We start from the raw sequence: 111,909 nt of genomic DNA, 5'->3' as shown, positions 1-111,909 counted from the left end.
GGTGCGTACGCCCGAAGAGCTGGCGGCGCAGACAGCACGCATCGTCGAGCTGGTCGGCAAGGCGCGGCGCAACCAGGGGACCATGGACCTCGTCGTGTTCCCCGAATATTCGCTGCACGGCCTGTCGATGGACACATCGCCGGACATCATGTGCACGCTCGATGGGCCGGAGGTCGCGGCCTTTCGCAAGGCCTGCATCGACAACACGATCTGGGGCTGCTTCTCGATCATGGAAGCCAACCCCGGTGGCAACCCGTACAACAGCGGGCTGATCATCGACGACATGGGCGCCATCCGCCTCTACTACCGCAAGATGCATCCGTGGGTGCCAGTCGAGCCCTGGGAGCCGGGCAACCTGGGCATCCCGGTGTGCGACGGCCCCAACGGCAGCAAGCTCGCGCTCATCATCTGCCACGACGGCATGCTGCCCGAGATGGCGCGCGAGGCCGCGTACAAGGGTGCCGAGATCATCATCCGCACGGCGGGATACACCGCACCCATCCGCCACGCCTGGAAGATCACCAACCAGGCCAACGCCTTCTGCAACCTGGCCTACACCGCCAGCGTGTGCATGTGCGGCAGCGACGGCACTTTCGACTCGATGGGCGAAGGCATGTTCTGCAGCTTCGACGGCACGGTGATGGTCGAGGGCGGCGGCCGCGTCGACGAGATCATCACCTGCGAGCTGCGGCCCGACCTGGTGCGCGAAGCCCGCACCGGCTGGGGCGTGGAGAACAACATCTACCAGCTGTATCACCGCGGCTACGTGGCGGTGAAGGGCGGTGCGCAGGACTTTCCGTACACCTACATGCAGGACATGGCGTCGGGCCAGTACAGGCTGCCGTGGAGCGACGACGTGAAGGTGATCGACGGGACATCCTGCGGCTTCACGGCGCCGCTGCGCGCGTACAAAGGCCCCGAGTCGCACCCGCTGGCGCCCCAGGTGCCCAGGACCGTGCCCGACATCCCCGAACAACCCGATTCCTCGCACCGCAAGGCGACCGGTTCATGACGACTGTCCAAGCCCAACCCTACGCCTGGCCCTACAACGGCGACCTGCGCCCGGAGAACACCGCGCTCGTCGTCATCGACATGCAGACCGACTTCTGTGGTCAGGGCGGCTATGTCGACGTGATGGGTTACGACCTGTCGCTGGTGCAGGCGCCGATCGAGCCGATCCGGAAGACGATGGCGCGGATGCGCGCGTTGGGCTTTCACATCCTCCACACGCGCGAAGGCCATCGGCCCGACCTCGCCGACCTGCCGGCCAACAAGCGCTGGCGCTCGCGGCAGATCGGCGCCAACGGGGTGGGCATCGGCGACGACGGGCCGTGCGGGCGCATCCTGGTGCGCGGCGAGCCGGGCTGGGAGATCATTCCCGCGCTGGCACCGCTGCCCGGCGAGGTGGTGATCGACAAGCCGGGCAAGGGATCGTTCTACGCGACCGACCTCGAGCTGATCCTGCGCACGCGCGGCATCGAGAACCTGATCCTCGCCGGCATCACGACCGACGTGTGCGTGCACACGACCATGCGCGACGCCAACGACCGCGGCTTCGAATGCATGCTGTTGAGCGACTGCACGGCCGCGACCGACCACGGAAACCACCTCGCGGCGCTGAAGATGATCACGATGCAGGGCGGTGTGTTCGGCGCGCATGCCGACTCCGAAGCACTGCTGGCCGCATTGGCCTGAGCCTCCTGCAAGGACCGACCTCATGAACGCAGTCGCCACCCCCATCGGTGCCTTGCCCGTCGCCACCGGCGCGCTCGCGCTCGACACCTACCAGCTCACCAAGCGCTTCGGTGCCTTCACCGCGATGGACAGCGTGACCATGCGCGTCGAGCCCGGCACGGTGCATGCGCTGCTCGGCGAGAACGGCGCCGGCAAGAGCACGCTGGTGAAGTGCGTGGCCGGTTTCCAGCGGGCGGAGGAGGGCAGCATCCTGATCGACGGGCGCGAGCAGGACATCGCCAACCCGATCGTCGCGCGCGCGCTGGGCATCGGCATGGTCTACCAGCACTTCACGCTGGCGCCCGGCATGACGGTGGCCGAGAACCTGCTGCTGGCCGGCGGCAAGACACCCGCGCTGATCGACTGGAAGAAGAAGCGCGCCGAGCTGGAGGCCTTTCTTGCGACCACGCCCTTCAGCCTCGACCTCGACGTGACGCCATCCTCGCTCGCGGCTGGCGAGAAGCAGAAGCTGGAACTGCTCAAGCAGCTGTACCTGAAGCCGCGCCTCTTGATCCTCGACGAACCCACGTCGGTGCTGACGCCGCAGGAAGCCGACGAGGTGCTCGGCCACGTGCGCGACTTCGCCAGGAGCGGCATGTGCACCGTGCTCATCATCACGCACAAGTTTCGCGAGGTGATGGCGTACGCCGACAGCGTGACGGTGTTGCGGCGCGGCAAGGCGGTGCACCACTGCCAGGTGGCTGACACGACGCCGGCGTTGCTGGCCGCGGCCATGATGGGCGAGGGCGCGCCGGCGCCTGCCGAAGACGGCGCACCCGTGGCGGCGGTACCGACCGGCCGCGCGCTGCACACGATGAAGGCCGTGGCCGCCGATGCGCCGATCGCGTTGAACGTCGATCGACTGCAGGCCATGGGCGACCGCGGCACGCTTGCCGTGCACGACCTGAGCCTGTCGGTGAAGGCGGGCGAGATCCTCGGCGTGGCCGGTGTTTCGGGCAACGGCCAGCGCGAGCTGGTCGAGGCGCTGGTCGGCCAGCGCGCGCGGCTGTCGGGCCAGGTCACGGTGATGGGACGGCCCTATGCCGCCACCCGCAGCGAGAACCGCGAGCTGAAGGTGCGCAGTCTTCCCGAAGAACCTTTGCGCAATGCCTGCGTGGGTGACTTGAGCGTGGCCGAGAACATGGCCCTGCGCGACTTCGACCAGCCACCGCTCGCGCGCGGCGGCCTGCTGAACTTTCCGACGTGGCGCAGCCGTGCCCGCGAATGGATCGCCGAGTACGGCGTGAAGACGCAGGGCGAGGGCGCGCCGATCCGCAGCCTGTCGGGCGGCAACGTGCAGCGCGCCGTGCTGGCGCGTGAACTGGCGGGCGATATCAACGTGCTGATCGCGGCCAACCCGGTGTTCGGTCTCGACTTCGCAGCGGTTGCTGAGATCCACTCGCGCATCGTGCAGGTGCGGGAGAAGGGTGGAGCGGTGCTGCTGATCAGCGAAGACCTCGATGAACTGCTGGAGCTGTCGGACCGCATCGTCGTGATGAGCGAGGGGCGCGTGGTGTTCGAGACTCCGGCGGCGACGGCGGAGCGGCGTGAGTTGGGGGCGCATATGGGGGGGGGGCATCATTGATGTGTTCTTGCTCGTTCGCGTTGCTTGCGGAGAGCGCCCGGCAGGCGGTGCGGGCGGGGCGACCCCGGTGCGCCGGCCGCTTCGCGGCTTCCCTGCGGTGCTCGCGCCATCGGCTGCGTCGCAGAACTCGCTGCGTTCACTTCGTTCTCTGCGCTCAGACAGCTGCGACGAGTCAGTTCACGAAGCGCGCTGCGCGCGCAGCCGATGGCCCTGCGCGCCTTGGCGGCGCACAAGGGTCGCCCGGCCCGCACCGCCTGCCGGGCTTGGTGGCGCGGGACGATTGCGCTCGCCGGAAAGGGATGCACAACGATCGCGTCCGCGTCGGTGGGTGGTATGTCTTTGGGCGGCTGTTGCGGCTCCGGCGAGCACCGCAGGGGCAGGTGGATCAGGGCCGCGCGTGTTTGAGCGAAGCGAGTTTGCGCGGACCCCGCCTGACACGAGGAGCAGCAGCGAAGCCCGAAGGGCCGGAGACGTCTGCCGCCCAAAGGCATACCGCCCGCCGACGCCCCCCGGCACGTCAAGCAACCGAACGCTGAAAGCAAGACATGCGCATAGCCCAAGCCCAACCCTTCCCCTACGACTTCGACCTGCAGAAGACCGCACTGGTCCTCATCGACATGCAGCGCGACTTCATCGAACCCGGTGGCTTCGGCGAGACCTTGGGCAACGACGTGTCGCTCCTCGAAGCCATCGTGCCGGCAACGAAGAAGGTGCTTCAGTCGTGGCGCGCTGCCGGCGGTCTGGTCGTCCACACACGCGAAGCGCATCAACCCGATCTCTCCGACTGCCCACCCGCCAAGCGCAACCGCGGCAACCCGACATTGCGCATCGGCGACGAAGGCCCGATGGGGCGCATCCTGGTGCGGGGCGAACCCGGCAACCAGATCATCGACGCGCTCGCGCCCATCGCGGGCGAATGGGTCATCGACAAGCCCGGCAAGGGCATGTTCTACGCCACCGGCCTGCACGAGAAACTGCAGGCGCGCGGCATCACGCATCTGCTGTTCGGCGGCGTGACGACCGAGGTGTGCGTGCAGACCAGCATGCGCGAGGCCAACGATCGCGGCTACGACGGCTTGCTGCTCGAGGACTGCACCGAGAGCTACTTCCCCGCCTTCAAGGTCGCGGCCATCGAGATGATCCACGCCCAGGGCGCCATCGTCGGTTGGACGGCGCCAAGCGCGCATCTACTGGCGGCGCTCAAGGACTAACATCGACCCCGTGTCCGCTCTCGCTCCCACCTTTACCCCCGAACCCGACGTTGCCGTGTTTCGCACGCGTGCCGACGAGGTCTATGCGCAGCTCAAGCGCGACATCTCCGAATTCAAGCTCGTCCCCGGCGACCGCTTCACCGAGAACGAGATCAGCGAGCGCCTCGGCGTCTCGCGCACGCCGGTGCGCCAAGCGCTGTTCCGGCTGCAGCAGGAAGGCTTCGTCGAAGTGCTGTTTCGCAGCGGCTGGCGTGTGTTGCCCTTCGACTTCGACCAGTTCGAGCAGTTCTATGACCTGCGCATGATCCTGGAGACGACGGCCGTGCACCGCCTCTGCGAAACCGACCGCCACGTCGACCGCGGCATGCTCGACGCACTTGCTGGCATCTGGCTCGTGCCGGCCGCGCAGCGCAGCAGCGACACGGTGCAGGTCGGCCTGTGGGACGAGGACTTTCACTGCGCCTTGGTGGCCGCGGCCGGCAATGCCGAGATGGCCCGCGTGCACCGCGACGTGACCGACCGCATCCGCATCATCCGCCGGCTCGACTTCACCAAGCAGCCGCGCATCGACGCGACCTACGACGAGCACGCCAAGATATTGAAAGCCGTGCGCGCCAATCGTGGCGACCAAGCCGCGATGCTGCTGCGCGCGCACATCGAGACCAGTCAGGCCGAGGTGCGCAAGATCACGCTGCACCAAGTGCACCTCGCGCGTCGTAGCGGACAAGTCAGCAGCCGGTAACCGCAGCCGGCAATCACCCACGGGAAAGTGCGGGCTTCCTGGGGGTGTCACAGAGTGTTTTTCTAATGGGCGACGGCGCCCCGCATGACGCGGAGCCCGCCGGCCAGCGATGGGCCATGTGCCCTCGTCGCGTCGGCGATCCCTCATCCTCGAAGAGATCCTCTCCATGAAAAAGACCCTCATCGCCGTTGCGGCACTGACCGCCGCCGCGGGCGCATTCGCCCAGTCCACCGTCACCCTCTTCGGTGTGCTCGATACGTCCGTGGCCCACATCTCCAGCGGCAGCAGCAAGGTGACCGGCCTCTCCAACGGCGGTCTGTCCAGCAGCCGCCTGGGCTTCCGCGGCACGGAAGACCTCGGCGGCGGTCTCGCGGCCGGTTTCTGGCTCGAGGGCGGCCTCGCCGTCGATAACGGCAACAGCAGCGGCTATGCCTTCGAGCGCCGCTCCACCGTGAGCCTGTCGAGCAACACCTTCGGCGAACTGCGCCTGGGCCGCGACAAGGTGCCCGCGTACCTGAACATCGAGACCTTCGACCCCTTCGGCGATACCGGCGTCGGCGGCGTGAACGGCTCCAACCTCGTCGGCAGCGCCAGCGGGGCCGTCGGCACGGCCGAAGGCAGCGGCCCCAAGCGCGCGAGCAACGGCATCAACTACCTGCTGCCGGCCAAGCTCGGCGGCTTCTACGGCCAGGTGCAGTACGCCTTCGGCGAGCAGGTCGACACCCCAGCCATCACCAACGAGTCGCTGCGCGACAGCGCGGGCTTCCGCATCGGTTACGCCGCCGGCGCGCTGAACGTGGCGCTGGGCTATGGCCAGGTGCGCGGCGGCACCACGACGGCCGATGTCGACTACCGCGCCACCAACATCGGCGCGTCGTACAACTTCGGCTTCGTCAAGCCGATGGTGCTGATCGCCACCGAGCGCGGCAACGGCCGCAAGGTCGAGCTGTACGAGGTCGGTGCGACCGTGCCCGTGGGCGTCGGCGAAATCCGTGCGGCCTACAGCATGTACAAGCGCAAGGACATCTCGGATGCGGACTCCAACCGCTTCGCGCTGGGCTACGGCTACAACCTGTCCAAGCGCACGCAGCTCTACGCGACGGTCGCACGGGTCGACAACGACGACCGCGCCAACCGCGGCCTCACCGTGTCGTCGTCCTCGCTGGCCAGCCCGACCATCGCGGCGGGCCGCAACGTGACGGGCTACGAGTTCGGCGTTCGCCACAGCTTCTGATCGCGGCAGCGCGGCGGGTCATGCGGGCGGCGGGGCATCCGCCCGCCCGGGCGACTCGCCCACCTGCGCGAGCAGCCAGGCCCGGAAGATCTGCAGCGCCTTCATCTGCGCGGCCCCTTCCGGGTACACGAGGTAGTAGCCCTTGCTGTAGCGCCAGCTGCGCGTCGACAGGCGTTGCAGCCGCCCCGCCTCCACCATGTCGTCGCCCATGTAGGGCGGCAGCAGCGCCACGCCCATGCCGGCGACCGAGGCGTTGAGCGCCATCGACATGATCTCGTAGCGCGGCCCCTCGCGGCCCGCTTCGCCGGCGATGCCTTCGCGCCGGAACCATTCCTCCCACGCACCCGGCAGTGTCTGGTGATGGATGAGCGACGCGCGCGGCGTTTCTGCCGTCACCGCATCGCCATGCACCGCCGTCCACGACGGTGCCGCGTAGGGTGACAGCACCAGTGGCACCACGAAATCGCTGCGCAGGCCCGGCCGCTGGCCGTCGCTGAATTCGAGCGACGCGTCGACCGGTGTCGTGCCGAAGTCCACCGGCCCCACGCGCGTGCCGAGGTTCAAGGTGATCTCGCCATGCGCCCGCGTGAAGGCGGGCAGGCGCGGGATGAGCCAGTAGGTGCCCACCGAGGCGCCGACCGACAGCGACAGCGCACCGCCGTGGCCCTTCAGCGCCATGACGTTGACGGTCGCGCGCTCGAGCCGCTGCAACAGCGGTGCGATCTCGCCCAGGTAGTAGCGCCCGGCATCGGTCAGCGCCAGCGCTTCGCGCCGCCGCGTGAAGAGCTTGACGCCCAGCCGGTCTTCCAGCGACTGCAGCTGCCGGCTCACGGCGCCCTGCGTCAGGTGCAGTTCGTGCGCCGCCGCCGTGAAGGAGCGCAGCCGGGCGCTGGCCTCGAGGCACAGCAGGGACATGGTGGAGGGTGCACGGAACATGGTCGGTTCATGAGGAAAGCACACGTTCGGTGCGCGGAAAGCGAGATTTCATGCGGATGCGCCGCAATGAGGCATGAGCACAGTGCATGCCAGACGCAGAAAACGTGGTTTGTCGGCGTGCGCGGCCCCACGGATCATTCGCGCCGTTTCCCGGGATTTCCCTCCGTGTTTGCACCGATGAAAGCGTGAACAGATGACCTCGTACCGCCCCTCGCGCCGCACCCTGCTCCAACTGGGGTCGGCGGCCGTCCTGACCGCACCCCTGCTGGCCCGCGCCACCTGGCCCGACCGGCCGATCCGCCTCGTGGTGCCGTCCGCCGCGGGCGGTTCGCCCGATGCCATCTGCCGCGTGCTGACGCCGGAGCTGGGCCGCGCGCTGAACCAGTCCTTCGTGATCGACAACAAGCCCGGCGCCAGCGGCAACATCGGCATGAACGATGTCGTGCGCGCCGCGGCCGACGGCTACACCCTGGGCTATGCCAACGTCGTCACGCTCGCCATCAACAAGGCGCTGTTCAGCAAGCTGCCCTACGACCCCGACAAGCAGTTGGCGCCCGTCGCGCTACTCGGCTACGTGCAGAACGCCCTGGTGGTGCGCAAGGACCTGCCGGTCAATTCCATGAAGGAGCTGATCGCGCTCGCGAAGTCGAAGCCCGGCGCGCTCAGCATGGGCTCGGCCGGCAGCGGCACCACCGGCCACCTGAGCGGCGAGCTGTTCAAGAGCCTGACCGGCACGGCCATCGTGCACATCCCGTACCGCGGCAGCCCGCAGGCGATCCAGGACCTGATGGGCGGGCAGGTCGACCTGATGTTCGACAACCTGAGCTCGATCGCACCGCACATCCGGGCCGGCCGCTTGCGGGTGCTGGCGGTGACGGGCGCGACGCGCAGCCCGCTGTTCCCGGCCATCCCCACGGTCGCCGAATCCGGCCTGCCCGGCTACGACGTGGTGGCCTGGGGCGGCATCGTGGCGCCGGTGGGCACGCCGTCGGCCATCGTCCAGCAGATCAATACGGCCATCAACGCCGTGCTGGCGATGCCGGCCATGCAGGAAAAGTACGCCGCGCTCGGCTTCGAGACGACCATCGGCCCGCCGGAGCGCCTGTCGGAACGCGCGCGCCGCGAAACGCCGATGTGGGCCGACGTGGTGAAGCGCTCCGGCGCGCAGGTCGATTGAGCGCCGCATGTTCGACCTGATCATCGAAGGCGGCACGGTCATCGACGGCACCGGCGCGCCACGCGTGCGCGCCGACCTCGGGATTCTCGCGGGCCGCATCGCGCGCATCGGCGACCTGGCCGACGTGCCCGCCCACGCGCGCTTCGACGCGCGCGCGCGCATCGTCGCGCCGGGCTTCATCGACGTGCATACGCACGACGACCGCCTGCTGCTCGACGCGCCCGTCGGCGCGCATCCCAAGCTGTCGCAGGGCGTGACCACGGTGGTCACCGGCAATTGCGGCATCAGCCTCGCGCCGCTGCGCAGGGCAACGCCGCCACCCGCGCCGCTCGACCTGCTGGGCGACGACGTCTGGCGCTACGACCGCTTCGGCGATTACCTCGATGCGCTGGAGCAATCGGGCCCCGCCGTGAACGCGGCCTGCCTGGTCGGCCATTCGACGCTGCGCGTGCGCCGCATGGCGCGCCTGGACCGCGCGGCGACGCCCGACGAGGCGCAGGCCATGGCGGCCGATCTGGCCGAGGCGATGGCGGCGGGGGCGCTCGGCCTGTCCACCGGCCTCTACTACCCGACGGCGACCGCGGCGACGGCGGAGGAAGTCATCGCTGTCGGCGCACCGCTGACCGCGGCCGGCGGCCTCGTCACCATGCACATCCGCGACGAGGGCGACGCCATCGACACGGCCTTGCGCGAGGCGCTGCACATCGGTCGCACGCTCGGCATCGACACCGTGCTGTCGCACCACAAGCTGATCGGTCGCAACAACCATGGGCGTTCGGCCGAGACGCTGGCGCTGATCGAGCATGCGTCGCAAGGGCAGGGCGTGTGCTTCGACTGCTACCCCTACAACGCGTCGTCGACCATCCTGCTGGCCTCGCGCGTGCGGCAGTCCGACGACGTGCGCGTCACCTGGTCGAAGGCCGACCCGTCGGCGGCGGGCCAGTCGCTCTTCGCACTGGCCAAGGCACGCGGCGTGGCGCCGGAGGCACTGGCCGACATGCTGCAGCCGGCCGGCGCGGTGTACTTCGCGATGAGCGAAGACGACGTCAGCCGCATCCTTGCGCACCCGATGGCCATGGTCGGCTCCGACGGACTCGCGCACGACGTGAGCCCGCATCCGCGCCTGTGGGGCACCTTCCCGCGCGTGCTCGGGCATTACGCGCGCGATCGCCGCCTGTTCTCGCTGGAGATGGCCGTGCACAAGATGACCGGCCTGAGCGCGCGTCGCTTCGGCCTCGCCGGTCGAGGCGTGCTGGCGGTCGGCCACCACGCCGACGTGGTGGTGTTCGACGCGCAGCGCGTGGCCGACCGCGCCACCTACGCGCTGCCCACCGAGGTCAGCACCGGCATCGATGCGGTGTACGTGAACGGCCGCCTGGCCTGCCGCGACGGCGCGACGCAGGACGTGCACGCGGGGCGCGTGCTGCGCCGCGGCGGGACGGCATGAAGCACGGCGCGCTCGCTCAGTCGAGCGCCGCGAGCCGTTCGCGCAGGAACTCCGCGAAGGCATAGGCGATCACCGGCAGCTGCCGGCCGCGCAGGCTGGCCAGCACGAGTTCGCCGCGCGGAAAGCCGCGGTCGTCGATCTCGCGCGCGACGATGTCGGGCTCGTTGAGCACGGTGCCGATCGCCATCTGGAAGGAAATCGACGCGCGGTCGTCCAGGCAGCCGCGCAGGAACTCGAAGCTGTTGCTCTCGACCATCGGCTGGAAGCGGATCGAGCTGCGCGCGAGAAAGCGCTCCAGCAATTGCCGCCCGCCCGTGTCGCGGTTCGGCAGCACCACCGGGTAGTCCACGCACTGGCGCAGCCGCAGGCCCGGTGTGCGCGCCAGCGGGTGCTTCGCATGCATGACGGCCATGAGCTTCTGCTCGACCACATCGATGCGTTCGATGTCGGATTCGGGCGCCAGGTTGAAGACCAGCGCGAGTTCGGTCTCCAGGTTGCGCAGCGCGTCGGCCGCCTGCACGTGGTCGCCGATGCGTGCCTCGAACGCCACCAGCGGATGGGTCTTGCGGAACGCCGCGATGGCCGCGGGCAGGAAGCGCGGCGCCAGCGCCTGGCTGGCCACCAGCCGGACGCGACCGCGGCGCAGGCTCTGCAGCTCCTCGATCTCGGAGCGCACCCGGTCGAGCTCGGCGCCGCGGTCGCGGATGTAGCGCACGAACAGCTCACCCGCCGCGGTCAGGCGCATGCCGCGCGGCAGGCGCTCGAAGATCGGCGTGCCGAGTTCTTCCTCGATGTCCTGGATGCGGCGGTTGACCGCCGAGGGCGCCACATGCAGCCGTTCGGCCGCCTGGCGGATCGAGCCGATGCGGGCCACTTCGTCGACGTAGCGCAGCAGGCGCAGATGGTTCATGCGGACGGATATTGCAACGATCGTGCCGCGCGTAATGTTGCCCTTTCGGCAACGGTCATGACGCGATAAAGCGTCAAAGCGGCGCGCTATCTGGCACGTCGGGTGCATGGCATCCGGCATGAAAGCCCCCTCGCGCTCCCCACGCCCCAAGTTGGCGCCGACGACGCCCGACAGCGCGGCATCCTTCGGCCCGGCGGTGCACAACACATGGCAATTGAAGGGCGAGCAGGGCGACCCGCGCGTCAGCCTCGTGCGCAAGGCGCGCCAGCCGCGACCGTTGACCCTTGCCGACGCAGCGCCGCAGCCCGTGGAGATCGACCTCGCACGCACGGCGCTGATCGTGGTCGACATGCAGAACGACTTCTGCCACCCCGAGGGCTGGTTCGCGCAGAAGGGCCTCGGCACCAAGGCGGCGCGCAAGCCGATCCCGGTGCTGCAGACGCTGCTGCCGGCCTGGCGCCAGGCCGGCGGCGCGCTGGTGTGGCTCAACTGGGGCATCCGCGCGGATCGGGCGAACCTCTCGCCCACCATCCAGTTCAAGGGCAAGCGCACGGCCGATGGCGTGGGCTATGCCGAAGCGTCACCCATCGACCACGGCCCGTCGCTGGTGCAGGGCAGCTGGGGCGCGCAGGTGATCGACGAGCTCACCGTCGCGCCCGGCGACCTCACGGTCCACAAGCACCGGCTCTCGGGCTTCTGGGACAACGAACTCGACAGCGTGCTGCGCAACCAGGGCATCACCACGCTGCTCTTCGCCGGCATCAACACCGACCGCTGCGTGTTCTCGACGCTGCAGGACGGCGCCTTTCTCGGCTACGACTGTGTGCTGCTGCAGGACGCCTGCAGCACACCGTCGCCTGCCTACGTCAGCAAGGGCGTGCTCTACATCGTGCAGCTGCTGCACGGCTTCGTGGCGAGCGCGGCGTCGCTGATGCGCGCGCTGCCTTCGTCGCCATCCCGTTCCCGTTCGTCTTCATCCCCACCCCAGGAGTCCTGAACCATGACATTCCTTTCCTCCCGCCTGCTGTCGGCCTGCGGTCTCGCGCTGGCGCTGGCCGCCACCACGGCATCGGCCCAGGTGCCGATCAAGCTGGTGCTCAACTGGAAGTACGAAGGCGCGCAGGCCTGGTTCTTCCTGGCGCAGGACAAGGGCTACTTCAAGGCCGAAGGCCTGGACGTCACCATCGACCAGGGCGAAGGCTCGGCGGCCTCCATCCCGAAGGTCGCGGCCGGTGCCTACCAGGCCGGCTTCGGCGACATGAATGCGCTGATCGACCTGGCGTCGAAGCGCCCGGCCGATGCGCCGGTGGGCGTGTACATGCTCTACAACACGCCGCCCTTCGCGCTGGTGGTCAAGAGCGACAGCCCCATCAAGACGCCGAAGGACCTCGAAGGCAAGACCGTCGGCGGCCCGGCCAACGACGGCGCGCTGAAGCTGTTCCCGGCCTTCGCCAAGATCGCGAAGATCGACGCGAGCAAGGTGACCATCACCAACATGGCGCCCAACCTGCGCGAGCAGATGCTGGTGCGCGGCCAGATCGACGCCGGCTTCGGCTACGTGACGACCGTGAGCCTCGCCGCCAAGGGCATGGGCCTGGACCCGGCGAAGGACCTGCGCTTCATCCGCTACGGCGACCACGGCATGGACCTGTACTCCAACACCGTGTTCTTCGCGCGCAGCTTCGTCAAGGAGAACCCGAAGGCAGTCCAGGGCTTCGTGAAGGCGCTCAACCGTGCCGTCAAGGAAGTCATCGCGAATCCCGAGGCCGGCATGGACGCCGTCATGAAGCGCGAACCGTTGCTGAAGCGCGAGGTCGAGAAGGAGAAGCTGCTCGCCACGCTCAAGAACGACATGAGCCACCCCGAGATCGCCCGCATCGGCCTGGGCGATGTCGATGACGCCCGCCTGACGAAGAACATCGCCATCGTCGTCGAGGCCAACCAGTTGCCGCGCGCGCCCGAGACCAAGGAAGTGTTCGACCGCAGCTTCCTGCCGGCGCGTGCCGACCGGCCTTCCACCACCAGCGCGCCCTGATCCCCCACACCCGCTACACGAGAGACTTTCCATGGACCTGCAACTCAAAGACAAGGTGACGCTGATCACCGGCCCGGCCAAGGGCATGGGCGCCGCGATCACGCTGGCCTTCGCGCGCGAAGGCGCCAGGCTGGTGCTCGCCGGGCGCGACACCGCCGCGATCGAACCGGTCGCCACCGAAGCGCGCGTGCTCGGCGTCGAGGTGATCGTCGTGCCCTGCGACCTCACGCAGCCGCTTCAGACCGAGGCGCTCGCCGTGCGCGCCCTCGAGGCCTTCGGCCGCATCGACGTGCTGGTGAACGTGGCCGGCGGCTCCGGTCCGATCGGCAAGACCGGCTGGGAAACCACCGCCGAGGAATTCAACGAGATCGTGCAGCTCAACATGACCGGCTGCTTCAACACCATCCACGCCGTGCTGCCGTCGATGATCGAACGCAGGAGCGGCAAGATCGTGAACGTCGGCGGCACCTTCGGCCTGCGCGGTCGGGCCGGGCGCACGGCCTACTCGGCCTCCAAGTGGGGCCTGCGCGGCATCACCAAGAGCTTCGCGCTCGAGGCCGGCCCCTACAACATCAACGTGAACAACGTGGCGCCCGGCATGGTCGACGGCCCGCGCTTCCGCGAGAAGGTGTGCGCCAACATGGCGCAGAAGCTGGGCATCACGCTCGAAGAGGCGATGACGCGCCACGCCGCGGACTACGCGCTCAAGCGCGTGTCGACCGACACCGACGTGGCCAACGCCTGCCTGTTCATGGCGAGCGAGGTCTCCAGGCAGATCACCGGCGTCGACCTGCCCGTCGACGGCGGCTGGGCAGCACTGTAAGGAGCGCGACATGAAAGAAGTCGACCTCGTCATCCGCGGCGCGCGCATCGTCTCGCCGGACCAGATCATCGAAGCCTCGGTCGCCATCGCGGGCGAGCGGATCGTGGCCGTCGGCCACGACGACACCATGCCGCCCGCGCGCGAAGAGATGCGTGCCGACGGCCTGTACCTGCTGCCCGGCGCCATCGACAGCCACGTGCACTTCCGCGACCCGGGCTACCCCAACAAGGAAACCTGGAAGACCGGCTCGGCCGCCGCCGCGATGGGCGGCGTGACCACCGTCTTCGAGATGCCCAACACCCACCCGGCCACCGGCACCATCGAGGCGCTGCGCATGAAGCAGAAGGCGGCCGAGGCGTCGTACTGCGACTTCGGCATCCATGGCCTGCTGGGCGACGACACCGTTGACCGCCTCGAGGAACTGCTCGACGCCGGCGTGACCAGCTTCAAGGCCTTCGTCGGCAACACCTTCGGCAACCTGCCGGCACCGACCGACGGCGCGCTGCTCGAAGGCTTCGAGAAGCTCGCGCCGCTGGGCATCCGCACGGTGGTGCATGCGGAGAATTCGTCGATTCTGTTCCGCCGCCAGAAGAAGATGCAGGAGGCCGGCCGCATCGATGCGATGGCGCACCTGGCCGCGCGCCCGGCAGTGGCCGAGATCGAGGCCATCGGCCGCGTGCTCACGCTGGCCGAGTGGACCGGCGCGCGCGTGCACATCGCGCACCACAGCGCGGCCGATTCGCTGTTCCTGCTGCGCGAGGCCAAGCGCCGCGGCGTCGACGTGACGGCAGAAACCTGCCCGCAGTACCTGCTGCTCAACACCGACCACATGTTGAAGCTCGGTGGCGTGATGCGGCTCAACCCGCCGATCCGCGAGGCGCGTCACAACCAGCCGCTGTGGGACGCGCTGATGGACGGCACGCTCGACATGATCGCCACCGACCACGCGCCGCACACGCCCGAAGAAAAGACGCGCGAGAGCATCTGGGACTGCGACTGCGGCTTCCCTGGTGTCGAGACGCAGATGCCGCTGATGCTCACCGAAGTGAACCGCGGCCGCGCCTCGCTGATGGACTACGTGCGCTGGAGTTCCGTCGCGCCGGCCAAGGCCTGGGGCCTGTATGGCACCAAGGGCGTGATCGCGCCGGGCGCGCATGCCGACATCGCCTTCGTCGACATGGAGCGCGCCGGCATCCTCTCGCAGAACAAGCTGCAGAGCATCAGCAAGATATCGCCCTGGAACGGCCGCCCTGTGAAGGGCTACCCGCTGCACACGCTGCTGCGCGGCCGCTTCGTGATGCGCGACGGCAAGCTGGTGACCGATGCCGTGGGCTGGGGCCGCTCGGTGAAGACGGTGCAGCAGATGCCTAGCCCCAAGCCGCGCAACACCGAGCACTACAGCAGCGCCATCCTCGAGACGCCGCCCGGCGTGCCGCGCACCGCGGTGCCGGTGGGCGAGGTGGACTGGAGCGCATCGTGAGCCAGAACGTCGGTGTGCACGTGGTCGCGTGCCGCGGCCCCGGCGACCTGAGCGGCGTGCAGGCGCTGATCGACGCGGGTGACATCGATCCGTGCCACATCGTCGCGGTGATGGGCAAGACCGAAGGCAACGGCTGTGTCAACGACCACACACGCGACTTCGCGGCCACGGCCTGGTGCCACTTCCTCGCGCCGTATCTCGACTGCACGGCCGACGCGGTGCATGCGCGCGTCGCGTTGGTGATGTCCGGAGGCACCGAGGGCGTGCTGTCGCCGCACTTCACGGTGTTCACGCGCGAGACGGTCGATTCCGCACCGACGCATGGCGAGAAGCGCCTGGTCGTCGGCATCGCCCACACCCGCGACTTCGCGCCCGAAGAGATGGGCCGCATGGCGCAGGTGGAGGCCACCGCCGACGCGGTGCGCGACGCCATGCGCGACGCCGGCATCGCCGACGCGGCCGACGTGCACTTCGCGCAGGTGAAATGCCCGCTGCTCACCTCGGCCAAGGTCGACGATGCGCTGCGGCGCGGCGCCGAGCCGGTCACGCGCGACACCTACGAATCGATGGGGTATTCGCGCGGCGCCTCGGCGCTGGGCGTGGGCCTGGCGCTGGGCGAGATCGCGCCCGAGCGCTTGAGCGATGCGGCGGTGCTGCACGACGCCACGCTGCATTCGGCGCGGGCGTCGGTGTCGGCCGGCATCGAGCTCGAAGGCAACGTCGTCATCGTGCTCGGCGAGGCAAACGGCAGTGCATCGGCCTTCCGCATCGGCCACACGCTGATGCGCGACGCGGTCGATGCGGTGGGCGTTCGCACGTTGCTGCGGACGTACTTCGGGCTCGACCCGGAGCGCGATGCCGGCGCCATCGCGTCGCGCCTGGTCAACCTGCTCGCCAAGGCCGAGGCCAGCCCCGACGGCCGCGTGCGTGGCGCGCGCCACACCATGCTCAACGACTCCGACATCAACTCGACACGCCATGCGCGCGCGGCCGTGGGCGGCGTGCTGGCGTCCGTCGTGGGGCGCACCGCGCTCTACGTGTCGGGCGGTGCCGAACACCAGGGTCCGCCGGGCGGCGGACCGGTGGCGGCCATCGTGCGCATGCCTTCTTCCTGAACGACCTCTCTTTCCGAAAGACACCATGAGCCAGAGCTTCATCCAACTGTCCGACGTGATGCTGCGCTACGGCGGCGGCACCATCGCGCTCGACCACACCACGCTGGGCATCGCCGAAGGCGACTTCGTCGCGCTGGTGGGGCCGAGCGGCTGCGGCAAATCGACCATCCTCAAGCTGGTGGCGGGGCTGCTCAAGCCGACCTCCGGCGCGGTGATCGCCGGCGGCCGCGAGGTCGGCACCGTGGGCACGAAGCCCGCCGCAGCGCATGCGTCGCAGGCACCGCGCCTGCGCATCGGCCTGGCGTTCCAGAACCCGACGATGCTGCCGTGGCTCACGATCCGCGAGAACGTCATGATCCCGCTGAAGATCGTCCAGCCCTTCCGCCAGGACTTCGCGAAGAAGAAAAAGGGCGAGTACCGGGACCGCGTCGACGCGCTGCTCGCGCAGGTCGGCCTCAAGGGCTTCGGCGACAAGCGGCCGTGGCAGCTCTCGGGCGGCATGCTGCAGCGCGCGTCGCTGTGCCGCGCGCTGGTGCACGAGCCCGAACTGCTGCTGCTGGACGAGCCCTTCGGTGCGCTCGACCAGTTCACCCGCGAAGAGCTGTGGGACATCATGCAGAGCCTCTGGATGGCCCGCCGCCCCACGGTGCTGCTGGTGACGCACGACCTGCGCGAATCGGCCTACCTCGCCAACCGCATCTGCGTGATGAGCTCGCGGCCCGGCCGCATCCTGGAGACACGCGATGTCGGCTTCGCCCGGCCGCGCACGCTGGAGAGCAGCTACGCGCCCGAGTTCGCGACGCTTGTGCAGCAGCTGCGCATGCGCATCGCCGAAGCCCGGCGCGATGGCGACGCCACGCCTGCGCCTGCTGTGGCGGCTCCCGTGATCGAAGAGGTGGCGGCATGAACGCGCTGTCTCCGGTCCTGCGCCAGCGCGTGCTGTCCGCCGCCGCACTCATCGGCTTCTTCGTGCTGTGGGAAGTGATCTGCCTCGCCTTCGGCGTGTCGGACCTCATCCTGCCGCGTCCGAGCCAGATCGCCGCGGTGCTGGTCGAGAAGATGCCGCTCCTGTGGCCGCATGCGCTGCAGACGCTCTACACCACCTTCGTCGGCTTCGCTTTCGGCGTGCTGGCGGGCATCGTGATCGGGGTCGGCATCGGCTCGTCGAAGCTGGCCTACGACGTGACCTACCCGCTGCTGGTCGGCTTCTCCAGCATCCCGAAGGTGGCGGTGGTGCCGCTCTTCGTCGTGTGGTTCGGCGCGGGCACGGTGCCGGCCATTCTCACGTCGATGGTGATCAGCATCTTCCCCGTGGTGGTGAACGTCGCCACCGGCCTCGCGAGCACCGAGCCCGAACTGGAAGACGTGCTGCGCGTGCTCGGCGCGCGCAAGCGCGACATCCTGTGGAACGTCGGCCTGCCGCGCGCCATGCCCTACCTCTTTGCGTCGCTCAAGATCGCGATCACGCTGTCCTTCGTCGGCACGGTGCTGGCCGAGACGGTGGCGTCGAACAAGGGCATCGGCACGGTGATGATGATCGCCAGCGGCAACTTCGACGTGCCGATGGTGTTCGCCGGGCTGTTCCTGCTCGCGGCCATGGGCGTGGTGCTGTATGCGCTGTCGTCGTTGGTCGAGCAGCGCGTGACCGGCTGGTCGCAGCGCAAGACCGATCTCGCGACGGGCGGCGCATGAACGTCGACATCCCGCTGCCCGACGGCACCACGATGCGCGGCTGGCTGGCCCGGCCCGCCACCTTGCCGGCACCGGCCATCGTGATGGTCCACGAGTGGTTCGGCCTCAACCCGCAGATCGTTGAAACCTGCCAGCAGCTGGCCGACGCCGGCTACCTGGTGCTCGGGGCCGACCTCTATCGCGGCGAGGTGGCGAAGGACGTGGACGGCGCACGCACGCTGATCCAGACGATTCGCGACGACGCGGCGATCGCCACGCTCGGCGCCTGCGCCGCGTACTTGCGCGCATCGCCGGATGGCAACGGCAAGGTCGCGTCGATGGGCTACTGCCTGGGCGGCGGTTGGGCGCTCGACATGGCGATCGCCGGGCAGGTGGATTCGGCGGTCGTGTTCTACGGCAACGTCGAGCGCAGCGACGCGCAGGTGGCGCGGATCCGCTGTCCGCTGCTCGGCCATTTCGGCGAGCGCGACGAAGTCTTCACGCCGCCCACCGTGAAGGTGCTAGCGGCCCAGCTCGAAGCGGCCGGTGTGGCCGATCACCGGTTGCATTGGTACCCCGCGGGCCACGCCTTCGCCAACCCCTACCGCCCGCTGTACGACGCGCCGAGCGCATCGCTCGCGTGGCAACGCACGCTCGATTTCCTGCAGCGCACCGGCGCGGCCTGAGTCGCCGCGCGCCTTCCCTTTCCATCGCTATCTTCAGGAGCTTCCATGCACCATCGATTTTCCCGCCGCCTGGCCGTCCTGGCGTTCGCGTCCCTGGCTTCGGCGTGCGCGCTGCAGCCGGCCATGGCCCAGGCCGTCACGCCCATCAAGTTCGTGCTCGACTGGAAGCTGCAGGGCATCCATGCCTGGTACTACCTGGCCGAGGACAAGGGCTACTTCGCGCAGGAGAAGCTGGCCGTGACCATCGACCAGGGCGACGGCTCGGCCGCCACCGTGACCAAGGTCATGGCGGGTGCCTACCAGGCCGGCTTCGGCGACGTCAACGCCATCGTGCAGAACGCCGCGGCCAAACCGGGCCAGGCACCCGTGATGGTCTACATGCTCTACAACCGCGCGCCCTACGCATTGATCGTGAAGGCGTCGAGCCCGGTCAGGACGCCCAAGGACCTCGAAGGCCGCACGCTCGGCACGGCGGCCGGCGGTGCGGCAGCGCGCATGTTCCCGGTGATCGCGGCCAAGGCGGGGATCGACGCGACCAAGGTGAAGTGGACCAACGTGGCGCCCAACCTGCAGGAGCAACTGCTGCTGAAGGACCATGTCGACGGTGCGGCTGTGTTCTCGGTGACCAGCTACATGAACCTGGTGGCGCAGGGCGTCCACCCAGACAAGGACATCCGCTGGTTCCACTACGGCGACTACGGCGTCGAGCTCTACGGCAACGGCGTGATGGTGTCGCAGCAGCTCCTCAAGGACAAACCCGAGGCCGTCGCCGGCCTGGTGCGCGCGGTGCACAAGGCCGTGCGCGACACCATCGCCGACCCCGATGCCGCCATCGCCGCGATGATGAAGCGCGAGCCGCTGCTCAACAAGGACCTGGAGAAGCGCCGCCTGATGTACACGCTCAAGACCATCATGCTGACGCCCGAGGTCGCGACGCAGGGCCTGGGCGACGTGAGCGATGCGCGCTTCGCACGCTCGTTCCTGCAGCTCAAGGAAGCCTTCGACCTGCAGCGCGTGCCGACGGCCGCCGAGGTGTTTGACCGCCGCTTCCTGCCGCCGCTGGCCGAGCGCAGGGCCGCTGTGAAATGACGACGGCTGACCCCGCCACGCTCGACTGCGCCTGGCTGCTGGCCGACCCCGGCGCCGCACCCGCCCAGCGCGACATGCGCATCACGCTCGCCGACGGCCGCGTCGATGCGCTCACGCCGCTGCCTGATGCGGTGCCCGGCCGACGGCGGCTCGCCCTGCCGGCGCTGGCCAACGCACACGACCATGCGCGCACCCACCGCAGCGCCACGCTGGGCGCCTTCAACCAGCCTCTGGAAAGCTGGCTGCCCTTTCTGGGCCTGACGCCGGGCATGGACCCGTACCTGTGTGCGGCGACCTCGTTCTCGCGCTCGCTGCGCCATGGCGTGGTCGACCTGATGGTGCACTACACCCGCGTGCAGGGTGGAATGCCTTACGTCGACGAGGCGGCCGCGGTGGCGCGTGCCGCGCGCGACGTGGGTGTGCGCATCGGCTTCGCGGTCTCGATGCGCGACCGGCATGGCATCGGCTACAGCGACGACGCGACGGTGCTCGCGGCGTTGCGGCCGGGCATCCGCGAGGCGGTGGCGCAGCGCCTCGCCGTGAAGCCGGTCGAGCCGGCGCAGCAGCTCGCGCAGGTCGACGAGGTCGCGGCCATGGTCGCGTCGGACGGTCACGCCGCGCATGTCGATGTGCAGTACGGGCCGACGGCCGTGCAGTGGTGCAGCGCGCCGTTGCTCGAAGCCATCGCACGCGCATCGGCCGACAACGGCCGCCGCGTGCACATGCACCTGCTCGAAACGAAGTACCAGCGCGCCTGGGCCGACGAGGCCCATCCCGGGGGCATCGTCCGCTTCCTCGACGACATCGGCCTGCTGAGCCCACGGCTCACGCTGGCGCATGCCACCTGGGCGCGGCCGGAAGAACTGGCGCTGATCGCCGAACGCGGCGCGAGCATCGCGGTCAACACCAGCTCGAACCTCGGCCTCAAGTCGGGCATCGCGCCACTGGCCGAGATGCTCACGCAAGGCTGCAAGGTCGCGATGGGCCTCGACGGCATGGCCTTCGACGAAGACGACGACGCGCTGCGCGAGGCGCGCCTGGCCTATGCGCTGCATCGGGGCTGGGGCTACGACACGACCATGACGCCGGCGCAGCTGTGGCGCTTTGCCTCGCGCGGTCGCATCGCGCCCGGCGCACCGGCCGACATCGTGCTGCTCGACTGGGATGCGCTCGACGACGACCCGCTGTTCGACGACATCGACCCGCTCGACCTGCTGCTGGCGCGCGGCAACGGCCGCCACATCCACACGGTGATCGCGGGCGGCCGCACGGTGGTCGATGCCGGCCGGGTGTGCGGCGTCGACGAGCTCGCGTTGCAGGCAGAATTGCGCGGCCGCCTGCGCGCCGCGCTCGCGTCGGACGCCGGCCATCACGGCTGGCGCCGAACCGTGCAGGCCCTGGCCCAAGACCTCGCCCCCTTCTACCGCGACGGCCACCTCGGCGGCTGCTGCGGCTGACTACGAACTCCACCCATCCCATGACCCGACTCAAGATCACCGCCGGCGGCTACGAATTCATCGCTGAAACCCATCCCGATGCCCCCCTCACCGTGGCGGCCTTCTCGAAGCTGCTGCCGTACCGGCAAAAGCTGATTCACGTGCGCTGGAGCGGCGAGGGCTGCTGGGTGCCGCTGGGCGAATTCAAGCTGGAGAACGACGGCACGCCCGTGGGCTTCGAGAACCACACCAGCCACCCGTCGGTCGGCGACATCCTGTTCTACCCGGGCGGCTACAGCGAGACCGAGATCATCCTGGCCTACGGCGCCTGCAGCTTCGCCAGCAAGATGGGGCAACTGGCCGGCAACCACTTCCTCACCATCGTCGAAGGCAAGGAAAACCTGCGCGCGCTGGGCGTGAAGGTGCTGTGGGAAGGCGCGCAGGACGTGCTGTTCGAGCTTGCCTGAGAGCCCCCGGCGCGCGGCCGGCCGGCCGCGGCTAAAGATGGGCGAACCGGTCCTTGCTCATCAGTACATCGACCCGATGGACCCGGGCCGCGACATCGAGGATGGCGTTCATCCGCTCGATGTCGCGGAAGATGTCTCCGCCGCCGCCTTCCACATGGGCCTGGCGCCCCGCCAGATCGGGAAAGGCCTCGAAGATGCCGAAGCGCGTCGTCGAGAACCGGACCGCGAACCAGGGGCCGGTGGCGGGCTCGTCTTCGACACAGGCCCGGATGTCGCGCAGCATCTGCACCACCGCGTCCTCCTGCCCGGGTCGCGCCTCGATCTCGATGAAGAAGGCCTTGCGGCCTTCTTCTCCCTGGTCCCCCAGCACCTGCACGCCGGGGTGACGGTGGGGGCGGGGTGTCGCTCGGTCGGTCATGGGCATCTCCTTGTCAGATGCGTCAATGTAGGCCGCAGGTCCACGCGCGCCTTGCCGGAACGTCGCGACTCCTTGCCCGATCGTCCAGGCTCGCTTTACGGGGGGCCGCCTCGCGACAAGAATGCGGCATGTTCGACGACCTGCGGCAGGCAACCCTGCGCTACACCAGCACCCACGGCGAGGCGGACGGTGTCGCGAGGACGCCGGTAGCCGGCCTCTACCTGGTCCAGCGCACGTCGCGCAGCGAGATCGAACACACGGTCGTCCGTCCGCTGGTGTGCATGGTGCTGCAGGGCCGCAAGCAGGTCGCCGTCGGACGGCACGGGATGTCCTATGGCGCCGGCGACACCATGATCGTCACGGGCAACGTGCCGACCGCGAGCCGGATCGTCGAGGCGAGCGTGGTCCGTCCGTACCTGTCGATGGCGCTGGACCTGGACCCCGCGTTGATCACCGATCTCGTCACGGGGTCGCCCGAAGACGGCGCAGTGCCGGGTCAACCGCAGGCGGACCAGGACCTCGGCGACGCGCTCAGACGGCTGGTGTCGCTGCTGGATCGCCCGCAGTCCCTCGCCGTGCTCAAGGACGCACTGCTGCGCGAGATCCACCATTGGCTGCTGATGGGCCGGCAGGGCCATGCCATCCGGAACCTGGGCCTGCCCGACAGCCATGCCCGGCGCATCGCGCGTGCCGTGGCCCTTCTGCGCGCGGACTATGCCCGGCCACTGCCCGTCGACCGTCTTGCCGTTGCAGCCGGCATGAGCCGCTCGGCCTTCCATCAGCATTTCCGTGCCATCACGTCGATGTCGCCGCTGCAGTTCCAGAAGCACCTCCGCCTGATCGAGGCCCGGCGCCTGGTGCTGTCCGAGGGCCGCTCGTTGAGCCGGGTGGCTTCCGACGTGGGCTACGAAAGCAGTTCGCAGTTCAGCCGCGAATACGCCCGCATGTACGGGCAGCCGCCGATCCGGGACAAGGAGGCGTATCGACGTTCGATCGGCGCGAGGCGCGCGACGGCGGCCGGTCCGGTCAGAGGTTGAACTCGTAATCCACCGTGATCGGCGCGTGGTCGCTGAACTTCATGGTCTTGTAGATCGACTCCTCACGCGCCAGCGCCGCCAGCGTCGGCGTCGCCAGGTGGTAGTCCAGCCGCCAGCCCACGTTCTTCGCATAGGCCTGGCCGCGGTTGCTCCACCAGGTGTAGGCCTCGCCGGTGGTGTCGGGCTTGAGCTGGCGGTAGACGTCGACCAGGCCGGCGCCGTCGGCGCCCGCGTCGAGCAGGCGGGTCAACCAGGCGCGCTCCTCGGGCAGGAAGCCGCTGTTCTTCATGTTGCCCTTCCAGTTCTTCAGGTCGATCTCCTGGTGGGCGATGTTGATGTCGCCGCAGAGGATGAACTCGCGTTCGCGCTTGAGCGCATTCAGGTGCGGGAAGAAGCCCTTGAGGAAGCGGAACTTGGCGGCCTGGCGTTCTTCGCCGGACGAGCCGCTCGGGAAGTAGCAGCTGATGATCGACAGCTTGCGCGTCGGCGTGTCGAAGCGCAGTTCGAGGTAGCGGCCCTCGGCGTCGAACTCGGCGTCGCCCCAGCCGACGATGACCTCGCTGGGCGCATGCTTCGTGTAGACCGCGGTGCCGGCGTAGCCCTTCTTCTCGGCGAAATGGAAGTGGCCCTTCAGGCCGGCCATCTCTTCGAAGCGGCCTTCGATGTCGCTGGCCTGGACCCGGATCTCCTGCATGCAAATACAATCCGGCGCCAGTTCGGCCACCCAGTCGGCCACGCCCTTGGTGGCGGCCGAGCGCAGGCCATTGAGGTTGAGGCTGGTCAGTTTGAACAAAAGGAATTCCCGATGGCTGAGGTGAAGGGGGCGGGCGGCAGGCTCGCACTGGATTTCGTGCAGTTCGCGCTCGACGCCGGCGTGCTGCGCTTCGGCGAGTTCAAGACCAAGGCCGGACGGCTCAGTCCCTACTTCTTCAATGCCGGCCTGTTCGACGACGGCGCCAAGATGCTGCGGCTGGCGGAATTCTATGCAGAGCGGCTGATCGACAGCGGCCTGGAGTTCGACATGCTCTTCGGCCCGGCCTACAAGGGCATTCCCCTGGGCGCGGTGCTGGCCGCCGAGCTCGCCCGGCGCGGGCGCAACGTGCCCTTCGCCTACAACCGCAAGGAAGCCAAGGACCACGGCGAAGGCGGCACGCTCGTCGGCGCCAAGCTGCAGGGCCGCGTGCTCATCGTCGACGACGTGATGTCGGCCGGCACGGCGGTGCGCGAATCGATCGCGACGATCCGCCAGGCCGGCGCCACGCCGCATGCGGTCGTCATCGCCCTCGACCGGCAGGAGATGGCGACGGAGGGCGGCGTGGACGTGGCCCACAGCGCCGTGCAGTACGTGCGCAACCAGCTGGGGATGCAGGTGCTGTCGATCGCCACGCTCGACGACTTGCTAAAGTACCTGACAGAACGCGGCGGCGGCGAACTCGGCGCCCACCGCGACAAGGTGCTGGCGTACCGCCAGCGATACGGCGCCGCCTGACGCCTGGCCGGTCACGGGAGAACGGATGCAGCTGCGGAACCGAACCTTCTTGGCGACCTGGTCGCTCTGTGTGCTGGCCGCCGCTGCCTCGGCGCAGGGGCCGACGGCCTCGCCCGGCATCTACAGCTGCACCGACAGCCGCGGGCGGACCCTCACCGCCGACCGGCCGATCGCCGATTGCGCCGACCGCGAACAGCGCGAACTCGGGCCCAGCGGCACCGTGCGCCGCACCCTCGAACCCACCTACACCGCCCGCGAGCAGGCCGAGCGCGAAGAGCGCGCGCGGCAGGCGGCGATGCAGGCGTCGCGGCTGAACGAGGAGCGCCGGCGCGAGCGCGCGCTGCTGATGCGCTACCCCAGCCCGGCGGCGCACGAGCGTGAACGGTCGGAGGCGATGCTGCAGATCAATGCCGTCATCGAGGCGGCCCGAAAGCGCCTGGGCGAGCTGGCGACCGAGCGCCAGGGCATCGACGACGAGATGGAGTTCTACAAGAAGGACCCGAGCAAGGCACCGCCGTCGTTGCGCCGCAAGCTCGACGACAGCGAGCAGAGCGTGGCGATCCAGAACCGCTTCGTCGCGGCCCAGGAAGACGAGAAGAAGCGCGTGAACGCGCGCTTCGACGAGGAGCGCGCGCGGCTCAAGCCGTTGTGGCCGGCCAACGCGGCCGGCGGTGGCGCGGGCCGCTGAGCCCGCCCCACCCGCTCAACCCAGCTTCGTTTTCAGCAGCGCATTGACCTGCGCCGGGTTGGCCTTGCCCTGGCTGGCCTTCATGACCTGACCGACCAGCGCGTTGAAGGCCTTGTCCTTGCCGGCGCGGTATTCGGCGATGTTCTTCTCGTTGGTGGCGAGCACGCCGTCGATGATGGCTTCGAGGGCGCCGGAGTCGCTCATCTGCTTGAGGCCCTTGGCCTCGATCACGGCATCGATCCGAGACAAGTCATCGGCAGCGCGGGCAACATATTCGGCCGGCAGCGGCGCGCCGCTGAACTCTCCCGCAGCCCATAACACATCGAATACTTGCTTCGCTGCATTGTTGGAAATGGTGCTGTCCGAGATGCGGCGGATCAGCGCTGCGATCATCGTCGCGCTGACAGGTGCGGAACCGATTCCGATGTCTTGCGCGTTCAAACGCTTTGCAATCTCGCCAGTGATCCAGTTGCTCGCCAGCTTGGGCGCCGCACCCGCTGCCACCGCCGCATCGAAATACTGTGCCAGCGCCACGCTCTGCGTGAGCTGCGCGGCGTCGTAGGCCGACAGGCCGTGCGTGGTCACATAGCGCTCCGCCATCGCACGCGGCAACTCCGGCATCTCGGCCTTCACCCGGTCGATCCATTCCTGCGCGATCGCCAGCGGCGGCAGGTCCGGGTCGGGGAAGTAGCGGTAGTCGGCCGCGTCTTCCTTGGTGCGCATCGCGCGGGTTTCGCCGGTGTCGGGGTCGAACAGCACGGTCGCCTGCTGGATGGCGCGGCCGTCCTCGATCTCCTCGATCTGCCAGCGGATCTCGTAGTCGATCGCCTGCTGCATGAACTTGAAGCTGTTCAGGTTCTTGATCTCGCGGCGCGTGCCCAGCTTGGCGCCAGGCTTGCGCACCGACACGTTGGCGTCGCAGCGGAAGCTGCCTTCCTGCATGTTGCCGTCGCAGATGCCGATCCAGGTGACGATCTTGTGCAGCTCCTTCGCATAGGCCACGGCCTCGGCGGTGGAGCGCATGTCGGGCTCGGTCACGATCTCCAGCAGCGGCGTGCCGGCGCGGTTCAGGTCGATGCCCGACTGGCCGATGAAGTCCTCGTGCAGCGACTTGCCGGCGTCTTCTTCCAGGTGCGCGCGCACCAGGCGCACGGTCTTGGATTCGTCGCCGACGAAGAAGCTCACGGCGCCGCCCTGCACCACCGGGATCTCGAACTGCGAGATCTGGTAGCCCTTGGGCAGGTCGGGGTAGAAGTAGTTCTTGCGCGCGAAGACGCTGCGTGGCGCGATGGTCGAGCCCAGCGCCAGGCCCAGCTTGATGGCGCGTTCGACCGCGCCCTTGTTCATCACCGGCAGCGTGCCCGGCAGCGCCAGGTCGACCGCGCAGGCCTGCGTGTTCGGCTCGGCGCCGAAGGCGGTGGAGGCGCGGCTGAAGATCTTGCTGGCGGTCGAGAGTTGCGCATGCGTCTCGAAGCCGATGATGACTTCATAGCCCTGCACCAGCGGGCCGGTCGGGCGGCCTTCCTGCTGCGCTTCGAAAGTGTTCACGGGGTCGCTCATCTCAAATTCCCTTGGGCGCGCGTGCATGCCAGTCGGTGGCCTGCTGGAAGCGGTGTGCGGCGTTCAGCAGCTTCGCCTCGGCGAAGTAGTTGCCGATCAGCTGCAGGCCGACGGGCATGCCGTTTTCGCCGAAGCCCACCGGCAGGCTCATGCCGGGCAGGCCGGCCAGCGAGCCGGGCAGCGTGAAGATGTCGGCCAGGTAGTCGGCGACCGGGTCGTCGCCATGCTCACCGAGCTTCCAGGCCACGGTCGGTGCGGCCGGGCCGGCGATCACGTCGCAGTCCTGGAAGGCCTGCTGGAAGTCGTCGGCGATCATGCGGCGCACCTTCTGCGCCTGCAGGTAGTAGGCGTCGTAGTAGCCATGGCTCAGCACGTAGGTGCCGATCATGATGCGGCGCTTGACCTCGTCGCCGAAGCCTTCTTCGCGCGTCTTGCCGTACATGTCGGCGAGGTCGCGGTAGTCCTTGGCGCGGTGGCCGAACTTGACGCCGTCGAAGCGGCTCAGGTTGCTCGACGCCTCGGCGGCCGCCAGGATGTAGTACACGGGGATCGACAACTCGGTGCGCGGCAGCGTGACGGCCACGCGCCTGGCGCCCAGCTTCTCGTACTCGGCCAGGGCCGCATCGACCGCGGCGCGCACGCCGGGCGCCACGCCCTCGCCGAAGAACTCCTTCGGCACGCCGATGCGGAGGCCCTCGAGCGAGCCGTTCAGCGCGCGCGAATAGTCTTCGGCCGGCCGGTCGATCGAGGTCGAGTCGCGGTCCAGGTCGGGGCCGCACATGGCCGACAGCAGTAGCGCGCAGTCCTCGGCCGAACGGGCCATCGCGCCGGCCTGGTCGAGGCTCGACGCGAAGGCGACCATGCCGTAGCGCGAGGCGCGGCCGTAGGTCGGCTTGATGCCGGTGATGCCGCAGAAGGACGCGGGCTGGCGGATCGAGCCGCCGGTGTCGGTGCCGGTGGCGGCGGGCGCCAGGCGCGCGGCCACGGCCGCCGCGCTGCCGCCGGAGGAGCCGCCGGGCACGCGGCCGGTGTCCCACGGGTTTCGCACGGGCACGACGGCGTCGGCGCCGACGGCGGGCACGGCCACGTTCTCGTTGGCCGACCCCATGGCGAACTCGTCGCAGCTGAGCTTGCCCAGCGTCACGGCGCCGGCCTCAGCCAGGCGCCGCACCACCGTCGCGTCGAAGGGCGAGCGGTAGCCCGCCAGCATGCGCGAGCCGGCGGTGGTCGGGAAGTCGGTGGTGACGAAGATGTCCTTGTGCGCGATGGGCACGCCAGCGAGCGCCGGTGCGTTGCCCTGCGCGATCAGCGCGTCGGCCGCCCGGGCCTGCGCCAGCGTCACGTCGGCATCGGCCGCCACGAAGGCGCCCAGCGCCTGGTGCGCATCGATGCGCTTCAGGAAATGCCGGGCCGCTTCGACCGCCGAGACCTCGCGCGATGCCAGGGCCTTGGCGAGGCCGGCCACGCCCAGTTGATGCAGGTCCGCGCTCATTCGATCACCTTGGGCACGAGGAACAGGCCGCGCTCGACGGCGGGGGCGCTCTTCTGGTTGGCCTCGCGGTTGTTCGGCTCGCTCACCACGTCGTCGCGCAGGCGCAGCGTGATGTCTTCGATGGCGGCCACGGGGTGGGCCAGCGGCTCGAGGCCGGAGGTGTCGACGGCGCGCATCTTCTCGACCAGGTCGAAGAAGCCGTTGATCTGGCCCTGCAGGCGCGTGCTCTCGTCGGGCGCCAGCTGGAGGCGTGCCAGCGTGGCGATGCGGGCAATATCGGTGGAGGTGAGTGACATTCGGAAATGAGGACGAAACGGTGTCGAAACCGGCCCCGCAGGGGGGCGAAAACGAGGGAAGTCCAGGGGATTCGGGTATTATCCCGCCTTTGCCGCAACCCCCGCGAACGCGCCGGCTTTTGCTGCAAAAACCATCAATCCATCCCTTCAGACGACCCAAAATATAGAGCGACGACCTGCCGATGCGCATGCCGTGCTCCAGAGGAATTCCACATGTTTGGAGCTTTCCGTCGGTACTTTTCGACCGACCTCGCGATCGATCTCGGCACCGCCAACACCCTCATCTTCGCCCGCAACAAGGGCATCGTGCTGGATGAACCGTCGGTCGTGGCCATCCGCCACGAAGGCGGCCCGCACGGCAAGAAGGTGATCCAGGCGGTCGGCCGCGAAGCCAAGGCCATGCTGGGCAAGGTGCCCGGCAACATCGAGGCGATCCGCCCGATGAAGGACGGCGTGATCGCCGACTTCGTGATCACCGAGCAGATGATCAAGCAGTTCATCAAGATGGTGCACCCGCGCTCGCTGCTCGCGCCGAGCCCGCGCATCATCATCTGCGTGCCCTGCGGTTCGACCCAGGTCGAGCGCCGCGCCATCAAGGACGCGGCCGAAGCGGCCGGCGCCACCTCGGTCTACCTCATCGAAGAACCCATGGCCGCGGCCATCGGCGCCGGCCTGCCGGTGTCGGAAGCGTCGGGCTCCATGGTCGTCGACATCGGCGGCGGCACCACCGAAGTGGGCGTGATCTCGCTGGGCGGCATGGTCTACAAGGGCAGCGTGCGCGTCGGCGGCGACCGCTTCGACGAGGCCATCATCAACTACATCCGCCGCAACTACGGCATGCTGATCGGCGAGCCGACGGCCGAGGTCATCAAGAAGACCATCGGCTCGGCCTTCCCGGGCTCCGAGGTCAAGGAGATGGAGGTCAAGGGCCGCAACCTCAGCGAAGGCGTGCCGCGCAGCTTCACCATCAGCAGCAACGAAGTGCTAGAAGCCCTGACCGATCCGCTCAACAACATCGTCTCGGCCGTGAAGAACGCGCTGGAACAGACGCCGCCCGAACTGGGCGCCGACATCGCCGAGCGCGGGATGATGCTCACGGGCGGCGGCGCGCTGCTGCGCGACCTCGACCGCCTGCTGGCCGAGGAAACCGGCCTGCCGGTGCTGGTCGCCGAAGACCCGCTGACCTGCGTGGTGCGCGGCTGCGGCATCGCCCTCGAGCGCATGGACCGTCTGGGCAGCATCTTCACCTCGGAATAACCCCGGCGGTCGCGTATGCCGCTCGGCACGCTGGATCGCTCCGCGCCACCGCTCTTTCACCAGGGGCCATCGGCGCTCAGCAAGCTGATCTTCTTCAGCGCGCTCGCCGTGTTCCTGATGGTGGCCGATGCGCGCTTCCACCTGACGCAGCCCGTGCGTGCCGCGGTCGGGGCGGTGCTCTATCCCTTCCAGTGGCTGGCGCTCAAGCCGGTGCAGCTGTTCGCCCAGGGCGGCACCTACCTCGAGGACCTGCAGGTGGCCCAGCGCAACGAGGCCGATGCGCGGCGCGCGCTCGCGCTGCAGGCCGAGCGGGCGAGCCAGGCCGACAGCCTGTCCAAGGAAAACGAACGGTTGCGCGCGCTGCTCGAACTGCGGCAGACGACGCAGACGCCGGGCCGTGCGGCCGAGGTGCTCTATGACGCGGCCGATCCGTACACCCGCAAGGTCGTCATCGACCAGGGCCTGTCCAGCGGCATCGCCCCCGGCTCGCCGGTGATCGACGAGCGCGGCGTGATCGGCCAGGTGACGCAGGTGCTGCCCTTCAGCAGCGAGGTCACGCTGGTGATCGACCGCGACCTCGCCATTCCCGTGCAGAACACGCGCACCGGCGCGCGCAGCGTGGCCTTCGGCGACGCCAGTGCGCACGGTGGCGGGCTGGAGCTGCGCTTCATGGCCGCCAACGCCGACCTGCAGGAGGGCGACCTGCTCGCCACCAGCGGCGTCGACGGTGTCTACCCGCCCGGGCTTCCGGTCGCGAAGATCGAACGCATCGAGCGCCGTGCCGATGCCGGCTTCGCCCGCATCTACTGCCTGCCGCTCGCGCAGGTGACGGCGGCGCGCTACGTGCTGGTGCTGACGCCGATCGGCAGCGCGGCGACGATGCGCTCGGCGGCGGCCGCCTCGGCGTCGGCGTCGGCCGCCAGCGCCAAGAAGAGCGGGGAGGCCAAGCCGAAGGCGCCGGCGGCTTCCGAGGCGAAACCCGCCGCGCGCCGAGAAGGGCGCACGCCATGATCAAGCGCCCCGGCCAGCAGCAGCTCCTGCTGCCCGTCAATCCGGTCTTCATCTGGGCCAGCCTGATCGTGGCGCTGCTGCTCGACATGGTGCCGCTGGGCCGCGCGGCCTGGGCGCCCGACCTGCTGGCGCTGGTGATCGTCTTCTGGAGCGTGCACCAGCCCGCACGGATCGGCATCGGCGCGGCCTTCGTCTTCGGCCTGTGCATGGACGTGCACCAATCGGCCATGCTCGGCCAGCATGCGCTGTCGTACACCACGCTGGGCTTCTTCGCGATCATGTGGCACCGCCGCCTGCTCTGGTACCCGGTGCTGTCGCAGGCGCCGCAGGTGCTGCCGCTGTTCGCCGTGTCGCACCTGATCGAGCTGGCCATCCGCATGATCGGCGGCGGCGTGTTCCCGGGCTGGTCCTTGCTGATCGCGCCCGTGATCGAGGCGGCGCTGTGGCCGCTCGTCAGCCTCATCCTGCTGGCGCCGCAGCGGCGCACGCCCGAACCCGATGCCAACCGCCCCCTGTGAACTTGCTCCGCGCGCGCTGCGCGCGTAGTCTGCGTCCCGCATGACCGAGATCCGCAACGTCGCTGCCGACCTCGCCCGCTTCAAGCGGCGCGTGCTCGTCATCGGCCTGGTGGTGCTCACCGCCTTCGGACTGCTCTGCGCACGGCTGGTCTACCTGCAGGTGGTGCGGCACACCGACCTGGCCGAGCAGGCCGAGAGCAACCGCACGGCGGTGGTGCCGGTGGTGCCCAACCGCGGGTTGATCCTCGACCGCAACGGCGTGGTGCTGGCATCGAACTACTCGGCCTATACGCTGGAGATCACGCCCTCGAAGGCCGGCCAGGTGGACGAGACCATCGACGCGCTGGCCGAGGTGGTCGACATCACGCCGCGCGACCGCCGGCGCTTCAAGCGGCTGCGCGAAGATTCGCGCAGCTTCGACTCGGTGCCCATCCGCACGCGCCTGTCGGACGAGGAGGTCGCCCGTTTCGCGGCGCAGCGCTACCGTTTCCCGGGCGTCGAGATCAAGGCGCGGCTGTTTCGCAATTACCCCTACGGCGAGACGGCGAGCCACGTGCTCGGCTACATCGGCCGCATCAACCAGCGCGAGAAGGAAGCGATGGAAGAGTGGCCGGAGGAAGAGGTCGCCAACTACAAGGGCACCGACTACATCGGCAAGCTCGGCGTGGAGCAGAGCTACGAACAGACCCTGCACGGCCTGACCGGTGTGGAGCAGATGGAAACCTCGGCGGGCGGGCGGGCCGTGCGGCGGCTGGCCAGCCATCCGTCGACGCCGGGCGACACGGTGATGCTGTCGCTCGACATCAAGCTGCAGAAGCTGGTCGAGGACATGTACGGCGATCGACGCGGCGCGCTGGTGGCCTTCAACCCCCAGACCGGCGAGGTGCTGGCCTTCGTCAGCAAGCCGACCTTCGATCCCAACCTGTTCGTCGAGGGCATCGACACCGAGAGCTGGAAGGAACTGAGCGAATCGCTCGACAAGCCGCTGCTGAACCGGGCCCTGCGCGGCACCTACCCGCCGGGCTCGACCTACAAGCCCTTCATGGCGCTGGCCGCACTCCAGACCGGCTCGCGCGGGCCGAGCGTCGTGGTCAACGACCCCGGCTACTTCAACTTCGGCGGACGCCGCTTCGGCAGCCCCGAGGGCAACATCGGCGGCGTCGACATGCGCCGATCGATCCAGCTGTCGAGCAACATCTACTACTACTCGCTGGCCAACGAGATGGGCGTCGACAAGATCCACGACTTCATGAAGCCGCTGGGCTTTGGCCAGATCACCGGCATCGACCTGGGCGGCGAGTTGCGCGGCGTGTTGCCCAGCACCGAGTGGAAGCGCAACGCCTACAAGCGGCCGGAGCAGAAGAAGTGGTACGCCGGCGAGACCATCTCGCTGGGCATCGGCCAGGGTTACAACAGCTTCACGATGCTGCAACTCGCCCAGGCCACGTCGATCGTGGCCAACGGCGGCGTGCGGCATCGGCCGCACGTGGTGCTCGCCACCCGCGACACGGTCACGGGTCAGATCAAGTCGGTGATCCAGCCGCCGGCGGAGAACCTGGGCTTCTCGCCTGCGAACGTCGCCGTGGTGCGGGAGGGCTTGGTGAGCGTCGTCACCAGCGGCACGGCGCGCGGCGTGTTCGCCGGCGCGGGCTATCAGGCTGCCGGCAAGACCGGCACGGCGCAGGCCGTGACGCAGGCCCAGAACACCAAGTACAACGCCAGGGCGCTGGAAGAGCACCAGCGGGACCACGCCCTCTTCATGGGCTTCGCGCCGGCCAACGACCCGAAGATCGCGGTGGCCGTGATCGTGGAAAACGCCGGCTGGGGTGCCGGTGCGGCCGCGCCGATCGCACGCCGCGTGATGGACTACTGGTTGATGGATCAGTACCCGAGCGAGGCCGACATGGCGGCGGTGCGGGTGGGCAAGGCGACCGCGCCGATCGGCAAGCCGCGCGTGGCCAGCGAGGTGGCGTGGCCGCCGGTGCCCGCGAACACGCCGGCTACGGCGCCCTGAGCGTCACCATTCGCCGAGCTGGCGCACGCGCTGGTCGAGGTCCATGCGATCGAAGGCATCGACGGACGGACGTGCGACTGGAATCTGCAGGGGCGAAGTCACGGAGCGCGAGGGCGTCTTGCGGCGCCCCATGGCCCGCGCGATGCGCTGGCGCCACGTGGCCGCCGACGCATCGGCAGTGCGGAAGGTGGGGGTGTGGGCGGGCATCGCAGCTCCTTGAAGGGGTCTGTGGATCTTCCGCCGGGTATCCGTTCTGCGGGAAATACTTTCTGTGAACTTCGTCGTGTTTCCGGGCCTTGTGCGCGCCACTGTAGGCCGCGCACCACAATGAGGCCCGCTTCAACGGCGACTGCATCCGCGCAGGCAAAAAAAAGACGCCGTCCAGCGGCGTCTTTCTTCATTTTTTGCGGCCCCTCTGTGGAAGCCTGTTGTCTCGGGTTCTTCGAGTTCTGGGCGAAAGCTTTGTCTCCTCGGCACCCCGCGCGGCGGGCAGGGCCCGTTTGCGAGTGGCGCAACTTTAGGGTGTGCACCGAGGCAGTGCATTGGGAATAACCCGTTGGTAGACACCTGCTTCTCCCAGAAGTGTTCCAAAGCGTGAGGAATTTTCCCCTCAGCCCGCCGCCAGCGCGGCGTTGCGGATGCTCTGCAACGTGCTGCCGGGCGTGATGGCTTCGGGGTCCAGCAGGCAGTGCAGGATGGCCGGCTTGCCGCTGGCCCGCGCGCGCGCCAGCGCCGGGCCGAACTCTTCCGTGCTCGTCACCCGTTCGCCGTGCCCGCCGAACACCTCGGCGTAGCCGCGGAAGTCGGGGTTCTTCAACTGGGTGGCGCTGATGCGGCCGGGGTAGTGCTTCTCCTGGTGCATGCGGATCGTGCCGTACATCGCGTTGTCGAGCAGGACCACGATGATGGGCAGGCCGTACTGCACCGCGGTCGCGAATTCCTGGCCGTGCATCAGGAAGTCGCCGTCACCGGCGAACACGACCACTTCGCGCTGCGGCCACAGGCGCTTGCCGCCCACACCCGCCGGCAGGCCGTAGCCCATCGAGCCACTGGTGGGGGCCAACTGGCTCGCGAAGGTGGTGAAGGGCCAGAAGCGGTGCACCCAGGTGGCGAAGTTGCCCGCGCCGTTGCAGAAGATGGTGTCGGCTGGCAGCACCTCGCGCAGGTGCGTCATGACCTCGCCCATCTGCATCGGGCCGGGGATGCGGATCGGCGCCGGGTCGCTCCAGGCCAGGAAGTCCTGGTGCGCCTGGGCGGTGGCGGCGGCCCATGTCGGCGGCGCCGAAGGCCGCAGCGACGCGACCGCCGCCGCGAAGGCCTGCGGCGTCGCGTGGATGGCCTGCGTGGCGCGATACAGCTTGCCCAGCTCGTCGGCGTCGGCATTCACGTGCACCAGCGCCTGCTGCGGCGTCGGGATGCCGATCAGCTCGTAGCCCTGCGACGGCACTTCCGACAGGCGTCCGCCGACCAGCAGCATCAGATCCGACGCGCGGATCGCCTGCAGCAGCTTCGGGTTCGCACCCAGCCCCAGGTCGCCACCGTACGACGGGTGCTTCGCGCTGAACAGCATCTGCCGCCGGAACGAGCAGTACACCGGCAGCGCGAAGGCGTCGGCGAAGCCGGCGAACTGCTGCACCGCGGCGTCGGACCAGCGGCTGCCGCCGAGGATGACCACCGGCCGCTCCGCCGCCTCGATGCGCTGCTGCAGCTCGGCGATCTGCGCTGCGCCCGGGTGCGTTTCCGCCACGGCGTAAGGCAGGGCGTCGGCAACCGTGGCGGCCTCGGTCAGCATGTCTTCCGGCAGCGCAATGACCACCGGACCGGGCCGGCCGGAGGTCGCGACGTGGAAGGCGCGCGAGATGAGTTCAGGCACGCGCGCCGGGTCGTCGATCTGCACCACCCACTTGGCCATGCTGCCGAAGACCGCGCCGTAGTCGAGTTCCTGGAAGGCCTCGCGGCCCAGCGCGTCGCGCGCGACCTGGCCGACGAAGAGCAGCAGCGGCGTCGAGTCCTGGTGCGCGATGTGCACGCCGGCCGATGCGTTGGTCGCGCCCGGCCCGCGCGTGACGAAGCAGACGCCCGGCTTGCCGGTGAGCTTGCCCTGCGCCTCGGCCATCATGGCCGCGCCGCCTTCCTGGCGGCAGACGGTCACGGCGATCGAGGCGTCGTGCAGCGCATCGAGCACCGCGAGAAAGCTCTCGCCGGGCACGCAGAACAGCTGCTCGACGCCGTGGGTGATGAGTTGGTCGACCAGGATCTGGCCGCCAGTGCGGGGTGTGAGTGTCGTCATGAAAATATCAGTCGCCGATGTCGAAGGTGACGCCTTGCGCGAGCGGCAGGGTGGTCGAGTAGTTGATGGTATTGGTAGCGCGGCGCATGTAGGCCTTCCAGGCGTCAGAGCCGGCCTCGCGCCCGCCGCCGGTTTCCTTCTCGCCACCGAAGGCGCCGCCGATCTCCGCGCCGCTCGGACCGATGTTCACGTTGGCGATGCCGCAGTCGGACCCCGCCGCCGACATGAAGCGCTCGGCCTCGCGCATGTCGAGCGTGAAGATCGACGACGACAGGCCCGCGCCCACCGCGTTGTGCCATGCGATGGCCTCGTCGAAGGTCGAATAGCGCACGACGTAGAGGATGGGCGCGAAGGTCTCGCGCAGTGCCGGGCCGGCATGCGAGCTCAGTTCGACCAGCGCGGGACGCGCGTAGTAGGCGTCTTGCGTGCCGATGCCCTCGACGCGCTGGCCGCCGTGCACGGTCGCGCCGATCTCGCGGCATTCGCCCAGTGCCTTCTGCATGCCGTCGAAGGCGGCGCGGTCGATCAGCGGGCCGACCAGCGTGCCGGCCTCGCGCGGGTCGCCGACCTGCATGCTGCCGTAGACCTTGGCCAGCTTGGGCACCAGCACGTCGTACACGCTGTCGTGCACGAACAGGCGGCGCAGCGTGGTGCAGCGCTGGCCGGCCGTGCCCATGGCGGCGAAGGCGATGCCGCGCAGCGCGAGGTCGAGGTCGGCCGACGGCGCCACGATGGCCGCGTTGTTGCCGCCCAGTTCGAGGATGGCGCGAGCGAAACGTGCGGCCAGCTTGGGCGCCACCTGGCGGCCCATCGCGGTCGAGCCGGTGGCCGAGAGCACCGGCACGCGGTGGTCGTCGACCAGCACCTCGCCGATGTCACGCTGGCCGATCAGCAGTTCGAGCAGGCCCTCGGGCGCATCGCTGCCGAAGCGGGCGATGGCGCGCTGGGCGATGGCGTGCGTGGCGAGCGCGGTCAGCGGCGTCTTCTCGGACGGCTTCCACACCACCGAATCACCGCAGACCAGCGCCAGCGCCGCGTTCCACGACCACACCGCCACCGGGAAGTTGAAGGCCGAGATGACGCCGACCACGCCCAGCGGATGCCAAGTTTCCATCATCCGGTGCTCGGCGCGCTCGGTGGCAATGGTCAGGCCGTAGAGCTGGCGCGACAGGCCGACGGCGAAGTCGCAGATGTCGATCATTTCCTGCACCTCGCCGGCGCCTTCCGAGGGCACCTTGCCGACTTCGAGCGTCACCAGCCGGCCGAGGTCGGCCTTGTGCAGGCGCAGCTCTTCGCCGAGCAGGCGCACCAGTTCGCCGCGGCGAGGTGCCGGCACGTTGCGCCATTGCAGGTACGCGGCGTGGGCACGGCCGATGGCCGCGGTGGCCTGGGCGGTGGAGGTCTCCGCGACGGAAGCGATCTTCTCGCCGGTGATGGGCGAGCGCACCGGCAGCGAACCGCCGGTGGTGGCGTCGCGCGGTACGCCGAGGCGCTGCAGCAGCTGGTCGACCTCGGTCGGCAGGGAGGAGGGGGTGGCGGCGTGGGCGGCGTTCGACATGGCAGGGTCCGGCAAGAAAGGCGACAGCGAGACTGTCCGCCACCTCGGCCGGCTTGCATAGCGAAAATGCGGAAGGAGTTGATGCTGAGGGAGAATGAACTCAAGAAAAACGAGGCGGCGCGCTCATGGTGGAGCGCTCACCCGTTCAGCGCTTCATTCCCCCTCCGAATGACGATGTTCAAAAAATCCTTCCTCCCGCCGGTCGCCGACCTGCTCGCCTTCGAGGCGGCCGCGCGGCACCACAGCATCTCGCGCGCGGCGGACGAGCTGCACCTCACGCAGAGCGCGGTGTCGCGGCAGATCCGCCAGCTCGAGCAGCAGCTGGGCATCGCGCTGTTCCATCGCGTGCGCCAGCGCATCGTGCTTACCGACATCGGCCGCGTCTATGCGGCCGACGTGCGCGCCGTGCTGCAGCAACTGTCGGGCGCCAGCCAGAAGGTGATGGCGTCGGCCGGCGGCGGGCTGCTCAACCTGGCCGTGCTGCCCACGCTGGGCACGCGCTGGCTGATCCCGCGCCTGGGCGGCTTCGTCGAACGGCATCCGGAAGTCACGGTGAATTTCGCGGCGCGCTCCGAGCCTTTCGACTTCGCGCAGGAGCCCTTCGACGCGGCGATCCACTTCGGCGCACCGCACTGGGCCGGCGCGGCCTGCGCCTATCTGATGCACGAGGCGGTGGTGCCGGTCTGCAGCCCGGCCTTCGCCGCACGCCATGCCATTCGGCAGCCGGAAGACCTGGCGGCGGTCGTGCTGCTGCAGCAGAGCACCCGGCCGACCCAGTGGGCGGAATGGTTCGAGCAGGTCGGCGTGGCCGGTGCGCCGGCGCTGCGCGGGCCGCGCTTCGAGCAGTTCGCGATGATCGCGCAGGCGGCCGTGTCGGGGCTCGGCGCGGCGCTGCTGCCCAGCTTCCTGGTCGAGGCCGAGATCGCCGCCGGCGCGCTGACCGTGCTGTTCCCCCAGGCGCTGACCAGCGACGACGCCTATTACCTCGTCTACCCCGAGTCGCGCGCGCAGGTGCCGCTGCTGCTGGCCTTCCGCGCCTGGATCGTGGGCGAGGCGCAGGCCGATGCGGCGGCGATCAGAGACTGAGAGAGTTTTGGCCGTGCTCGAAAGGCGCGCAAAGCGGGCGTGGATAAACGTAAGTCCTCACGATCCGCCGGGGGCCGCCTGCTAATTTGTTGCAGCGGTATGGCGGTTGTTCGTCGATACGGCTTCGGGGAGTGGGCAGGCGCAAGAAGACATCCTTCAGATACGCAGGCGCACATGCCGTGCCCGTTGAACGAACACCGCCTCTCTAAAGGCGAGCCAAGAATCACCTGAGGATGCGGTCGGCGTGTGACGGTCACAAACGTTCAAGACCTGCGGAGGAGTTCTCACTAAATTAAAATAAATCGAGAATAAAACTGGAGCATCGCGAATGGATTGGCGTATAGGCGTCTTGCTGGTGGGCGTCGGAATTATTGGCGGATTAATGAATGCGCTTGCGGGGGGCGCAACGCTGATCACTTTTCCCGCCATGCTCGCGGCAGGGCTGACCCCTGTCGTTGCCAATGCATCGAATGCAGTTGCGGTATTTCCCGGGCACCTGATTGCGGCGTTCGCAGATCGCGAAAAGCTGCCCTCCTTCGATCGCCGACTGCTCTACCTGACCGCCGCCGGAATATGCGGTGGTGCGATGGGAGCATTCGTCTTGATGGTGATACCCGAGCGGTTTTTCGTTCTTCCCGTTCCCGCATTGATCGCGTTTGCGACATTGCTCTTCGCGTTTGCCCCCCGGATACAAGCATGGTCATTGCGTAGAAAAACAAAGCCGGAGACGCCAAGTTCAACCAAAGGCGTGGCGGCACTGGCAGCAGCATCGGTTTATGGCGGTTTTTTCGGCGCGGGCCTCGGCGTGATTTTGACGGCTGTTCTGGCAATCACCGAGCCAAATGACATCCGGGCCATCAAGGTCCTCAAGAATCTTCTGGCGACATGGGTGACCTTCACCGCAATTGTCATATTCATCAGCAAAGGCATGGTGCAGTGGCACGAAACCCTTTACATGCTGGGGGGCGCGATTGCAGGAGGATATGCCGGAGGTCTTCTGATTCGCGTGCTTCCTGCCAATTACGTCAGGTACTTTGTGATCATTGCAGGAACTTTGATGAGCGTGGTCTACGCCATCAAATACTGGTTCTGAATTTCAACAAAAAAGCTGCCAAGGTTTCTAATTTCATTGGACTGGAGTAGATCGATGGATATCGGATTCATGACTTTTTCCAAACTGGCATTCGGCCACTGGGAAGGGCAGCCACTCTACGCATTGGCCGAGCTCGGTGTGCCGGAGCTCCTGGCTTCCGGGCCAAAGACCTGTGCGGCACTCGCCGAGCAGCTTGAATGCCCGGAAGATGCGTTGGAGCGACTCCTGGACAGCGCCGTCGCACTGAAGATTCTTTCGTTCTGCAACGGCGAATACAAGAACGAAGAGTGCGCCCAGAGATTCATGACCACCGCAACCGGAGAAACGCTGATTCATTGGATCAAGATCATGAGCCGCTGGAAAAGTCCCTGGATCGAATTGTCCACAGCCATAAGAAATGGCGAGACCACCGACGATCAGGCCAAGTGGCTGGGAAAGGATCCGGAGTTCATGCGTGACTTCATTCTCGGCATGCATGAGTTCGCGTCGCGTTCAAGCGCGCAATTCGCACAGGCGCTAAATGACGTGCCAGTGACCAGGTTCATCGACGTTGGCGGCGGCGCGGGAACCTACACCATTGCACTCTGCAAAGCGCGGGCAGAGACCCGGGCGACGATTCTCGACCTTGCCAGTGTCTTGCGCATCACCGAAGAAACCGTTGCCAAGCACGGATTGAGCAAGCAGATCGACACCCGGGCCATCGACTACCGGGTTGACGAATTCGGTGAATACGCCGATGCCATTCTTTTTTCAAACGTATTGCATCAGGAAAGCGCGAGCAACTGCCGGTCCATGCTGGACAGGGCCAAATCTGCTTTGCGCCAAGGAGGAGCGCTGGTCATTCAGGGCTATTTTCTGAATGACGACCGGCGCTCTCCGCATTTCACCACCTTGCACAATCTTTCGGCACTGGCCCTGTGGGATGGCGGCCGCAGCTGGACCCTTCGGGATATGCAGGAACTTATTCTCGAAGCGGGATTTTCGGAGCCGGAAGTAAAAACCAGGGACAGCAGTGGCTTGAGCATCATCGTGGCTCGAAAGCACTGAAATCGTCATCCAAACCGAAAGCCAATTATGCAAAACCAGACAAGCATGGATACGGAATCCCGAATCATCGAGTGGATCGTCGAAAACAAGGGGGTTGCTCCCGAGGTCATAAAAAATTCCGACCTCATAGAGAGCCGAATCCTCGACAGCATGCAGTTCCTTGATTTCATCATGTTCATCAATGAGATCGTGGAAAGCGATGTTTCTTCGCAGATATCCGTCGAAACCCTGCGCCGCGTCGATTCAATTACGGAATTTGTGAATCGGAGAGTTTCAAAGGAAATCGCCTGAATTCGCTTGGAGACGGAAAAATGAAGATCGACAACACGCGCATGGCCAGGCTGATAGACCTCTCGAAAAACAAGTCGCACGATCCTTACGAGCGATTCGAGTGGCCTTCCAGCATCGAAGAAGATACCTTGTGGTGCAACGAGGAATTGCTGACAACGCACGGCACGGAATTTCACGAAATTCTTTCCAGCGAGCAGGTCCGTGCCTTGAGCAAATGGGAGTCGGTTAACTTTTTCAGTCTCAATGTGCATGGAATACGAGGCGTGCTCGAGTTTTCCAGCAGATGCATCTATGAAGAAAAATACAAGGATATCTCTGAATATCTTCATGTATTTATAGGCGAGGAAAATTTCCACATGTGGTTCTTCGCGAAAGCCTGTCTGGATTACGCCGGAAAAATATACCCGAACCTGAAATTCGACGCGGGGCGAAATGATGCGCCGCATCCTCACAACGATCTCTACATGTTCGCGAGTACGTTGATATTCGAGGAATTCGTCGATTTTTATAACCACAGGGTGGGCGTCAACAACGAAATCGTCCCGATCCTGAAGGAAATAAATTACCAGCATCACGTAGACGAGTCGAGGCATGTCTCGTTCGGGCGTGACGTGGTGCGAAGGCTGTATGAAGAAGCAATTGCCGAAAGCCCCGACGCGGAAGCTGCCCGAAGCGAGATTTCCGGCAAGGTGATCAATCTGTTCAAGTATTTCACCAGCCTCATGTACAACCCGCTGGCTTACCGCGACGCAGACATCTATCGGCCGCTAGGTTTCTCCAGCGGCAGCGCCATGCGCAACGCGCTGCGAAATCACCCGTCAAGGGCTGCAGCCCACGAGACCTGGTTCAAGCGCAGCGCCGACTTCTTCTGCAAGGCGCAAATGGTCGACCGCATCGACTTCCAGACGCTCTGAAATGCCAGATGAAATCGAGGCATCAAGAATGACAGAAGTCAAAAGCTCAAGGGCCGTGGACTCGTTGTTCGGTGCCACGGTTCCGGTCCTGCAAGCCGGCATGGGCGGCGTTGCCCAACACGAGCTCGCAGCGGCCGTCTGCGAGGCGGGGGCATTCGGAATGGTGGGGTTGTATCGCCATCAGCCAAACGAGATTCTCGAACTGATCGCGGCCACTGCCAGATTGACGGACCGCCGTTTCGGCGTGAATTTCGTTCCCTTCGTTCTCTCGGACGACGAGTTGATCGAGCGGATCGGTGTCGTCTTGCAAAGCAATCCATCCCGACCGCCCATCGTCACGTTCTTCGGCCTGCCGAGCCCGCAAGTGCTTGGTGCAGTGGCCGGCCGCGCGGACTTCGGTGTCCAGGCCGGTACCTTCGCGGACATCGAACAGGCCTTCGATGCGGGAGCCAGCTTCACGGTGCTCCAGACAACGGACGCCGGTGGCCACCACCTGGGTGGAATCGACAGGGCCCAGGCCATCCGAAGCGCGAAGCTTCTGAAGCTCTCGGCGCGCATGGTCTTCCTGAGCGGGGGAATCAGTACCTCTGGTGAAGTCAAAAGTGTCCTGGACGCGGGGTTCTCCGGCGTTCTCTGCGGGACCATCTTTGCCGCGGCCCTCGAGTCCGCGGCGCACGCCGAATACAAGCAGATCATCGTCGACGCGCGGGCCGAAGACACCGTGATCACGGACCGCTTCTCGATCGGTTGGCACACGCACACCCATCGCGTGGTGAGAAACAAGACCTGTACAGACGATCTCATGCCGGCTCACATCATCGGCAAGGTCCACTACTTCGGAAAAAACCATCCGATCCCGAGATACAGCGTGGCAGTCCCCACGCGAAGCACCGAGGGCGAGATCGCCGCCATGGCGCTCTATTGCGGCACGTCCTGCAAAAGTGTCGACCGCATCGCGACCGCCCGGGAAATCGTGAATCAACTGATTCTTTGAACGCAATGTCACACAAAAGGAGTCCCCGATGCTGATCGAGAAAGAGTGGAGAGAGGTCAAGCAAACGCTCGAGACAACCCTGGACCGGGTTTTTGGAATTGCCGCCGACGCAACGTCCGAGTTCGACAGCGTGCTCACGCACGACCAGATCAACGCGCTGGGGTATGTCAGGAATTTTCCGCACCTCACCTGCGTCATGTGCTCGATAGAGCCAGAAGAACTGCAGAATTTCTCGAAGCATGGGGCGCCGCTCAACAGCCTGTTTCGAGGCCTGGTTGCGGATTACGCGCTGCTGCCCGCCACTTGCTACAAGGTCTATCTGGGACTGATCGGGCAGGACTTTACGGCCGAAAGAATCGAGTCCTGCATCGCCCGCTGCTTCCGGCACGAAGACAAGGCGCTCGACGAATACCGGGCCGTCAACTTCACGATGAAGGAGTACGTGTACCTCGGCACGCCGGAAGGTGCCCAGGGCCATCTGACGAACGGCTACGCCAAGCTGGCGTCGATCTTCGACCAGTTGCAGATTCCGATCGGTTGCGAGGTCGCGACGGATCCGTTCTTCGATGCATCCAGCTCCGTGGCCAAACTGTCCGCGCTGATGCCGACCAAGCGAGAGATGGTTTTCAACACGCACGCCGTGTCGTCGATGAACTACCACCGCAATTATTTCGGGGAAAAGTTTGACATCAAGTGCAACGCCGTGTCGGTGCATACGAGTTGCGTTGCATTCGGCATCGAGCGCTGGATTGCAATGTTCAAGGAGCACTTCGGGACGTCGGGCGAGGCACTGGCGGCGCTCCGCCGCGTTGCCTAGCGACAGACGCGTGACCGGCATGGACGCCTCCCAGTGCTTCTCCCCAGGCCAGGTCCGGACCCAGGAGTTTCTGGTCGATGAACGCAGCACGGCCAGAAGCCTGGGCGGTGATGACGAGGTGCTTGGCACGCCCGTCATCGTCTATTGGCTGGAGATCATGGCGTCCGACTGGATTCACGATGCGACCGGGCACGCCGGCAGGTCGCTGGGGCAGTTCGTCTCCCTGCAGCACGCGGCGCCCGTGTCGCAAGGCGCAGCGGTCACCATCGAACTGAAGGTCGACCTTGTCTTCCTGAACACGGTCCGGTTCGCAGTGTCGGTGACCGCCGCGGAAGATTCGCATCTTGTGGCGCGAGGGCGGCATGACCGAGCCATATTCGGAATTTAGGGTGCGCATTCTTCTGTTCGCCGAAACCCGGAGCGAGGCGCCGGATACGGTGCACGCTCTCGGCAGAAGAATGCACGCGCTGAAGGTCGCTGCGCGGCGGACGAGCCTGGGAAAGCCCTACATTCCCGGCACCGGATGTTTCGGCTACAGCGACTGCAATCGGATGCAGGGCTATTTCTTCTCGAACAAGAAATATGTGGGGATGGATCTCGAGGATTCGCAGCGGCCCGATCTTCGCGTCCGCCAGCGAAGCCTGCATGCGGTGGTCTCGCGAATCGATCTTGCATCCGCCGACTTCCTGCCGCTCTGGGTGGCCAAGGAATCCTCGGCCAAAGCCATGGGGATCGGAATGCGCGATGGCTTGAAGAAGCTGACGCTGCTCGAAGCACCCCGGCCGCTCGGGGATTCGGAGTCTGTCTTTCATCTTGGTTACGCAGGGCAGCGCATGGAGTCGCGCGTCCGGGTGCTTGGCAAGCACCTGATGGCCATCAGCTATCTGAGCCGCTATGGCGTGCCGGATATCCGTTGTTCGCTCTACAGCTAACCGGGGGCGCATGGAAAAAACAATCCTCGACAGGCTGGCGCTTCATGCGGGCGATCCGAACTGCGGCACCGCATTTGTCTTTCTCGCCGATGGAGAGCGCGAGAGCGATCGTATCGATTTCGCACAGCTCCATGAGGCCGCGCGTTGCATGGCGCACGGCCTGGCGCAGCGCGGCTTGCGTGGCCACCGGGTACTGCTCATGTACCAGCCCGGCCTCGACTTCATCGTGGCCTTCTTCGGCTGCCTGGCCGCGGGCGCGATACCGGTTCCGATGAGTCCGCCCAGAGTCGCGTCGGACGATCACCCATGGTGCCGGATCGCGACGGACTGCAAGGCATCGCTGCTCCTGCTGGACGCCGCGACCGAAAGGATCATCGAAAAGTGTCCGCCGATGGGTTGGAAGTCGACCTTGCCGGTGGAGGTCGCTGCCTGGCGCAGTCGGGCGCACGAGGCAGATCCCGAGGCTTCCTGTCTCATCAGGCCGGAGGCGAACGACCTCGCATTCCTTCAGTACACCTCCGGCTCGACAGGCGTGCCGAAGGGCGTGATGGTGACGCACGCCAACATCATGGCCAACGAAGCGTCGATCAAGGATGCCTTCGGCCACGGCGGCAAGACGGTCGTTCTCGGCTGGCTTCCGTTTCATCACGACATGGGGCTCGTCGGCACCGTCATGCAACCGGTGTTTCTTGGCAGACCTTGCGTGCTGATGCCGTCGGCCGCGTTCATCCAGAAGCCGTTGCGATGGCTCAAGGCGATGTCGCACTACGGCGCCACGACCAGCGGCGGTCCGAACTTCGGATACCAGCTATGCCTGCAGGCGGTGTCGGAGCAGGCGGTGCGCGACTGCAAGGACATCGACCTGTCCGGGTGGTCCGTGGCATTTGCCGGCGCGGAGCCACTGCGGGCCGATGTGCTTCGCGCTTTCGCAGAGCGCATGCAGCCACTCGGCTTTCGCTCCGATGCGCTGCTGCCTTGCTATGGCATGGCCGAAAGCACGCTCATGCTGACGAGCAGGGCCGCTCCCATGCCGTTGCAGGTTCACACGCTCGACCGCGACGAACTCACGCGCGGGCATGCGATGGACGCGATGACTGCGGCGCACAAGAGTACCGCCAGCCTGGTGAGTTGCGGGCAATCCTTCGGCCCGGACCGCGTCATCGTCGTGGACCCGAACAGCCGGCTGCCGGTGCCCGACAACGTCGTTGGCGAGGTGTGGGCCAGTGGCCCGAGCATCGCCCGCGGATATTGGAACGATGCCGATCTCACCCGGCAGGTTTTCCAGGCCAACCTGGCGAACGAGACAGGCCCGTTCTTTCTGCGCACCGGAGACCTTGGGTATTCCAGAAACAACGAGCTCGTCATCACAGGCCGCCGCAAGGAACTGTTGATCGTGAACGGGCGCAACTACGCGCCCCAGGACATCGAGATGATCGTGCAGCGCCAGGACCCGGCGTTCCGGCCTCAGGCCGTCGTGTTCATGGACGAGGCGGCGCAAGACAACGGACTTGTCGTCATCCAGGAGGTCTACACCCACCTGGCCCGACGTCTCGACGCGCAATTGCTCGGCCGACGGATCCGCGGCGCAATCGCGGATGCGTGCGGACTGCGCATCGCGACAGTCGTGCTGACCACCCACCGGCTGCCGGTGACGACCAGCGGAAAGATTCGGCGCAGCGCCTGTCGCGACGCATGGAAGCTGGGTGCCATCAAAGAGATCGAAAGCACCTGCGCGGCCTGAGCGGCCGGCCTACAAAAAACATTGGCAAGGAAAATCATGACAAGAGACGCGAACCCTGTTCCGGCGGCATCTGCGCCTGTGGTCGACCGGGCGAGAACCGTGGACCTGGTGCTCGCGTTCGTCGTGACCTTCGCGCCGCCGGTGGCCCTGGTGCTCGGCCTCGGGCTCTGGTACACGGGCGCGCTGGTTCCGGGCCCGACCGAATTCGTCATCGTGTTCTGCATGCACGCGTTGACCATTCTCGGCGTGGAGTTGGGCTACCACCGGTTGCTGTCCCACAGGTCCTACCGCGCCCACCGGTGGATCAAGATTGCCCTCGTGTCGCTGGGTTCCATGGCGTTTCAGGGGCCGGTGATCTGGTGGGTGTCCATTCATCGCAAACACCATCGCTTTCCCGACAAGGTCGGCGACCCTCATTCGATGTACGTGCACGGCCGCAGCGGCGAATGGACCGCGCAAGGCGCCGTGCATGCGCACATGGGATGGCTGTGGTCGCGCGGCAGCATCGGCAAGGGCGGCTTCACGGAACTGGCGGGGGACCTCTACAAGGACAAGGATCTCTTCTGGATCCACATGCACTACCTGTATCTCATGCTGGCCACGTTCATCGTGCCGGCACTGATCGGCGGGCTGGTCTACCAGACCTGGCAAGGCGCGCTGAGCTGCCTGCTGTGGGGCGGGTTCGTCAGGATCTTTCTTTCCAACCATCTCACGTTCTGGTGCATCAACTCGGTGTTGCATGGCGTGGGGCGCCGCGCCTACGACACGGACGATCACAGCACCAACCTGGCGATCCTTTCGCTCTTCACCTGGGGGCAGGGGTGGCACAACAACCACCATGCGTACCCCGCCGCCGCCGTCATGAGCCATCGGCGATGGGAGCTCGATCCCGGTGCCTGGGTCCTCTTTCTGCTTTCCCGGGTGCGGCTTGTGGACCGGATCATCGTCGTCCCCACCGATCTGGCGTCTCGAAGCTTCAAGCCCGTCAAAACTTCCGTCGAGGGCCAGCCCGTCCGGCCGATGCCATTGCCCAGCGCAAAGGAGTCGCCGTGAACGCAGCTGCCGAGTCAGCTTCGCAGGCGGACAAGGAATTCCTCGGGGTCGACACACCGGGGTTCTTCTCGCTGACGCAGGACGGCACGTTGAAAACCATCGACCTGTTTCGGACATGGGAGCGGTTAGCGCCGCTGTGGTGGCAGCATGTCACCGGGACCTCGCGCGACGCCTACTGGAAGTCCGTCGGCCATTTCATCGTGGCACGCTACGCCAAGGTGACTTGCGCGGCGCAGGGCCTTGAAGTGGGAACCCGCATGCTGACGCGGCTCGTGACATCCGCGGGCACCCGGCCGCGCGGCGCGGGCGGACAAGAAGCCGGCGCGGTCGATCGCTTCGAGATGCGACGCGAGGCCGACGGCCTGCTCGTCGGTGCGGTGGAGCAGGCCTGGACCTGGATCGACGCCTCGGGCGCCAAGCCGATCGTGGCCGCGGCACCTCCGCCCGGACTGCACTGCATCCAGCACACGTTGGCATCGGTTCCAACACTGCCGCAAGAAGACGCGCTGGAAGAAATCGACCGCTTCACCTGGAGCGCGAGAGAAACGGACCCCAACCGGCACGTCTCGTTCCTCAGCTACTTCGATCGGGCCGACGACGCACTGGTCAAGGCAGAGGGTTCTGCGGGCCCTGGGCCTTTCAGCTGGGAGTCCTGGTATCGGCGCGAATGCCTTGCCGGAGAACCCATGAAGATGCTCTCGGCCACCCGGCGTCCGAACGGCTTGCAGATCGAATTTTCCGGAGCGAACGACGACATCCGCCGCGTGGTCATGCGGCATCGCAAAGGCCTGGGCACTGGAGCGGCATGAGGCGCCTGTACAACCACTTCAGCGTTGCGCGCCAGCCGCACGCAGAAGACCCGTTGTCTCCGGTTGTCGATGGGACGGCTGCATGGTCCACGGCCCGATGGAGCTTTCTGGCATTGGCGCTGACCTTCGGCGTGGCCTACAGCTTCGGCGCGTTCGTCGGCCCGATGGCCGCCGACATGAATGCAAGTCCGGACCAGATGGGCTGGGTGTTCGGCATTTCGACATTCCTGTTCCTGATCCTGGGCGTAGGGACGGGGCAGCTGTGCGACCGGCATGGCCCCCGGCGCCTGGTCGCGGTCGGCGGGCTCCTGATCGCCGCGGGGCTGGTGCTTTCGGCCCGCGTCGACGATGTGCGCCTGCTCTACCTGACCTATGGCGTCTTCGTAGGGGTCGGCGTGGCGTGCATCTACATTCCCGTCATCTCGAACGCAGGGTGCTGGTTCGACAAGCACCGCTCGAAGGCCCTGGGCCTCACGGTCACCGGCGTTGGCATCGGCACGCTGATCGGCGCACCGGCCGCCGCATTGGCGGTGCAAGCCTTCGGGTGGCGGCCGGTCGCTACCGCCCTGGGAGGGATGGTCGGCCTTTTGCTGCTGCTCATCAGCCCGTATCTGAAAAGAGCACCTCAGCATGGGGTCCAGCGTCCGAACTGGGACGTGCTCAAGCAGGTGGCAACCCATCGGCAGTTCGTCTTGATCTATCTGTCCGGCATCGGGATCGGGTTCACGCTCTACATGCCGATCGTGTTCCTGGGCCCGTTCGCCATCGGCCTGGGTGTGCCGCCCGTCGAGGCGGCGACCCTGGTCGGCGCCATCGGCGTTGCCAGCGCGGTGTCTCGTCTCCTGTTCGGAGGGCTCGGCGATCGTTTCGGGCCGATGAGGGCCTATCAGCTCAGCACGGCGCTGGTGATGGCGGCCTACCTGGTCTGGGTCTTCGGAAACTCCTACAGCGCGCTGCTGTGCTGCGCACTTGTCCTGGGCATCGGATACGGAGGCATCACCGCCTCCACACCGGCTTTGCTGATGAGCCTGTTCGGCAGGGACCGGATAGGAACGGTGATCGGTGCCATGACGAGCAGCAGCAGCTTCGGCTCGCTGGTGGGGTGTCCGCTCGCCGGCATCCTCATTCAACGCCAGGGCTTCGAAGTGACGGTCGGAGTCTTCGCGCTCATCGCCGCCTGTGGCATGGCCGCCGTGGTGTCGCTCCAGCGCACGCCCTCCACCACCGCCTGAACCATGCATGCGTCATCGCCACCCTACAGCCCAGGAAGGTACCAAGCAATGAATCTTCGCAACTACATCGGCATCGCATGCACGGGCCACGAGAACGCCCTGGCCATCGTGAACTCGCGAGGCGAAATTGTCTTTGCCGAAGGCGTGGAGCGCTTCTTGCAGAACAAGCGTGCCATCAACACGCCTGCCGACGATCCGCTGCGAATGCCCAGGCTCATCGAGAAATATTGCGAACCGGGCGCAGAGCTGGTGGTGTCCAGGTCATGGAGCGGCACCGCCAGGGACAGCATGCGCGAGGACGCGCTGGCCATGCGCAAGGCCATGGTGGGTTGCGATCCGGGTACCGATCGCGACTGGTTGATGCGCGTCCTGTTCCAGATGGGAATGTGGGACACCTTCGTCGGCCCCAACCTCCAGCTGGCGGGCACCGGCGTCAGCCGGTATTGCGATGCGACGCAGACGAAGCTCCACAAGAAGGACTACGTCCACCACAAGACGCATGCCGCCTATGGCTGCCTGGTGAGCGGGTTCGACGACGCCATTGCCGTCGTCTTCGATGGGTATGGCGAAGGGGCCAGCAACAACTACTTCCAGTACGAACAGGGGAAGCTCACAGAGCTGGTCTTGCCCAAGTCGTCGCGCAACCTGTATGGCTCCCTAGCCAGCCTGGGCATGTACTACGGCCACACGGTCTGCGGCCTGTTCGGCTTCGAGATCTCCAACGGGGAAGAGTGGAAGGTGATGGGGCTCGCGCCCTATGGACGCCTGGACCGGGAACTGCTCGCGCTGCTGCAAAAGCACATCTTCGTGGATGGCTGCAACATCGTCATGGACGCGCATGGCAAGAGCACCTACCTGGCGCTGCAGAAATACGCCAAGCGGGCGGACCAGAGCTACGAAGATGTCGCGGACGTCGCGTTCACGACGCAACATCATTTCAATGAACTGCTGGTCGAGATACTCAACCGGCTTCATGGCCTGGGTCTCTCAGAAAACCTGGTAATGGGGGGCGGTTGCGCGCTCAACTCCACATTCAACGGCATCATTCGTCAGCGCACGCCGTTCAAGCGTGTGTTCGTGCCGCCGGCGCCGTCCGATGACGGCAATGCCGTTGGCGCGGCGCTGCTTGCGTACTACGAGGACCACCCCGGCGCCGTGCCACCCACCTCGTTTCACTCTCCCTATCTCGGTTCGGCCATCGAGGACAAGGAGCTTGCCCCTTACCTGGCGAACGGTCACATGCTCGGGCAGGTCGAGCTGGCACCGTCCGACGTGGTCGGCTATGTTGCGCAAGCGCTCGCGCGCGGCAAGATCGTGGGCTGGATCCAGGGCAAGGCCGAGTTCGGTCCACGGTCGTTGGGCAACCGTTCGATCCTGGCCGATCCGCGGCGCGAAGACATGAAGGACCGCATCAATCGCGTGGTGAAGTTTCGCGAGAAGTTTCGCCCGTTCGCGCCATCCATCCTGGACGAGCACGGCAGCGAGTACTTCGAAGACTACGAAGCCACGCCCTACATGGAGCGCACGCTGGAATTCAAGGCGAAGCACCGCAAGGCACTGAGTGCTGTCTGCCATGTCGACGGCACCGGGCGGCTCCAATCGGTGCGCAGGGATTGGAACCCGCGCTTCCACGCGCTCATCTCGGCATTCCATGCACTCACCGGAACGCCCGTGCTGCTGAATACGAGCCTGAACGTGATGGGAAAGCCGATCGTTCATTCCGCTGGCGATGCGTTCAATATCTTCCTGTCCTCGGGCATCGACCTGCTGGTGATCAACGACTCCGTGTTCTGCAAGACACCGGGCAACCTCGCCCCTGCCTTGCGAGAAATGGGATCGACCGATGCAAGCCCGATGGAGACCGCTGCATGAGCCTGCCGGGTGCGACGGTACTCGATACCTGGCATCACGGCCTCGACAGTCGGGACGATGCAGTGCGCGTGGCCAGTGCGAACGCCGTCGCGGGTTTCATGCAGGACCGCATCTTCGGCAGGTCAGTGCGCCTTCCCCCGGTGGACCACGAAGCGGCTTCGTCCACGGCGTTGGCCCGCTCCGTTCAGTACCTGTCCTGCGCAACGGACGCCGCGCTGGCGCCCCAGGGCGACGTGGCGTTCGCCGAGCTGCAGATGTTCTTCGCGGCATGTGACCGCATGCTGGACGACATCATGAATGTGGGCCAGTTCGGCGAACCTGTTGCGCATCGGCTTTTTTGCCTCGTGGAGGCGGGCATTGCGGGCGAGCTGGTCCGCAGCCTGAGAAATTCCCACAACTGGATCGGCCGCCAGCGGGAAACGGACCTGGTCACGGCGCGAGGCACGCAGGTTCGCTCCAGTGTCAGCAACGGGGCCATCCTGGCGGCCTGCATCGCGCGCGCATACGGGGTTCTTGGGGGCGCGCGGCTGCACGAGACGGCCGGTTTCACCCATGGACTGTACGCCGCTGTCTCTGGCTCGCCCGGCGGCGCGCGCATCCACGGTGCCGGACATTCAGTTGCGGCCGATTCGGCCGCCGTCGCGGCGAGCGCATCCGACGGAAGCGATCCGGGTTCTCGCGGCGCGGCATTGCGAGGCCTGCAGGCCCTCGAGTTCTGCTGCCGGCTGTTGGCTGAAGCGTCGGCACGCACCAAAGAGAGCGTTCGGCACATGGCCTGCCAGATCATCCGGAAGAAGGCGACCTATGCCGTGCTTCATCACAAGGGCCAGGTGCTGGGGCCGAGAAGAGTCGTCGAGTGGTTCGCGGCGCAGCCTTTCGATGCGCAGGGCATGCTGGACGCGCTTCACGCGTCTCCGTGGATCGATCGAGGCGATGTTCGGCGCAGCCGATTCTTCGTGGAGCTGAACGGGCCGACGGGCAAGATGCATGGCGTTTTCTCGGCACCCGAGATCGATGTTCTCGTCAGGCACTTCGAACACCTCGGAACCGAAGCGCCACCGGTTCCGAACCTCGACGGCGTTTCTGCCTTGCAAGTGTTCGCCGCGTGGACGGCGCAAACGAAGGCCGAGAGTTTTTCACCCGAGCCCCTGGACCTGTCCGCTGTGCGCACGTCGAAGGATCGCTACTTCGCGCTGCTGGATGCCGAGCCTCGGGGCATAGCGCAACTGCTGGCAACCCGAACCGTGGCTTCGGCGCTGCGCGAGGCGCAGGCGGTCAAGGCTTCGGTCGGTTTGCCTGCCTTCTGCAGCGCTTTCGACTATTCGCCGCAGGAGCTCGAAAGCCGCGTGGACCAGGCCTACAGGGCGCGCTCGGAAAAATCCGGCCTGGCGCGAACCCTGTCGTGCGCAGCCGAGGTGCGGGCAAAGCACCTGCGCTTTGCGCCCATGGCGTTGATCGATGGATGCTGGCTTCACAGGATCACCGCGCTGAGACGGGAGTCTCCGGCGCTGATGCTGTTGCATGGCATCTTCGCGGACGAAGTGGGAAACGGGGTGTTGCGGCACAACCATGCCAACCTCTATGTGTCGCTGTTGAAGTCGTTGAACATCGACATCGAAAGCGCGACCGCCGCGTCCATGCGCAACCATTCGCAGATTCCGGTCCAGGCGTTCAGGTTGCCGGCCTTCCTGCTGGCGCTGGGCATCGTCTCGCATACGCACATTCCCGAGGTGCTGGGGGCCACGCTGGCCATAGAGCTGTCGGGGCTGGACGAGTTCTACGACGCCATGATCGACGACCTCGAGGCCATGCAGAAAGACGCATCCTTCTGGCGCGTGCATGTGTCGATAGACAACTACTCGAGCGGCCATGCGCGCCAGGCGCTGCAAGCCATCGTGCTACACATGGACGAACTGCTGCAACGGCATGGCGAGGGCGCAGCGCGACTGGTGTGGCAGCGGATCTGGCACGGCTTTGCCTCGACGACTTTTCTGCTCGGTGTCGAGATGTCGGTGGTCGCGGGCACGCCGGGAAAGGTCGCCGCTTCATGATGGCCGATTCTTCCGCGTCCTTCAATGCACCTGCCAACGGGAGCGAAGCCCGCGGCGATGCATACCGCTACGTATGGAGCCACGGCGACAAGGTGGACGGTCTGGAAAGAGCGCTTCTCTGCGTTCATGGCATCACGCGCAACCGCCATGACTTTTCATTCGTGGCAAACCGCCTCGCTCCCCAATTCGATGTCCATGCGGTCGATCTGCTGGGGCACGGCGACAGCGATTCGCTGAACGGCGCGCCCTACACGCGCGAGATTTTCCTTGCGCAACTGCAGCACCTGATGGCGCTCATCGGCCGGCGCAAGATCGGCTTTCTCGGATCCTCTTATGGCGGCCTGATGGGAATACGGCTCGCGGCCATGGAGGACTCGCCGATCGGTTGTCTCGTGCTCAACGACGCCAGTGCGGCGCTGCAAGGCGATTTCTTCAGGCAGACCGCCCGCAGGATCAGCTTTCGTCCCGTGCTGCCGTCGCTCCAAAGTGCCGAAGGCTGGATGCGCCTGGTCTTTCGCAACAGCGGACCGCTGACGGACGATGTCTTCCGGGATCTTGCCTTGCGCGGCACGCGGCGCCTGCCTCAAGGCGGATACGAACTGACCTACGACCCGCAGATTGCCGGCCTGTGGATCGGCAATCAACTGACAGAAACCGAACACTGGACGCCCTGGCGCCGCATCCGTTGTCCGGTTCTCGTCGTTCGAGGAAAAAAGTCCAGCGTGTTGACCGACGAAGGGCTGGAGGCGATGCGAGTCGCCAACCCCGCCATCGACGTGATCGAGATCGACGGCGTGGGGCATTTCCCCCATCTGATGAGCGACCAGCAGGCCGACCCCGTCAGGCGCTGGCTTCTCGAACACCTCTAGTGGCAGGCCGACCCATTCCAACAAAGAGGAGTCATGATGAGTTCAACCGAGTTGCACCAGATGAGCAAGGACGTTGCAAGCGACTGGATCGTCGCTTATCTTGCCGATTGCCTGAAGATCGAGCCCTCGCGCATCGAGGCGCATGTGGTCCTGTCGGAATACGGGCTCGATTCGATGCAGGCTGTCATGATGAGCGGGGATATCAGCGAGCTCACGGGGCGGGAGGTGCCGCCGAACATCCTGTACGAATATCCGACGGTGGACCAGTTGGCGGCGTACATGGAAAAGCTGTCTGGAACGGACCTCAAGTCTCTTTACGCCGAAGCAGAAAACTGGAAATTCGACGTCCGGAATCTCTGATTCAGAGACGCGAGAAAGGCAAGGCATGCAGACAAGCTCTCTCTTGCGCACTCTCTTCGAGTACAAGGCCTGGGCCAATGGGGACCTGCTTGCAGCAGTGGGCGCGTTGTCGGAGCCTTCCCTTGCCGATGCCCGGCGGGATGCCATCCGCATCCTGACGCATGTGCTGGTGGTCGACCTGATCTTCCAAGCCAACATGCAGTGCCACCCTCATTCGTACACCGCGCTCAACAGGCGCAACAAGCCGGATCTGGACGCACTGAAAGAAGAGGTTCGCGCCCTCGATCGCTGGTATCTCGGCTACGTCGAGTCTCTTGACGAGATCGCGCTGAAGGAGGTCGTCGACTTCATCTTTGTCGACGGCTCGCCCGGAAGAATGAGCCGCGCAGAGATGCTGCTCCATGTCGCGATCCACGGCAATTACCACCGTGGCGCAGTCGGCCGGATTCTTTCGCAAGCCTCTGTGCCGCTGCCTCGCGACACGCTCACGGTTTTCCTGCATCCGCGAGAGCCAGGAGCGTAGGCGCGGTGGCCGCGGCCGCTCAGTGGCCCACGGCGGCACCGTCGCTGCGTGGATCCGAGCCACCCATGCGCACGCCGCTCACCGGGTCGATGGTGATGCCGTGCGCATGGCCCGCCAGTTCGTTCCATGGGCCCCATCGCTGGACCACATGATTGCGTCGGGCGAGCTCGTCGATCGTTGCGGGCGGGAATCGGCCTTCGATGTTCAGCGTGTCCCGTGCTTCGCCCAACGAGAAGCGGCCCGAGAGCCAGCGCGGAGCCTCGATGGCTTCCTGAATGTCCAGGCCGTGGTCGAGCATTCCGACGTATGTCTGCAGATGGATCTGTGGCTGTCCATCTGCGCCCATGCAACCCATCACGCTCCATAGCTTGTCGTTGCGAAAACCGATCGATGCAATGAGCGTGTGCTGAGGCGTCTTTCCGGGGTGCAGGCAGTTCGGGCTCTCGGGGTCGAGTGAAAAGTAGGCCCCGCGGTTTTGCAGCACCACGCCTGTATCACCGGCCACAACGGCAGAGCCGAAGATGGCATAGAGGCTTTGGATGAGCGACACGGCATTGCCGTCCTTGTCGACCACGCCGATATAGACGGTGTCGCCCTTAAGGCTCCCATAGGAGGGAACCCTGTCCCACGGAAGCGCCTGTGCCGGGTCCATGAGCGTGCGGCGCTGGTCGATGTAGGCATTCGACAGAAGGCGCTTCATCGGCACGTCGGCAAACAGCGGGTCGGCCAGCCAGCGGTCGCGGTCGTGATAGGCCAGTTGCTTGGCCTGCACCATCAGGTGCACCAAGTCGGCGCTCATGAATTCCTTCGTGTGCAGCTCGAAGGGCTCCAGCAGCTTGAGCATCTGCAGGACGGTGAAGCCTTGCGTGGGCGCCGGCGTCTGGTAGAGCGTGAGATCTCGATAGCTCCCACGCAAAGGCTCGCCCCAGCGCGCAGTCTGCACGGCAAGATCCTGTTCGTCGAAGAAGCCGCTATGTGATTGCGAGAACGCAGCGAGGCGGCGGCCGGTATCTCCGCCGTAGAAGGCGGCCTGGCCACCTTCAGCAAGGGCAATCAGGGTCCGGGCCAGATCGGGGTTGGCGAGCAGCGACCCGGCGACAGGGGGCTGGCCGTTTGGGAGAAAGATTCGCGCGCTATCGGGGTGCTGTTTCAGTTCGTCCACCGACGCGGCGATCCAGCGCGAGAGCCGCGCCGTGACAGGAAAGCCGTCGCGTGCATACCCGATGGCGTCCTGCAGATTGCGTTGCATCGGCAGCCGGCCGTATGCGGCATGTGCCTCGCACCAACTGGCGACCGCGCCGGGTGTTGTCACGGTGGCCGGCAGGATGCCGCGAAAGGGAATCTGCTGCAGTCCGCGGGCATGAAATGCATCGATCCGGCCGCGGGAGGCGGCGCGCCCACCGCCGTCGAGGTAGCGCACCTTGTTGCGTGCCGCATCGTGAATGAGCCAGAAGGCATCGCCGCCGACGCTGGTCATGTGGGGATAAATGACGGCGAGGGCTGCAGCCGTCGCAATGGCGGCATCGACGGCGGACCCTCCGGCAAGGAGCACGTCGAGCCCGGCCTGGGACGCTAGCGCATGCGGGCTGCACACCATGCCGTGCGCAGCCATGGTGACCGGTCGGCCGGTGTCGAAGCTCATCGTCATTCCTTCAGGCGAAACCCTTGCGGTATTGGCTCGGGGTGGTGCCGAAAGTGCGGCGGAAGAGCCGGCTGAGGTGGCTCTGGTCTGCGAAGTTCAATGCTGCGGCGATCTCTGCGATCGGCTCGTTGTCTCGCAATTGTGAGCGTGCCTGGTTCAGGCGGCTGATCGTCCTGTAGCTGTGGGGCGGAAGCCCCATCGTTCGCGAGAACGAGCGGGTAAATCCTTCGCGGCTCATTCCGCGACGTCCCGCCACTTCGGAGACCTTGTCCTGCGTCTCCATGTCGGAGAGGCATTCGAGCGATTTTTGCGCGGATCCCTGGCGTTGGCTTGCAGGTTGTGCACTCGTCACGGCTGCCACCAGCAGGTCGATCCTGATGTGCCCCGACGGGACCCAGTCGGCGTCGAGCGGCAGTACGAAGTGGGAAAGCAGCGGCGTCGGCAGCTTTGCATAGACGTTGATGCACCGGCCGTCCGGGCTTGGTGCCGGAATGCTCCTGTGGGGCCAGCCCGCGGGGATCACGATGCACTGGCCGGCCTCTGCCGTCAGCGTCTGTCCCTTGACGACGAAGGACCGGTTGCCCGACAGCACGAGCGTCATCTGTACCTCGTCGTGAAAGTGGGCGTGCAGCGCTGGCGGGATGTTTCCGTTCCAGTAGGCGAGTTCCAGCGGCATGGAAGGCGATGGGCGTTGGTACGACCATGACGCGCTTTGTTCCTGCGGGCCCTGACAATCGACCCATATATCCGAGAAGACAAGTGAAAGCATGGAAGAAGGATGCATGACGAGGCCTTCCATGCTTCTAAGTACTTGCTAGCAGGCGTGCATACGAAGATGGACGAACGAGAAAGTTTTGCGCGTGTGCGTACAGCATGGCAAGCCCATCGTTGCCCTGCGCTACTCGCAGCAGTGCTGCGGGAAGAAATTCCGGCATCTTCTAGTCTCCTTTGGCATGCTTGTGGCGTTGCTCTCCCATGCGTCCGGCTTGTAAGCCGCACATGGCTGTTCTGTTCTGCGAAATTCTAGGAACGGAGCTGCATTCGAAAAAATCTCGATTTCCTATCGATCGATTTGCAGATCAGATGGATCGGGCATTCCCGATGCCGCCTGGCTGCCCGCATCAGCTGACGCGCCGCAGCAGCATCTTGTAGCGCCGCGAACGTTCCACGTAGCCCCGCGCGCTCTCGGCGAGGGCGCAAAAATCCGCATCGTCGAGGCGGCGCACGGCCTTCGCCGGCGCGCCCAGAATGAGCGAGTGGTCGGGGAACGTCTTGCCCTCCGTCACGACTGCGCCGGCGGCGACCAGGCAGTTCCGGCCGATCACCGCCCCATTCAGCACGATGGCCTGGATGCCGATGAGCGACCCGTCGCCCACCGTGCAGCCGTGCAGCATCGCCTGATGGCCGATGGTGACCCTGGCGCCGATGAGCAGCGGAAAGCCGGGGTCGTTGTGCAGCACGGCCCCTTCCTGCACGTTGCTCTCGTCGCCGATCTCGATGGGTTCGTTGTCGGCGCGAAGCACTGCCTGCGACCACACGCTCGCGTCGCGCCCCAGCCTGACCCGTCCGATGACGGTTGCGGTCTCGGCCACATAAGCGGATGCATCGATCGAGGGGGCCTGCGCTCCCAGGGCATAGACGGCCATGCTTTCATCCTCACAAAAAGCCGGTCGAAATCCAGGGGATGGCCGCGACGAAGGCTGTTCCGATGAACAGGGCGACGAGGTAGCCGATGATGGGCCGTATGCCCTCGTCGGGGTTGACGCGCCCGATGGCACAGGCAGCGTAATAGCCCACGCCGACAGGCGGCGCAAAGAGCCCGATGCCCATGGCGAGCACCACGACCATCGCGTAGTGGACCTCGTGAATTCCGAATTGGCGCGCGATGGGAAACAGCAAGGGGCCGAACAGCACGATGGCGGGAATGCCTTCGAGCACCGAACCCAGCACGATGAAGGCCAGCACCGACACCGCCAGGAACATCGGCGCGCCGCCAGGGACCGCCGCCATGAGCTCGGCGAGCCATTTCGAGAATCCGGACTGCGTCAGTCCCCAGGCCATCGCGGTCGCGGTGCCGATGATGAGCAGGATCGATCCCGAAAGTGCGGAGGTGTCCACCAGCAAGGGCATGATCCGCTTGACGTCGAACTGGCGATAGACCAGCACGCCCGCCAGCACCGAATACACGACACCGATGGTCGACACTTCGGTGGCCGTGGCCACACCTTCCACCACCGCGGCCCGGATCACGAAGGGAAGTGCAAGCGCGGGCAGTGCGACAGCGAACAGCTTGCCGATCTCCCACCACGAGGTGCGTTTGACCTGCGAGAGGTCTTCGCCGCGGTACCGGAACCAGACCACGAGGCACAGAAGCGCACCGAGCACCAGCGCCGGCAGCAGGCCGCCCGTGAAGAGCGCGGCAATCGACACGCCGGTGACCGAGCCGATGGTGATCAGCACGAGGCTGGGCGGGACTGTTTCGGTTTGCGCGCCGGTGGCCGACAGCAGCGCCACGAGTTCTCCGGACTGGGCGCCGCGCGCGCGCATTTCCGGAAACAGTGCCGGTGCGATGGCGGCCATGTCTGCTGCCTTGGAGCCCGAGATGCCCGACACCAGGTACATCGCGCCCAGCAGGACGTAGGAGAGGCCGCCCCGCACATGCCCCAGGAGACCGGCCAGGAACGCGACCATTGCGCGCGCCATACCTGTCATCTCGATGAGCAGGCCCAGGAAGACGAACAGGGGCACCGCCAGCAGGATGAGGTGCGACATGCCTTCGTCCATGCGTCCCACCACGATCAGAAGCGGCGTGTAGGTCGTCAGCGCCAGATAACCGAAGGTTGCCAGTCCGAATGCGAAGGCGATCGGTATGCCGGCGAACACGCAGGCAGCCGTGACACCGACGAAGAAGATCAGCAGATTGGCGCGCCCCAGGTCCTGGAAAAGCGGTGCCGCCAGCCAGAACGCGCCAACGATGGCCCCGACGATCGCGACCGCCGTCACCGAGGTCTTGAGGTTGGCGTGGCGGAGCAGGCGGAGCACCGCGAACACCACCATCAGCGCAACCCCCACGGGAAGCGCCGCCGCCCGCCACGCGTTGCTGAGCGAGAGCGCGGGGGTGGTGATCTCCGCTTCCTCGATCGCGTATTCCAGGGCCGGCCACGCCATCATGACGAGGAATGCCAGGCATGCCGCAGTGGCCACGAGCTCAAGCAACGCCTGCGTCTGCGGGCCGGTTTTGCTCACCAGTCCGGTCATGCGCATGTGTTCGCCGCGCCGCAGCGCGATGACCGCGCCGAACATGGCAAGCCAGAGAAAGAGAATGGAGGCCAGCTCGTCGGACCACAGAAGCGGGCGGTGCAGCCAGTAGCGCGCGACGACACCGGCGAACAACACGACGATGTCCGCCAGCACGAGAAGCGCGGCGGGCGCTTCCACCAGGCCCCCAAGGGCCTGCTCGACACGCAGGACCCACGGCCTGCCCGGTGCTGCCGCCGGGCCGGCGGCAGCACCGGGCAGGCTGGCCGCCGTCATTTCCGCGCTCACGCGAGTTTCCCGGTGGCACGCTCCAGAATGGCCCATGCCTCGTCGCCGTACTTGCCCTTCCACTCGCTGTAGAAGTTCGCCTTGCGAAGGTAATCGCGGAAGGCATCGATGCGGGGCTGGTTGAACACCATGCCCTTGTCCGAAAGTTCCTTCTGCAAGCCGGCGTTCAATGCGGCCACGTCGGCACGCTCCTTCAGCGCGGCTTCGTTGATGTTCTTCGCGACGATGGTGCGCAGGTCCGCAGGCAGGCGTTCCCATGCTTTCTTGTTGGCGAGAAACCAGAAGCCGTCCCACATGTGGTTGGTCATGGCGCAATATTTCTGCACTTCGTAGAGCTTGGCCGTGGAGATGATCGACAGCGGGTTCTCCTGGCCTTCGACCACCTTGGTCTGAAGCGCCGAGTAGACCTCTCCGAAGTTGATCGACGTGGGCGCCGCATCGAAGGCCTTGAACATCGAGGTCCACAGCGGCGAGGACGGCACGCGGATCTTCATGCCCTTGAGGTCTTCGGGCGTGGCGATGGCCTTGGTCGAGGATGTGATCTGGCGAAAGCCGCTGTCCCAGATCCTGTCCATCGAGATGAGGCTGGATTTGGCGATGCTGGCGCGCACGAACGCGCCGAGTTCGCCGTCGGCCGCCTTCAGTGCGCTTTCGGTGTCCTTGAACGCAAATCCGATGCCCGTGATGGACGCGACAGGAATCAAGGTGGAAAGGATCAGGCCCGAGAGCGTGAAGAACTCGATGCCCCCGGCCCTGATCTGGCTCAGCATGTCCGAGTCGGAGCCGAGCTGGTTGTTCGGGAATATCTCGATGTTGACGCGTCCTTGCGTGTCCTTGCGGATTGCGTCGACCATTTCCTTGGCGCGCACGTTCATCGGATGGCTCACTGGGAGGTTGTTCGCGAACTTGTAGTTGAACTCCGCCTTCTGTGCGAAGGCGTTGCCGCCCGAGAGGGTGGGGAGCGTCAAGGCGCCGGCCGTTCCAAGCAATGCGCGTCGTGTGATCTTCATGGTGTCTGTCTCCTGATATTTTGTTGAAGCGAAAGAAACGAGAAATCCAAAGCCGCTAACGCTCAATGGGCGTGCGCGGCGACAACTGGCCCGGGTGCCTGGGCATCGGGTTTGTCGAACAGGTCGCGAACCAGCAGGCCGCTGGCCAGGAAGCCACCGTCCACCGCCAGCGTGTGGCCCGTGATGTAGCTCGCACCTTGCGACGCAAGGAACTGCGCGGCGTGCGCTATTTCGTCGATGGCGCCATAGCGGCCCATCGGCACCATCGCGCCATACAGGTCGGCCGTGCCACCGCCGTGCATGCTGCGGATCAGCGGCGTGTCGACGGGGCCAGGCGCGACGGCATTCACGGTCACGCCCCATTCGGCCGATTCGATGGCGAACTGCCGTGTCAGCGCAATCAGCGCCGCCTTGGACGTGCCGTAGCCAAGCCTTCCGGTTCCGGCGCGCACCCCGCTGATCGATGCGATGTTGATCACGCGGCCCCAGCCCCTGGCCTTCATTCCATTCAGCGCATGCTGGATGATCAGCATGGGGGCTGTGACATTGACCGCCATCGTGAGTTGCCAGTGGGCCAGCGGGTACTCCAGCGCGGGCACCGTGGCCGCCATGCCGGCGCTGTTGACCACGATGTCCGGCGAGCCATATTGGTCGGTGAGCTCGACGAGCATGGCCTGGGTGGCCGTGGCACTGGCCAGGTCCACGACGAAATACGCGGCCTTGCCGCCAGACCGGCGGATCGAAGCGGCGGCGTCACCGGCGGTGGTGGCATCGCGGTCGACGATGCACACCGTTGCCCTGTCTTCGAGTGCCAGTTTTTCGGCGATCCGCCGGCCGATCCCGCTGGCTCCGCCTGTGACCAGTGCGATTCGTGATGCGTGTTGAGGCATGTTCTTGCGTCGTTGAAAGTGGGGAGACTGTTTGCCATCGCAACCGCCGTGCCATTGCCACGATGCAGGGTCTCGGCGCACGGCGCCACGAGGGAAAACGAGGCCACGCAGAGAAATTGCCGGGGCTGGCGCGGCGCGACACCTGTGACCCGGAACGCTGCAACTGTTGCGGTGTATGCGACACAGGTGGCCTTTCCTAGCTCTTGCTTTGCGACAGCCTGGGCAGGTAGGTCAGAAAGGACCGAACGACGGGCGAGTCGTTGTCGGTCTTCCAGCACACGCCCGTTTCTATCGGCGTGCGCTCGCCGCGCAGCGGCCGGTACACCACGCCCTCGCGCCGCATCACCTGGACGCACGAGGGCACTAGGGCCACGCCCATGCCGCCGGAGACGAGGCTCACGATGGTGTGCATCTGCCGGGCGGGGAAGATGCGCGGACTGAACCCATGCCGCCTGCAGGTGGCAAGCACGGTGTCGAACATGATGGGACCGTAGTGCCTCTCGAAGACCAGGAACTGCTCTGCGGCCAGCCGTTCGAGCGGTACGCGCTTGAGTTCGGCCATCGGATGATGTTCCGGCAGCGCGACCACCAGCGGGTCCCGGTTGGTCGCCTGGTAGGTCAGGCTCGAGGGCAGCATCGGCGTGGAGAACATGCACCCCACGTCGAGGGAGCCCGTCTCCACGTCGGTGGAGATGCGGTCGGTGGTCGATTCATGCAGGGAGATCTTGACCGCCGGAAAGGTCGCGCAGAAACGCCGAAGCATCGACGGCAGGAACGAGTAGGCGGCCAGGCTGATGAAGCCGACCGCCAGTGACCCGCCGCTGCCTCGCGACGCGTCCCGGGCGTGCTGTCGCAGCGATTCGGTTCTTGCCAGCACGGCACGCGCGTCGCGCAGTGCCTCTTCTCCCGCGGGCGTGATCTCGATGCGCCTGGAACTGCGCTCGAACAGCCGTACGCCCAGCTCTGTTTCGAGTTCCTTGATCGCCAGGCTTACAGGCGGTTGGGACAGATGGAGTCTCTTGGCCGCACGTCCGAAATGCAGCTCTTCAGCAACCGAAACGAAGGCGCGAAGGTGTCGAAGTTCCATCTGATTTCCAAATTGATCGATATGAAATTAAGACTTTTGCAAATATAGAGCAATTCCTAGAATCCATCGCACGAGACAGCAGGTGCAGGCAATTTACAAGTTGCCCGGGCCGGCGAGCAATGCCAAAAGCATGCACAAGGAGACAGAAAAATGATGGCTGCCAGTACGACAGAGATGTCATGGAGCCCCGTTCGCAGCGAGCAATCCTCCTGCGTGCGTGCGGCGACATTCGACAAGCGCCACAGGCCGCAGGCCGTGGACCCCTTCGCCCTGCTCGACCTTGGCGACACGGCGGTGGCACTCATCGTGCAACGCCTTCGGCGTGCGGCGCGGTCCTCCATTCCGGTTCTTTTGCACGGCGAGACAGGCACCGGCAAGGAATTGTTCGCGCGGGCCATTCATGAGGCCAGCAGCCGTGCCAACGGGCGCTTCGTGGCGATCAATTGCGCCTCGATCCCCGAAGGCCTGATCGAGAGCGAATTGTTCGGATATCGGCCGGGTGCCTTCACCGGCGCTAATGCACGTGGCGCACTCGGACAGATCCGGCACGCCGATGGCGGCACGTTGTTCCTGGACGAGATCGGCGACATGCCGCTGGCGCTGCAGTCGCGGCTGCTGCGCGTTCTTGCCGAGCAGGAGGTCACACCCATCGGTTCCGACACGCCGGTGAAGACAAACTTTCGTTTGATCAGCGCCACCCACCGGGACCTGGGCGAGCGCGTCAGGGAAGGCACCTTTCGCACCGACCTGATGTTCCGTCTTCATGGTTTTGCCGTGACCTTACCGGCACTGCGGATGCGGGAAGACATTGCTGTGCTGGCGAGGCGGCTGCTCGACGGCGAAGCACCGGCGCTCGACCACGCCGTCGAGCTCGCGCCCTGCGCATGCCGGTTTGTCGAGAGCCTGCCCTGGCCGGGCAACGTCCGCCAGCTCAAGCAGGTCCTGGGCGCTGCGGCGTGGCTCAGCGAAGGTCGCTTCATACGGCGCAGCGACATCGAGCTGTCGCTGGAGGGCACGGCTTCGTTCCTCGCTGCGCCGGCCGACGCCTCGGACATGACCGGCGCGCCGGGCGAGATGGTGCGTGAGCCCGGAAGCGATCGCCTGGCGCTGCTCGCGAGCCTCAGGCGCAATCGATGGAACGTTTCCCGCACGGCGGGAGAGTTCAACACCGCACGCACCACCATCTATCGCCGCATGGCGAAGCTGGGCATCGTGCAGCCGCATCTGCTCGACGGCTGAACAAAACGCGGTCCGCCGGCCCCCCGGGGCCGCATGCGGCCGGAGCTTCTTCATTTTTGAAACACAGCGATGCAAGCGGCCCCGGCAGGGGCGCCTGTTTGCTGAAGTCTCTTCTGTCCACACCACCCAAGGAAACGAATCCATCATGCAGGCACCACACATCATCGGTTGGGGACACACCCCTTTCGGCAAGCTCGACTCCATGGACCTCGAGATGCTCCTGCGCGCTGCCGCGCTGCCCGCCCTGCAGAGCGCCGGCATCGAGGCGAAAGATGTAGACGGCGTCTTCGTGGGCACTTTCAATGCAGGCTTCGTTCCCCAGGACTTCGGCGCATCGCTGGCCGCGGTGGCAATCCCCGAGCTGCGGTTCACACCCGCGGTGCGAATGGAAAATGCATGCGCCACGGGGTCGGCCGCCATCTGGGCCGCGCTCGATGCGCTTCAGAGCGGACGCATGAAACGCGTGCTGGTCATCGGGTTCGAGAAGATGAACACCTTGCCGAACGCGCAGATCGGCGAAGTGCTTCTCAAGTGCTCGTACGTGAAGGAAGAGGGCGGCACGCGCGGCGGCTTTGCAGGCGTGTTCGGCGAGATTGCCACCGAGTACTTTGCGCGCTTCGGTGATCAGTCGGATGCGCTGGCCGCCATCGCCGCCAAGAATCATCGCAACGGCGTTGACAACCCGTACGCGCACATGAAGCGCGACCTGGGTTTCGATTTCTGTCGCCATCCCTCGGAGAAGAACCCGTTCGTGGCCGGGCCTCTCAAGCGCTCGGACTGCTCGCTGGTGTCCGACGGGGCGGCGGCGATGGTGCTGTCGACCGAGGCTGTCGCCCACGCATCGGTGCCGGCCGTGCGTTGGAAGTCCCGCACGCAGGTCAACGACTTTCTGCCACTGAGCCGGCGGGACCGGACGCGTTTCGAGGGCGCCGCAAAGGCCTGGGCTCAGGGGCTTGATGCCGCGGGCGTCCAGCTGGGCGATATCGACGTGGTGGAAACGCACGACTGCTTCACCATCGCCGAGCTGCTCGAATACGAAGCGATGGGTCTTGCGCCGCATGGACAGGGCGCGCGCGTCATTCTCGAAGGTGTCACGAGCAAGGACGGAACGTTGCCCGTGAACCCCTCGGGAGGGTTGAAGTCGCGCGGCCATCCCATCGGCGCAACCGGTGTCTCGCTCCACGTGATGATGGCGATGCAACTGGCAGGGCAAGCAGGCGCCATGCAGATTCCCGACGCGCGCCTGGGCGCCGTCTTCAACATGGGTGGTGCCGCGGTGGCGAACTACCTCAGCGTGCTGGAGGCTGCATGAGCCATCCGGCACAAGCCATGAACCTTGCGCAGTTGCTGCGGCAGACCGCGCGCCTGCATCCGCATCGTCCGGCGCTGATCCAGGGGGAGCGCCAATGGCGCTGGGCGGAGATCGACGCGCGTGTCGATGCCATGGTCAATGCCTTGCGGCAGGCGGGCCTGTCCAAGGGAGACCGGCTGCTGGTTCACTCGCGCAACAACCTGCAGCTGTTCGAGAGTTGTTGGGTGGCTTTCCGGCTTGGCTGTGTCTGGGTTCCCACCAACTTCCGGCTGACGCCGCCCGAGGTCGCGTACCTCGGTGCTTCCAGCGGTGCCAGGGCGATGATCTACGAGAGCGGTTTTCAGGCGCACGTCGATGCGGTGCGCCGGGCCTGCGGCGCGCTCGAGAAGGTCGTGTGCATCGGCGCACCGCGCGACGACGAGGTGTCGTACGAAGCGCTGATCGAGCGCTTTGCCGACCAGCCAGCGCACGAGGCCGAGGTGCTTCACGACGATCCGTTGTGGTTCTTCTATACGTCGGGGACCACGGGCAAACCGAAGGCCGGCGTGCTCACGCACGGCCAGATGAATTTCGTCGTGACGAACCACCTGGCCGACCTGATCCCGGGCACTGGCGAAAGCGACTGCTCCATCGCCGTGGCGCCCCTGTCGCACGGTGCGGGAATCCATGCGCTGCTGAATGTCGCTCGCGGTGCCGCGACCGTGCTGTTGCCTGGCGACAAGCTCGACCCCGAGCAGGTCTGGCAACTGGTGGCGCAGCATCGGGTGAGCAACCTGTTCACGGTGCCGACGATCGTCAAGATGCTCGTGGAGCACCCTTCGGTCGACCGCCACGACCACAGTTCGCTGCGCTACGTGATCTACGCGGGCGCACCGATGTATCGCGCGGACCAGAAGCTTGCGTTGCAGAAGCTCGGCAAGGTACTGGTGCAGTACTACGGGCTGGGCGAGGTCACTGGGTGCATCACCGTGCTGCCCAGGGAGATGCATTCCGCGCAAGACGATGACCCGGAGGCCCCGATCGGCACCTGCGGGCGTCCCCGCACCGGGATGGAAGTGGCCGTGCTCGACGAGAACCTGCGCCACGTTGCTGCCGGGGCCGTGGGAGAAATCTGCTGCCGAGGACCCGCTGTGTTCGCTGGCTACAACGGTGACGCTGCCGCGACAGAGAAAGCATTTCGCGGAGGGTGGTTCCACACTGGCGATCTGGGGCGGATGGACGAGCGAGGGCTGGTCTACATCACGGGTCGCGAATCGGACATGTACATATCGGGCGGCTCCAACGTCTATCCCCGTGAAGTAGAGGAGGTCTTGCTCACCCATCCCGGTGTGCTCGAGGTGGCGGTGCTGGGGGTGCCTCATCCGAAATGGGGGGAGGTGGGTGTCGCGGTCGTCGTGCGTCGCGAGGGCCACGCTGTCGAGACTGACGCCTTGATGATGCATCTGGAGAACCGCTGCGCACGGTATCGATGGCCGCATCGGATTTTCTTCTGGACATCGTTGCCGAAGTCGGGCTACGGCAAGATCACCAAGAAGGATGTGCGCCGACTTCTGGTCGAGCACGGTGAACTCGAAGAGGTGGCGACATGCTGAGTACAAGAGCCCTGTCGCATGCGGGCCGACCCCGTACGCTGATGCATCCCGGTGCATTCAATCCGGTGCGCATTCACAGCAGGCATTCGGCCGGAGCACGACACATCCGGCTCGTGCTGCAGCCAGGTCAGAGGCTCTTCGATGCGCTCGTTGTGCCTTTGCAGCGGGCCGACGTGTCCAGCGCGTCGACGACGATCCTGGGCGGGTTCTTCCGCCACATCGACTACTGCGTCGCGCCTCCCGATCCGTCGGGGCAGGCCGTGGTTGCCTATACACAGCCCATTTCGGCGGGGCGCGCCTTCATGATCTTCGGCAATGCGACGCTGGGAAAGAACGAGCAGGGCGCCCCTGTCGTTCACTGCCATGCGGCCATTCGCGACGAAGACGGAAGAACACGCGGCGGCCACATGCTCACGCAATCGTGCATTGTTGGCGACGAACCTGTGGTGGTACTGGTGACCACGCTCGACAGTTTCGAACTGCGTGTGAGCTTCGACTCGGAGACGAACATCCCCCTGCTGCAGCCTCGGGGAAGGAGCGAGAAATGACTGAAGCCGTCGTGGAAATCGGTTCGATGGGGCGGGTTGCCTATGCGCGCATCGGGCCGAACGAAGACCTTGTCAACGGAGTTGAGAAGCTTTGCCTGGTCGAAGGCTTCAAGAATGCCTTTGTCCGGGGCGCCTTGGGAAGCCTAGTGGATGCCTGCCTCGGCACTCTGGACGGAGAGTACGTTCAGGTCAACGGGCCGGCCGTCGAAATTGTCAGCCTTGCGGGGGAAGTGCGTTCCCAGGCGGACGGCTCGCTGCGTGCCGCGCTGTCCGGCGTGGTCGCGGACACCGAGGGGAAGGTTTATGGCGGCCTGTTCATAGCAGGAGTGAATCTGATCTGCATGACATTTGAGGTCACGCTAGAGGAGTGGTTGCCCCAAGCCCGCGAATCACAACCCCAAAATAACGCGGATAAATCGGACCGCAAGTAAGTGTCCGAGTCTTCCTATTGATATCTCCGTAGTGACCTGCTCCCTCTCGCCGTTCCGGTGGGGCGCAACCGCCGATTCGGTCTTGCAGAAGATCGAACGTATCGCGAAACGTATTTCTGCGACAAGGACACCAGCGCCGGCCTCTAGTTTTTCGGTTGTCGCCCTCATAAAGCGGCATGGCGCCGCCAACGAGAAGAGCCGCCGTCTGGACCTATGCGCGCGGCGCGTTCGACCCAATCGGGCGTGGTCTATGTGTTCTACCTGTGCCGCGGCACTCAATCCGCCGAAGGCGCCTGCGGCAGCTCGATCTTCTGCGCGGCCGGAGAACTCGCCAGGCTCTGCGTCGGCCGGCGCAGCGTCGCGTCGAAAGGGTTGATGCGCGGGCTGATGGCGGCCGCCTCGCGCTTGAGCAGTTCGACCACCGTGGGCATGCGGTCGGCGTTCAGCCGGTCGGCGATGGTGCCCACGCTCAGCGCGGCCACGGCGCGGCCCTCGCGGTCGCAGATCGGCACCGCCACGCCGGCCATGCCTTCGAGCAGGCCGGTGTTGCGGCCGGCGTAGCCCTGCTGGCGCACCTTCTCGATCTCGGTGCGCAGGTAGACCTCGTCGTACACGCCGTACTCGCGCACCCGCGACAGGTTGAAGCGGATGACCTCCTCGCGCTCGGCCTCCGGCAGGAAGGCGAGGATCGCCAGCGCGCCCTGGCCGACGCCCAGCGCGATGCGCCCGCCGATGTCGCCGGAGAAGGAGCGGATGGGGAAGGGGCCTTCGCTGCGGTCGAGGCAGACCGCGTCGAAGCCGCTGCGCACCAGCAGGAAGATGCTGTCGCCCAGGCTGGCGCTCAGGCGCAGCAGCGCCGGGCGGCACAGGGCGCGCAGCCCGCCGCCATCGCCGGCCTTCGCCGCCAGCGCGAAGAAGTCGATGCTGAGCCGGTAGAGCTTGCTGCGCTCGTCCTGCTCCACCACGCCCTCGGTCACCAGCGACTGCAGCAAACGGTGCGTGGTGGCCTGCGTCAGGCCCACATTGCGTGCAATCTGGGTCACGCGGCCGCCCTCGGCCTGCAATTCGGCCAGCGCGCGGATCACCAGAAAGGCGCGGGGGACGCCCCCGGTGGGGGTGGAAGTCGTCGTCATGGCTGTTCCTGCGGAATCTCTGGCATCGAGTCTACCGCAATCATTCCAATGGTCGGAATAAAACAGAGATAACTTCCGATTAATGGAATACCACGAGGATTCTGGTTCGGTTATTGCAATAGATTGGTTTGAACGCCAACGGGATTCAGACCGGCGGCAGCTCCCCGATCGATGAAAGGCCGTCCATGTCATTTCTTCAACTCACCGGCGTGACCAAGTACTACGGCTCGACCTGCGCCGTGTCGGCCATGAACCTGTCCGTGGAGAAGGGCGAGTTCGTCTCGCTGCTGGGCCCCTCCGGCTGCGGCAAGACCACCACGCTGCAGATGGTGGCGGGCTTTGAGGCGGTGAGCAGCGGGCGCATCGAACTCGACGGCCAGGACATCACGACCGCCAAGGCCAACACGCGCGGCCTGGGCATCGTGTTCCAGACCTATGCGCTGTTCCCGCACATGACGGTGGCCGACAACGTGAGCTTCGGCCTCGAGATGCGCAAGATGCCCAAGGCCGAGCGGCAGGAACGCGTCGCGCAGGCCCTGGCCCTGGTGCACCTCGAGATGCATGCGAAGAAGTACCCGCGCGAGCTCTCCGGCGGCCAGCGCCAGCGGGTCGCCCTGGCCCGCGCCCTGGTGATCGAGCCGCCGGTGCTGCTGCTCGACGAGCCGCTCTCGAACCTCGACGCCAAGCTGCGCGAAGAGATGCAGTTCGAGCTGCGCCAGATCCAGCGCAAGGTCGGCACCACCACCATCATGGTCACGCACGACCAGAGCGAGGCGATGTCCATCAGCGACCGCGTGGTCGTGATGGAAGGCGGCCGTGCCACGCAGATCGACCATCCGCACCGGGTGTACGAGCACCCGCGCACGCGCTTCATCTCGACCTTCGTCGGCAAGGCGAACCTGCTGGAAGGCCGGGTGGTCTCGGTCGGCAGCCGTACGCGCGTCGAGATCGGCACGCTCGCGGTCGACGTGGACGACGCGGGCTTCCGCCCCGGCGCTGCCGTGCTGCTGAGCGTGCGGCCCGAGAAGGCGCAACTCGTCACCGCCGGGAGCGGCCGGCTCCAGGGTGTGGTGGGCGAGCGCTTCTTCCTCGGCAGCCAGTGGCTCTACCGCGTGGCGACGCCGGTCGGCGACATCATGGTGTTGAGCCCCAACGACGGCCGCGACGCGCTCGACGAAGGCCAGGCCGCCGGCATCGACTGGCCCGACCACTGCACGCGCCTGCTGCCGGCCGACGAATCGGTCGCGGCGGAGGCTGCCGCGGCATGAGCGCCCTCGCTCGAAAGTCCACGCCCTGGTGGCTCTCGGCCCCGGCGCTGGTGCTGTTCACCGTGCTGCTGCTGGTGCCGCTGGGGCTCACCGCGGTGCTGTCGTTCAACGTGTACGACCCGACGCTGGGCGTGAAGAGCGGCGAGTTCACGCTGGACCACTACATCCACCTCTTCACCGACTCCTACTACTACGGCATCTTCTGGCGCACCTTCTGGATCTCGGCGCTGGTCGCGCTGATCTGCGTGCTCATCGGCACGCCCGAGGCCTACGTGCTCAGCCGCATGAGCAACCCGTGGCGATCGATCCTGCTGCTGGTGGTGCTGGCGCCGCTGCTGGTGTCGGTGGTGGTGCGCGCCTTCGGCTGGAGCATGCTGCTCGGCCCCGAGGGCCTGGTGAACGGGCTGCTGGGCCTCGTCGGCATCGGCCCGGTCCGCATTCTCTACACCGAGGCGGCCATCGTCATCGCGCTGGTGCACGTGATGTTGCCCTTCATGGTGATCCCGGTGTGGACCTCGCTGCAGAAGCTCGACGCCGGCGTCGAGAACGCCGCCCTGTCGCTCGGCGCCACGCCCTTCACCACGCTGCGGCGCATCGTGCTGCCGCAGGTGATGCCCGGCATCCTGTCGGGCAGCCTGATCGTCTTCGGCCTCGCGGCCAGCTCCTTCGCGATCCCCGGCCTGCTCGGCGGGCGGCGCCTCAAGATGGTCGCCACGGTGGTGTACGACGAGTATCTGCACGAGCTGAACTGGCCGCTCGGCGCCGCCGTCGCGCTGGTGCTGCTGGTGGCCAACCTTGTGGTGATGCTCAGCTACAACCGGCTCGTCGAAGGCCGCTACAAAAAGTCCTTAGGGTGACCGCATGACCAAGAACGGCCCCCTCGCCCTGGCGTTCAACGCGCTCGTCATCGCCTTCATGCTGGCGCCCCTGGTGGTCGTCTGCGTGGTGGCCTTCACGCCCGAGAACACGCTCACGCTGCCGACCACCGAGTTCTCGCTGCGCTGGTTCCGCGCGGTCTTCGAGCACTCGGACTTCATGCAGTCCTTCTGGAACAGCCTGTGGCTGGCGCTCGCGTCCGCCACCATCGCGACGCTGCTCGCTGTGCCGGCCGGCCTGGCGATCACGCGCTACAGCTTTCCGGGGCGTGACTTCCTCAACGCGCTCTTCCTGTCGCCGCTGATCATTCCGCACCTGGTGCTGGGCGTCGCACTGCTGCGGATGTTCGCGCTGGTCGGCGGCACCGGCAGCTTCGGCTTTTTGATCTTCGCGCACGCGCTGATCGTCACGCCCTACACGCTGCGCCTGGTGGTGGCCGCGCTGGTCGGCTTCGACCGCAGCGCCGAGCAGGCCGCGCTGTCGCTGGGCGCGAGCCAGGCGACGGTGTTCCGGCGCATCACGCTGCCGATGATCCTGCCGGGCGTGACGGGCGGCTGGCTGCTGGCCTTCATCAACAGCTTCGACGAAGTGACGATGTCGATCTTCGTCACCTCGCCGAGCACGGTGACGCTGCCGGTGCGGATGTACATGTACGCCACCGAGTCGATCGACCCGCTGATGGCGGCGGTGTCGGCGCTGATGGTGGCGGTCACGGCCGTTGCGATGATCGTGCTCGACCGGCTCTATGGCCTCGATCGCGTGTTGGTGGGTGGGCACCGATGAGTCTCCCGACTGTTCAACCACTGCTGCGCCGTGTCGCCGAGACGCAGCGCGCGCCGGTGCCGTTCACGCTCGACGGCCGGCCGGCGCAGGCGCTGGAAGGCGACACCGTGCTGACCGCCGTGCTCACGCAGAGCGCGCAACTGCGCCGCAACGAATTCAGCGGTGAGCCGCGTGCCGGCTTCTGCATGATGGGCGCCTGCCAGGACTGCTGGATCGCCACCGCCGACGGGGCGCGGCTGCGAGCCTGCTCGACCTTCATCGCGCCCGGCATGGCATTGCTGAGTGGCGTGAGCGGGGAGGTGCCCGCATGAGGGCGACGGCGTTGCCGCCCGTGATCGTCGGTGCCGGCCCGGCCGGCATCCGCGCCGCGCAGACGCTCGCGGCGCACGGCCTGCGCCCGGTGCTGATCGACGAGGCCGCGCGTGCCGGCGGCCAGATCTACCGCCGCCCGCCCGCGCATTTCAAGCGAACGCCACAGACGCTCTACGGCACCGAGGCCACGCGCGCGACCGCCGTGCACGCGGCCATCGACGATGTGCAGGACCGCATCGACCACCGCCCCGACAGCCTCGTGTGGAACGTGCAGGACCAGCAGCTCGACGTGCTGCACGGCCCGACGCAGACCACGCGCACCGTGCCCTACCGGCAGCTCATCGTCGCCACCGGCGCGACCGACCGCGTGCTGCCCGTGCCCGGCTGGACGCTGCCTGGCGTGTACACGCTCGGCGGCGCGCAGGTGGCGCTCAAGTTCCAGGGCTGCGCCATCGGCTCGCACGTGGTGTTCGCGGGCACCGGGCCGCTGCTCTACCTGGTGGCGTACCAGTATGCGAAGGCCGGCGTCGACGTCGCGGCCGTGCTCGACACGGCGCGCTTTGCCGATCAGCTCGCAGCTGTACCGGCGATGCTGCGCCAGCCCGCGGTGTTCGCGAAGGGCGTGACCTACGTCGCCTGGCTGCGCGCGCACGGTGTCGCGCTGCACGGTGGCGTGCGACTGGTCCGCATGCAGGGCGATGAACGCGTGCATTCGGTCGTCTGGGCCGAAGGCGGTCGCGAACGTTCGCTCGATTGCGATGCCGTCGGCTTCGGCTACGCGCTGCGTTCGGAAACTCAGCTGCCCGACCTGCTCGGCTGCCGCTTCGCGTTCGCGCCGCTGCACCGTGCGCACCTGCCCGAGCGCGACGAGGCCGGCCGCTCCAGCGTCGCGGGCGTGTACCTCGCGGGCGATGGCGCCGGCATCATGGGCGCCGATGCGGCCGAGTGGGCCGGAGAACTCGCGGCGCTGACGCTGCTGGCCGACCGCGGCGTCGCCGTCGACACGCAGCGCACGGGCGTGCTGCAGCAGCAGCTCGCCCGGCTGACCGGCTTTCGCGCCGGCCTCGAGCGCGCCTTTCCCTTTCCCGCCGACTGGGCCGCGCAGGCGCCCGACGACCTCGTCGTGTGCCGCTGCGAGAACGTCACGGCCGGCGAACTGCGCCGCAGCATCGCCGACAGCGGCGCCGACGAGATGAACCGCCTCAAGGCGCTCACGCGCGTCGGCATGGGCCGTTGCCAGGGCCGCATGTGCGGCGTGGCGGCAGCGGAGATCCTCGCGCACGCCACCGGTCAGCCGGTGGCGCAGGTCGGCCGCTTCCGCGGGCAGGCGCCGATCAAGCCGATCCCGATCCATTTGGTGCCCGCGACCGACGAAGGGGTGAGCGCATGACGCAGCGCATCGTGACCGATGTCGCCATCGTCGGCGGCGGCATCGTCGGCAGCTCGGCCGCGCTGGCATTGCGCCGCAGGGGGTTGCGCGTGGTGCTGCTCGAACGCGACCTGTGCGGCTCGCGCTCCAGCGGCGTCAACTACGGCGGCGTGCGGCGACAGGGGCGGCCGATCAGCCAACTGCCGCTGGCGCAGCGGGCGCATGCGATCTGGGGCCGGCTGCCCGAACTGCTCGGCACCGATGGGGAGTACATCCGCTCGGGCCACTTCAAGATCGCCCGCAGCGAGGCCGACCTGGCCGCGCTGGAAGCCTACCGAGACAGCGCGCGCGACTTCGACCTGGGCATCGACATCCTCACCGGCGCCCGGCTGCGCGAGCGCTGCCCGTGGCTCGGCGGCAAGGCCGTCGGCGGCTCGCTCTGCATGGAAGACGGCCAGGCCAATCCACGCCTGGTGTCGCCGGCCTTCGCGCTCGCGGCGCGGCGTGCGGGCGCAGACATCCGCGAACGCACGCGCGTCGACGAGATCGCGCACGACGGCCAGTTCTTCCATCTGCGCGCGGGCCACACGCTGGCGGTGACGTCGCCCGTGCTGCTCAACTGCGCCGGCGCCTGGGCCAATGCGGTCGCCGAACAGTTCGGCGACGCGGTGCCCATGCATTCCGGCCACCCGGCCATGGCGGTCACCGAGCCGCTGCCCTTCTTCATGGACTGGAGCCTGGGCGTGGAAGGCGGCAGCGTGTACTGCCGGCAGGTGGCGCGCGGCAACCTGGTGCTGGGCGGCGGGCCAGGCCGTGCGCTGGACGCCGACCGTGCGCGTTCCGACCGCGCCTCGATGGCCGCCCTTGCCGAGCAGGCGATCGAGCTGCTGCCGGTGCTGCGCCATGCCCATTTCATCCGCACCTGGAGCGGCACCGAAGGCTACCTGCCCGACCGCCAGCCGGTGATCGGACCGAGCCGCACGACGACCGGGCTGTTCCACGGCTTCGGCTTTGCCGGCGCCGGTTTCCAGATCGGGCCCGCCGTGGGCGAGGTGCTAGCGGAACTGGTGAGCGATGGCCGCAGCAGCACGCCCATCGACGCCTTCCGCATCGACCGCTTTTCCGCCGTGCCCCACGACGAGCCCGCACTCGCGCATTGACCCGTTTCCTTCCCCCGCATCCCCTTCACCCACCGAAAGGACAGCCATGACCTCTCCCCGCATCGCCTCACCGTCCGCCGCCGTGCGCCGCGCCGTTCTCACCGCGGTGGCCGCCGCCGCCCTGGCCGCCAGCGGCGTGGCCAGCGCGCAGACCAAGACGATCTACATCGGCATGAACGGCGGCACCTTCGAGAAGGCGTACACGCAGTACGTCTTCCCGGCCTTCGAGAAGGCCAACAACGTGAAGGTGGTGGTCGTGCCCGGCACCTCGTCCGACATCCTGGCCAAGGCGCAGGCCAACAAGGAACGTCCGCAGATGCACGTGATGTTCCTCGACGACGGCGTGATGGTTCGCGCCATCGGCATGGGCCTGTGCGAGAAGCAACGCCCGAGCGCTGCGCTCAACGAGATCTACCCGGCCGCGCGCTTCAAGGGCGACATGGCCAGCGGCGTGAGCCTGGGCATGACCGGCCTGGCCTACAACGCCAAGATGTTCAAGGAGAAGGGCTGGGCACCGCCCACCTCGTGGATGGACCTGGCCGACCCGAAGTACAAGGGCAAGGTGGTGTTCCAGTCGGCCTCGGCGTCGTCCTTCGGGCTGCACGGCTTCCTGATGTTCAACCGCATCCAGGGTGGTAGCGAGAAGAACGTCGAGCCGGGCTTCAAGGCCTGGCCGACGACCATCGGCCCGAACGTGCTGGAGTACATCCCGAGCTCGGCCAAGCTCTCGGAGATGGTTCAGACCAACGAGGCCGCGATCTTCCCGCTGACGCCGACGGGCGTGGCCGCCATGAAGACCAAGGGCATCCCGGTCGAATACGCGAACCCCAAGGAAGGCGCGGTGACGCTGATCGTCGGTCAGTGCGTGATCGCCAACAACAGCGAACCCGAGCTGGCGCAGAAGCTGACCGAGTTCCTGCTCTCGCCGCTGGCGCAGGCCAACGTGCTGCAGTACGGCAGCCAGATCCCGACCAACCCCAAGGCGCCGGTCGTGGGTGAAGGCGTCGCGCAGGTGGCCGCGATCAACGGCTACATGAAGACGGCGATCACGGTGGATTGGGAGAGCATCAATGCGAACCGTCCGGCCTGGAATGCGCGGTGGAACAAGACGATCGAGCGGTGATTGCTTGATTGCGTGGGGCGTCGGCGGGCGGTAGGCCTGCGGGCGGCAGACGCCTGCGGCCCTTCGGGCTTCGCTGCTGCTCCTCGCGTCAGGCGGGGTCCGCGCAAACTCGCTTCGCTCAAACATGCGCGGCCCTGATCCGCCTGCCACTGCGGTGCTCGCCGCAGGCTCCACAGCCGCCCACAGGCCTACCACCCGCCGACGTGGACGCGTCCGTTGTGCATCTCTCCGCGGCGAGCGCAGTCGTCGCGCGCCCACCAAGCCCGGCAGGCGGTGCGGGCCGGGCGGCTCCTGTGCGCCGCCGAGGCGCGCAGCGCCATCGGCTGCGCGCGCAGCGCGCTTCAACATCTGACTCGTCGCAGCTGTCTGAGCGAAGAGAACGAAGTGAACGCAGCGAGTTCTGCGACGCAGCCGATGGCGCGAGCACCGCAGGGCAGCCGCGAAGCGGCCGGCGCACCGGGGTCGTTCGGCCCGCACCGTCTGCCGGGCGCTCTCAGCAACGCCAAACGCCAAACGCCAGCGACGTCAAGCCGCCGTCAGTCGCCCAGACGAACCCACCCCGCCGCCTTCTCCGCCATCATCAACGTCGGACTGTTCGTGTTCCCGCTCGTGATCGTCGGCATCGCCCCCGCATCGACGACGCGCAGGCCAGCAATCAAACCCCCACGCCCGTCGCGCACCCGCAAGCGTGCATCCAGCACCGCCATCGGGTCGCCGTCGGCGCCCATCTTCGTGGTGCCCACCGGATGGAAGATCGTGGTCGCGATGTCGCCGGCCAGGCGCGCCAGGTCGTCGTCGCTCTCGTACTGCGGGCCCGGCTTCCACTCCACCGGCTTGTATTTGGCGAGCGCCGGCTGCGCGGCGATGCGGCGGGTGACGCGCAGCGAGTCGGCTGCGACCTTGCGGTCTTCGTCGGTGCTCAGGTAGTTGGGTGCGATGGCCGGCGCGTCCTCGAAGCGCGCGCTCTTGATGCGCACCGAGCCGCGGCTGGTCGGGTTCAGGTTGCACACGCTCGCGGTGAAGGCGGGGAAGGCGTGCAGCGGGTCACCGAAGGCGTCGAGCGACAGCGGCTGCACGTGGTATTCGAGGTTCGGCCATTCATGGTCGGGCGAACTGCGCGTGAAGGCGCCCAGCTGCGACGGCGCCATGCTCATCGGGCCGCTGCGCTTCATCAGGTACTCGAGGCCGATCTTCGCCTTGCCCATCATCGAGGACGCCAGCACGTTGAGCGTCGGTGCGCCGTCGATCTTGAACACCGCGCGGATCTGCAGGTGGTCCTGCAGGTTCGCGCCCACGCCGGGCAGGTCGGCCACCACGTCGATGCCGCGCTCGCGCAGCAGGTCGGCCGGGCCGATGCCCGACAGCTGCAGCGTCTGCGGCGAGCCGATGCTGCCGGCGCACAGCAGCACCTCGGCCGTGGCGTGCACCGTCACCATCTCCTGGCCGTCCCACACGTGCGCCCCGGTGCAGCGCTGCGAGCCGTCGGCTTGCGTCTCGACGATCAGCTTGGTGACCTGTGCGCAGGTCCACATCTCGAAGTTCGGCCGGCCGTAGCAGGTCGGCCGCAGGAAGGCCTTGGCCGTGTTCCAGCGCCAGCCGTTCTTCTGGTTGACCTGGAAGTAGCCCACGCCCTCGTTGCTGCCGCGGTTGAAGTCGGTGGAATGCGGAATGCCGGCTTCCTGCGCGGCCTGCGCGAAGGCGTCGAGGATGTCCCAGCGCAGGCGCTGCTTCTCCACGCGCCATTCGCCGCCCGCGCCGTGCATCTCGTCGGCGCCGAGGTAGTGGTCCTCGTGCCGCTTGAAGGCGGGCAGCACGTGCTCCCACCGCCAGGTGTCGTCGCCGGTGAGCTGCGCCCACTGGTCGTAGTCGCGCGACTGGCCGCGCATGTAGATCATCCCGTTGATGCTGGAACTGCCGCCGAGCGTCTTGCCGCGTGGGTAGCGCAGCGTGCGGCCGTTCAGGCCCGGGTCGGGCTCGGTGCTGTAGAGCCAGTCGGTGCGCGGGTTGCCGATGCAGTAGAGGTAGCCGACCGGAATGTGGATCCAGTGGTAGTCGTCCCGTCGGCCGGCCTCGATCAGCAGCACGCGCTTGCGCTTGTCCGCCGAGAGCCGGTTGCACATCAGCGCGCCGGCCGTGCCGCCGCCGATGACGATGTAGTCGAATGTGGTGTCGCTCAACGCGTTGTCTCCAAAGAAATGGCCCCCACGCTCCGCCGCTACGCGGGTCGCTGCCCCCCGAGGGGGCGCTTTTTGCCTCGGGGCGGCCCGTCGGCAAAAAAACAAAAAGCCCGGGCCGGTGTATCCGGACCTCGGGCTTGGCAGTTTAGGCGCCAATGACTGGCGGCTTGCTTACGTCATGGGGCGCTCAGAACGTGCGAAGGAACCGTCGCGAGCGCGCCGAGCTTGCGTCGAGGACCGGAACCGCACTGGCGTGCGGTGAGGACCGCAGATGCGAGATCGGCGCGCGCAGCAGGTTCATTCATACGTTCTCAGGCGACCTCGGCGAGCGCGTCGCCCAGGGCGTTGATCATGCGGTCGATCTCGGCCTTCTCCGCGATGAAGGGCGGGGCGAGCTGGATCGTGTCGCCGCCGTAGCGCACGTAGAAGCCCTTCTTCCAGCACGCCATGGCCACTTCGTAGGGGCGCTTGGCCGGCTCGCCGGGCAGGGGTGCCAGCGTGATGCCCGCGGCTAGGCCGAAGTTGCGGATGTCGGAGACGTGCTTACTGCCCTTGAGGCTGTGCACCGCGTTCTCGAAGTGCGGCGCCAGCGCGCGCGCGCGGCCGACCATGTCTTCGCTCGTGAGCACGTCGAGCGCCGCGATGCCGGCGGCGCAGGCCACCGGGTGGGCCGAGTAGGTGTAGCCGTGCGGGAACTCGACCAGGTAGTCCGGGCCGCCGGCGGCCATGAAGGTGTCGTAGATCTCCTTGCTGGCGATCACGGCGCCCAGCGGCTGCGCGCCGTTGGTCACCTGCTTGGCGACGTTCATGATGTCCGGCGTCACGCCGAAGGCATCGGCGCCGGTGAGCGCACCCATGCGGCCGAAGCCGGTGATCACCTCGTCGAAGATCAGCAGGATGTTGTTCGCGGTGCAGATGTCGCGCAGGCGCTGCAGGTAGCCCGCGGGCGGCACGATCACGCCGGCCGAGCCGGACATCGGCTCGACGATCACGGCGGCGATGTTCGACGCGTCGTGCAGCGCGATCAGGTCGAGCAGGCGGTCGGCCAGGTGCGCGCCTTCGGTCGGCATGCCGCGCACGAAGGTGTTGCCGGGCAGCACGGTGTGCGGCAGATGGTCGGCCTCCACCGCCTGGCCGAAGACCTTGCGGTTGCCGCCGATGCCGCCGACCGAAATGCCGCCGAAGTTCACGCCGTGGTAGCCCTTCTCGCGGCCGATCAGCCGCGTCTTGCTGGCCTGGCCTTTCGCGCGCCAGTAGGCACGGGCCATCTTGAGCGAGGTGTCGGCGGCTTCGGAACCGGAGCCGGTGAAGAAGACATGGTCGAGCCCGGCGGGCGTGAGTTCCTTGAGCTTGTTGGCCAGCTCGAAGGAGGCCGGGTGGCCGAACTGGAAGGCCGGCGCGTAGTCGAGCTTGGCGACCTGGCGGCTCACCGCTTCGGTGATCTCAGGCCGGCCGTGGCCGAGGCCGGTGCACCACAGGCCCGACAGCCCGTCGAACACCTTGCGGCCGCTGTCGTCGGTGAAGTAGGCGCCCTTGGCCTCCACCACCATGCGCGGGTCGGCCTTGAAGTTGCGGTTGCCGGTGAAGGGCATCCAGTGCGCGTCGAGCCAGGCGGCATCGGTGCGGGAGGCGGCGGGCGGGGTCGGGGCGGTGAGGGTGGTCATGGGCGGGGCCGCGGCGGGCGTGGGGGTGGAAGGAATGAATCGGTTCGCCGGATTGTTCGCCGCGCGCTTATTCCTGAAAATGGCGCAATATCGAAGTTCACTTGAGCATCCATGCAAGTAAATCCCCCCGAAAAATCACGCGCCCTGCTCGGCCAGCTGAGCGACATGGACCTGCGCCTGCTCAAGGTGTTCAAGAGCGTCGTCGAATGCGGCGGCATGGCGGCGGCCGAGCTGGAACTGAACATCGGCACCTCCACCGTGAGCCGCCACGTCAAGGACCTGGAGACGCGCATGGGCCTGGTGCTGTGCCGGCGCGGGCGGGCCGGCTTCGCGCTCACGCCCGAGGGCCAGCGCGTCTACGACGAGACGCTGCGCCTGCTGGCCTCGGTCGAGGCCTTCCGCAGCAGCATCGACGACATCCACCACCGCATGGGCGGGCAGCTCGACGTGGCGGTGTTCGACAAGACGGCGAGCAACCCGCAGGCACACGTGGGCGATGCCATCGCGCGCTTCTCCGCGCGGGCGCCCGAGGTGCGGCTGAACCTCCACGTCGGTTCGATCAACGCCATCGAGCGCGGCGTGATCGACGGCGCCTTCCAGGTCGGCATCATCCCGGCGCACCGCAGCTCCAAGACGCTGGCTTATGCGGACCTGTTCGGCGAGACGATGCTGCTGTATTGCGGCGCGCGCCACCCGCTGTTCGGTGCGGCGCATGCCGGGCTGACGTGGGAGAAACTGCGCGCCCACGCCTTCGCCGGCCTGGGCTTCCACTCGCCCAACATGGAACTGAGCCACCGCGCCCGGCTGGTGCGCAAGGCCACCGGCTTCGACCAGGAGGCGATCGCGATGCTGGTGCTGTCGGGCCAGTACCTGGGCTTCCTGCCCGATCACTACGCCAAGGGCTTCGAGCAGGAGGGGCTGATGCAGGCGGTGGCGCCCAAGCGCTTCCGCTATGCCTGCCGCTTCGTCAGCGTGCTGCGGCGTTCGCCGGCGCCGTCGCGCGCGGCGCAGCTGTTCCAGGAATGCCTGGTGGCGGCGCACGCGGCGGTGTGAGCCTCAGCGCGCGGCGCTCCGCTTGAGGCGCGAGCGCCCGCCTTCCGCCGCCAGGTAGCGATAGAGCCGCGCATCGTCGGCATAGCCCACGTTGAAGCGCAGCCACGGCGTCGGGCCGAGGTCGGTGCGGAACAGGTCGCCCGGCGCCAGCAGGAAGCCTTCGGCGATGGCGCGCTGCGCGAGCGCGCGCATGTCGACGTCGTCGCGCTCGAAGCGCGCCCACAAGAAGGGCCCGCCCGCCGGCCGCAGGAAGAGCTGCATGCCGGCCGCCTCCAGCCCGTCGCACACCTTCTCCTGCGCCGCGCGCAGCTGCTCGGCCAGGCGCGTCAGGTGGGTGCGGAAGCGGCCCTCGGCCAGCACGCCGTGCAGCAGCTTCTCGTTGAGCTCGGAGGTGGTGAGGCTGTTGACCATCTTGTGCAGGATGAGCTTCTCCGCGAACTCCTCGCTGCACGCCACGAAACCCACGCGCAGGCTGGGCGACACCGTCTTCGAGAAGCTGCCGATGTGGATCACGCGCTGCAGGCGGTCGAGGCTCGCCAACGAGGTGGCGCCCGGCGGCTCCAGGCCGGACATCGTGTCGTTGTCGACGATGTGGAAGTCCAACTGCTCCGCCAGCCGCAGCAGCTGGTAGGCGACGGCCGGGCTGCACTGGCTGCCGGTGGGGTTGTGCAGGTTGGCGGTGGTGAAGAAGGCCTTGGCCCGGTGCCGCTGCGCGAGCGTGCGCAGGGCCTCCAGGTCGGGGCCCTGCGCGGTGCGCTCGATGCCCACGAGCTTCAGGTCGAGCGAACGCAGCATGGCGAACAGGTTGGTGGAGCTGGGCTCGTCGACCAGCACCACGTCGTGCGGCTGCAGCAGGCAGCGCGCCGCGAGGATGAGTGCCTGCGACGCACCGTGCGTCAGCACGATCTGGTGCGGCGGCGCCTCGATGCCCTTCTGCGCCAGCAGCACCTGGATCTGCTGGCGCAGCGGCAGGTAGCCGTAGGGGTTGCCGTAGTTCGCCAGGCCCGCGGCCGACTTGCGCGAGAGCGCGGCCAGCGCGCGCCGCACGCCTTCGGTGTGCAGCAGTTCCGGCGGCACCCAGCCGCAGCCCGCGTTCAGCAGGCTGCGGTCGTCCTCGTACACATGCTTGAGCAGCCACAGCGAATCGACCGAGGTGCGGCCGGCGAAGGGCTTGCGCCGCGTGCCCGAGCGTTCGGCCGCCGCGACGTAGTAGCCGCTGGCGCTGCGCGCTTCGACATGGCCTTCGGCGACCAGGCGCTGGTAGGCGTTGGTCACCGTCATGGTGCTCACGCCGCAGGATTTTGCGAGCCCGCGGACCGAGGGCAGCTTGTCGCCGGGCTTCATCGCGCTCGACGAGATGTCGCGCAGCAAGGCGTCGTAGACCTGGCGCACCAGCGGGGTCGAAAGGGTGGGGTCGATGGCGATCATGGGGTCGGTCGATGCACGGTTTGTGTGCGGGGCGCAGCCCCAATCGGGGGATCTTGCCTCAACTGTTCTACAACAGAAGAGAGAACTGTATATATGCGTTTCAGGCGATTGCATTCCCAATGCAGAGCACGCCGGCCCGCATGGGCAGGCTGCGCTCATCAACCTGAACCACCCCCAACGTCCATGCAGCAACGTTCTCTCGGGCCCGTCGGCCCCACCGGTTTCCTGTCGCGCCGTGTCACGAAGTGGGCCGCCACCGCCTTGCTCGCGGGCGCGGTCATGGCCCCGGCCATGGCGCAGACCAGCACCCTCAAGATCATCCCGAGCAGCAACATCACCGTGCTCGACCCGATCTGGACCACGGCCTACGTGACGCGCAACTTCGGCTACATGGTCTACGACACGCTGTTCGCGACCGACCTCGAAGGCCACATCAAGCCGCAGATGGTCGACAAGTGGAAGGTGTCGGCCGACAACAAGACCTGGACCTTCACGTTGCGCGATGGCCTGGAGTTCCACGACGGCAAGCCGGTCACCGGCGAAGACGTGGTGGCCTCCATCAAGCGCTGGGCCAGCCGCGACACCTTCGGCGCCCAGCTGGCCAAGAACACCGAGCGCTACGAGACGCCCGACGCCAAGACTTTCGTGATCGTGCTGAAGGAACCCTTCGGCCTGGTGCTCGAGGCGCTGGGCAAGCCGTCGTCGAACGTGCCGTTCATCATGCCCAAGCGCATGGCCGAGACCTCGGGCGACACGCAGATCAAGGAGTCGATCGGCTCCGGCCCCTACGTGTTCAAGGCCGACGAGTTCCGCCCCGGCGAGCGCGTGGTGTTCACCAAGAACACGCGCTACAAGCCGCGCGCCGAGGCGCCCTCGGGCACGGCCGGCGGCAAGAACGTGTATGTGGACCGCGTCGAGTGGCTCATCATCCGCGACGCGCAGACGCAGATGAACGCGCTGCTCAACGGCGAGGCCGACATCCTGGAGCAGCCCGCGTTCGAGCAGTACGCCACGCTGCGCACCAACCCCGACATCAAGCTGGTCGACGCCCAGCCGGCCGGCAACCAGTTCATCCTGCGCTTCAACTTCCTGCAGCCGCCCTTCAACAACGAGAAGGTGCGCCGCGCCGCGATGCTGGCCCTGGGCCAGGAGGCCTTCCTGCGCACGCAGGTCGGCACGCCGGGCCTCACGCGCTACTGCAAGAGCATGTTCCCCTGCGGCACGCTGTTCGAATCGGAGCAGACCGGCGAGTACACCGGCGTCGCCAACCCGGCCAAGGCCAAGGCGCTGCTGGCCGAAGCCGGCTACAAGGGCGAGCCCGTGGTGCTGATGCGCCCGACCGACAACCCCACCATCGGCAAGCTGCCGCTGGTGGCCAAGCAGCAGCTCGAGCAGGCCGGCTTCAAGGTCGACATGCAGGCCATGGACTGGTCGACGCTGGTCGCGCGCCGCGCCAAGAAGGACGCGCCTTCGGCCGGCGGCTGGAGCGCCTTCATGACCTCGTGGACCGCGTCGGACATCCTCAACCCGATCACCATGGCGATGATGAACGCCACCGGCGACAAGGGCTGGTTCGGCTGGCAGACCGATGCCAAGCTCGAAGAGATCAAGGTCCAGTTCACGCAGGCCAGGACCGACGCCGAGAAGAAGAAGCTGGCGACCGCCGCCCAGTTGCGCGCCTTCGAGACCGCCACCCACGTGCCGGTCGGCCAGTACAACCAGCCGGCGGCCGTGCGCAAGAACATCGACGGCCTGGTGCCGGCGGGTGCGCAGGTGTACTGGAACATCAAGAAGCAATAAGCGACACGAGCGGGGGCCTTGCGGGCCGCCGCCCGGCTGCGGAGTCCTCGTCCCATGCTCAACTTTCTCGGCAAGCGCCTGCTCGCCACCCTTCCCGTGCTGCTGGTCGTGGCCATCGCGATCTTCATGATCGTGCGGCTCACGCCCGGCGACCCCGCCGCCGTCATCGGCGGCAACAGCGCCACCAGCGAAGACCTGGATCGCATCCGCGTGCAGCTCGGCCTGACCAAGCCGCTGTGGACGCAGTTCGCGATCTGGGGCAACGGCGTGCTGCACGGCGACCTGGGCTTTTCCTTCTTCCTGAACAAGCCGGTGACCGAACTCATCGGCCAGCGCATGGAGCCCACGCTGTCGCTGGCGGCCGGCACGCTGCTGCTGGCGGTGCTCATCGCGCTGCCGCTGGGCACGCTGGCGGCCTGGCGCATGGGCGGCTGGCTCGACAAGGCCGTGATGGCCTTCTCGGTGGCCGGCTTCTCGGTGCCGGTGTTCGTGGTCGGCTACGTGCTGATCTACCTGCTCGCGATGAAGCTGCAGTGGTTCCCGGTGCAGGGCTACCGGCGCATCGCCGACGGCGTCGGCCCGTGGCTCAACCAGCTGGTGCTGCCCTGCCTGACGCTGGCCATCACCTACGTCGCGCTGCTCTCGCGCGTGACCCGCGCCGCCGTGAGCGAGGCGCTGACCGAGGACTTCATCCGCACCGCGCGCGCCAAGGGCATCACCGAGCTGCAGGTGCTGATGCACCATGCGCTGCGCAATGCGGCGGTGCCGGTGGTCACGGTCATCGGCGTGAGCGCCGCGCTGCTGCTCGGCGGCGTGGTCGTCACCGAGACGGTGTACGCCATCCCGGGCCTGGGCCAGCTCACGGTCGACGCGGTGCTCAACCGCGACTTCCCGGTGCTCCAGGGCGTGGTGCTGTTCTTCGCGCTGGTCTATGTCGGCGTCAATTTGCTGGTGGACATCAGCTACCTGTTCCTCGACCCCCGAATTCGCTACTGATTCCGCTACTGACATGAGCAACCTCCAAAGACTCTGGCGCAACAGCGCCGTGCGCGGCGGCATCGCCGTGCTGGTGGTGCTGGCGCTGCTGGGTGTGTGTGCGCCCTGGCTCGGCACCTTCGATCCGTCGGCCATGGACCCGAGCTTCATCTCGGTCGATGCCGGCACCGCCGGCCAGGTCACGCTGCCCGATGGCAACCAGATCGCCCACACCTTCTGGATGGGCAGCGACAGCGTCGGGCGCGACGTGTGGAGCCGCGTGCTCTACGGCACCCGCATCTCGATGCTGGTGGGCCTGTTCACCGCCTTCGTCGCCATCGCCTTCGGCTGCGTGCTCGGCATGCTGGCCGGTTACTTCCGCGCGGTCGACGCGGTGCTGATGCGCGTGATGGACGGCGTCATGGCCATCCCGGCCGTGCTGCTGGCCATCACGCTGGTGGCGGTGCTCGGCGCCAACCTGTCGACCGTGATCCTCGCGATCGCGGTGCCCGAGGTGCCGCGCGTCACGCGCCTGGTGCGCGCGCTGGTGATGAGCCTGCGCGACGAGCCCTTCGTCGAGGCCGCGCGTGCGCTGGCCACGCCCGACGCCACCATCCTGTGGCGCGACATCCTGCCGAACGCGCTGGCGCCGCTGATCGTGCAGGGCACCTTCATCGCCGCCTCGGCCGTGCTGACCGAAGCCATCCTGAGCTTCCTCGGCCTGGGCCTGCCGTCGGACGTGCCGACCTGGGGAAACATCATGGCCGAAGGCCGGGTGCAGTTCTCGCAGAGCCCGGGCAACGTGCTGTTCCCAGCGCTCTTCCTGGTGCCGACGGTGCTGGCGATCAACCTGCTGGGTGACGGCCTGCGCGACGTGCTCGACCCCAAATTCTCCAAACGCGTGTGAGCCTGCGACCCATGAATGCGATGACCGAACCCGTGGCTCCGAGCGCGCCGATCCTCGAAGTGCGCGGCCTGCAGGTGGGCCTGCCGTCGGACGCGGACCGCCCGCATGCGATCGAACACCTGGACCTGCGCCTGGACGCCGGCCGCACGCTCTGCATCGTGGGCGAGTCCGGCTCCGGCAAGTCGGTGCTGGCGACCACCGTGATGGGGTTGATGGCCAAGGGCCTGACGCTCGCGGCGGGCGACGTGGTGCTGGCCGGCGAGACGCTGGTCGACCGGGGCCGCTTCATCTCCGACAAGCGCCTGCGCCAGTTGCGCGGCACCGGCATGGGCATGGTGTTCCAGGAGCCGATGACCGCGCTGAACCCGGTGCTGAGCTGCGGCGAGCAGGTCGACGAACTGCTGCGCACCCATACCGACTGGAACACCGCGCAGCGCAAGGCCCGCATCCTCGAGATCTTCGAGCGCGTCCGCCTGCCCGACCCGGCGCGCATCTTCGCGAGCTACCCGCACCAGCTCTCGGGCGGCCAGCGCCAGCGCATCGTGATCGCGATGGCGATCATCCTGAAGCCGCGCCTCCTGATCTGCGACGAGCCGACCACTGCGCTCGACGTGACCACGCAGGCCGAGATCCTCAAGCTCATCGCCGAGCTGCAGGCCGAACAGGGCAGCGCCGTGCTCTTCATCACGCACGACATGGGCGTGGTCGCCGAGATCGCCGACGAGGTGATGGTGATGCACCGCGGCCAGCTGGTGGAGCAGGGCGCCTGCGCACAGGTGCTGCACCACCCGCGCGAGGCCTACACGCGCATGCTGCTCGACGCCGTGCCCGGCATGACGCCGCCGCCCGCGCGCACGCTGCCCGGCGGTCCGGCGCTGATCACCGGCACCGGCGTCGGCAAGGTCTACACGCGCCGCGACTGGATGGGCCGCACGAAGCACAACACCGCGCTGCAGGACGCCAGCGTGGCGGTGCACCGCGGCGAGACGGTGGGCGTGGTGGGCGAGTCCGGGTCGGGCAAGTCGACCTTCGCGCGCTGCATGATCCGGCTGATCGAGCCGAGCGAAGGCAGCATCCGCTGGGGCGACACGCCGGTGCACGACCTGCCCGAAGGCCGGCTGCGGCCGCTGCGCTCGCGGGTGCAGGTGGTCTTCCAGGACCCGAACCGTTCACTCAATCCCCGTCGCACGGTGGGCTCCTCGATGGTCGAGGGCGCGATGAACTTCGGCATGGACAAGCTGCATGCCCGCCGCACCGCCGAGGAGCTGATGGACCGCATCCAGCTGCCGCGCACCGCGCTCGAGCGCTACCCGCACCAGTTCTCCGGCGGCCAGCGCCAGCGCCTGGCCATCGCGCGCGCCATCGCCTGCCAGCCGCAGGTGCTGGTGGCCGACGAGGCGGTGTCGGCGCTCGACGTGTCGGTGCAGGCGCAGATCCTCGACCTGCTGCGCGAGATCCAGCGCGACCTCGGGCTGGGCATCCTCTTCATCACGCACGACCTGCGTGTCGCGGCGCAGCTGTGCGATCGCGTGATCGTGATGAGCCAGGGCCGCATCGTCGAGCAGGGCGCCACGGGGCGCGTGTTCAACGCCCCCGGGAACGACTACACGCGCCGGCTGCTGGCCGCCGCACCGCGCGCCGAACTCGCGGGCCAGCCGGTACCGACGGGCGCCTGATGCGGCGACCGTTCCTGTCGTCGCCGCGGCTCAACGACCCCGCGTGGCGCCGCGAGTTCAGGCTGGGTTGCCGCGACATCCGGGGCCCGGCGCTGGGCACCCTGGCGATGGGCCTGGTGGCCGGCGTGGCGATGGCCAAGAGCGGCGTCGCCCTGGGCGTGATCCTCGGCATGTCGCTGCTGGTGTTCGCCAGTGCGTCGCAACTGGCCTGCCTGCCGCTCATGGCCGCCGGTGCGCCGCTGTGGGTGATCGCCGCGACCGCCTGCGTGCTCAACCTGCGCTTCGTCGTCTTCAGCGTGAGCTGGCGGCGCTACTTCGGCGGGCACGGCCGGCCGCAGCGCGTGCTGCTGTCGTACCTGGCGGGCGACCCGGTGTATGCGCAGTTCGTGCAGCGGCACCCGGTGCCGTCGCCGACCGGCCGCGCGACCGTGGCGCAACAGGGCTACTTCCTCGGGCTGGCGCTCACCAACTGGGGGGCCTGGCATGTCGCGTCGCTCGCGGGCATCTTCCTGGCCGACGCCATTCCCACCGCCTGGGGCCTGCGCTTCGTCGGCGTGCTGGCACTGCTCGCGCTGGCGCTGCCGATGCTGACCGACCGCGCGGTGCGCTGCTCGGCGCTGGCCGCCGCGTCGGTCGCGCTGGCGACCGCTTCGTGGCCGATGGGGCTGAACGTGGTCGCGGCCATCGCGACGGCCTTCGTGGCCGGGCTCTGGGCCGACCGCCACTGGAACCTGCACTGATGCATGCGGCCCACGGGGTGTACGCCTGGCTCGCGGTGCTGGCGCTGGTGGGGGTGACCGTGCTCACGCGCAGCTTCTTCCTGCTGCCCGACCGCGAGCCGCGCCTGCCCGGCTGGCTGCGCCAGGGCCTGCGCCATGCCCCGGTGGCGGCGCTGCTGGCGATGGTCGTGCCCGAGGTCTTCCTGAGCAACGGCCACCTGCTGGCCGACTGGCGCGACGCGCGGCTGTTCGCCGTGGCCGCGGCATTGCTGTACTACCTGGCTCGGCGAAACGACGTGACCGGGACGATCCTGGCAGGGGCGGCTACGCTCATGCTGTTCAGGCTGGGGCTAGGCTGGCCTTGAAATGAGCCCACCCCCGAAGCACCTGCGGCGCTTCCCCCTCAAGGGGGCGATACCGGCGGCCCGGCAAAGCCGGTTCCGCGGTATCCCTGGCCTCTGCGGCGCCAGTGTCGTCGGCTGCGGGCGCTGCGTTGGGCAATGGATAACTGATCGATAACTGAAGAGAAACGGAAACTGAAATGACGATGGCAATGAGCTGGTCCGAATGGGCGGACCACGATGCGGTGGCGCTGGCCGACCGGGTGCGCAAGGGCGACGTGAGCCCGGCCGAGCTGGCGGCGCAGGCAAAGGCGGCCATCGACAAGGTCAACGGCCCGCTCGACGCGGTGGTCGAGGTGTTCGACGACGCCGTGGCCGACCCGGTGGGCAACGGCACGAACACCGGCGGCACCTTCGCCGGCGTGCCCTACCTGATGAAGGACCTGGGCCCTACGCTCAAGGGCCGGCTGCAGGAATTCGGCTCGCTGCTGATGCAGGGCCACCGCCCGGCCGAAGACAGCTTCCTCACCGGCAAGATCCGCCAGGCGGGGCTGAACATCATGGGGCGCACCACCACGCCCGAGTTCGGCGTGTGCAGCTCCGCGGAGAACTCGCTCTACGTCACGCGCAACCCCTGGGACACGGCCTACACCACCTACGGGTCCTCGGCCGGTACCGGTGCCATCGTGGCCGCGGGCGTGCTGCCGATGTCGCACGCCACCGACGGCGGCGGCTCCATCCGCATCCCGGCCGGCGCCAACGGCAACATCGGCCTGAAGGTCTCGCGCGGCGTGTTCTCGCTGGCGCCGGGCCTGTCGGACCTGTCGGGCCTGGTGTCGATCCAGGGCTGCCACAGCCGCACGGTGCGCGACACCGCGGCCTTCGTCGACCAGTGCCGCGGCGGCGCGCCCGGCGAATTCATGCCCTTCTGGTCCCCGGCCGAGCCGTACAGCGAGCTCATCAAGAAAGACCCGGGGCGTCTCCGCATCGCGCTGTCGCACGAGTGGGGCGACTACCGCGCCACGCCGCATTTCGTGGCCGAGCTGGAGCGCGTCGGCCGCTTCCTCGAAGGCCTGGGCCATCACGTCGAATGGGCGCTGCCGAAGGTCGATTTCCAGACCGCCTTCGCCGCGCAGACCACCTGCTACATCAGCAACTTCGCGCAGGTCATCGCCGGCCAGATCGCGCGCCTGGGCCACGAGCGCCCGCCGGCCGATCTGCTCGAGCCGATCAACATCAAGATCTGGGAAGCGGGCCTCGACACCACCTACGGCGAGCGCTCGAAGATGCAGGCGGTGTTCAACACCACCTCGCGCGCCTTCGGCAACTTCTTCGAGGACTGGGACATCATCCTCACACCGGTGACCGCGCTGCCCACGCCCAAGGTCGGCACCACCGAGTACCTCACGGTCAGCGACAACCCGTCCGTCTACGACTGGTTCGGCAACCTCTGGAAGAACTTCGCCTACACCCCGCTCGCCAACCTGTGCGGCATGCCCGGCATCTCGCTGCCGCTGGCGGCGCAGGAGAACGGCCTGCCGCTGGGCATCCAGGCGCAGGCGCGGCAAGCCAACGATGGGTTGCTGCTGCAACTGGCGGCACAGATCGAACGGGCCATCGGGGGCAAATGGAATGCGGGGCTGCGGCCTGGGGTGCATGTAACCGGCGCTTGAGTCCCGATTCGGGACGAGGCTGAGGCCGGCGCGGTGCACTGCTCCGCGAATGTCCCCCGGCCTGCGGCCTCCTCCTTTATTTCGCTGCGCAGTACACCGCACCGACCTCAGCCTTGGACACGGCGGTGGTTGATCGCGCGGAACGACGCGCCGCGTCCAGGCCGAGGGTGATGGGTAGCCCCTGCAGCGAAATAAAGGAGGAGGCCGCAGGCCGGGGGACATTCGCGGAAGGGGTTACCCGTCGCCCTCGAGCCCACCCCGAACAACAGCCAACAAACAAAAACGCCGCAAGCCAACAAAGGCCCACGGCGTTTTCAACGAACGCAGGACAGCTTACTTTGCCGTCGGCATCACGAACTCGGCCCCCTTGCCGATGCTCTCCGGCCAGCGCTGCATGATCGACTTCTGCTTCGTGTAGAAGCGCACGCCTTCTTCGCCATACGCGTGCATGTCACCGAACAGCGAACGCTTCCAGCCACCGAACCCATGCCAGGCCATCGGCACCGGGATCGGCACGTTGATGCCGACCATGCCGACCTGGATGCGGCGGCCGAACTCGCGTGCCACATTGCCGTCGCGGGTGAAGCACGACACGCCGTTGCCGAACTCGTGCGCGTTGATCAGGTCGACCGCTTCCTTCAGGTCGGCCACGCGCACGCAGCCCAGCACCGGGCCGAAGATCTCTTCCTTGTAGATGCGCATCTCGGGCGTGACGTGGTCGAACAGCGTGCCGCCCATCCAGTAGCCGTCGTCGCAACCGGTGCCGGCCTTGGCGCCGTCGAACTTTCGGCCATCCACCAGCAGCTTGGCGCCTTCGGTCACGCCCAGGTCGATGTAGCCGGTGATGCGCTCGTGCGCGGCGCGCGTGACGATCGGGCCCATCTCGGCGTCGAGGTTCTCGCCGTCGAGCACCTTCAGCGTCTTGGTGCGCTCGATCAGCTTGGGCAGCAGGCGGTCGGCCACGTCGCCCACCAGCACCGCCACCGAGATCGCCATGCAGCGCTCGCCAGCCGAGCCGTAGCCCGCGCCGATCAGCGCGTCGACCGCCTGGTCGATGTCGGCGTCGGGCATCACGACCATGTGGTTCTTCGCGCCGCCCAGGGCCTGCACGCGCTTGCCGTGGCGGGCGCCGGTCTCGTAGATGTAGTTGGCGATCGGGGTGGAGCCGACGAAGCTCACCGCCTTCACGTCCGGGTGCTCGAGCAGCGCGTCGACCGCGACCTTGTCGCCCTGCACCACGTTGAAAACGCCGTCGGGCAGGCCGGCCTGCTTCAGCAGCTCGGCCATCTTCAGCGACGCGCTCGGGTCGGTCGGGCTCGGCTTCAGCACGAAGGTGTTGCCCGCGGCGATGGCCACCGGGAACATCCACATCGGCACCATCACCGGGAAGTTGAACGGCGTGATGCCGGCCACCACGCCGAGCGGCTGGCGCAGCGTCCAGTTGTCGATGCCGGTGGACACCTGCTCGGTGAAGTCGCCCTTGAGCAGCTGCGGAATGCCGCAGGCGAATTCGACGATGTCGATGCCGCGGCTGACTTCGCCCTGCGCATCGGTGAAGACCTTGCCGTGCTCGGCGGTGATCAGGTGGGCGAGCTCGTCCTTGTGTTCGTTGAGCAGTTGCAGGAACTTGAACATCACGCGGGCGCGGCGGATCGGCGGCGTGTCGGCCCACGCGGGGAAGGCGGCCTGCGCCGAGGCGACCGCGGCGTCGACCGCCGCCTTGTCGGCCAGGCCGACCTTGCCGGTGACCTTGCCGCTGGCGGGGTTGGTCACGTCCTGGCTGCGGCCGGATTCGTTGGCCACGGCGCGGCCGTGGATGTAGTGGTCGATGGAGGCGATGGTCATGCGAGCTCTCGTGCGGGTGTCGTTCGGGGGAGGATGTCGGCAGTTTAGGCACGCGGCACCCTGGCGCCAAGACGCCTCCGGCTTAACTGATTGTTCGTATTGGTGAACAATGCCATCATGGACTCCCGAAAGATCGAAGCGCTGTGGACCCACCTGCACGCGCTCACCGTGCTGGCCCAGCAGGGCAGCTACACGGCCGCGGCGCAGCGCCTGGGCGTGAGCAAGGCGGCGATGAGCCAGCGCATCGCCGAGCTGGAGCAGGCGGCGGGCGTGCCGCTGGTGCAGCGCACCACGCGCAGCGTGCGGCTCACCGAAGCGGGCCAGCGCCTGGTCGACGAGATGCGCCCGAACTTCGAGCAGATCGCCCACAGCTTCGCCGGCGTGCGCGACCTGGCCGGCGTGCCGCGCGGGCTGCTGCGGGTGACGGCGCCGGTCGCCTTCGCGCGCCAGCAACTGGTGCCGCGGCTGGCGGACTTCCTGCGCGCCTACCCCGAGGTGCGCATCGAGCTCGACCTGTCGGACCGGCTCCGCTCGCTGGCGATGGAAGGTTTCGACCTCGCGATCCGCCACACCGCCGCCCCGCCGGACACCCATGTCGCCTGGGTGCTGTGCCCGACGCGCTCGGTGCTGGCGGCCAGCCGCGGCTACCTGCGCCGCCGCGGCACGCCCGACGCGCCGGCCGCGCTCGCCGCGCACGACTGCCTCCACTACCCCCGTGCGCAGGACACGCCGACCTGGCACCTGGAGCGGCGCGCCGGCCGAGCAGGCGGTTCGGGGAGCGACGGCCAGCGCGTCACCGTGCCGGTGTCGGGGCCGCTGGCCGCCAACAACAGCGAAGCGCTGCGCGATGCGGCCCTGGCGGGGCTGGGCATTGCGCTGCTGCCGGACTTCAGCGCGCAGGCGGCGCTGCGCGCGGGGAAACTGGTGGAGGTGCTGCCGCAGTGGACGCCGGTCGGCGCCTTCGGGGAGCGGCTGTACGCCATCCGGCCCTATGCCAGTCACGTGCCGCGCGCGGTGGCGGCTTTCGTCGCGTGGCTGCGCGCGTCGCTGGCCGAGGGCTTCGGCGCCGACGTGGGCACCCGCATCGGCGGCTGAGCGACGCCGATCGGCCGAGCGGGCCCGCTTCCTGCAGGTGCTGCGCTCTGTCGGACGACGCCGACCATCGCCGCGCACGTCATACCCTCCGGTTAGGATGACGCGCCGCTACCAACGAGCCCTCCCGGAACAGACCGTCTCCATGCCACTTTCCGCGCCGAACACTGCGCCCACCACGCTCGCCGCTGCGCCGGACGAGCCGGTGCGTGCACCGCCCCGCGTGGCGCGCGGCGCAGAAGGCGCGGTGGTCGCGCAAGGCCAATGGACGGCCCTGGCCTTCTCGTCGCGCCAGGACTGGGTCGCCCTGGCCGAGAGCCTGCGCGGCCTGCCGAAAGGCGATGCCGCGTGGGACCTGCGCCCCATCGAGCAGCTGGACCACATCGGGGCCCAGGTGCTGTGGCGGCATTGGGGCGGCGCCTGGCCGCAGCACATCGAGATGGACCCGCCGCACAAGGCGGTGCTCGAGCATGTGGCGCAGTTCACCTGCGCCGCGCCGCCCGATGCCGGTCCGACGCTGGCCGACCATCTCAAGGCCTATGCCCACCGCGGCCCGCGCGCCCTGGTGGTGGCGCGCGACGTCCTGCGGCTGATCGGCCAGCTCGTGCTGGACATCGGCACGCTGATCCGCGCACCGCACCGTGCGCCCTGGCGCGACCTGTCGGGCCAGCTCTACCAGTTCGGCACCACCGCGCTGCCGATCACCGCGCTGGTGGGCGTTCTGATCGGCGTGGTGCTGGCCTACCTCATGTCGAACCAGCTGCGCAACTTCGGCGCGGAAGCCTTCATGGTCAACATCCTGGGCCTGTCGCTGATCCGCGAACTCGGGCCGGTGCTGGCCGCGGTGTTGGTCGCGGGGCGTTCGGGCTCGGCGATCACGGCGCAGATCGGCGTGATGCGCGTGACCGAGGAACTCGACGCGATGCGCGTCATGGGCATCCCGCACGGCTTCCGGCTGGTGATGCCGCGCGTGCTGGCGCTGGCCGTCGCGATGCCGCTCATCAGCATGTGGACGTCGATGGCGGCGCTCGGCGGCGGCATGATCGCGGCCAACCTCACGCTCGACCTGTCGCCGGCCTACTTCATGCAGGCGCTGCCGCGCGCGGTGCCGTTGTCGAACCTGTGGCTGGCGCTGGGCAAGTCGGCGGTGTTCGGCATCCTCATCGCGCTGGTGGGCTGCTACTTCGGCATGAAGGTCAAGCCCAACACCGAGAGCCTCGGGCGCGGCACCACCTCGTCGGTGGTGACCTCGATCACCGTGGTGATCCTGGTCGACGCGCTGTTCGCCGTGCTGTTCCGGGGCGTGGGTTTCCAATGATCGACGAGCCGGCATCCGACGCGCCGGTGGTGGTGGACATCCGCCGCCTGTGGACGGTGTTCAAGTCGACCGACGGCGAGCAGGTGGTGCACCGCGACCTCGACCTGTCGATCCGCCGTGGCGAGGTGCTGTCGCTGGTCGGCGGATCGGGCACCGGCAAGACGGTGCTGCTGCGCCAGATCCTCGGCTTGCAGCAACCCACCCGGGGCGAGGTCACCGTCCTCGGCCAGCGGCCCGGGCAGCTGGGCGCCAAGGATGCGGCCAAGGTCGGCATGCTGTTCCAGCACGGCGCGCTGTTCTCGGCCTTCAGCGTGCTCGAGAACATCGCCTTCCCGCTGCGCGAGCTGCGGCTGCTGCCGGACGACCTCATTCGCGATGCGGCGCTGGTCAAGCTGCAGATGGTGGGCCTGAAGCCCGAGCATGCGAACCGCAGCCCGTCGGACCTGTCGGGCGGCATGATCAAGCGCGTGGCGCTGGCGCGTGCGCTGATCATGGACCCGCCGCTGCTGCTGCTCGACGAGCCCACCGCCGGGCTCGACCCCGCGGCCTCCGACAGCTTCTGCGACCTGCTGCGCAGTCTGCACCGCGAACTGGGGCTGACGGTGGTGATGGTCACGCACGACCTCGACACGCTGTTCGACCTGAGCACCCGCATCGCGGTGCTGGCCGACCAGCGGGTCATCGTCTCGGGCCGGCCGCGCGAGGTGATCGCCTACGAGCACCCGTTCATCCACGACTACTTTCTGGGCGGGCGCGGAAAGCGCGCCATGGAAGCCCTGCACGACACCCCCGCCGGCGACGCGCCGGCCGAAAGGTAGACCCCATGGAAAACAAGGCCCATGCCCTCGCCGCCGGCGCCTTCGTGCTCGGCCTGGTCGCCGTGCTCGTCGCGCTGGTGGTCTGGCTCACGCGCGACAACACGGTGCGCAACACCTACGAACTCTCGACCCGCGACGCGGTCAGCGGCCTGCAGCCGCAGGCCATGGTGCGCTACCGCGGCATCGCGGTGGGCAAGGTCACGGCCATCGACTTCGACCCCAAGGTCAAGGGCAACGTGCGGGTGCGCATCACCGTCGACGAACGGGTGCCGCTCACGCAGTCGAGCTTCGCCACGCTGAGCTACCAGGGCGTGACCGGCCTGGCCTTCATCGCGATCGACGACAAGGGCGAGTCGCAGGTGGCGCTGGCGCCCGACAACGCCAACCCGCCGCGCATCCCGCTCAAACCTTCCGTGCTGGCGCAGCTGCAGGACCGCGGCGAGGTCATCCTCGACCAGGTCGAGGACGTGACCAAGCGGGTCAACGTGGTGCTGGGCGCAGCCAACCAGAAGCGCATCGCCGATGCGCTGGAGAACATCGCGCAGGCCGCGGCCAGCGCCAACCAGCTGACGAAGCAGCTCGACAACACCGTCAGGACCGGCCTGAACCCGGCGCTCACGGCGCTGCCGCCGCTGATCGACCGCACGCGCGACACGATGGGCTCCGTCAAGACCGCGGCCGGCGACATCTCGCGCGTGGCCAACAACCTGAACACGACTGCCAACCGGCTCAACGCGCCCGACGGACCGATCGACCGGCTGGGCGACGGCACCAAGGCGCTGTCGCAGGCGGTGGACAGCTTCAACATGGCGACGCTGCCGCGGCTGAACCGCGTGGCCGAGGACACGTCCAGCGCGGTGCGCCGCCTGGGCCGTGCGGCCGACGGCATCAACGACAACCCGCAGTCGCTGCTCTTCGGCAATGGCGGCGCCGTCGCCGGCCCGGGCGAGCCGGGCTTCTCGGCACCCGCCGCCGCACGTCCTTGAAATGAAACCTACCCCCGATGCGCCTGCGGCGCCTCCCCCTCAAGGGGGCGCACCCAGCGGCCTGGCAACGCCAGTTCCGCGGGTGCCCTGGCCTCGGCCATGCCGGTTTCATTGGCTGCGGGTGGCGGGTAGCACTATAGATAACTGAGGTGAAGACCATGCCCACACGCTTTTGCTCCACCGCGGCCCTGGCGGCTGCTCTCCTTCTCCTGGCCGGATGCGGGTCGCTGCCCGACCGGCCGTCGCGCGCGATGCTCTACGACTTCGGTCCGGTGTTGGCGGCCCGGGCACCGGCGCCTGCCGATGCCACGCCGCGCCCGACGCTGTCGCTGGCCGACGTCGACGCCAGCACGCGGCTGGAAGGCACGCAGATCCTCTACCGCCTGGGCTACGCCGATGCCAACGAGTTGCGGCCCTACGGCCAGTCGCGCTGGAGCGTGGCGCCCAACCAGCTGCTCTACCGGCGCCTGCGCGACGCCCTGGCCGAGCGCCGCACGGTGCTCAGCCGCGAAGAGAGTGCGAGCCTGGCGCGCACGGCCGGCCGCGTGCCGCGCACGCTGCGCGTGTCGCTCGAGGAATTCAGCCACTACTTTGCATCGCCGACGCAGAGCGCCGGCCTGGTGCGGCTGCGTGCCACGCTCGTGCAGAGCGCGCCCGGCGGCGACAGCGTGGTGGCGCAGCGCAGCTTCACGGTGCAGCGCCCGGCAACGAGTGCCGACGCGCCGGGGGGCGTGCGGGCGCTGACCCTGGCCAGCGATGCGGCGATCGCCGAACTGGTCGCCTGGGTCGATCAGCAGCCCTGACGACGCGCGCTCAGGGCGCCGTCCGACCCAAAATCGGGAACAGCTTGCCCAGCCCGTCGGCCATCACCTCGACCGCCAGCGCGGCGAGGATCAGGCCCATCAGCCGTGTCATCACGTTGATGCCGGTCTTGCCCAGCACGCGCGCGATCGGCTCGGCCAGCGAGAAGGCGATGCCGGTCGCCAGGCCGATCACCACGCCGTAGCCGACCAGCACGGCCATCTCCCAGAGGTGCCGCGTCTTCTCGGCGTAGATCACCATCGTCGACATGGTGGCCGGGCCGGTGAGCAACGGGATGGTCAGCGGCACCACGGCGATCGACGCGCCGAGCGAGGCCTTCACCTCGGTCGCGCGGATCTCTTCCTTGTTGGTCTTGGCCTCGGCCGGCTGCGCGTTGAGCATGTTGAGCGAGCTGATGAGCAGCAGCAGGCCGCCGCCGACCTGGAAGCTCGCGATCGAGATGCCGAAGAAGCCCAGCAGCTGCAGGCCCAGCAGCGCGCTGATGGCGATCACCACGAAGGCGCTGAAGGCCGAGATCCACGCGGTGCGGCGCCGCTGGCGCTCGTTGTATTCCTGCGTGTAGTGGATGAAGAAGGGCACGATCGCCAGCGGGTTCACGATGGCCAGCAGCGTGATCAGCGGCTTGATCAGGTCCATCGTGGGGCTGGCCATCAGCGTCCCCCGGTGACGTCGAGCAGCGCCGCCGTCGTGTAGCTGGCCTCGGGCGAGAGCAGCCACAGCACGGCCCCGGCGATCTCCTCGGCGTTGCCGACGCGCTTCATCGGCACGCTGGGTGCCAGTGCGGCGGCGCGCTCGGGCATGCCGCCGGACGCATGGATGTCGGTGGCGATCAGCCCGGGGCGTACTGCGTTGACGCGGATGCCTTCGTCGGCCACCTCCTTGGCCAGACCGAGCGTGAAGGTGTCGATCGCGCCCTTGCTGGCCGCGTAGTCGACGTACTGGCCGGGCGACCCGAGCCGCGAGGCCGCGCTGGAGACGTTGACGATGGCCCCACCGCTGCCGCCGTGCTTCGTGCTCATGCGCCGCACCGCCTCGCGGGCGCAGACGAAGCTGCCGATCACGTTGATGCGGAACATGCGCTCCAGCCGTGCCACGCTCATCTCGTCGACGCGGGCCTGCAGGTCGACCACACCGGCGTTGTTGACCAGCGCGGTGAGCCGGCCGAGCCTGGCGTCGACCTGCTCGAACATCGCCAGCACCTGGGCCTCGTCGCCCACGTCGGCCTGCACCGCGATGGCGCTGCCGCCGCTCGCGCGGATGCGGCGCACCACCTCGTCGGCGGCCAGCGAGTTGCTGGCGTAGTTGACGGCCACGGCATAGCCGCGCTGCGCTGCGAGAACGGCGACGGCGGCGCCGATGCCACGGCCGCCGCCCGTGATCAGAAGGATCTGCTGGTTCAATTCCCGCCTCCTGCACGGAAGCCGTGCGTGGGTTAAAAAAGCGCCCCGGCGCGGATTACATCATCGTCGCCTCTCCTGGAGACATCCATGCCCCGTACCGTCGACTACTACTTCACCCCGCAGAGCCCCTGGACCTACCTCGGCCACGACCGCTTCGCCGCCATCGCGAAGGCCGCCGGCGCCACCGTGCGGGTGCGGCCGGTCGACTTCGGCGCGGTGTTCCCGGCCTCGGGTGGCCTGCCGCTGGGCAAGCGCGCGCCGCAGCGCCAGGCCTACCGGCTGGTCGAGATGGCGCGCTTCTCGCAGCACCTGGGCCTGCCGATGAACGTCAAGCCGCGCTTCTTCCCGGTGGCGGGCGACGATGCATCCAAGCTGATCATCGCCGTTGACATGCACGATGGCGTCGACGCGGCGATGCGGGTCTGCGCTGCGATCTTCGCGGCGGTCTGGGTGCAGGAGCGCAACATCGCCGACCCGAAGGTGCTCGAGGCGATTGCCGTCGAATGCGGCCTGCCGGCTCAGCGCGTCGAGCAGTCGCAGCGCCAGGCCGTGCAGGAGCGTTACGAGACCTACACGCAGGAGGCCATCGACGCCCAGGTGTTCGGCGCCCCCACGTACGTGATCGACGGCGAACTGTTCTGGGGCCAGGACCGGCTCCACTTCGTCGAGCACGCGCTGCAGAACAAGACCAACTGATTCTCTCAATCCGACAGGAGCAACGACCATGGGTCAATTCATCGATCTCACCGCCAAAGACGGCGTCACCTTTCCGGCCTACGTGGCCGAACCCGCGGGCCAGCCCAAGGGCGCCATCGTCGTGCTGCAGGAGATCTTCGGCGTCAACTCGCACATCCGCTCGGTGGCCGACGGCTACGCAGCGGCAGGCTACCTGGCGGTGGCGCCGGCGACCTTCCACCGCGTGAAGCCCGGCGTCGACATCGGTTATACCGGCGACGACATGCAGGCCGGCATGGCGCTCAAGGCCGCGGTCGAGGCGCTGCCCGCACCCGGCGTGCTGCAGGATGTGCAGGCCGCCGTCGAGTACGCGGCGAAGGCCGGCAAGGTCGGCATCGTGGGCTACTGCTGGGGCGGCCTGCTGACCTGGTGCGCGGCGGCAGGGGTGTCGGGCATCGCGGCCGCTGTGCCGTACTACGGCGGCGGCATGACCACGCCCGAAGAGTCGGCGCTCAGCCCGACGGTGCCGGTGCTCGCGCACTTCGGCAGCAAGGACCACTGGATCTCGCTCGAGTCGGTCGAGGCCTTCAAGAAGGCGCATCCCGAGGTCGAGGTGCACGTCTACGAAGCCGACCACGGCTTCAACTGCGACCAGCGCGGCTCGTACGACGCGGCCGCCGCTACGCTGGCCAAGGAGCGCACGCTGGCTTTCTTCGCCAAGCACGTTGGATAGGTGGCGTCTGCCTACTTCTTCGGTCCCTTGGCGCGTGGGCCGATGCGGGTCTGCAGGAAGTCGAGCAAGGCCTTCAGCGCGGCGCTGTTGTGGCGCCGCTGCAGGTAGGCGGCCGACAGCCACATGTCGCTGCGCACATAGGGCTTGAGCACCGGCACCAGCTCGCCGCGGTCGATGTGCGGCTGCACCAGCAGTGCCGGCAGGTAGAGGACGCCGAAGCCGTGCAGGGCCACCTCGATCAGCGGCCCGGCCTCGCTGGCGTCCATGCGGCTCTTCACCGAGACGTCGAGCGGCTTGCCCTCCACATCGAAACGCCATTGCGGATGCGTGCCCACGCGCGAATGCGTCAAGGCGTCGTGGCCGGTCAGGTCGGACGGATGCTCGGGCGTGCCGTGCTTCTTCCAGTACATCGGCGACGCGCACACCACCAGCGGCATCTGCTGCAGCTTGCGCACGATCAGGTTGTCGTCGGTAATGGGCCCGAAGCGCAAGGCGACGTCGATCGCTTCTTCGGCCAGGTCGACCGTGCGGTTGCTCAGGTGCAGGCTGATGCTGACCTCGGGGTAGTAGCCCAGGAACTGCGCCAGCAGCGTGGGCAGGTCGCCCTGGCCCATGCCGTGCGGCGCGGAGATGCGCAGGCGGCCGGTGGGCCGGCTCGCGTGCTCCTGGATCTCGGCCTGCGTGAGCGCGACCATTTCCATCACTGGCGTGCTGCGTTCGAGCAGCAGGGCGCCGGCGTCGGTGAGGCTCACCGAGCGCGTCGAGCGGTTGAGCAGCCGCACGCCGAAGCGCGTTTCCAGTTCGGCGACGTACTTGCTGACCGTCGCCTTCGACATGTCGAGGCGCTGGGCCGCACGCGAAAAGCTGCCGAGCGTCGCGACTTCGCGGAAGGTCTTCAGAAGGTCGAGGCTGTCCATTGTTTCGTTTTCATGAACACCATGGTTCATTTTTCAGCGAGTTTACGTCGCATTTTCCTTCGAGAATTCGTCCCACGGGCCGGACGACGGCACGATCTCTGAACAACCTCCGAGGAAACGAAAATGAAGACCACCCAAATCATCGCTGCTGCTGCCCTGACCCTGCTCGCCGCCGTCGGCGCCCACGCTGAAACCTACGACGGCGTCCAGCAAGTCGTGTCGGTCAAGAGCCGTGCCGCGGTCGACGCCGAAGCCGTCGCCGCTGCGCACGCCCCGGACCAGAACATCAACCGTAGCTCGAAGGTCGCGCCGGCCCTGCCGTCGCCCACCAGCCGTGCAGCCGTGGCTGCCGAAGCCCTCGCTGCTGCCAACGCCGCCAACCAGAACCTGGACCGCAAGTCCTTCGTGAACAGCACGGTGCCTGCCGAGTACACGAACGGTTCGCTGGCCACCCGGCGCGCCGGCCTGTGATCGCAGCGGCCGCCGCGTGCGGCCGTGGTTGATCCAGACCTTCGACAAAAGGACCGGACGGTGCACCGCACCGCCCGGTCCTTTTGCATGTGCGCTCAGCGCGCGGTGCGGGCCAGGTAGCGCTTGCGCCAGAACAGCACGACCAGCGCCACCGCGATGCCGCCCATCGCGCCCATCGCGATCCAGAAGCCGGCGGCCGTGTGCACCAGCGGGATGAACTCGAAGTTCATCCCGAAGATGCCGGCGATCAGGTTGAGCGGCAGGAAGATGGCGGTGAGCACCGTCAGCACCCGCATGATGTCGTTGGCACGGTGGCTTTGCACGCTGAAGTGCATCTGCACGGCGGCCTCGGCGTTCTGCTCGAGCCGGCGCACGTGGTGCACCACGCGTTCGATGTGCTCGAGCACGTCGCGGCTGCGCACCATGATGAGCTCGCGCTCGCGAATCTCGGCGGCCGCCTCGGGCGTCGGCAGCGTTTCCATGGCGTCGATCCAGTCCTGCACGGCCGAGCGCTGGTCTTCGCAGATCTCGTCGAGGTGGTGCAGCGACTGGCGCGCCTCCATCAGCGCGCTCCAGTTGGTGAAGCGGCTGCGTGGATCGATCAGCTCGGCCTGCCAGTGGTCGAGTTGGCGCGTGAGTTCGCGCCGCAACGCCAGGTACGCGTCGACGATCTGGTTCACCACCCGCAGCATCAGGTCGGCCGGCCCGGTGGGCACGCGGGCGCTGATGGCGCGCACGTCGAGGGCCGGGGCCGTGGTGTCGGTGCGGTCGCCGCGCGCGGCGGCCATCAGCTTCGCGGCATACACGTCGCGTACCGCGCCGTCTTCCGGATGGACCGACAGCAGCACTCGGTCGAACACCGCGAAGCCGACCGGCCGCGTGTCGACGCGCCGCAGCACCGGCGGGCCGCTGCGGGCCTTCGGTGTCTCGTCGGCCAAGGGGGCGGCGTGCGAGGCGGCGGCCAGCCGACGGAACACGAGCACGTCGTACTGCGAGGTGTAGTCGTAGTGCGAGGGCAACTGGTCGTTGAGCAGGTCGCTCACATGCAGGTCGACCAGCTGCGTGCCGCACAGCGTCTGCAGGATGCCCTGCACGTCGGCGAGCGACGCGCGGAACTCGTCCCGCGTGAGCGAGAGCCACAGGTAGCCGTTCTGGCAGGCGCCGGGCAAGGCCAGGGGCGCCAGGGCGTCGTGCTCGGCGACCTGCGAGCCGGTGATCTCGAAAATTCGCACGGGCGCCGCGGTTTCAGCGCTGCTGCTTCAGGAGCCGGGCGGCGTCGAGCGCGAAGTAGGTCAGCACGCCGTCGGCGCCCGCGCGCTTGAAGGCCAGCAGGCTTTCGAGCATGACGGCGTCGTGGTCGAGCCAGCCGTTCTGAGCGGCGGCCTTGAGCATCGCGTACTCGCCGCTCACCTGGTAGGCGAAGGTGGGCACGCGGAACTCGTCCTTCACGCGCCGCACGATGTCGAGGTAGGGCATGCCGGGCTTCACCATCACCATGTCGGCGCCCTCGGCGATGTCGATGCCGACTTCGCGCAGGGCCTCGTCGCTGTTGCCCGGATCCATCTGGTAGACCTTCTTGTTGCTCTTGCCCAGGTTGGTGGCGGAGCCGACCGCGTCGCGGAAGGGGCCATAGAAGGCGCTCGCGTACTTGGCGCTGTACGCCATGATCCGCGTGTGGATGTCGCCGTTGGCCTCGAGCGCGTCGCGCACCGCGCCGATGCGGCCGTCCATCATGTCGCTCGGCGCGACGATGTCGACGCCGGCCTCGGCCTGCGTCAGCGCCTGCTTCACCAGCACCTCGACGGTCGGATCGTTGAGCACGTAGCCGGTGTCGTCGAGCAGGCCGTCCTGGCCGTGGCTGGTGTAGGGGTCGAGCGCCACGTCGGTCATCACGCCGAGTTCGGGGAAGCGCGCTTTCAGCGCTGCCACCACGCGCGGGATCAGTCCGCCGGGGTTGAAGGCTTCGTCGCCCGCGGGCGTCTTGAGCGCGCCGTCGATCACCGGGAACAGCGCCATCACGGGGATGCCGAGCGCCACGCATTCCTCGGCCACCGGCAGCAGGGTGTCCAGGCTGAAGCGCTCCACGCCCGGCATCGAGGCCACCGCATCGCGCTTGTTCTGTCCTTCCTGCACGAAGACGGGGTAGATCAGGTCGTGCGAGGTGAGCGCGTGCTCGCGGACCAGATTGCGCGTGAAGCTGTCACGGCGAAGGCGGCGGGGCCGGCCGGCGGGAAAGGGGGCGTGGAGGGTCATGTGGAAAATTGTGCACGATGTGTCGTACCCGACGCGGCACCAGCGCCGAATGCGTCAAGTTGTGGCGAGCAGGCCGAAGGGGACCGCCGGTCTTGGCGGGCAAAGTGCGCAAATGTCAGAAAAAGTTAACCATTTGCTTGATACGTTGATTTTGCTTTGTTAAATTCTGACCTGGGCGGCTTGCCGCTCCCCGCTTTTCCTCCCTGAGCGGGTGCCTTGATGTGTGACAGCAAAAGGGCTTCCCAGCCCGGCGCCTTGGCGTCGGGCTTTTTTTTGGGGGGGACTGTTGCTCGCCCCCAGGTCGCGCGCACTGCGTGTCGCGCTCCGCACCCCCTACCGGGGGCAACACCTGCGGCCGGGCGGAGCCCGTCCGCGGTGTTCCACGAAAAGAGCGCGCCTCATGCGCCGTGCAGCGACGACTCTTCAGCCCCACTAAACTGCCGCCATGCTCTGGATCAAATCGCTGCACATCGTCTTCATTGCCAGCTGGTTTGCCGGGCTCTTCTACCTTCCGCGCATCTTCGTGAATCTCGCCATGGTGCCGCCCGGCTCGGAGGCCGAGCGGGCACGCCTGCTGCTCATGGCGCGCAAGCTGTTGCGCTTCACCACGCTGCTGGCCGTTCCGGCGATCGTTTTCGGCGTCTGGCTGTGGATGGGCTACGGCATCGGCCGCGGCCCGGGCAACGGGTGGATGCATGCGAAGCTGGCGTTGGTGCTGGTGGTGATCGGCTACCACCACGGCTGCGCCGTGATCCTGCGCAAACTTGCAGCCGGGACCGACCGGCGCAGCCATCGCTGGTACCGCTGGTTCAACGAACTGCCGGTGCTGCTGCTGCTGGCCATCGTCGTGCTGGTGGTGGTCAAGCCGTTCTGACGCCGCGCGGCCCCACCGTCCTCATCGCCCGGTGACCACGCCGCACAAGTCCGCCGCGCTGCCGCTCGCGCTGGCCTATGCGGCACTGATCGTCTACGCGAGCCTCTACCCTTTCGCCGACTGGCGCGACCAGGGCATCGCGCCGTGGTCGTACCTGTGGGCGCCATGGCCCAAGTACTGGACCGGGTTCGACTTCGGCATCAACGTGGCGGGCTATGTTCCGCTGGGTTTTCTCATGGCGCTGGCCGTGCTGCGCACCCGCCCGGACGCCGGCGGCTGGCAGGCGATACTGCGCGCCGGGCTGGCGGGCAGCGCAGTCTCTTTCGCGATGGAAACGCTGCAGAGCTACCTGCCGGCACGCATTCCGTCGAACGTCGACCTCGGCCTGAATGCGCTCGGCGCCTTCGCCGGTGCAGTGCTGGCCGCCGGCCTGGAGCGCGCCGGTGCCGTGGCGCACTGGAGCCGGGCGCGCTCCTACTGGTTCGTCGACGATGCGCGCGGCGGCCTGGTGCTGCTGGCGCTGTGGCCGGTGGCCCTGCTCTTTCCGGCGGCGGTGACCTTCGGGCTGGGCCAGGTGTTCGAGCGGCTCGAGGCGGCGATCGCCGAGTGGCTGCTCGACACGCCCTTCCTCGACTGGATGCCCCTGCGCGAATTCGAACTGCAGCCGCTGGTGCCGGCCGTCGAACTCCTGTGCGTCATGCTGGGCGCGCTGGTGCCCTGCCTGCTGGCCTTTCTGGTCACGCGGTCGGTGGCGCGCCGCGCCTTGCTGATGCCGGTGATCCTGGCGGTGGGTGTCGCGGCCAGCGCGCTGTCGGCGGCGTTGAGTTGGGGGCCGGAGCATGCGTGGGCGTGGCTGAGCCTGCCGGTCCAGGTCGGTATCGCCGCGGCGGTGGTCGTGGGCGTGTTGTTGCTCGGTGCGCCACGACGACTCTGTGCCGCCTTGCTGCTGGTGGCGCTGGTGCTGCATCTGAGCCTGCTGAACCAGGCGCCTGAAAGCGCCTACTTCGCGCAGACCCTGGCCACCTGGGAGCAGGGGCGCTTCATCCGCTTCCACGGGTTGGTTCAATGGCTGGGCTGGCTGTGGCCCTTTGCCGCGCTGGGCTACGTGCTGGTGGTGCTGTCGCGGCGGGTGCGCCAAACCTAGAATCGGTCGATGCCTTCCTCCACGACCTCCACGCCCGGCTACTACGAGCGCCATATCTTCTTCTGCCTGAACGAACGCAAGAACGGTGAAGACGCCTGTGCCAAGCACAACGCGCAGGAGGGCTTCGACCGCTGCAAGTCGAAGGTGAAGGAGGCGGGCCTGGCCGGTGTCGGCAAGGTGCGCGTCAACAAGGCTGGCTGCCTCGATCGCTGTGCCGGCGGGCCGGTGGCCGTCGTGTATCCGGACGCGGTCTGGTACACCTTCGTGGATGCCGACGACATCGACGAGATCGTCGAGTCGCACCTCAAGAACGGCCAGGTCGTCGAGCGCCTGCTGCTGCCGCCCGACGTGGGTCGCTGAAACCGACCCTGCATCCCTGATGAATTCGCAGACCGAGAAACTTCGCCTGGAAGGCGCGGCGGGCGTCATCGAAGCCCAGCGCGACCTGCCGCCTGACGGCGCCGCATCGCGCGGCGTCGCCGTGATCGCCCACCCGCACCCGCTGTTCGGCGGCACCATGGACAACAAGGTCGTGCAGACCCTGGCGCGCGCCTTCGTGGCGAGCGGCTGGACGGCGGTGCGCTTCAACTTCCGCGGCGTCGGCGCCAGCGAAGGCGTGCACGACGAAGGGCGCGGCGAGACCGAGGACTTCGCAGCGGTGCTGGCGCAGGTCGCGCCGGACGGGCCGGTCGCCGTGGCGGGCTTCTCCTTCGGCGGCTTCGTGGCGGTGAATGCGCTGCAGGCGCTGTGGCCGGCGCGCGAGGTGCAGCAGGTGGTGCTCGTGGGGACCAGCGTGGCGCGCGTCGTGCCGCCGCCGCTGCCCGAGGGCGCGCTCGAACGCGCGCTGGTCGTGCACGGCGAGGCCGACGACACGGTGGCCCTGTCGGCGGTGATGGATTGGGCCCGCCCGCAGTCACTTCCTGTCACAGTCGTTCCCGGGGGTGGCCATTTCTTTCACGGACAATTGCCGCTCTTGAAAAATCTCGTGGCCCGCCATCTGCGCGCGGGCTGATGGCCAGACTTCCCCATTCCCATGAATCGTTTCTCTGACGCGCTCCGCGCGCTGGTGCTGGCTGCCGCCGCATCGTTCTGCATGCTCGCTGCGGCCCAGGTGCCGGTGCCTCCCGAAGTGGCGGCACGCAGCTATCTCCTGCTCGACGTCACGGCCAACCAGATGCTGGCGCAGAAGGACATCGACAGCCCGGTCGAGCCCGCTTCGCTGACCAAGCTGATGTCGGCCTACCTGGTCTTCGACGCGCTCAAGTCCAAGAAGATCAGCCTGACCCAGACCTTGCCCATCAGCGTGCGCGCCTGGAAGATGCCGGGCTCGCGCATGTTCATCGACCCGAAGATGCAGGTGCCGGTCGACGACCTGATCAAGGGGATGATCGTCCAGTCGGGCAACGACGCCACCATGGCGCTCGCCGAGGCCGTGGGCGGCACGGCCGAGCACTTCGTCGAGCTCATGAACGAGCAGGCCAAGGCGCTCGGCATGAAGGGCACCAGCTACAAGAACCCCGAAGGCCTCACGGTGCCGGGCCACACGACGACGGCGCGCGACCTGAGCATCCTGGCCACGCGGCTCATGCACGACTTTCCGGAGTACGTGCACTACTACGCCATCAAGAAGTACCGCTACCCGGGCACGCCGTCGACCAACGACACCAACCGCAACCTGCTGCTGTTCCGCGACCCGACCGTCGACGGCCTCAAGACCGGCCACACCGACGCCGCCGGCTACTGCATGATCGTGACGGCCAAGCGTGACTTTCCGAACCTGGCCGGTGGCCGCCGTCTGCTGTCGATCGTGCTGGGCGCCTCCAGCGAGAACGTGCGCGCCAACGAGTCGCAGAAGCTGCTGAACTGGGGCTACACCGCCTTCGACGCGGTCAAGCTGTTCGACGCCAACCAGCCCGCAGCCACGCCGGCGGTCTGGAAGGGCAAGTCCGACACCGTCAAGCTGGGCCGCCCGGAGGCGATCGTCGTGTCGGTGCCGGCCGGTTCGGCCAGCAAGCTCAAGACGCAGGTCGCGCGCCCCGACCCGCTGGTGGCGCCGTTTGCGAAGAACCAGGCCGTCGGGTCGCTCAAGGTCATGCTGGGCGACGAGCCGGTGGCCGAGGTGCCGCTGGTGGTGCTGGAGCCGGTGGAGCAGGCCGGCATCCTGGGCCGCGCCTGGGACGCCATCCGCCTCTGGATCAAGTAAACCGCCAACGGCTCGGGCGGACTGCTATACTCGCGGGCTTTTCGGAAATTTCCGAAGGGTTTCACGTTTTCGTCATTTCCCGGCTTCTCATGTCACGATGAGGTTCAAGGTCGGGGTGTTTTGGGACTTATTCATTCATGCCAACCATCAATCAACTGGTGCGTCAGGGTCGAACGGTCGAGAAGATCAATTCGAAGAGCCCTGCCATGCAGAACTCGCCGCAACGTCGCGGTGTCTGCACCCGCGTCTACACCACGACGCCCAAGAAGCCGAATTCCGCGCTGCGTAAGGTCGCCAAGGTGCGCCTGACCAACGGTTTCGAAGTCATCTCCTACATCGGCGGCGAAGGCCACAACCTCCAGGAACACAGCGTCGTGCTGGTTCGTGGCGGTCGTGTCAAGGACTTGCCCGGTGTTCGCTACCACATCGTGCGCGGCTCGCTCGACCTGCAAGGCGTGAAAGACCGCAAGCAGTCGCGTTCCAAGTACGGCGCAAAGCGTCCCAAGAAGGCTTAATAGGCCTTCGTTTTGTCGATTCAACGGTGTTCGGTTGCCTTGGCGGGCACATCGAACGAAGTGACCCACTATCGGGTCGAGTAAGTGAGAGTTTTTGTTGGCTCTCGCGGTACCGGAAACGGTGCCAACTGAAGCAAAGAGGTTAGTAACATGCCACGTCGTCGCGAAGTCCCCAAACGTGAAATCCTGCCGGACCCGAAGTTCGGCAATGTCGAGCTGTCCAAATTCATGAACGTGATCATGGAAGGCGGCAAGAAGGCCGTGGCCGAACGCATCATCTATGGTGCGCTCGAGCAGATCGAGAAGAAGAACCCGGGCAAGGACCCGGTGGAAGCCTTCACCATGGCCATCAACAACGTCAAGCCGATGGTTGAAGTGAAGTCGCGCCGCGTCGGTGGCGCGAACTACCAGGTGCCCGTCGAAGTGCGCCCGGTGCGCCGTCTGGCACTGTCGATGCGCTGGATCAAGGAAGCCGCCCGCAAGCGTGGTGAGAAGTCGATGGCCCTGCGTCTGGCCAACGAACTCATGGAAGCCACGGAAGGCCGTGGTGGTGCCATGAAGAAGCGTGATGAAGTGCACCGCATGGCCGAGGCCAACAAGGCCTTCAGCCACTTCCGCTTCTAAGAAAACCGTCCCTCAATCAGACAGGCTGGAAGCCCGACCTACCGTGTGGTGGGCGGGCTTTCATCCGTTAACGGAGTAATTACTCATGTCCCGCAAAACCCCCATCGAGCGCTACCGCAACATCGGTATCTCCGCGCACATCGACGCCGGCAAGACCACCACGACCGAGCGCATCCTGTTCTACACGGGCGTGAACCACAAGATCGGTGAAGTGCATGATGGCGCGGCCACCATGGACTGGATGGAGCAGGAGCAGGAGCGCGGCATCACGATCACCTCGGCTGCCACGACCTGCTTCTGGAAGGGCATGGCCGGTACGTTCCCCGAACACCGCATCAACATCATCGACACCCCCGGTCACGTGGACTTCACGATTGAAGTCGAGCGCTCGATGCGCGTGCTCGACGGTGCCGTGATGGTGTACGACGCCGTCGGCGGCGTGCAGCCCCAGTCGGAAACCGTCTGGCGCCAGGCCAACAAGTACCGCGTGCCCCGCCTCGCGTTCGTCAACAAGATGGACCGCACCGGCGCCAACTTTCTGCGCGTTCGTCAGATGATGATCGACCGCCTGAAGGCCAACCCCGTCGTGATCCAGATCCCGATCGGCGCCGAAGACAAGTTCCAGGGCATCGTCGACCTCGTGAAGATGAAGGCCATCATCTGGGACGAAGACAAGGGCGTGACCTTCCAGTACGGCGAGATCCCCGCCGACATCGTGGACGTCTGCAACGAATACCGCGAGAAGCTGGTCGAAGCCGCTGCCGAAGCCAGCGAAGAGCTGATGAACAAGTACCTCGAAGGCGAAGCGCTGACCGAGGAAGAGATCAAGGCCGCCATCCGCCAGCGCACCATCGCCGGCGAAATCCAGCCGATGCTGTGCGGCTCCGCGTTCAAGAACAAGGGCGTGCAAGCCATGCTCGACGCGGTCATCGAATACATGCCCGCACCGACGGACATCCCGCCGGTCGGTGGCACCGACGAAGACGAAGCGCCCGTCACCCGCAAGGCCGACGACGGCGAGAAGTTCTCGGCGCTGGCGTTCAAGCTGATGACCGACCCGTTCGTGGGCCAGCTGACCTTCGTGCGCGTCTATTCCGGCGTGCTGACCAAGGGCGACAGCGTCTACAACCCGGTGCGTGGCAAGAAAGAGCGCATCGGCCGGATCGTGCAGATGCACGCGAACAACCGCGAAGAGGTGAATGAAATCCGCGCTGGCGACATCGCGGCTTGCGTCGGCCTGAAGGAAGTGACCACGGGCGAAACCCTGTGCGACCCGACGGCCATCGTGACGCTCGAACGCATGGTGTTCCCGGAATCGGTGATCTCGCAGGCCGTCGAGCCGAAGACCAAGGTCGACCAGGAAAAGATGGGCATCGCGCTGCAACGCCTGGCCCAGGAAGATCCGTCCTTCCGCGTGAAGACCGACGAAGAATCCGGCCAGACCATCATTTCGGGCATGGGCGAGCTCCACCTCGAAATCATCGTGGACCGCATGAAGCGCGAATTCGGCGTGGAAGCCAACGTCGGCAAGCCGCAAGTGGCCTACCGCGAAACCATCCGCAAGACGGTCGAAGACGCCGAAGGCAAGTTCGTTCGCCAGTCGGGCGGCAAGGGCCAGTACGGCCACGTGGTGCTGAAGGTCGAGCCGCAGGAAGCCGGCAAGGGCTTCGAATTCGTCGACGCCATCAAGGGCGGTGTGGTTCCTCGCGAATACATCCCCGCGGTCGAGAAGGGCGTGATCGAGGCGCTGAACCAGGGCGTGCTGGCCGGTTACCCGGTGGTGGACGTCAAGGTCACGCTGCACTTCGGTTCGTACCACGACGTGGACTCGAACGAAATGGCCTTCAAGATGGCCGCGATCTTCGGTTTCAAGGAAGGCTGCCGCAAGGCCAGCCCTGTGATCCTGGAGCCGATGATGGCCGTGGAAGTCGAAACCCCTGAAGACTACGCCGGCAACGTGATGGGCGACCTGTCCAGCCGTCGCGGCATGGTGCAGGGCATGGACGACATGATTGGTGGCGGCAAGGCCATCAAGGCCGAAGTGCCGCTGTCGGAAATGTTCGGCTACTCGACCACGCTGCGCTCGATGTCGCAAGGCCGCGCCACGTACACGATGGAGTTCAAGCACTACGCCGAAGCGCCCCGCAACGTGGCCGAAGCCATCGTCGCGGCCCGCGCCAAGTAATCAGGAATGTGGCGCCGCGCAGTGCGCGGCGCTTCTTGTCTGCGATCCGGTGCCGCCCTGTTCCCGTGCGGGGCGAACCAGCAATCGGATGCAGACATAAAACCAATACACGGGACTGCTCTTTCTAAGGATTGAAAATGGCAAAAGGTAAATTCACCCGCACCAAGCCGCACGTGAACGTGGGCACGATCGGTCACGTTGACCATGGCA

Annotated in this window: 107 protein-coding genes and 1 pseudogene (1 of these 108 only partly in view); 81 read left to right on the top strand and 27 right to left on the bottom strand. The window is 67.2% G+C overall.

The genetic code is table 11. From position 1 onward, the window contains the following. From N8A90_RS15410 to N8A90_RS15385, 6 genes are all read left to right on the top strand, one after another. On the top strand, nucleotides 1–1,012 hold the 3' portion of the coding sequence (locus N8A90_RS15410) for a formamidase (RefSeq protein ID WP_262075820.1). 74 nt of this gene lie to the left of the window's left edge; only the last 1,012 of its 1,086 coding nucleotides appear in the window; its start codon lies beyond the left edge, outside the window; its stop codon occupies nucleotides 1,010–1,012. Beyond that, a complete protein-coding gene (locus tag N8A90_RS15405) occupies nucleotides 1,009–1,695 on the top strand; it encodes a cysteine hydrolase family protein (protein ID WP_262075819.1) in 687 nt (228 codons plus the stop codon). Before N8A90_RS15410 ends, N8A90_RS15405 begins: the two co-directional genes overlap by 4 nt. Before the next feature lie 22 nt (nucleotides 1,696–1,717). Beyond that, nucleotides 1,718–3,319: an ABC transporter ATP-binding protein gene (locus N8A90_RS15400; RefSeq protein ID WP_262075818.1), complete on the top strand. Its 1,602-nt coding sequence runs from the start codon at nucleotides 1,718–1,720 to the stop codon at nucleotides 3,317–3,319. A 545-nt stretch (nucleotides 3,320–3,864) separates the two neighbouring features. Then, nucleotides 3,865–4,530, top strand: coding sequence for a cysteine hydrolase family protein (locus tag N8A90_RS15395; RefSeq protein WP_262075817.1), 666 nt, complete (start codon nucleotides 3,865–3,867; stop codon nucleotides 4,528–4,530). Nucleotides 4,531–4,540: 10 nt separating this feature from the next. After that, nucleotides 4,541–5,272, top strand: coding sequence for a GntR family transcriptional regulator (locus N8A90_RS15390; RefSeq protein ID WP_262075816.1), 732 nt, complete (start codon nucleotides 4,541–4,543; stop codon nucleotides 5,270–5,272). Between the two features lie 166 nt (nucleotides 5,273–5,438). Next, nucleotides 5,439–6,506, top strand: coding sequence for a porin (locus N8A90_RS15385; protein WP_262075815.1), 1,068 nt, complete (start codon nucleotides 5,439–5,441; stop codon nucleotides 6,504–6,506). Between the two features lie 18 nt (nucleotides 6,507–6,524). Here the strand turns inward: N8A90_RS15385 and N8A90_RS15380 are convergent, their stop codons facing one another. Next, entirely contained in the window at nucleotides 6,525–7,442 is a 918-nt protein-coding gene (locus N8A90_RS15380) for a LysR substrate-binding domain-containing protein (protein ID WP_262075814.1), read from the bottom strand. 193 nt (nucleotides 7,443–7,635) lie between these two features. Here N8A90_RS15380 and N8A90_RS15375 point away from each other — a divergent pair, with 193 nt between their 5' ends. Together N8A90_RS15375 and N8A90_RS15370 are read left to right on the top strand one after the other, a co-directional pair. Further along, nucleotides 7,636–8,619, top strand: coding sequence for a Bug family tripartite tricarboxylate transporter substrate binding protein (locus N8A90_RS15375; protein WP_262075813.1), 984 nt, complete (start codon nucleotides 7,636–7,638; stop codon nucleotides 8,617–8,619). Nucleotides 8,620–8,626: 7 nt separating this feature from the next. Further along, nucleotides 8,627–10,066, top strand: coding sequence for an N-acyl-D-amino-acid deacylase family protein (locus tag N8A90_RS15370; protein WP_262075812.1), 1,440 nt, complete (start codon nucleotides 8,627–8,629; stop codon nucleotides 10,064–10,066). Between the two features lie 16 nt (nucleotides 10,067–10,082). Here the strand turns inward: N8A90_RS15370 and N8A90_RS15365 are convergent, their stop codons facing one another. Next, complete coding sequence (locus tag N8A90_RS15365; protein WP_262075811.1) at nucleotides 10,083–10,976, bottom strand: LysR family transcriptional regulator; 894 nt, start codon at nucleotides 10,974–10,976, stop codon at nucleotides 10,083–10,085. Nucleotides 10,977–11,094: 118 nt separating this feature from the next. On the opposite strand from N8A90_RS15365, the gene N8A90_RS15360 reads away from it, so the two are divergent. The 11 genes from N8A90_RS15360 to N8A90_RS15310 are packed head-to-tail and all read left to right on the top strand — an operon-like array spanning nucleotide 11,095 to nucleotide 21,778. After that, a complete protein-coding gene (locus N8A90_RS15360; protein ID WP_262075810.1) occupies nucleotides 11,095–11,973 on the top strand; it encodes a cysteine hydrolase family protein in 879 nt (292 codons plus the stop codon). Nucleotides 11,974–11,976: 3 nt separating this feature from the next. Beyond that, entirely contained in the window at nucleotides 11,977–13,011 is a 1,035-nt protein-coding gene (locus N8A90_RS15355) for an ABC transporter substrate-binding protein (RefSeq protein ID WP_262075808.1), read from the top strand. A gap of 31 nt (nucleotides 13,012–13,042) precedes the next feature. Next, the gene (locus N8A90_RS15350) at nucleotides 13,043–13,834 is read left to right on the top strand and encodes an SDR family NAD(P)-dependent oxidoreductase (protein ID WP_262075807.1); all 792 of its coding nucleotides are present in this window, start codon (nucleotides 13,043–13,045) and stop codon (nucleotides 13,832–13,834) included. 10 nt (nucleotides 13,835–13,844) lie between these two features. Then, nucleotides 13,845–15,314: an allantoinase AllB gene (allB, locus tag N8A90_RS15345; protein WP_262075806.1), complete on the top strand. Its 1,470-nt coding sequence runs from the start codon at nucleotides 13,845–13,847 to the stop codon at nucleotides 15,312–15,314. Next, nucleotides 15,311–16,429, top strand: coding sequence for a ring-opening amidohydrolase (locus tag N8A90_RS15340; RefSeq protein WP_262075805.1), 1,119 nt, complete (start codon nucleotides 15,311–15,313; stop codon nucleotides 16,427–16,429). Before allB ends, N8A90_RS15340 begins: the two co-directional genes overlap by 4 nt. A 25-nt stretch (nucleotides 16,430–16,454) precedes the next feature. After that, nucleotides 16,455–17,336 (top strand): ABC transporter ATP-binding protein, encoded by an 882-nt coding sequence (locus N8A90_RS15335; protein WP_262075804.1) that lies wholly within the window; start codon nucleotides 16,455–16,457, stop codon nucleotides 17,334–17,336. Further along, a complete protein-coding gene (locus N8A90_RS15330) occupies nucleotides 17,333–18,121 on the top strand; it encodes an ABC transporter permease (protein WP_262075803.1) in 789 nt (262 codons plus the stop codon). The genes N8A90_RS15335 and N8A90_RS15330 overlap by 4 nt, the downstream gene beginning before the upstream one ends. Beyond that, a complete protein-coding gene (locus N8A90_RS15325; protein ID WP_262075802.1) occupies nucleotides 18,118–18,786 on the top strand; it encodes a dienelactone hydrolase family protein in 669 nt (222 codons plus the stop codon). Before N8A90_RS15330 ends, N8A90_RS15325 begins: the two co-directional genes overlap by 4 nt. A gap of 45 nt (nucleotides 18,787–18,831) precedes the next feature. Then, on the top strand, nucleotides 18,832–19,875 hold the full coding sequence (locus N8A90_RS15320; protein ID WP_262075801.1) for an ABC transporter substrate-binding protein: 1,044 nt from the start codon (nucleotides 18,832–18,834) through the stop codon (nucleotides 19,873–19,875). After that, a complete protein-coding gene (locus tag N8A90_RS15315; protein WP_262075800.1) occupies nucleotides 19,872–21,332 on the top strand; it encodes an amidohydrolase family protein in 1,461 nt (486 codons plus the stop codon). The genes N8A90_RS15320 and N8A90_RS15315 overlap by 4 nt, the downstream gene beginning before the upstream one ends. A 20-nt stretch (nucleotides 21,333–21,352) precedes the next feature. Further along, nucleotides 21,353–21,778: a DUF3830 family protein gene (locus N8A90_RS15310; RefSeq protein ID WP_262075799.1), complete on the top strand. Its 426-nt coding sequence runs from the start codon at nucleotides 21,353–21,355 to the stop codon at nucleotides 21,776–21,778. Nucleotides 21,779–21,809: 31 nt separating this feature from the next. On the opposite strand, the gene N8A90_RS15305 is transcribed toward N8A90_RS15310, so the two are convergent. Beyond that, complete coding sequence (locus N8A90_RS15305) at nucleotides 21,810–22,196, bottom strand: hypothetical protein (protein WP_262075798.1); 387 nt, start codon at nucleotides 22,194–22,196, stop codon at nucleotides 21,810–21,812. Between the two features lie 128 nt (nucleotides 22,197–22,324). Between N8A90_RS15305 and N8A90_RS15300 the strand changes: the two genes are divergently transcribed. Next, the gene (locus N8A90_RS15300; RefSeq protein WP_262075797.1) at nucleotides 22,325–23,233 is read left to right on the top strand and encodes an AraC family transcriptional regulator; all 909 of its coding nucleotides are present in this window, start codon (nucleotides 22,325–22,327) and stop codon (nucleotides 23,231–23,233) included. Here N8A90_RS15300 and N8A90_RS15295 read toward each other — a convergent pair. Further along, the gene (locus N8A90_RS15295) at nucleotides 23,223–24,026 is read right to left on the bottom strand and encodes an exodeoxyribonuclease III (RefSeq protein ID WP_262075796.1); all 804 of its coding nucleotides are present in this window, start codon (nucleotides 24,024–24,026) and stop codon (nucleotides 23,223–23,225) included. The genes N8A90_RS15300 and N8A90_RS15295 overlap by 11 nt on opposite strands. A 12-nt stretch (nucleotides 24,027–24,038) precedes the next feature. On the opposite strand from N8A90_RS15295, the gene pyrE reads away from it, so the two are divergent. Beyond that, entirely contained in the window at nucleotides 24,039–24,722 is a 684-nt protein-coding gene (gene pyrE / locus N8A90_RS15290) for an orotate phosphoribosyltransferase (protein WP_262075795.1), read from the top strand. Nucleotides 24,723–24,747: 25 nt separating this feature from the next. After that, nucleotides 24,748–25,410 (top strand): DUF4124 domain-containing protein, encoded by a 663-nt coding sequence (locus N8A90_RS15285; protein WP_410087690.1) that lies wholly within the window; start codon nucleotides 24,748–24,750, stop codon nucleotides 25,408–25,410. 15 nt (nucleotides 25,411–25,425) lie between these two features. Here N8A90_RS15285 and gatB read toward each other — a convergent pair whose 3' ends face one another. Genes gatB through gatC form a run of 3 tightly spaced genes read right to left on the bottom strand, consistent with a single transcriptional unit; the run spans nucleotide 25,426 to nucleotide 28,758 of the window. Beyond that, nucleotides 25,426–26,970: an Asp-tRNA(Asn)/Glu-tRNA(Gln) amidotransferase subunit GatB gene (gene gatB / locus N8A90_RS15280; protein ID WP_262075793.1), complete on the bottom strand. Its 1,545-nt coding sequence runs from the start codon at nucleotides 26,968–26,970 to the stop codon at nucleotides 25,426–25,428. Between the two features lies 1 nt (nucleotide 26,971). Next, complete coding sequence (gene gatA, locus N8A90_RS15275; RefSeq protein ID WP_262075792.1) at nucleotides 26,972–28,462, bottom strand: Asp-tRNA(Asn)/Glu-tRNA(Gln) amidotransferase subunit GatA; 1,491 nt, start codon at nucleotides 28,460–28,462, stop codon at nucleotides 26,972–26,974. Beyond that, nucleotides 28,459–28,758, bottom strand: coding sequence for an Asp-tRNA(Asn)/Glu-tRNA(Gln) amidotransferase subunit GatC (gene gatC / locus N8A90_RS15270; protein ID WP_262075791.1), 300 nt, complete (start codon nucleotides 28,756–28,758; stop codon nucleotides 28,459–28,461). Before gatC ends, gatA begins: the two co-directional genes overlap by 4 nt. 213 nt (nucleotides 28,759–28,971) lie before the next feature. Between gatC and N8A90_RS15265 the strand changes: the two genes are divergently transcribed. From N8A90_RS15265 to mrdA, 4 genes are read left to right on the top strand one after another with little or no spacing between them, the layout of a single operon-like run. Continuing rightward, nucleotides 28,972–30,015 (top strand): rod shape-determining protein, encoded by a 1,044-nt coding sequence (locus tag N8A90_RS15265; protein WP_262075790.1) that lies wholly within the window; start codon nucleotides 28,972–28,974, stop codon nucleotides 30,013–30,015. Between the two features lie 15 nt (nucleotides 30,016–30,030). After that, nucleotides 30,031–31,026, top strand: coding sequence for a rod shape-determining protein MreC (gene mreC / locus N8A90_RS15260; RefSeq protein WP_262075789.1), 996 nt, complete (start codon nucleotides 30,031–30,033; stop codon nucleotides 31,024–31,026). Continuing rightward, entirely contained in the window at nucleotides 31,023–31,544 is a 522-nt protein-coding gene (gene mreD, locus N8A90_RS15255) for a rod shape-determining protein MreD (RefSeq protein WP_262075788.1), read from the top strand. Before mreC ends, mreD begins: the two co-directional genes overlap by 4 nt. A gap of 40 nt (nucleotides 31,545–31,584) precedes the next feature. Beyond that, nucleotides 31,585–33,558 (top strand): penicillin-binding protein 2, encoded by a 1,974-nt coding sequence (gene mrdA / locus N8A90_RS15250; RefSeq protein WP_262075787.1) that lies wholly within the window; start codon nucleotides 31,585–31,587, stop codon nucleotides 33,556–33,558. Nucleotides 33,559–33,561: 3 nt separating this feature from the next. Here mrdA and N8A90_RS15245 read toward each other — a convergent pair whose 3' ends face one another. The 3 genes from N8A90_RS15245 to N8A90_RS15235 all read right to left on the bottom strand — a co-directional run bounded on the left by N8A90_RS15245 (nucleotide 33,562) and on the right by N8A90_RS15235 (nucleotide 37,406). Further along, nucleotides 33,562–33,765, bottom strand: a complete 204-nt coding sequence (locus N8A90_RS15245; RefSeq protein WP_262075786.1) for a hypothetical protein — start codon at nucleotides 33,763–33,765, stop codon at nucleotides 33,562–33,564. 403 nt (nucleotides 33,766–34,168) lie between these two features. Then, entirely contained in the window at nucleotides 34,169–35,848 is a 1,680-nt protein-coding gene (locus N8A90_RS15240) for a thiamine pyrophosphate-binding protein (protein WP_262075785.1), read from the bottom strand. Nucleotides 35,849–35,855: 7 nt separating this feature from the next. Continuing rightward, the gene (locus N8A90_RS15235; RefSeq protein WP_262075784.1) at nucleotides 35,856–37,406 is read right to left on the bottom strand and encodes an aldehyde dehydrogenase family protein; all 1,551 of its coding nucleotides are present in this window, start codon (nucleotides 37,404–37,406) and stop codon (nucleotides 35,856–35,858) included. A gap of 174 nt (nucleotides 37,407–37,580) precedes the next feature. On the opposite strand from N8A90_RS15235, the gene N8A90_RS15230 reads away from it, so the two are divergent. The 18 genes from N8A90_RS15230 (at nucleotide 37,581) to N8A90_RS15145 (ending at nucleotide 55,090) form a co-directional block, all read left to right on the top strand. After that, nucleotides 37,581–38,492, top strand: a complete 912-nt coding sequence (locus N8A90_RS15230; RefSeq protein WP_262075783.1) for a LysR family transcriptional regulator — start codon at nucleotides 37,581–37,583, stop codon at nucleotides 38,490–38,492. 328 nt (nucleotides 38,493–38,820) lie between these two features. Beyond that, the gene (locus N8A90_RS15225; RefSeq protein WP_262075782.1) at nucleotides 38,821–39,585 is read left to right on the top strand and encodes a sulfite exporter TauE/SafE family protein; all 765 of its coding nucleotides are present in this window, start codon (nucleotides 38,821–38,823) and stop codon (nucleotides 39,583–39,585) included. Between the two features lie 69 nt (nucleotides 39,586–39,654). Continuing rightward, nucleotides 39,655–40,632, top strand: coding sequence for a methyltransferase (locus tag N8A90_RS15220; protein WP_262075780.1), 978 nt, complete (start codon nucleotides 39,655–39,657; stop codon nucleotides 40,630–40,632). A 45-nt stretch (nucleotides 40,633–40,677) separates the two neighbouring features. Then, a complete protein-coding gene (locus N8A90_RS15215; RefSeq protein WP_262075779.1) occupies nucleotides 40,678–40,923 on the top strand; it encodes a hypothetical protein in 246 nt (81 codons plus the stop codon). 20 nt (nucleotides 40,924–40,943) lie between these two features. Beyond that, nucleotides 40,944–41,837: a diiron oxygenase gene (locus N8A90_RS15210; protein WP_262075778.1), complete on the top strand. Its 894-nt coding sequence runs from the start codon at nucleotides 40,944–40,946 to the stop codon at nucleotides 41,835–41,837. A gap of 1 nt (nucleotide 41,838) precedes the next feature. Next, on the top strand, nucleotides 41,839–42,831 hold the full coding sequence (locus tag N8A90_RS15205) for an NAD(P)H-dependent flavin oxidoreductase (protein ID WP_262075777.1): 993 nt from the start codon (nucleotides 41,839–41,841) through the stop codon (nucleotides 42,829–42,831). Nucleotides 42,832–42,859: 28 nt separating this feature from the next. Continuing rightward, nucleotides 42,860–43,648: a hypothetical protein gene (locus N8A90_RS15200; protein WP_262075776.1), complete on the top strand. Its 789-nt coding sequence runs from the start codon at nucleotides 42,860–42,862 to the stop codon at nucleotides 43,646–43,648. A gap of 19 nt (nucleotides 43,649–43,667) precedes the next feature. Further along, a complete protein-coding gene (locus N8A90_RS15195) occupies nucleotides 43,668–44,036 on the top strand; it encodes a thioesterase family protein (RefSeq protein ID WP_262075775.1) in 369 nt (122 codons plus the stop codon). After that, nucleotides 44,011–44,580 carry a 4'-phosphopantetheinyl transferase superfamily protein gene (locus N8A90_RS15190; protein ID WP_262075774.1) on the top strand — a complete coding sequence of 190 codons (570 nt, stop codon included), beginning with the start codon at nucleotides 44,011–44,013 and terminating at the stop codon, nucleotides 44,578–44,580. The genes N8A90_RS15195 and N8A90_RS15190 overlap by 26 nt, the downstream gene beginning before the upstream one ends. A 10-nt stretch (nucleotides 44,581–44,590) precedes the next feature. Next, nucleotides 44,591–46,321 (top strand): fatty acyl-AMP ligase, encoded by a 1,731-nt coding sequence (locus N8A90_RS15185; protein WP_262075773.1) that lies wholly within the window; start codon nucleotides 44,591–44,593, stop codon nucleotides 46,319–46,321. A gap of 99 nt (nucleotides 46,322–46,420) precedes the next feature. Continuing rightward, nucleotides 46,421–47,374, top strand: coding sequence for an acyl-CoA desaturase (locus tag N8A90_RS15180; RefSeq protein ID WP_262075771.1), 954 nt, complete (start codon nucleotides 46,421–46,423; stop codon nucleotides 47,372–47,374). Further along, the gene (locus tag N8A90_RS15175) at nucleotides 47,371–48,183 is read left to right on the top strand and encodes a hypothetical protein (RefSeq protein ID WP_262075770.1); all 813 of its coding nucleotides are present in this window, start codon (nucleotides 47,371–47,373) and stop codon (nucleotides 48,181–48,183) included. The genes N8A90_RS15180 and N8A90_RS15175 overlap by 4 nt, the downstream gene beginning before the upstream one ends. After that, complete coding sequence (locus N8A90_RS15170) at nucleotides 48,180–49,415, top strand: MFS transporter (RefSeq protein WP_262075769.1); 1,236 nt, start codon at nucleotides 48,180–48,182, stop codon at nucleotides 49,413–49,415. The genes N8A90_RS15175 and N8A90_RS15170 overlap by 4 nt, the downstream gene beginning before the upstream one ends. A 48-nt stretch (nucleotides 49,416–49,463) precedes the next feature. Beyond that, nucleotides 49,464–51,287, top strand: a complete 1,824-nt coding sequence (locus tag N8A90_RS15165; RefSeq protein ID WP_262075768.1) for a carbamoyltransferase — start codon at nucleotides 49,464–49,466, stop codon at nucleotides 51,285–51,287. Continuing rightward, nucleotides 51,284–53,338, top strand: a complete 2,055-nt coding sequence (locus tag N8A90_RS15160; RefSeq protein WP_262075767.1) for an iron-containing redox enzyme family protein — start codon at nucleotides 51,284–51,286, stop codon at nucleotides 53,336–53,338. Before N8A90_RS15165 ends, N8A90_RS15160 begins: the two co-directional genes overlap by 4 nt. Beyond that, nucleotides 53,335–54,207, top strand: coding sequence for an alpha/beta fold hydrolase (locus N8A90_RS15155; protein ID WP_262075766.1), 873 nt, complete (start codon nucleotides 53,335–53,337; stop codon nucleotides 54,205–54,207). The genes N8A90_RS15160 and N8A90_RS15155 overlap by 4 nt, the downstream gene beginning before the upstream one ends. Nucleotides 54,208–54,243: 36 nt before the next feature. Continuing rightward, nucleotides 54,244–54,567, top strand: coding sequence for an acyl carrier protein (locus tag N8A90_RS15150; protein ID WP_262075765.1), 324 nt, complete (start codon nucleotides 54,244–54,246; stop codon nucleotides 54,565–54,567). A gap of 25 nt (nucleotides 54,568–54,592) precedes the next feature. After that, nucleotides 54,593–55,090, top strand: coding sequence for a DinB family protein (locus N8A90_RS15145; RefSeq protein ID WP_262075764.1), 498 nt, complete (start codon nucleotides 54,593–54,595; stop codon nucleotides 55,088–55,090). 19 nt (nucleotides 55,091–55,109) lie between these two features. Here N8A90_RS15145 and ggt read toward each other — a convergent pair whose 3' ends face one another. The 7 genes from ggt to N8A90_RS15110 form a co-directional block, all read right to left on the bottom strand. Beyond that, nucleotides 55,110–56,732: a gamma-glutamyltransferase gene (ggt, locus tag N8A90_RS15140; protein ID WP_262075762.1), complete on the bottom strand. Its 1,623-nt coding sequence runs from the start codon at nucleotides 56,730–56,732 to the stop codon at nucleotides 55,110–55,112. A 10-nt stretch (nucleotides 56,733–56,742) separates the two neighbouring features. Further along, nucleotides 56,743–57,408, bottom strand: a complete 666-nt coding sequence (locus N8A90_RS15135) for a helix-turn-helix domain-containing protein (RefSeq protein WP_262075761.1) — start codon at nucleotides 57,406–57,408, stop codon at nucleotides 56,743–56,745. Between the two features lie 445 nt (nucleotides 57,409–57,853). Then, the gene (locus tag N8A90_RS15130) at nucleotides 57,854–58,378 is read right to left on the bottom strand and encodes a gamma carbonic anhydrase family protein (RefSeq protein WP_262075760.1); all 525 of its coding nucleotides are present in this window, start codon (nucleotides 58,376–58,378) and stop codon (nucleotides 57,854–57,856) included. A 10-nt stretch (nucleotides 58,379–58,388) separates the two neighbouring features. Continuing rightward, nucleotides 58,389–60,266, bottom strand: coding sequence for a TRAP transporter large permease subunit (locus N8A90_RS15125; protein WP_262075905.1), 1,878 nt, complete (start codon nucleotides 60,264–60,266; stop codon nucleotides 58,389–58,391). Nucleotides 60,267–60,274: 8 nt separating this feature from the next. Beyond that, nucleotides 60,275–61,288, bottom strand: a complete 1,014-nt coding sequence (locus N8A90_RS15120) for a TRAP transporter substrate-binding protein (RefSeq protein WP_262075759.1) — start codon at nucleotides 61,286–61,288, stop codon at nucleotides 60,275–60,277. Nucleotides 61,289–61,350: 62 nt separating this feature from the next. Next, nucleotides 61,351–62,259, bottom strand: coding sequence for an SDR family NAD(P)-dependent oxidoreductase (locus N8A90_RS15115; RefSeq protein ID WP_262075758.1), 909 nt, complete (start codon nucleotides 62,257–62,259; stop codon nucleotides 61,351–61,353). A gap of 115 nt (nucleotides 62,260–62,374) precedes the next feature. Continuing rightward, nucleotides 62,375–63,265, bottom strand: a complete 891-nt coding sequence (locus N8A90_RS15110; protein ID WP_262075756.1) for a LysR family transcriptional regulator — start codon at nucleotides 63,263–63,265, stop codon at nucleotides 62,375–62,377. A gap of 150 nt (nucleotides 63,266–63,415) precedes the next feature. On the opposite strand from N8A90_RS15110, the gene N8A90_RS15105 reads away from it, so the two are divergent. The 5 genes from N8A90_RS15105 (at nucleotide 63,416) to N8A90_RS15085 (ending at nucleotide 68,387) form a co-directional block, all read left to right on the top strand. Beyond that, nucleotides 63,416–64,504 carry a sigma-54-dependent Fis family transcriptional regulator gene (locus tag N8A90_RS15105; RefSeq protein ID WP_262075754.1) on the top strand — a complete coding sequence of 363 codons (1,089 nt, stop codon included), beginning with the start codon at nucleotides 63,416–63,418 and terminating at the stop codon, nucleotides 64,502–64,504. A 145-nt stretch (nucleotides 64,505–64,649) separates the two neighbouring features. Continuing rightward, nucleotides 64,650–65,816, top strand: a complete 1,167-nt coding sequence (locus N8A90_RS15100; protein ID WP_262075752.1) for an acetyl-CoA acetyltransferase — start codon at nucleotides 64,650–64,652, stop codon at nucleotides 65,814–65,816. Then, entirely contained in the window at nucleotides 65,813–67,408 is a 1,596-nt protein-coding gene (locus N8A90_RS15095; RefSeq protein WP_262075750.1) for an acyl-CoA synthetase, read from the top strand. The genes N8A90_RS15100 and N8A90_RS15095 overlap by 4 nt, the downstream gene beginning before the upstream one ends. Nucleotides 67,409–67,473: 65 nt before the next feature. After that, complete coding sequence (locus N8A90_RS15090) at nucleotides 67,474–67,956, top strand: PPC domain-containing DNA-binding protein (protein WP_410087689.1); 483 nt, start codon at nucleotides 67,474–67,476, stop codon at nucleotides 67,954–67,956. Further along, nucleotides 67,953–68,387, top strand: coding sequence for a PPC domain-containing DNA-binding protein (locus N8A90_RS15085; protein WP_262075747.1), 435 nt, complete (start codon nucleotides 67,953–67,955; stop codon nucleotides 68,385–68,387). Before N8A90_RS15090 ends, N8A90_RS15085 begins: the two co-directional genes overlap by 4 nt. A 275-nt stretch (nucleotides 68,388–68,662) precedes the next feature. Here N8A90_RS15085 and N8A90_RS15080 read toward each other — a convergent pair whose 3' ends face one another. Then, nucleotides 68,663–69,520 carry an IclR family transcriptional regulator gene (locus N8A90_RS15080; protein ID WP_262075746.1) on the bottom strand — a complete coding sequence of 286 codons (858 nt, stop codon included), beginning with the start codon at nucleotides 69,518–69,520 and terminating at the stop codon, nucleotides 68,663–68,665. A gap of 185 nt (nucleotides 69,521–69,705) precedes the next feature. Between N8A90_RS15080 and N8A90_RS15075 the strand changes: the two genes are divergently transcribed. Genes N8A90_RS15075 through N8A90_RS15045 form a run of 7 tightly spaced genes read left to right on the top strand, consistent with a single transcriptional unit; the run spans nucleotide 69,706 to nucleotide 76,411 of the window. Continuing rightward, on the top strand, nucleotides 69,706–70,788 hold the full coding sequence (locus N8A90_RS15075; RefSeq protein ID WP_262075744.1) for an ABC transporter ATP-binding protein: 1,083 nt from the start codon (nucleotides 69,706–69,708) through the stop codon (nucleotides 70,786–70,788). Continuing rightward, nucleotides 70,785–71,645 (top strand): ABC transporter permease, encoded by an 861-nt coding sequence (locus tag N8A90_RS15070; protein WP_262075743.1) that lies wholly within the window; start codon nucleotides 70,785–70,787, stop codon nucleotides 71,643–71,645. The genes N8A90_RS15075 and N8A90_RS15070 overlap by 4 nt, the downstream gene beginning before the upstream one ends. Before the next feature lie 4 nt (nucleotides 71,646–71,649). Further along, nucleotides 71,650–72,447, top strand: a complete 798-nt coding sequence (locus tag N8A90_RS15065) for an ABC transporter permease (RefSeq protein WP_262075741.1) — start codon at nucleotides 71,650–71,652, stop codon at nucleotides 72,445–72,447. After that, entirely contained in the window at nucleotides 72,444–72,758 is a 315-nt protein-coding gene (locus tag N8A90_RS15060; protein WP_262075740.1) for a (2Fe-2S)-binding protein, read from the top strand. Before N8A90_RS15065 ends, N8A90_RS15060 begins: the two co-directional genes overlap by 4 nt. Further along, on the top strand, nucleotides 72,755–74,149 hold the full coding sequence (locus N8A90_RS15055; protein ID WP_262075738.1) for an NAD(P)/FAD-dependent oxidoreductase: 1,395 nt from the start codon (nucleotides 72,755–72,757) through the stop codon (nucleotides 74,147–74,149). The genes N8A90_RS15060 and N8A90_RS15055 overlap by 4 nt, the downstream gene beginning before the upstream one ends. Further along, nucleotides 74,146–75,288 carry an NAD(P)/FAD-dependent oxidoreductase gene (locus tag N8A90_RS15050; RefSeq protein WP_262075737.1) on the top strand — a complete coding sequence of 381 codons (1,143 nt, stop codon included), beginning with the start codon at nucleotides 74,146–74,148 and terminating at the stop codon, nucleotides 75,286–75,288. The genes N8A90_RS15055 and N8A90_RS15050 overlap by 4 nt, the downstream gene beginning before the upstream one ends. Nucleotides 75,289–75,334: 46 nt before the next feature. Then, complete coding sequence (locus N8A90_RS15045) at nucleotides 75,335–76,411, top strand: ABC transporter substrate-binding protein (protein ID WP_262075736.1); 1,077 nt, start codon at nucleotides 75,335–75,337, stop codon at nucleotides 76,409–76,411. Nucleotides 76,412–76,947: 536 nt separating this feature from the next. Here the strand turns inward: N8A90_RS15045 and N8A90_RS15040 are convergent. Beyond that, on the bottom strand, nucleotides 76,948–78,588 hold the full coding sequence (locus N8A90_RS15040) for a GMC family oxidoreductase (RefSeq protein WP_262075735.1): 1,641 nt from the start codon (nucleotides 78,586–78,588) through the stop codon (nucleotides 76,948–76,950). A gap of 311 nt (nucleotides 78,589–78,899) precedes the next feature. Continuing rightward, entirely contained in the window at nucleotides 78,900–80,252 is a 1,353-nt protein-coding gene (locus tag N8A90_RS15035) for an aspartate aminotransferase family protein (RefSeq protein ID WP_262075734.1), read from the bottom strand. Between the two features lie 111 nt (nucleotides 80,253–80,363). Between N8A90_RS15035 and N8A90_RS15030 the strand changes: the two genes are divergently transcribed. Then, nucleotides 80,364–81,305 carry a LysR family transcriptional regulator gene (locus N8A90_RS15030; RefSeq protein WP_262075733.1) on the top strand — a complete coding sequence of 314 codons (942 nt, stop codon included), beginning with the start codon at nucleotides 80,364–80,366 and terminating at the stop codon, nucleotides 81,303–81,305. Between the two features lie 3 nt (nucleotides 81,306–81,308). On the opposite strand, the gene N8A90_RS15025 is transcribed toward N8A90_RS15030, so the two are convergent. Continuing rightward, entirely contained in the window at nucleotides 81,309–82,733 is a 1,425-nt protein-coding gene (locus N8A90_RS15025; RefSeq protein ID WP_262075732.1) for a PLP-dependent aminotransferase family protein, read from the bottom strand. Nucleotides 82,734–82,916: 183 nt separating this feature from the next. On the opposite strand from N8A90_RS15025, the gene N8A90_RS15020 reads away from it, so the two are divergent. The 7 genes from N8A90_RS15020 (at nucleotide 82,917) to N8A90_RS14990 (ending at nucleotide 90,824) form a co-directional block, all read left to right on the top strand. Next, nucleotides 82,917–84,533 (top strand): ABC transporter substrate-binding protein, encoded by a 1,617-nt coding sequence (locus N8A90_RS15020; protein ID WP_262075731.1) that lies wholly within the window; start codon nucleotides 82,917–82,919, stop codon nucleotides 84,531–84,533. A 54-nt stretch (nucleotides 84,534–84,587) separates the two neighbouring features. Then, nucleotides 84,588–85,529, top strand: a complete 942-nt coding sequence (locus N8A90_RS15015; RefSeq protein ID WP_262075730.1) for an ABC transporter permease — start codon at nucleotides 84,588–84,590, stop codon at nucleotides 85,527–85,529. A 13-nt stretch (nucleotides 85,530–85,542) separates the two neighbouring features. Further along, nucleotides 85,543–86,415: an ABC transporter permease gene (locus tag N8A90_RS15010; RefSeq protein WP_262075729.1), complete on the top strand. Its 873-nt coding sequence runs from the start codon at nucleotides 85,543–85,545 to the stop codon at nucleotides 86,413–86,415. Between the two features lie 11 nt (nucleotides 86,416–86,426). Beyond that, entirely contained in the window at nucleotides 86,427–88,091 is a 1,665-nt protein-coding gene (locus N8A90_RS15005) for a dipeptide ABC transporter ATP-binding protein (protein WP_262075728.1), read from the top strand. Then, nucleotides 88,091–88,831: an AzlC family ABC transporter permease gene (locus N8A90_RS15000; RefSeq protein WP_262075727.1), complete on the top strand. Its 741-nt coding sequence runs from the start codon at nucleotides 88,091–88,093 to the stop codon at nucleotides 88,829–88,831. Before N8A90_RS15005 ends, N8A90_RS15000 begins: the two co-directional genes overlap by 1 nt. Then, nucleotides 88,831–89,175 (top strand): AzlD domain-containing protein, encoded by a 345-nt coding sequence (locus N8A90_RS14995; protein WP_262075726.1) that lies wholly within the window; start codon nucleotides 88,831–88,833, stop codon nucleotides 89,173–89,175. The genes N8A90_RS15000 and N8A90_RS14995 overlap by 1 nt, the downstream gene beginning before the upstream one ends. Nucleotides 89,176–89,351: 176 nt before the next feature. Next, the gene (locus tag N8A90_RS14990; RefSeq protein WP_262075725.1) at nucleotides 89,352–90,824 is read left to right on the top strand and encodes an amidase; all 1,473 of its coding nucleotides are present in this window, start codon (nucleotides 89,352–89,354) and stop codon (nucleotides 90,822–90,824) included. A gap of 333 nt (nucleotides 90,825–91,157) precedes the next feature. Here the strand turns inward: N8A90_RS14990 and N8A90_RS14985 are convergent, their stop codons facing one another. Next, nucleotides 91,158–92,669 (bottom strand): CoA-acylating methylmalonate-semialdehyde dehydrogenase, encoded by a 1,512-nt coding sequence (locus tag N8A90_RS14985; RefSeq protein WP_262075724.1) that lies wholly within the window; start codon nucleotides 92,667–92,669, stop codon nucleotides 91,158–91,160. A 117-nt stretch (nucleotides 92,670–92,786) separates the two neighbouring features. Between N8A90_RS14985 and N8A90_RS14980 the strand changes: the two genes are divergently transcribed. The 5 genes from N8A90_RS14980 (at nucleotide 92,787) to N8A90_RS14960 (ending at nucleotide 97,686) form a co-directional block, all read left to right on the top strand. Next, entirely contained in the window at nucleotides 92,787–93,764 is a 978-nt protein-coding gene (locus tag N8A90_RS14980; RefSeq protein WP_262075723.1) for a LysR family transcriptional regulator, read from the top strand. Between the two features lie 142 nt (nucleotides 93,765–93,906). Beyond that, entirely contained in the window at nucleotides 93,907–95,079 is a 1,173-nt protein-coding gene (locus N8A90_RS14975; protein WP_262075722.1) for an MlaE family ABC transporter permease, read from the top strand. After that, on the top strand, nucleotides 95,076–95,897 hold the full coding sequence (locus tag N8A90_RS14970) for an ABC transporter ATP-binding protein (RefSeq protein WP_262075721.1): 822 nt from the start codon (nucleotides 95,076–95,078) through the stop codon (nucleotides 95,895–95,897). The genes N8A90_RS14975 and N8A90_RS14970 overlap by 4 nt, the downstream gene beginning before the upstream one ends. Before the next feature lie 5 nt (nucleotides 95,898–95,902). Continuing rightward, entirely contained in the window at nucleotides 95,903–96,883 is a 981-nt protein-coding gene (locus N8A90_RS14965) for an MlaD family protein (protein ID WP_262075720.1), read from the top strand. Nucleotides 96,884–97,041: 158 nt separating this feature from the next. Next, nucleotides 97,042–97,686, top strand: a complete 645-nt coding sequence (locus N8A90_RS14960; protein ID WP_262075719.1) for a PqiC family protein — start codon at nucleotides 97,042–97,044, stop codon at nucleotides 97,684–97,686. A 10-nt stretch (nucleotides 97,687–97,696) separates the two neighbouring features. Here N8A90_RS14960 and N8A90_RS14955 read toward each other — a convergent pair whose 3' ends face one another. Together N8A90_RS14955 and N8A90_RS14950 are read right to left on the bottom strand one after the other, a co-directional pair. After that, the gene (locus N8A90_RS14955) at nucleotides 97,697–98,341 is read right to left on the bottom strand and encodes a MarC family protein (RefSeq protein ID WP_262075904.1); all 645 of its coding nucleotides are present in this window, start codon (nucleotides 98,339–98,341) and stop codon (nucleotides 97,697–97,699) included. Between the two features lie 14 nt (nucleotides 98,342–98,355). Beyond that, nucleotides 98,356–99,105, bottom strand: a complete 750-nt coding sequence (locus N8A90_RS14950; protein WP_262075718.1) for an SDR family oxidoreductase — start codon at nucleotides 99,103–99,105, stop codon at nucleotides 98,356–98,358. Between the two features lie 87 nt (nucleotides 99,106–99,192). On the opposite strand from N8A90_RS14950, the gene N8A90_RS14945 reads away from it, so the two are divergent. Further along, the gene (locus N8A90_RS14945) at nucleotides 99,193–99,801 is read left to right on the top strand and encodes a 2-hydroxychromene-2-carboxylate isomerase (protein WP_262075717.1); all 609 of its coding nucleotides are present in this window, start codon (nucleotides 99,193–99,195) and stop codon (nucleotides 99,799–99,801) included. A gap of 28 nt (nucleotides 99,802–99,829) precedes the next feature. After that, entirely contained in the window at nucleotides 99,830–100,513 is a 684-nt protein-coding gene (locus tag N8A90_RS14940; RefSeq protein WP_262075716.1) for a dienelactone hydrolase family protein, read from the top strand. Between the two features lie 11 nt (nucleotides 100,514–100,524). Here N8A90_RS14940 and N8A90_RS14935 read toward each other — a convergent pair whose 3' ends face one another. Continuing rightward, entirely contained in the window at nucleotides 100,525–101,430 is a 906-nt protein-coding gene (locus N8A90_RS14935; protein WP_262075715.1) for a LysR family transcriptional regulator, read from the bottom strand. A 123-nt stretch (nucleotides 101,431–101,553) separates the two neighbouring features. Between N8A90_RS14935 and N8A90_RS14930 the strand changes: the two genes are divergently transcribed. Next, a complete protein-coding gene (locus N8A90_RS14930; protein WP_262075714.1) occupies nucleotides 101,554–101,901 on the top strand; it encodes an alpha/beta hydrolase in 348 nt (115 codons plus the stop codon). Between the two features lie 95 nt (nucleotides 101,902–101,996). On the opposite strand, the gene N8A90_RS14925 is transcribed toward N8A90_RS14930, so the two are convergent. Beyond that, complete coding sequence (locus N8A90_RS14925; RefSeq protein WP_262075713.1) at nucleotides 101,997–103,133, bottom strand: magnesium transporter CorA family protein; 1,137 nt, start codon at nucleotides 103,131–103,133, stop codon at nucleotides 101,997–101,999. 13 nt (nucleotides 103,134–103,146) lie between these two features. Further along, nucleotides 103,147–104,154: a porphobilinogen synthase gene (gene hemB / locus N8A90_RS14920; protein ID WP_262075712.1), complete on the bottom strand. Its 1,008-nt coding sequence runs from the start codon at nucleotides 104,152–104,154 to the stop codon at nucleotides 103,147–103,149. A 445-nt stretch (nucleotides 104,155–104,599) separates the two neighbouring features. On the opposite strand from hemB, the gene N8A90_RS14915 reads away from it, so the two are divergent. The 9 genes and pseudogenes from N8A90_RS14915 to N8A90_RS14875 all read left to right on the top strand — a co-directional run. After that, complete coding sequence (locus N8A90_RS14915) at nucleotides 104,600–105,028, top strand: CopD family protein (RefSeq protein ID WP_262075711.1); 429 nt, start codon at nucleotides 104,600–104,602, stop codon at nucleotides 105,026–105,028. A 31-nt stretch (nucleotides 105,029–105,059) separates the two neighbouring features. Continuing rightward, nucleotides 105,060–106,172 carry a VanZ family protein gene (locus N8A90_RS14910; protein ID WP_262075710.1) on the top strand — a complete coding sequence of 371 codons (1,113 nt, stop codon included), beginning with the start codon at nucleotides 105,060–105,062 and terminating at the stop codon, nucleotides 106,170–106,172. A gap of 9 nt (nucleotides 106,173–106,181) precedes the next feature. Next, a complete protein-coding gene (locus tag N8A90_RS14905; RefSeq protein ID WP_262075709.1) occupies nucleotides 106,182–106,532 on the top strand; it encodes a (2Fe-2S) ferredoxin domain-containing protein in 351 nt (116 codons plus the stop codon). A 19-nt stretch (nucleotides 106,533–106,551) separates the two neighbouring features. Then, the gene (locus tag N8A90_RS14900) at nucleotides 106,552–107,184 is read left to right on the top strand and encodes an alpha/beta hydrolase (protein ID WP_262075708.1); all 633 of its coding nucleotides are present in this window, start codon (nucleotides 106,552–106,554) and stop codon (nucleotides 107,182–107,184) included. Between the two features lie 21 nt (nucleotides 107,185–107,205). Beyond that, a complete protein-coding gene (locus tag N8A90_RS14895; RefSeq protein WP_262075707.1) occupies nucleotides 107,206–108,375 on the top strand; it encodes a D-alanyl-D-alanine carboxypeptidase family protein in 1,170 nt (389 codons plus the stop codon). A 137-nt stretch (nucleotides 108,376–108,512) separates the two neighbouring features. Beyond that, the gene (rpsL, locus tag N8A90_RS14890) at nucleotides 108,513–108,890 is read left to right on the top strand and encodes a 30S ribosomal protein S12 (protein ID WP_013543948.1); all 378 of its coding nucleotides are present in this window, start codon (nucleotides 108,513–108,515) and stop codon (nucleotides 108,888–108,890) included. Nucleotides 108,891–109,040: 150 nt separating this feature from the next. After that, entirely contained in the window at nucleotides 109,041–109,514 is a 474-nt protein-coding gene (gene rpsG, locus N8A90_RS14885) for a 30S ribosomal protein S7 (protein ID WP_114968651.1), read from the top strand. Nucleotides 109,515–109,599: 85 nt separating this feature from the next. Further along, nucleotides 109,600–111,699, top strand: coding sequence for an elongation factor G (gene fusA / locus N8A90_RS14880; protein ID WP_262075706.1), 2,100 nt, complete (start codon nucleotides 109,600–109,602; stop codon nucleotides 111,697–111,699). A 137-nt stretch (nucleotides 111,700–111,836) separates the two neighbouring features. Continuing rightward, nucleotides 111,837–111,909, top strand: a pseudogene (locus tag N8A90_RS14875) (elongation factor Tu); the annotation flags it as partial.

The sequence above is a fragment of the Variovorax sp. N23 genome (assembly GCF_025486315.1).
GTDB lineage: Bacteria > Pseudomonadota > Gammaproteobacteria > Burkholderiales > Burkholderiaceae_C > Variovorax.
The sequence above is the reverse complement of the archived record's forward strand: the minus strand, read 5'-3'. Positions and strand labels throughout refer to the sequence as shown.

Bases quoted from the DNA above. Each gene is read 5' to 3' on its own strand.
- N8A90_RS15405 (WP_262075819.1), top strand. From the start codon at position 1,009: ATGACGACTGTCCAAGCCCAACCCTACGCCTGGCCCTACAACGGCGAC.
- N8A90_RS15400 (WP_262075818.1), top strand. From the start codon at position 1,718: ATGAACGCAGTCGCCACCCCCATCGGTGCCTTGCCCGTCGCCACCGGC.
- N8A90_RS15395 (WP_262075817.1), top strand. From the start codon at position 3,865: ATGCGCATAGCCCAAGCCCAACCCTTCCCCTACGACTTCGACCTGCAG.
- N8A90_RS15385 (WP_262075815.1), top strand. From the start codon at position 5,439: ATGAAAAAGACCCTCATCGCCGTTGCGGCACTGACCGCCGCCGCGGGC.
- N8A90_RS15380 (WP_262075814.1), bottom strand. From the start codon at position 7,442: ATGTTCCGTGCACCCTCCACCATGTCCCTGCTGTGCCTCGAGGCCAGC.
- N8A90_RS15375 (WP_262075813.1), top strand. From the start codon at position 7,636: ATGACCTCGTACCGCCCCTCGCGCCGCACCCTGCTCCAACTGGGGTCG.
- N8A90_RS15370 (WP_262075812.1), top strand. From the start codon at position 8,627: ATGTTCGACCTGATCATCGAAGGCGGCACGGTCATCGACGGCACCGGC.
- N8A90_RS15365 (WP_262075811.1), bottom strand. From the start codon at position 10,976: ATGAACCATCTGCGCCTGCTGCGCTACGTCGACGAAGTGGCCCGCATC.
- N8A90_RS15360 (WP_262075810.1), top strand. From the start codon at position 11,095: ATGAAAGCCCCCTCGCGCTCCCCACGCCCCAAGTTGGCGCCGACGACG.
- N8A90_RS15355 (WP_262075808.1), top strand. From the start codon at position 11,977: ATGACATTCCTTTCCTCCCGCCTGCTGTCGGCCTGCGGTCTCGCGCTG.
- N8A90_RS15350 (WP_262075807.1), top strand. From the start codon at position 13,043: ATGGACCTGCAACTCAAAGACAAGGTGACGCTGATCACCGGCCCGGCC.
- allB (WP_262075806.1), top strand. From the start codon at position 13,845: ATGAAAGAAGTCGACCTCGTCATCCGCGGCGCGCGCATCGTCTCGCCG.
- N8A90_RS15335 (WP_262075804.1), top strand. From the start codon at position 16,455: ATGAGCCAGAGCTTCATCCAACTGTCCGACGTGATGCTGCGCTACGGC.
- N8A90_RS15330 (WP_262075803.1), top strand. From the start codon at position 17,333: ATGAACGCGCTGTCTCCGGTCCTGCGCCAGCGCGTGCTGTCCGCCGCC.
- N8A90_RS15325 (WP_262075802.1), top strand. From the start codon at position 18,118: ATGAACGTCGACATCCCGCTGCCCGACGGCACCACGATGCGCGGCTGG.
- N8A90_RS15320 (WP_262075801.1), top strand. From the start codon at position 18,832: ATGCACCATCGATTTTCCCGCCGCCTGGCCGTCCTGGCGTTCGCGTCC.
- N8A90_RS15315 (WP_262075800.1), top strand. From the start codon at position 19,872: ATGACGACGGCTGACCCCGCCACGCTCGACTGCGCCTGGCTGCTGGCC.
- N8A90_RS15310 (WP_262075799.1), top strand. From the start codon at position 21,353: ATGACCCGACTCAAGATCACCGCCGGCGGCTACGAATTCATCGCTGAA.
- N8A90_RS15305 (WP_262075798.1), bottom strand. From the start codon at position 22,196: ATGACCGACCGAGCGACACCCCGCCCCCACCGTCACCCCGGCGTGCAG.
- N8A90_RS15300 (WP_262075797.1), top strand. From the start codon at position 22,325: ATGTTCGACGACCTGCGGCAGGCAACCCTGCGCTACACCAGCACCCAC.
- pyrE (WP_262075795.1), top strand. From the start codon at position 24,039: ATGGCTGAGGTGAAGGGGGCGGGCGGCAGGCTCGCACTGGATTTCGTG.
- N8A90_RS15285 (WP_410087690.1), top strand. From the start codon at position 24,748: ATGCAGCTGCGGAACCGAACCTTCTTGGCGACCTGGTCGCTCTGTGTG.
- gatB (WP_262075793.1), bottom strand. From the start codon at position 26,970: ATGAGCGACCCCGTGAACACTTTCGAAGCGCAGCAGGAAGGCCGCCCG.
- gatA (WP_262075792.1), bottom strand. From the start codon at position 28,462: ATGAGCGCGGACCTGCATCAACTGGGCGTGGCCGGCCTCGCCAAGGCC.
- gatC (WP_262075791.1), bottom strand. From the start codon at position 28,758: ATGTCACTCACCTCCACCGATATTGCCCGCATCGCCACGCTGGCACGC.
- N8A90_RS15265 (WP_262075790.1), top strand. From the start codon at position 28,972: ATGTTTGGAGCTTTCCGTCGGTACTTTTCGACCGACCTCGCGATCGAT.
- mreC (WP_262075789.1), top strand. From the start codon at position 30,031: ATGCCGCTCGGCACGCTGGATCGCTCCGCGCCACCGCTCTTTCACCAG.
- mreD (WP_262075788.1), top strand. From the start codon at position 31,023: ATGATCAAGCGCCCCGGCCAGCAGCAGCTCCTGCTGCCCGTCAATCCG.
- mrdA (WP_262075787.1), top strand. From the start codon at position 31,585: ATGACCGAGATCCGCAACGTCGCTGCCGACCTCGCCCGCTTCAAGCGG.
- N8A90_RS15245 (WP_262075786.1), bottom strand. From the start codon at position 33,765: ATGCCCGCCCACACCCCCACCTTCCGCACTGCCGATGCGTCGGCGGCC.
- N8A90_RS15240 (WP_262075785.1), bottom strand. From the start codon at position 35,848: ATGACGACACTCACACCCCGCACTGGCGGCCAGATCCTGGTCGACCAA.
- N8A90_RS15235 (WP_262075784.1), bottom strand. From the start codon at position 37,406: ATGTCGAACGCCGCCCACGCCGCCACCCCCTCCTCCCTGCCGACCGAG.
- N8A90_RS15230 (WP_262075783.1), top strand. From the start codon at position 37,581: ATGTTCAAAAAATCCTTCCTCCCGCCGGTCGCCGACCTGCTCGCCTTC.
- N8A90_RS15225 (WP_262075782.1), top strand. From the start codon at position 38,821: ATGGATTGGCGTATAGGCGTCTTGCTGGTGGGCGTCGGAATTATTGGC.
- N8A90_RS15220 (WP_262075780.1), top strand. From the start codon at position 39,655: ATGACTTTTTCCAAACTGGCATTCGGCCACTGGGAAGGGCAGCCACTC.
- N8A90_RS15215 (WP_262075779.1), top strand. From the start codon at position 40,678: ATGGATACGGAATCCCGAATCATCGAGTGGATCGTCGAAAACAAGGGG.
- N8A90_RS15210 (WP_262075778.1), top strand. From the start codon at position 40,944: ATGAAGATCGACAACACGCGCATGGCCAGGCTGATAGACCTCTCGAAA.
- N8A90_RS15205 (WP_262075777.1), top strand. From the start codon at position 41,839: ATGCCAGATGAAATCGAGGCATCAAGAATGACAGAAGTCAAAAGCTCA.
- N8A90_RS15200 (WP_262075776.1), top strand. From the start codon at position 42,860: ATGCTGATCGAGAAAGAGTGGAGAGAGGTCAAGCAAACGCTCGAGACA.
- N8A90_RS15195 (WP_262075775.1), top strand. From the start codon at position 43,668: ATGGACGCCTCCCAGTGCTTCTCCCCAGGCCAGGTCCGGACCCAGGAG.
- N8A90_RS15190 (WP_262075774.1), top strand. From the start codon at position 44,011: ATGACCGAGCCATATTCGGAATTTAGGGTGCGCATTCTTCTGTTCGCC.
- N8A90_RS15185 (WP_262075773.1), top strand. From the start codon at position 44,591: ATGGAAAAAACAATCCTCGACAGGCTGGCGCTTCATGCGGGCGATCCG.
- N8A90_RS15170 (WP_262075769.1), top strand. From the start codon at position 48,180: ATGAGGCGCCTGTACAACCACTTCAGCGTTGCGCGCCAGCCGCACGCA.
- N8A90_RS15165 (WP_262075768.1), top strand. From the start codon at position 49,464: ATGAATCTTCGCAACTACATCGGCATCGCATGCACGGGCCACGAGAAC.
- N8A90_RS15160 (WP_262075767.1), top strand. From the start codon at position 51,284: ATGAGCCTGCCGGGTGCGACGGTACTCGATACCTGGCATCACGGCCTC.
- N8A90_RS15155 (WP_262075766.1), top strand. From the start codon at position 53,335: ATGATGGCCGATTCTTCCGCGTCCTTCAATGCACCTGCCAACGGGAGC.
- N8A90_RS15150 (WP_262075765.1), top strand. From the start codon at position 54,244: ATGAGTTCAACCGAGTTGCACCAGATGAGCAAGGACGTTGCAAGCGAC.
- N8A90_RS15145 (WP_262075764.1), top strand. From the start codon at position 54,593: ATGCAGACAAGCTCTCTCTTGCGCACTCTCTTCGAGTACAAGGCCTGG.
- ggt (WP_262075762.1), bottom strand. From the start codon at position 56,732: ATGAGCTTCGACACCGGCCGACCGGTCACCATGGCTGCGCACGGCATG.
- N8A90_RS15135 (WP_262075761.1), bottom strand. From the start codon at position 57,408: ATGCCGCTGGAACTCGCCTACTGGAACGGAAACATCCCGCCAGCGCTG.
- N8A90_RS15130 (WP_262075760.1), bottom strand. From the start codon at position 58,378: ATGGCCGTCTATGCCCTGGGAGCGCAGGCCCCCTCGATCGATGCATCC.
- N8A90_RS15125 (WP_262075905.1), bottom strand. From the start codon at position 60,266: ATGACGGCGGCCAGCCTGCCCGGTGCTGCCGCCGGCCCGGCGGCAGCA.
- N8A90_RS15120 (WP_262075759.1), bottom strand. From the start codon at position 61,288: ATGAAGATCACACGACGCGCATTGCTTGGAACGGCCGGCGCCTTGACG.
- N8A90_RS15110 (WP_262075756.1), bottom strand. From the start codon at position 63,265: ATGGAACTTCGACACCTTCGCGCCTTCGTTTCGGTTGCTGAAGAGCTG.
- N8A90_RS15105 (WP_262075754.1), top strand. From the start codon at position 63,416: ATGATGGCTGCCAGTACGACAGAGATGTCATGGAGCCCCGTTCGCAGC.
- N8A90_RS15100 (WP_262075752.1), top strand. From the start codon at position 64,650: ATGCAGGCACCACACATCATCGGTTGGGGACACACCCCTTTCGGCAAG.
- N8A90_RS15095 (WP_262075750.1), top strand. From the start codon at position 65,813: ATGAGCCATCCGGCACAAGCCATGAACCTTGCGCAGTTGCTGCGGCAG.
- N8A90_RS15085 (WP_262075747.1), top strand. From the start codon at position 67,953: ATGACTGAAGCCGTCGTGGAAATCGGTTCGATGGGGCGGGTTGCCTAT.
- N8A90_RS15080 (WP_262075746.1), bottom strand. From the start codon at position 69,520: ATGACGACGACTTCCACCCCCACCGGGGGCGTCCCCCGCGCCTTTCTG.
- N8A90_RS15075 (WP_262075744.1), top strand. From the start codon at position 69,706: ATGTCATTTCTTCAACTCACCGGCGTGACCAAGTACTACGGCTCGACC.
- N8A90_RS15070 (WP_262075743.1), top strand. From the start codon at position 70,785: ATGAGCGCCCTCGCTCGAAAGTCCACGCCCTGGTGGCTCTCGGCCCCG.
- N8A90_RS15065 (WP_262075741.1), top strand. From the start codon at position 71,650: ATGACCAAGAACGGCCCCCTCGCCCTGGCGTTCAACGCGCTCGTCATC.
- N8A90_RS15060 (WP_262075740.1), top strand. From the start codon at position 72,444: ATGAGTCTCCCGACTGTTCAACCACTGCTGCGCCGTGTCGCCGAGACG.
- N8A90_RS15055 (WP_262075738.1), top strand. From the start codon at position 72,755: ATGAGGGCGACGGCGTTGCCGCCCGTGATCGTCGGTGCCGGCCCGGCC.
- N8A90_RS15050 (WP_262075737.1), top strand. From the start codon at position 74,146: ATGACGCAGCGCATCGTGACCGATGTCGCCATCGTCGGCGGCGGCATC.
- N8A90_RS15045 (WP_262075736.1), top strand. From the start codon at position 75,335: ATGACCTCTCCCCGCATCGCCTCACCGTCCGCCGCCGTGCGCCGCGCC.
- N8A90_RS15035 (WP_262075734.1), bottom strand. From the start codon at position 80,252: ATGACCACCCTCACCGCCCCGACCCCGCCCGCCGCCTCCCGCACCGAT.
- N8A90_RS15030 (WP_262075733.1), top strand. From the start codon at position 80,364: ATGCAAGTAAATCCCCCCGAAAAATCACGCGCCCTGCTCGGCCAGCTG.
- N8A90_RS15025 (WP_262075732.1), bottom strand. From the start codon at position 82,733: ATGATCGCCATCGACCCCACCCTTTCGACCCCGCTGGTGCGCCAGGTC.
- N8A90_RS15020 (WP_262075731.1), top strand. From the start codon at position 82,917: ATGCAGCAACGTTCTCTCGGGCCCGTCGGCCCCACCGGTTTCCTGTCG.
- N8A90_RS15015 (WP_262075730.1), top strand. From the start codon at position 84,588: ATGCTCAACTTTCTCGGCAAGCGCCTGCTCGCCACCCTTCCCGTGCTG.
- N8A90_RS15010 (WP_262075729.1), top strand. From the start codon at position 85,543: ATGAGCAACCTCCAAAGACTCTGGCGCAACAGCGCCGTGCGCGGCGGC.
- N8A90_RS15005 (WP_262075728.1), top strand. From the start codon at position 86,427: ATGAATGCGATGACCGAACCCGTGGCTCCGAGCGCGCCGATCCTCGAA.
- N8A90_RS15000 (WP_262075727.1), top strand. From the start codon at position 88,091: ATGCGGCGACCGTTCCTGTCGTCGCCGCGGCTCAACGACCCCGCGTGG.
- N8A90_RS14995 (WP_262075726.1), top strand. From the start codon at position 88,831: ATGCATGCGGCCCACGGGGTGTACGCCTGGCTCGCGGTGCTGGCGCTG.
- N8A90_RS14990 (WP_262075725.1), top strand. From the start codon at position 89,352: ATGACGATGGCAATGAGCTGGTCCGAATGGGCGGACCACGATGCGGTG.
- N8A90_RS14985 (WP_262075724.1), bottom strand. From the start codon at position 92,669: ATGACCATCGCCTCCATCGACCACTACATCCACGGCCGCGCCGTGGCC.
- N8A90_RS14980 (WP_262075723.1), top strand. From the start codon at position 92,787: ATGGACTCCCGAAAGATCGAAGCGCTGTGGACCCACCTGCACGCGCTC.
- N8A90_RS14975 (WP_262075722.1), top strand. From the start codon at position 93,907: ATGCCACTTTCCGCGCCGAACACTGCGCCCACCACGCTCGCCGCTGCG.
- N8A90_RS14970 (WP_262075721.1), top strand. From the start codon at position 95,076: ATGATCGACGAGCCGGCATCCGACGCGCCGGTGGTGGTGGACATCCGC.
- N8A90_RS14965 (WP_262075720.1), top strand. From the start codon at position 95,903: ATGGAAAACAAGGCCCATGCCCTCGCCGCCGGCGCCTTCGTGCTCGGC.
- N8A90_RS14960 (WP_262075719.1), top strand. From the start codon at position 97,042: ATGCCCACACGCTTTTGCTCCACCGCGGCCCTGGCGGCTGCTCTCCTT.
- N8A90_RS14955 (WP_262075904.1), bottom strand. From the start codon at position 98,341: ATGGACCTGATCAAGCCGCTGATCACGCTGCTGGCCATCGTGAACCCG.
- N8A90_RS14945 (WP_262075717.1), top strand. From the start codon at position 99,193: ATGCCCCGTACCGTCGACTACTACTTCACCCCGCAGAGCCCCTGGACC.
- N8A90_RS14940 (WP_262075716.1), top strand. From the start codon at position 99,830: ATGGGTCAATTCATCGATCTCACCGCCAAAGACGGCGTCACCTTTCCG.
- N8A90_RS14935 (WP_262075715.1), bottom strand. From the start codon at position 101,430: ATGGACAGCCTCGACCTTCTGAAGACCTTCCGCGAAGTCGCGACGCTC.
- N8A90_RS14930 (WP_262075714.1), top strand. From the start codon at position 101,554: ATGAAGACCACCCAAATCATCGCTGCTGCTGCCCTGACCCTGCTCGCC.
- hemB (WP_262075712.1), bottom strand. From the start codon at position 104,154: ATGACCCTCCACGCCCCCTTTCCCGCCGGCCGGCCCCGCCGCCTTCGC.
- N8A90_RS14915 (WP_262075711.1), top strand. From the start codon at position 104,600: ATGCTCTGGATCAAATCGCTGCACATCGTCTTCATTGCCAGCTGGTTT.
- N8A90_RS14905 (WP_262075709.1), top strand. From the start codon at position 106,182: ATGCCTTCCTCCACGACCTCCACGCCCGGCTACTACGAGCGCCATATC.
- N8A90_RS14900 (WP_262075708.1), top strand. From the start codon at position 106,552: ATGAATTCGCAGACCGAGAAACTTCGCCTGGAAGGCGCGGCGGGCGTC.
- N8A90_RS14895 (WP_262075707.1), top strand. From the start codon at position 107,206: ATGAATCGTTTCTCTGACGCGCTCCGCGCGCTGGTGCTGGCTGCCGCC.
- rpsL (WP_013543948.1), top strand. From the start codon at position 108,513: ATGCCAACCATCAATCAACTGGTGCGTCAGGGTCGAACGGTCGAGAAG.
- rpsG (WP_114968651.1), top strand. From the start codon at position 109,041: ATGCCACGTCGTCGCGAAGTCCCCAAACGTGAAATCCTGCCGGACCCG.
- fusA (WP_262075706.1), top strand. From the start codon at position 109,600: ATGTCCCGCAAAACCCCCATCGAGCGCTACCGCAACATCGGTATCTCC.